The organism is Acinetobacter sp. ANC 4558 (assembly GCF_002135375.1).
Classification (GTDB): domain Bacteria; phylum Pseudomonadota; class Gammaproteobacteria; order Pseudomonadales; family Moraxellaceae; genus Acinetobacter.
Map to the genome: position 1 here is coordinate 57,672 of NZ_NEGH01000001.1, position 115,343 is coordinate 173,014.

General features: G+C 36.4%; 104 protein-coding genes, 1 tRNA gene and 1 pseudogene (2 of these 106 cut by a window edge). 40 read left to right on the forward strand and 66 right to left on the reverse strand.

Features of this window, described 5'->3' with window-relative positions:
- Nucleotides 1-1,392 carry the 3' portion of an acyl-CoA dehydrogenase C-terminal domain-containing protein gene (locus B9T31_RS00350; protein WP_086179984.1) on the forward strand. Its footprint begins 432 nt before the window's first position, so 1,392 of the gene's 1,824 nt are visible here — the last part of the coding sequence; the start codon falls outside the window, past its left edge; it ends in the stop codon at nucleotides 1,390-1,392.
- Nucleotides 1,393-1,822: 430 nt separating this feature from the next.
- Nucleotides 1,823-2,110, forward strand: coding sequence for a hypothetical protein (locus B9T31_RS00355; RefSeq protein WP_086179985.1), 288 nt, complete (start codon nucleotides 1,823-1,825; stop codon nucleotides 2,108-2,110).
- Nucleotides 2,111-2,152: 42 nt separating this feature from the next.
- On the opposite strand, the gene B9T31_RS00360 is transcribed toward B9T31_RS00355, so the two are convergent.
- Together B9T31_RS00360 and hemW are read right to left on the reverse strand one after the other, a co-directional pair.
- On the reverse strand, nucleotides 2,153-2,824 hold the full coding sequence (locus B9T31_RS00360; protein WP_086179986.1) for an outer membrane protein: 672 nt from the start codon (nucleotides 2,822-2,824) through the stop codon (nucleotides 2,153-2,155).
- Between the two features lie 544 nt (nucleotides 2,825-3,368).
- Complete coding sequence (gene hemW / locus B9T31_RS00365) at nucleotides 3,369-4,523, reverse strand: radical SAM family heme chaperone HemW (protein WP_086179987.1); 1,155 nt, start codon at nucleotides 4,521-4,523, stop codon at nucleotides 3,369-3,371.
- 116 nt (nucleotides 4,524-4,639) lie between these two features.
- Between hemW and B9T31_RS00370 the strand changes: the two genes are divergently transcribed.
- Both B9T31_RS00370 and B9T31_RS00375 read left to right on the forward strand, forming a co-directional pair.
- Complete coding sequence (locus tag B9T31_RS00370; protein WP_086179988.1) at nucleotides 4,640-5,101, forward strand: DMT family transporter; 462 nt, start codon at nucleotides 4,640-4,642, stop codon at nucleotides 5,099-5,101.
- A gap of 88 nt (nucleotides 5,102-5,189) precedes the next feature.
- Nucleotides 5,190-6,497: an MATE family efflux transporter gene (locus B9T31_RS00375; protein WP_086180368.1), complete on the forward strand. Its 1,308-nt coding sequence runs from the start codon at nucleotides 5,190-5,192 to the stop codon at nucleotides 6,495-6,497.
- 68 nt (nucleotides 6,498-6,565) lie between these two features.
- On the opposite strand, the gene B9T31_RS00380 is transcribed toward B9T31_RS00375, so the two are convergent.
- Nucleotides 6,566-6,778, reverse strand: a complete 213-nt coding sequence (locus tag B9T31_RS00380; protein WP_086179989.1) for a DUF1737 domain-containing protein — start codon at nucleotides 6,776-6,778, stop codon at nucleotides 6,566-6,568.
- 264 nt (nucleotides 6,779-7,042) lie between these two features.
- Here B9T31_RS00380 and B9T31_RS00390 point away from each other — a divergent pair, with 264 nt between their 5' ends.
- Both B9T31_RS00390 and B9T31_RS00395 read left to right on the forward strand, forming a co-directional pair.
- A complete protein-coding gene (locus B9T31_RS00390) occupies nucleotides 7,043-8,341 on the forward strand; it encodes an ABC1 kinase family protein (RefSeq protein WP_086179991.1) in 1,299 nt (432 codons plus the stop codon).
- Nucleotides 8,342-8,438: 97 nt separating this feature from the next.
- Entirely contained in the window at nucleotides 8,439-8,693 is a 255-nt protein-coding gene (locus tag B9T31_RS00395; protein ID WP_086179992.1) for a type B 50S ribosomal protein L31, read from the forward strand.
- Between the two features lie 90 nt (nucleotides 8,694-8,783).
- Here B9T31_RS00395 and crcB read toward each other — a convergent pair whose 3' ends face one another.
- Nucleotides 8,784-9,164, reverse strand: coding sequence for a fluoride efflux transporter CrcB (crcB, locus tag B9T31_RS00400; RefSeq protein WP_086179993.1), 381 nt, complete (start codon nucleotides 9,162-9,164; stop codon nucleotides 8,784-8,786).
- A gap of 165 nt (nucleotides 9,165-9,329) precedes the next feature.
- On the opposite strand from crcB, the gene B9T31_RS00405 reads away from it, so the two are divergent.
- Nucleotides 9,330-9,662 (forward strand): HopJ type III effector protein, encoded by a 333-nt coding sequence (locus B9T31_RS00405; RefSeq protein WP_086179994.1) that lies wholly within the window; start codon nucleotides 9,330-9,332, stop codon nucleotides 9,660-9,662.
- A 49-nt stretch (nucleotides 9,663-9,711) separates the two neighbouring features.
- Here B9T31_RS00405 and B9T31_RS00410 read toward each other — a convergent pair whose 3' ends face one another.
- From B9T31_RS00410 to B9T31_RS00420, 3 genes are all read right to left on the reverse strand, one after another.
- Complete coding sequence (locus B9T31_RS00410; protein WP_086179995.1) at nucleotides 9,712-10,125, reverse strand: protease inhibitor I42 family protein; 414 nt, start codon at nucleotides 10,123-10,125, stop codon at nucleotides 9,712-9,714.
- A 13-nt stretch (nucleotides 10,126-10,138) separates the two neighbouring features.
- Nucleotides 10,139-10,663 carry a hypothetical protein gene (locus B9T31_RS00415; RefSeq protein WP_416202504.1) on the reverse strand — a complete coding sequence of 175 codons (525 nt, stop codon included), beginning with the start codon at nucleotides 10,661-10,663 and terminating at the stop codon, nucleotides 10,139-10,141.
- A 195-nt stretch (nucleotides 10,664-10,858) separates the two neighbouring features.
- Nucleotides 10,859-11,329, reverse strand: a complete 471-nt coding sequence (locus tag B9T31_RS00420) for a Holliday junction resolvase-like protein (protein WP_086179997.1) — start codon at nucleotides 11,327-11,329, stop codon at nucleotides 10,859-10,861.
- A 117-nt stretch (nucleotides 11,330-11,446) separates the two neighbouring features.
- Between B9T31_RS00420 and B9T31_RS00425 the strand changes: the two genes are divergently transcribed.
- The 4 genes from B9T31_RS00425 to B9T31_RS00440 all read left to right on the forward strand — a co-directional run bounded on the left by B9T31_RS00425 (nucleotide 11,447) and on the right by B9T31_RS00440 (nucleotide 14,424).
- A complete protein-coding gene (locus B9T31_RS00425; protein ID WP_086179998.1) occupies nucleotides 11,447-12,091 on the forward strand; it encodes a ParA family protein in 645 nt (214 codons plus the stop codon).
- A 127-nt stretch (nucleotides 12,092-12,218) separates the two neighbouring features.
- On the forward strand, nucleotides 12,219-13,355 hold the full coding sequence (locus tag B9T31_RS00430; RefSeq protein ID WP_086179999.1) for an AI-2E family transporter: 1,137 nt from the start codon (nucleotides 12,219-12,221) through the stop codon (nucleotides 13,353-13,355).
- Between the two features lie 92 nt (nucleotides 13,356-13,447).
- Nucleotides 13,448-13,996, forward strand: a complete 549-nt coding sequence (gene sodC / locus B9T31_RS00435) for a superoxide dismutase family protein (protein WP_086180000.1) — start codon at nucleotides 13,448-13,450, stop codon at nucleotides 13,994-13,996.
- Nucleotides 13,997-14,133: 137 nt separating this feature from the next.
- Nucleotides 14,134-14,424 carry a DUF3817 domain-containing protein gene (locus B9T31_RS00440; RefSeq protein ID WP_086180369.1) on the forward strand — a complete coding sequence of 97 codons (291 nt, stop codon included), beginning with the start codon at nucleotides 14,134-14,136 and terminating at the stop codon, nucleotides 14,422-14,424.
- Between the two features lie 84 nt (nucleotides 14,425-14,508).
- Here B9T31_RS00440 and B9T31_RS00445 read toward each other — a convergent pair whose 3' ends face one another.
- The 4 genes from B9T31_RS00445 to B9T31_RS00460 form a co-directional block, all read right to left on the reverse strand.
- Entirely contained in the window at nucleotides 14,509-15,870 is a 1,362-nt protein-coding gene (locus B9T31_RS00445; protein WP_213033209.1) for an MFS transporter, read from the reverse strand.
- Between the two features lie 115 nt (nucleotides 15,871-15,985).
- The gene (locus B9T31_RS00450) at nucleotides 15,986-16,684 is read right to left on the reverse strand and encodes a class I SAM-dependent methyltransferase (protein ID WP_086180002.1); all 699 of its coding nucleotides are present in this window, start codon (nucleotides 16,682-16,684) and stop codon (nucleotides 15,986-15,988) included.
- Between the two features lie 109 nt (nucleotides 16,685-16,793).
- The gene (locus B9T31_RS00455) at nucleotides 16,794-18,482 is read right to left on the reverse strand and encodes an AMP-binding protein (RefSeq protein ID WP_086180003.1); all 1,689 of its coding nucleotides are present in this window, start codon (nucleotides 18,480-18,482) and stop codon (nucleotides 16,794-16,796) included.
- Between the two features lie 110 nt (nucleotides 18,483-18,592).
- The gene (locus tag B9T31_RS00460; protein ID WP_086180004.1) at nucleotides 18,593-19,207 is read right to left on the reverse strand and encodes a TetR/AcrR family transcriptional regulator; all 615 of its coding nucleotides are present in this window, start codon (nucleotides 19,205-19,207) and stop codon (nucleotides 18,593-18,595) included.
- Nucleotides 19,208-19,353: 146 nt separating this feature from the next.
- On the opposite strand from B9T31_RS00460, the gene B9T31_RS00465 reads away from it, so the two are divergent.
- From B9T31_RS00465 to B9T31_RS00495, 7 genes are all read left to right on the forward strand, one after another.
- Complete coding sequence (locus B9T31_RS00465; protein ID WP_086180005.1) at nucleotides 19,354-20,526, forward strand: isovaleryl-CoA dehydrogenase; 1,173 nt, start codon at nucleotides 19,354-19,356, stop codon at nucleotides 20,524-20,526.
- A gap of 33 nt (nucleotides 20,527-20,559) precedes the next feature.
- Nucleotides 20,560-22,161: a carboxyl transferase domain-containing protein gene (locus B9T31_RS00470; RefSeq protein ID WP_086180006.1), complete on the forward strand. Its 1,602-nt coding sequence runs from the start codon at nucleotides 20,560-20,562 to the stop codon at nucleotides 22,159-22,161.
- A 10-nt stretch (nucleotides 22,162-22,171) separates the two neighbouring features.
- On the forward strand, nucleotides 22,172-22,966 hold the full coding sequence (locus B9T31_RS00475) for an enoyl-CoA hydratase/isomerase family protein (RefSeq protein ID WP_086180007.1): 795 nt from the start codon (nucleotides 22,172-22,174) through the stop codon (nucleotides 22,964-22,966).
- An 18-nt stretch (nucleotides 22,967-22,984) separates the two neighbouring features.
- Nucleotides 22,985-24,979 carry an acetyl/propionyl/methylcrotonyl-CoA carboxylase subunit alpha gene (locus B9T31_RS00480; RefSeq protein WP_086180008.1) on the forward strand — a complete coding sequence of 665 codons (1,995 nt, stop codon included), beginning with the start codon at nucleotides 22,985-22,987 and terminating at the stop codon, nucleotides 24,977-24,979.
- Nucleotides 24,976-25,866 (forward strand): hydroxymethylglutaryl-CoA lyase, encoded by an 891-nt coding sequence (locus B9T31_RS00485; RefSeq protein ID WP_086180009.1) that lies wholly within the window; start codon nucleotides 24,976-24,978, stop codon nucleotides 25,864-25,866. The genes B9T31_RS00480 and B9T31_RS00485 overlap by 4 nt, the downstream gene beginning before the upstream one ends.
- A gap of 66 nt (nucleotides 25,867-25,932) precedes the next feature.
- Nucleotides 25,933-26,634 carry a CoA transferase subunit A gene (locus B9T31_RS00490; protein WP_086180010.1) on the forward strand — a complete coding sequence of 234 codons (702 nt, stop codon included), beginning with the start codon at nucleotides 25,933-25,935 and terminating at the stop codon, nucleotides 26,632-26,634.
- 3 nt (nucleotides 26,635-26,637) lie between these two features.
- Nucleotides 26,638-27,279, forward strand: a complete 642-nt coding sequence (locus B9T31_RS00495; RefSeq protein WP_086180011.1) for a CoA transferase subunit B — start codon at nucleotides 26,638-26,640, stop codon at nucleotides 27,277-27,279.
- A 124-nt stretch (nucleotides 27,280-27,403) separates the two neighbouring features.
- Here B9T31_RS00495 and B9T31_RS00500 read toward each other — a convergent pair whose 3' ends face one another.
- Nucleotides 27,404-28,633, reverse strand: a complete 1,230-nt coding sequence (locus B9T31_RS00500) for an MFS transporter (protein WP_086180012.1) — start codon at nucleotides 28,631-28,633, stop codon at nucleotides 27,404-27,406.
- Nucleotides 28,634-29,001: 368 nt separating this feature from the next.
- Complete coding sequence (locus B9T31_RS00505; protein ID WP_086180013.1) at nucleotides 29,002-29,640, reverse strand: HD domain-containing protein; 639 nt, start codon at nucleotides 29,638-29,640, stop codon at nucleotides 29,002-29,004.
- 116 nt (nucleotides 29,641-29,756) lie between these two features.
- Between B9T31_RS00505 and B9T31_RS00510 the strand changes: the two genes are divergently transcribed.
- Complete coding sequence (locus B9T31_RS00510; RefSeq protein ID WP_086180014.1) at nucleotides 29,757-30,728, forward strand: GlxA family transcriptional regulator; 972 nt, start codon at nucleotides 29,757-29,759, stop codon at nucleotides 30,726-30,728.
- 213 nt (nucleotides 30,729-30,941) lie between these two features.
- Here the strand turns inward: B9T31_RS00510 and B9T31_RS00515 are convergent, their stop codons facing one another.
- Genes B9T31_RS00515 through B9T31_RS00525 form a run of 3 tightly spaced genes read right to left on the reverse strand, consistent with a single transcriptional unit; the run spans nucleotide 30,942 to nucleotide 34,271 of the window.
- Nucleotides 30,942-31,946 carry an HlyD family secretion protein gene (locus B9T31_RS00515; protein WP_086180015.1) on the reverse strand — a complete coding sequence of 335 codons (1,005 nt, stop codon included), beginning with the start codon at nucleotides 31,944-31,946 and terminating at the stop codon, nucleotides 30,942-30,944.
- 37 nt (nucleotides 31,947-31,983) lie between these two features.
- A complete protein-coding gene (locus B9T31_RS00520; protein ID WP_086180016.1) occupies nucleotides 31,984-32,190 on the reverse strand; it encodes a DUF1656 domain-containing protein in 207 nt (68 codons plus the stop codon).
- A 2-nt stretch (nucleotides 32,191-32,192) separates the two neighbouring features.
- On the reverse strand, nucleotides 32,193-34,271 hold the full coding sequence (locus B9T31_RS00525) for an FUSC family protein (RefSeq protein ID WP_086180017.1): 2,079 nt from the start codon (nucleotides 34,269-34,271) through the stop codon (nucleotides 32,193-32,195).
- 455 nt (nucleotides 34,272-34,726) lie between these two features.
- On the opposite strand from B9T31_RS00525, the gene B9T31_RS00530 reads away from it, so the two are divergent.
- Nucleotides 34,727-35,491 (forward strand): IclR family transcriptional regulator, encoded by a 765-nt coding sequence (locus tag B9T31_RS00530; RefSeq protein ID WP_086180018.1) that lies wholly within the window; start codon nucleotides 34,727-34,729, stop codon nucleotides 35,489-35,491.
- A gap of 99 nt (nucleotides 35,492-35,590) precedes the next feature.
- On the opposite strand, the gene pgsA is transcribed toward B9T31_RS00530, so the two are convergent.
- The 6 genes from pgsA to lpxO form a co-directional block, all read right to left on the reverse strand.
- On the reverse strand, nucleotides 35,591-36,178 hold the full coding sequence (pgsA, locus tag B9T31_RS00535; RefSeq protein WP_086180019.1) for a CDP-diacylglycerol--glycerol-3-phosphate 3-phosphatidyltransferase: 588 nt from the start codon (nucleotides 36,176-36,178) through the stop codon (nucleotides 35,591-35,593).
- A gap of 107 nt (nucleotides 36,179-36,285) precedes the next feature.
- A complete protein-coding gene (locus tag B9T31_RS00540; protein ID WP_086180020.1) occupies nucleotides 36,286-37,080 on the reverse strand; it encodes a thioesterase family protein in 795 nt (264 codons plus the stop codon).
- 123 nt (nucleotides 37,081-37,203) lie between these two features.
- Nucleotides 37,204-39,003, reverse strand: a complete 1,800-nt coding sequence (uvrC, locus tag B9T31_RS00545) for an excinuclease ABC subunit UvrC (protein ID WP_086180021.1) — start codon at nucleotides 39,001-39,003, stop codon at nucleotides 37,204-37,206.
- A gap of 201 nt (nucleotides 39,004-39,204) precedes the next feature.
- Nucleotides 39,205-39,666 carry a PH domain-containing protein gene (locus tag B9T31_RS00550; RefSeq protein WP_086180022.1) on the reverse strand — a complete coding sequence of 154 codons (462 nt, stop codon included), beginning with the start codon at nucleotides 39,664-39,666 and terminating at the stop codon, nucleotides 39,205-39,207.
- Nucleotides 39,667-39,785: 119 nt separating this feature from the next.
- Nucleotides 39,786-41,924, reverse strand: a complete 2,139-nt coding sequence (locus tag B9T31_RS00555; protein ID WP_086180023.1) for a metallophosphoesterase family protein — start codon at nucleotides 41,922-41,924, stop codon at nucleotides 39,786-39,788.
- Between the two features lie 264 nt (nucleotides 41,925-42,188).
- On the reverse strand, nucleotides 42,189-43,103 hold the full coding sequence (lpxO, locus tag B9T31_RS00560; RefSeq protein ID WP_086180024.1) for a lipid A hydroxylase LpxO: 915 nt from the start codon (nucleotides 43,101-43,103) through the stop codon (nucleotides 42,189-42,191).
- A gap of 472 nt (nucleotides 43,104-43,575) precedes the next feature.
- Between lpxO and fadB the strand changes: the two genes are divergently transcribed.
- Nucleotides 43,576-45,729, forward strand: a complete 2,154-nt coding sequence (gene fadB / locus B9T31_RS00565) for a fatty acid oxidation complex subunit alpha FadB (protein WP_086180025.1) — start codon at nucleotides 43,576-43,578, stop codon at nucleotides 45,727-45,729.
- 12 nt (nucleotides 45,730-45,741) lie between these two features.
- Nucleotides 45,742-46,914, forward strand: a complete 1,173-nt coding sequence (gene fadA, locus B9T31_RS00570) for an acetyl-CoA C-acyltransferase FadA (protein WP_086180026.1) — start codon at nucleotides 45,742-45,744, stop codon at nucleotides 46,912-46,914.
- Nucleotides 46,915-46,953: 39 nt separating this feature from the next.
- On the opposite strand, the gene astE is transcribed toward fadA, so the two are convergent.
- The 5 genes from astE to B9T31_RS00595 all read right to left on the reverse strand — a co-directional run bounded on the left by astE (nucleotide 46,954) and on the right by B9T31_RS00595 (nucleotide 53,126).
- Nucleotides 46,954-47,931 (reverse strand): succinylglutamate desuccinylase, encoded by a 978-nt coding sequence (gene astE / locus B9T31_RS00575; protein WP_086180027.1) that lies wholly within the window; start codon nucleotides 47,929-47,931, stop codon nucleotides 46,954-46,956.
- 100 nt (nucleotides 47,932-48,031) lie between these two features.
- Nucleotides 48,032-49,372: an N-succinylarginine dihydrolase gene (gene astB, locus B9T31_RS00580; protein WP_086180028.1), complete on the reverse strand. Its 1,341-nt coding sequence runs from the start codon at nucleotides 49,370-49,372 to the stop codon at nucleotides 48,032-48,034.
- A 1-nt stretch (nucleotide 49,373) separates the two neighbouring features.
- Nucleotides 49,374-50,864 carry a succinylglutamate-semialdehyde dehydrogenase gene (gene astD / locus B9T31_RS00585; protein ID WP_086180029.1) on the reverse strand — a complete coding sequence of 497 codons (1,491 nt, stop codon included), beginning with the start codon at nucleotides 50,862-50,864 and terminating at the stop codon, nucleotides 49,374-49,376.
- Nucleotides 50,864-51,898 (reverse strand): arginine N-succinyltransferase, encoded by a 1,035-nt coding sequence (gene astA, locus B9T31_RS00590; RefSeq protein WP_086180030.1) that lies wholly within the window; start codon nucleotides 51,896-51,898, stop codon nucleotides 50,864-50,866. The genes astD and astA overlap by 1 nt, the downstream gene beginning before the upstream one ends.
- 10 nt (nucleotides 51,899-51,908) lie before the next feature.
- On the reverse strand, nucleotides 51,909-53,126 hold the full coding sequence (locus B9T31_RS00595) for a bifunctional succinylornithine transaminase/acetylornithine transaminase (RefSeq protein ID WP_086180031.1): 1,218 nt from the start codon (nucleotides 53,124-53,126) through the stop codon (nucleotides 51,909-51,911).
- Nucleotides 53,127-53,410: 284 nt separating this feature from the next.
- Between B9T31_RS00595 and B9T31_RS00600 the strand changes: the two genes are divergently transcribed.
- A complete protein-coding gene (locus B9T31_RS00600) occupies nucleotides 53,411-53,833 on the forward strand; it encodes an Lrp/AsnC family transcriptional regulator (protein ID WP_086180032.1) in 423 nt (140 codons plus the stop codon).
- Nucleotides 53,834-53,980: 147 nt separating this feature from the next.
- Here B9T31_RS00600 and B9T31_RS00605 read toward each other — a convergent pair whose 3' ends face one another.
- Together B9T31_RS00605 and B9T31_RS00610 are read right to left on the reverse strand one after the other, a co-directional pair.
- Nucleotides 53,981-54,364, reverse strand: a complete 384-nt coding sequence (locus B9T31_RS00605; RefSeq protein WP_171264655.1) for a hypothetical protein — start codon at nucleotides 54,362-54,364, stop codon at nucleotides 53,981-53,983.
- A gap of 108 nt (nucleotides 54,365-54,472) precedes the next feature.
- Nucleotides 54,473-55,882, reverse strand: coding sequence for an FAD-binding oxidoreductase (locus B9T31_RS00610; RefSeq protein WP_086180034.1), 1,410 nt, complete (start codon nucleotides 55,880-55,882; stop codon nucleotides 54,473-54,475).
- Nucleotides 55,883-56,283: 401 nt separating this feature from the next.
- Between B9T31_RS00610 and serA the strand changes: the two genes are divergently transcribed.
- From serA to B9T31_RS00630, 3 genes are all read left to right on the forward strand, one after another.
- On the forward strand, nucleotides 56,284-57,516 hold the full coding sequence (serA, locus tag B9T31_RS00620; protein ID WP_086180036.1) for a phosphoglycerate dehydrogenase: 1,233 nt from the start codon (nucleotides 56,284-56,286) through the stop codon (nucleotides 57,514-57,516).
- A 107-nt stretch (nucleotides 57,517-57,623) separates the two neighbouring features.
- Complete coding sequence (locus B9T31_RS00625) at nucleotides 57,624-58,511, forward strand: EamA family transporter (protein WP_086180037.1); 888 nt, start codon at nucleotides 57,624-57,626, stop codon at nucleotides 58,509-58,511.
- 106 nt (nucleotides 58,512-58,617) lie between these two features.
- Nucleotides 58,618-59,484, forward strand: coding sequence for an EamA family transporter (locus B9T31_RS00630; protein WP_086180038.1), 867 nt, complete (start codon nucleotides 58,618-58,620; stop codon nucleotides 59,482-59,484).
- A 39-nt stretch (nucleotides 59,485-59,523) separates the two neighbouring features.
- On the opposite strand, the gene B9T31_RS00635 is transcribed toward B9T31_RS00630, so the two are convergent.
- Both B9T31_RS00635 and truB read right to left on the reverse strand, forming a co-directional pair.
- Entirely contained in the window at nucleotides 59,524-60,297 is a 774-nt protein-coding gene (locus B9T31_RS00635; RefSeq protein ID WP_086180039.1) for a sulfite exporter TauE/SafE family protein, read from the reverse strand.
- 34 nt (nucleotides 60,298-60,331) lie between these two features.
- Complete coding sequence (gene truB / locus B9T31_RS00640) at nucleotides 60,332-61,237, reverse strand: tRNA pseudouridine(55) synthase TruB (RefSeq protein WP_086180040.1); 906 nt, start codon at nucleotides 61,235-61,237, stop codon at nucleotides 60,332-60,334.
- Between the two features lie 150 nt (nucleotides 61,238-61,387).
- On the opposite strand from truB, the gene B9T31_RS00645 reads away from it, so the two are divergent.
- Together B9T31_RS00645 and B9T31_RS00650 are read left to right on the forward strand one after the other, a co-directional pair.
- Nucleotides 61,388-62,401: a lipase secretion chaperone gene (locus B9T31_RS00645; protein WP_086180041.1), complete on the forward strand. Its 1,014-nt coding sequence runs from the start codon at nucleotides 61,388-61,390 to the stop codon at nucleotides 62,399-62,401.
- Between the two features lie 422 nt (nucleotides 62,402-62,823).
- Nucleotides 62,824-63,786: a lipase family alpha/beta hydrolase gene (locus B9T31_RS00650; protein WP_086180042.1), complete on the forward strand. Its 963-nt coding sequence runs from the start codon at nucleotides 62,824-62,826 to the stop codon at nucleotides 63,784-63,786.
- A gap of 185 nt (nucleotides 63,787-63,971) precedes the next feature.
- On the opposite strand, the gene rplS is transcribed toward B9T31_RS00650, so the two are convergent.
- The 12 genes from rplS to ispH form a co-directional block, all read right to left on the reverse strand.
- Entirely contained in the window at nucleotides 63,972-64,340 is a 369-nt protein-coding gene (gene rplS, locus B9T31_RS00655; protein WP_086180043.1) for a 50S ribosomal protein L19, read from the reverse strand.
- A 172-nt stretch (nucleotides 64,341-64,512) separates the two neighbouring features.
- Nucleotides 64,513-65,265, reverse strand: a complete 753-nt coding sequence (gene trmD / locus B9T31_RS00660; protein ID WP_086180044.1) for a tRNA (guanosine(37)-N1)-methyltransferase TrmD — start codon at nucleotides 65,263-65,265, stop codon at nucleotides 64,513-64,515.
- 42 nt (nucleotides 65,266-65,307) lie between these two features.
- Nucleotides 65,308-65,856 (reverse strand): ribosome maturation factor RimM, encoded by a 549-nt coding sequence (gene rimM / locus B9T31_RS00665; RefSeq protein WP_086180045.1) that lies wholly within the window; start codon nucleotides 65,854-65,856, stop codon nucleotides 65,308-65,310.
- Between the two features lie 23 nt (nucleotides 65,857-65,879).
- Complete coding sequence (rpsP, locus tag B9T31_RS00670) at nucleotides 65,880-66,137, reverse strand: 30S ribosomal protein S16 (protein WP_004718284.1); 258 nt, start codon at nucleotides 66,135-66,137, stop codon at nucleotides 65,880-65,882.
- Nucleotides 66,138-66,262: 125 nt separating this feature from the next.
- Nucleotides 66,263-66,709 (reverse strand): type IV pilin protein, encoded by a 447-nt coding sequence (locus tag B9T31_RS00675; protein WP_086180046.1) that lies wholly within the window; start codon nucleotides 66,707-66,709, stop codon nucleotides 66,263-66,265.
- A complete protein-coding gene (locus B9T31_RS00680; RefSeq protein WP_086180047.1) occupies nucleotides 66,710-67,177 on the reverse strand; it encodes a prepilin-type N-terminal cleavage/methylation domain-containing protein in 468 nt (155 codons plus the stop codon).
- 13 nt (nucleotides 67,178-67,190) lie between these two features.
- Entirely contained in the window at nucleotides 67,191-70,904 is a 3,714-nt protein-coding gene (locus tag B9T31_RS00685) for a PilC/PilY family type IV pilus protein (protein WP_086180048.1), read from the reverse strand.
- Nucleotides 70,905-70,915: 11 nt separating this feature from the next.
- Nucleotides 70,916-71,632 (reverse strand): pilus assembly PilX family protein, encoded by a 717-nt coding sequence (locus B9T31_RS00690; protein WP_086180049.1) that lies wholly within the window; start codon nucleotides 71,630-71,632, stop codon nucleotides 70,916-70,918.
- Nucleotides 71,629-72,507 (reverse strand): PilW family protein, encoded by an 879-nt coding sequence (locus tag B9T31_RS00695; RefSeq protein ID WP_086180050.1) that lies wholly within the window; start codon nucleotides 72,505-72,507, stop codon nucleotides 71,629-71,631. Before B9T31_RS00695 ends, B9T31_RS00690 begins: the two co-directional genes overlap by 4 nt.
- Nucleotides 72,507-73,007 carry a type IV pilus modification protein PilV gene (gene pilV / locus B9T31_RS00700; protein ID WP_086180051.1) on the reverse strand — a complete coding sequence of 167 codons (501 nt, stop codon included), beginning with the start codon at nucleotides 73,005-73,007 and terminating at the stop codon, nucleotides 72,507-72,509. The genes B9T31_RS00695 and pilV overlap by 1 nt, the downstream gene beginning before the upstream one ends.
- On the reverse strand, nucleotides 73,004-73,486 hold the full coding sequence (locus tag B9T31_RS18150; protein WP_322853492.1) for a prepilin-type N-terminal cleavage/methylation domain-containing protein: 483 nt from the start codon (nucleotides 73,484-73,486) through the stop codon (nucleotides 73,004-73,006). Before B9T31_RS18150 ends, pilV begins: the two co-directional genes overlap by 4 nt.
- A 148-nt stretch (nucleotides 73,487-73,634) precedes the next feature.
- On the reverse strand, nucleotides 73,635-74,585 hold the full coding sequence (ispH, locus tag B9T31_RS00710) for a 4-hydroxy-3-methylbut-2-enyl diphosphate reductase (protein WP_086180052.1): 951 nt from the start codon (nucleotides 74,583-74,585) through the stop codon (nucleotides 73,635-73,637).
- A gap of 134 nt (nucleotides 74,586-74,719) precedes the next feature.
- On the opposite strand from ispH, the gene gmk reads away from it, so the two are divergent.
- The 6 genes from gmk (at nucleotide 74,720) to bfr (ending at nucleotide 79,566) form a co-directional block, all read left to right on the forward strand.
- Nucleotides 74,720-75,343, forward strand: a complete 624-nt coding sequence (gene gmk / locus B9T31_RS00715; protein ID WP_086180053.1) for a guanylate kinase — start codon at nucleotides 74,720-74,722, stop codon at nucleotides 75,341-75,343.
- A gap of 77 nt (nucleotides 75,344-75,420) precedes the next feature.
- On the forward strand, nucleotides 75,421-75,702 hold the full coding sequence (gene rpoZ / locus B9T31_RS00720) for a DNA-directed RNA polymerase subunit omega (protein ID WP_086180054.1): 282 nt from the start codon (nucleotides 75,421-75,423) through the stop codon (nucleotides 75,700-75,702).
- 223 nt (nucleotides 75,703-75,925) lie between these two features.
- On the forward strand, nucleotides 75,926-78,025 hold the full coding sequence (locus tag B9T31_RS00725) for a RelA/SpoT family protein (RefSeq protein ID WP_086180055.1): 2,100 nt from the start codon (nucleotides 75,926-75,928) through the stop codon (nucleotides 78,023-78,025).
- A gap of 79 nt (nucleotides 78,026-78,104) precedes the next feature.
- Complete coding sequence (locus tag B9T31_RS00730; protein ID WP_086180056.1) at nucleotides 78,105-78,488, forward strand: RidA family protein; 384 nt, start codon at nucleotides 78,105-78,107, stop codon at nucleotides 78,486-78,488.
- Between the two features lie 152 nt (nucleotides 78,489-78,640).
- Nucleotides 78,641-78,835, forward strand: coding sequence for a bacterioferritin-associated ferredoxin (locus B9T31_RS00735; RefSeq protein WP_086180057.1), 195 nt, complete (start codon nucleotides 78,641-78,643; stop codon nucleotides 78,833-78,835).
- 266 nt (nucleotides 78,836-79,101) lie between these two features.
- Nucleotides 79,102-79,566 (forward strand): heteropolymeric bacterioferritin subunit Bfr, encoded by a 465-nt coding sequence (gene bfr / locus B9T31_RS00740; RefSeq protein WP_086180058.1) that lies wholly within the window; start codon nucleotides 79,102-79,104, stop codon nucleotides 79,564-79,566.
- Nucleotides 79,567-79,635: 69 nt separating this feature from the next.
- Here the strand turns inward: bfr and B9T31_RS00745 are convergent, their stop codons facing one another.
- Nucleotides 79,636-81,288, reverse strand: coding sequence for a PglL family O-oligosaccharyltransferase (locus B9T31_RS00745; RefSeq protein WP_086180059.1), 1,653 nt, complete (start codon nucleotides 81,286-81,288; stop codon nucleotides 79,636-79,638).
- Between the two features lie 321 nt (nucleotides 81,289-81,609).
- Here B9T31_RS00745 and B9T31_RS18155 point away from each other — a divergent pair, with 321 nt between their 5' ends.
- On the forward strand, nucleotides 81,610-82,041 hold the full coding sequence (locus B9T31_RS18155; RefSeq protein ID WP_086180060.1) for a pilin: 432 nt from the start codon (nucleotides 81,610-81,612) through the stop codon (nucleotides 82,039-82,041).
- A gap of 67 nt (nucleotides 82,042-82,108) precedes the next feature.
- Here the strand turns inward: B9T31_RS18155 and B9T31_RS00755 are convergent, their stop codons facing one another.
- From B9T31_RS00755 to B9T31_RS00815, 13 genes and pseudogenes are all read right to left on the reverse strand, one after another.
- On the reverse strand, nucleotides 82,109-82,666 hold the full coding sequence (locus tag B9T31_RS00755) for a TPM domain-containing protein (RefSeq protein WP_086180061.1): 558 nt from the start codon (nucleotides 82,664-82,666) through the stop codon (nucleotides 82,109-82,111).
- Nucleotides 82,660-83,736 (reverse strand): TPM domain-containing protein, encoded by a 1,077-nt coding sequence (locus B9T31_RS00760; protein ID WP_228145966.1) that lies wholly within the window; start codon nucleotides 83,734-83,736, stop codon nucleotides 82,660-82,662. Before B9T31_RS00760 ends, B9T31_RS00755 begins: the two co-directional genes overlap by 7 nt.
- 31 nt (nucleotides 83,737-83,767) lie before the next feature.
- Complete coding sequence (locus B9T31_RS00765; RefSeq protein ID WP_086180371.1) at nucleotides 83,768-84,358, reverse strand: LemA family protein; 591 nt, start codon at nucleotides 84,356-84,358, stop codon at nucleotides 83,768-83,770.
- 190 nt (nucleotides 84,359-84,548) lie between these two features.
- Nucleotides 84,549-85,970, reverse strand: a complete 1,422-nt coding sequence (locus tag B9T31_RS00770; RefSeq protein WP_086180063.1) for an FAD-dependent oxidoreductase — start codon at nucleotides 85,968-85,970, stop codon at nucleotides 84,549-84,551.
- Between the two features lie 86 nt (nucleotides 85,971-86,056).
- Nucleotides 86,057-90,533, reverse strand: a pseudogene (gene gltB / locus B9T31_RS00775) (glutamate synthase large subunit).
- Nucleotides 90,534-90,981: 448 nt separating this feature from the next.
- Complete coding sequence (locus tag B9T31_RS00780; RefSeq protein WP_086180064.1) at nucleotides 90,982-91,788, reverse strand: hypothetical protein; 807 nt, start codon at nucleotides 91,786-91,788, stop codon at nucleotides 90,982-90,984.
- A 7-nt stretch (nucleotides 91,789-91,795) separates the two neighbouring features.
- Nucleotides 91,796-92,878, reverse strand: coding sequence for a 3-dehydroquinate synthase (gene aroB / locus B9T31_RS00785; RefSeq protein WP_086180065.1), 1,083 nt, complete (start codon nucleotides 92,876-92,878; stop codon nucleotides 91,796-91,798).
- A 19-nt stretch (nucleotides 92,879-92,897) separates the two neighbouring features.
- Nucleotides 92,898-93,440 (reverse strand): shikimate kinase AroK, encoded by a 543-nt coding sequence (gene aroK / locus B9T31_RS00790; RefSeq protein ID WP_086180066.1) that lies wholly within the window; start codon nucleotides 93,438-93,440, stop codon nucleotides 92,898-92,900.
- A 37-nt stretch (nucleotides 93,441-93,477) separates the two neighbouring features.
- Nucleotides 93,478-95,592 (reverse strand): type IV pilus secretin PilQ, encoded by a 2,115-nt coding sequence (gene pilQ / locus B9T31_RS00795; protein WP_086180067.1) that lies wholly within the window; start codon nucleotides 95,590-95,592, stop codon nucleotides 93,478-93,480.
- A gap of 17 nt (nucleotides 95,593-95,609) precedes the next feature.
- On the reverse strand, nucleotides 95,610-96,131 hold the full coding sequence (locus B9T31_RS00800) for a pilus assembly protein PilP (protein WP_086180068.1): 522 nt from the start codon (nucleotides 96,129-96,131) through the stop codon (nucleotides 95,610-95,612).
- Complete coding sequence (locus B9T31_RS00805) at nucleotides 96,128-96,832, reverse strand: type 4a pilus biogenesis protein PilO (RefSeq protein ID WP_086180372.1); 705 nt, start codon at nucleotides 96,830-96,832, stop codon at nucleotides 96,128-96,130. The genes B9T31_RS00800 and B9T31_RS00805 overlap by 4 nt, the downstream gene beginning before the upstream one ends.
- A gap of 40 nt (nucleotides 96,833-96,872) precedes the next feature.
- Nucleotides 96,873-97,484 (reverse strand): PilN domain-containing protein, encoded by a 612-nt coding sequence (locus B9T31_RS00810; RefSeq protein ID WP_086180069.1) that lies wholly within the window; start codon nucleotides 97,482-97,484, stop codon nucleotides 96,873-96,875.
- Nucleotides 97,484-98,542: a pilus assembly protein PilM gene (locus tag B9T31_RS00815; RefSeq protein WP_213033210.1), complete on the reverse strand. Its 1,059-nt coding sequence runs from the start codon at nucleotides 98,540-98,542 to the stop codon at nucleotides 97,484-97,486. The genes B9T31_RS00810 and B9T31_RS00815 overlap by 1 nt, the downstream gene beginning before the upstream one ends.
- A gap of 160 nt (nucleotides 98,543-98,702) precedes the next feature.
- On the opposite strand from B9T31_RS00815, the gene B9T31_RS00820 reads away from it, so the two are divergent.
- Nucleotides 98,703-101,222, forward strand: a complete 2,520-nt coding sequence (locus B9T31_RS00820; protein ID WP_086180070.1) for a penicillin-binding protein 1A — start codon at nucleotides 98,703-98,705, stop codon at nucleotides 101,220-101,222.
- A gap of 66 nt (nucleotides 101,223-101,288) precedes the next feature.
- On the opposite strand, the gene B9T31_RS00825 is transcribed toward B9T31_RS00820, so the two are convergent.
- The 8 genes from B9T31_RS00825 to B9T31_RS00860 all read right to left on the reverse strand — a co-directional run bounded on the left by B9T31_RS00825 (nucleotide 101,289) and on the right by B9T31_RS00860 (nucleotide 110,484).
- Nucleotides 101,289-102,092, reverse strand: coding sequence for a putative RNA methyltransferase (locus B9T31_RS00825; protein ID WP_086180071.1), 804 nt, complete (start codon nucleotides 102,090-102,092; stop codon nucleotides 101,289-101,291).
- 65 nt (nucleotides 102,093-102,157) lie between these two features.
- On the reverse strand, nucleotides 102,158-103,276 hold the full coding sequence (gene mraY / locus B9T31_RS00830; protein WP_086180072.1) for a phospho-N-acetylmuramoyl-pentapeptide-transferase: 1,119 nt from the start codon (nucleotides 103,274-103,276) through the stop codon (nucleotides 102,158-102,160).
- A complete protein-coding gene (locus B9T31_RS00835) occupies nucleotides 103,277-104,686 on the reverse strand; it encodes a UDP-N-acetylmuramoyl-tripeptide--D-alanyl-D-alanine ligase (protein ID WP_086180073.1) in 1,410 nt (469 codons plus the stop codon). It abuts the gene before it with no gap.
- 9 nt (nucleotides 104,687-104,695) lie between these two features.
- Nucleotides 104,696-106,192: a UDP-N-acetylmuramoyl-L-alanyl-D-glutamate--2,6-diaminopimelate ligase gene (locus B9T31_RS00840; RefSeq protein WP_086180074.1), complete on the reverse strand. Its 1,497-nt coding sequence runs from the start codon at nucleotides 106,190-106,192 to the stop codon at nucleotides 104,696-104,698.
- Nucleotides 106,193-106,199: 7 nt separating this feature from the next.
- Nucleotides 106,200-108,023: a penicillin-binding protein PBP3 gene (gene ftsI, locus B9T31_RS00845; protein ID WP_086180075.1), complete on the reverse strand. Its 1,824-nt coding sequence runs from the start codon at nucleotides 108,021-108,023 to the stop codon at nucleotides 106,200-106,202.
- A gap of 12 nt (nucleotides 108,024-108,035) precedes the next feature.
- Entirely contained in the window at nucleotides 108,036-108,392 is a 357-nt protein-coding gene (gene ftsL / locus B9T31_RS00850) for a cell division protein FtsL (protein ID WP_416202505.1), read from the reverse strand.
- Nucleotides 108,382-109,296, reverse strand: coding sequence for a 16S rRNA (cytosine(1402)-N(4))-methyltransferase RsmH (rsmH, locus tag B9T31_RS00855; RefSeq protein ID WP_086180076.1), 915 nt, complete (start codon nucleotides 109,294-109,296; stop codon nucleotides 108,382-108,384). The genes ftsL and rsmH overlap by 11 nt, the downstream gene beginning before the upstream one ends.
- A 177-nt stretch (nucleotides 109,297-109,473) precedes the next feature.
- Entirely contained in the window at nucleotides 109,474-110,484 is a 1,011-nt protein-coding gene (locus B9T31_RS00860) for a sulfate ABC transporter substrate-binding protein (RefSeq protein WP_416202507.1), read from the reverse strand.
- A gap of 495 nt (nucleotides 110,485-110,979) precedes the next feature.
- Here B9T31_RS00860 and B9T31_RS00865 point away from each other — a divergent pair, with 495 nt between their 5' ends.
- From B9T31_RS00865 to B9T31_RS00880, 4 genes are all read left to right on the forward strand, one after another.
- Nucleotides 110,980-111,264, forward strand: a complete 285-nt coding sequence (locus B9T31_RS00865) for a hypothetical protein (RefSeq protein ID WP_086180078.1) — start codon at nucleotides 110,980-110,982, stop codon at nucleotides 111,262-111,264.
- Between the two features lie 136 nt (nucleotides 111,265-111,400).
- Entirely contained in the window at nucleotides 111,401-112,909 is a 1,509-nt protein-coding gene (gene gltX / locus B9T31_RS00870) for a glutamate--tRNA ligase (protein ID WP_086180079.1), read from the forward strand.
- Nucleotides 112,910-113,001: 92 nt separating this feature from the next.
- Nucleotides 113,002-113,077, forward strand: a tRNA-Glu gene (locus tag B9T31_RS00875).
- Nucleotides 113,078-113,231: 154 nt separating this feature from the next.
- Complete coding sequence (locus B9T31_RS00880; RefSeq protein WP_086180080.1) at nucleotides 113,232-113,573, forward strand: hypothetical protein; 342 nt, start codon at nucleotides 113,232-113,234, stop codon at nucleotides 113,571-113,573.
- Nucleotides 113,574-113,770: 197 nt separating this feature from the next.
- Here the strand turns inward: B9T31_RS00880 and B9T31_RS00885 are convergent, their stop codons facing one another.
- Nucleotides 113,771-115,343 carry the 3' portion of an efflux RND transporter permease subunit gene (locus B9T31_RS00885; RefSeq protein WP_086180081.1) on the reverse strand. It continues 1,601 nt past the right edge of the window, so only the last 1,573 of its 3,174 coding nucleotides appear in the window; the start codon falls outside the window, past its right edge; the stop codon is at nucleotides 113,771-113,773.

Consider the following 115,343-nt stretch of genomic DNA (forward strand, 5'->3'; position numbering starts at 1 on the left):
GAACAAAAGAACACTTATCTCCCGCATTTAGTCGCAGGAACTTGGTCTGGTACCATGTGCTTAACAGAACCACAATGCGGAACAGATTTAGGTCAAGTTAAAACTAAGGCCGAACCTCAAGCTGATGATACATACCATATTTCAGGAACTAAAATTTTTATTTCTGCTGGCGAACATGATTTAACAGAAAATATCATCCATATTGTGCTTGCCCGTCTTCCTGATGCTCCTGCAGGCACGAAGGGAATTTCTTTATTTATTGTCCCTAAATTTATTCCAAATGCTGATGGCAGCATAGGTGAACGAAATCCTGTAAACTGTGGTTCGATTGAGCATAAAATGGGAATTCGTGCCTCTGCAACAGCAGTACTTAACTTTGATCAAGCAGTCGGTTACTTAATTGGTGAGCCGAACAAAGGCTTACATGCAATGTTCACTTTCATGAATACTGCACGTATTGGTACAGCAATTCAAGGTTTAGCGCATGCCGAATTGTCTTTCCAAGGCGCACTGCCATATGCTAAAGAACGTATGTCAATGCGTGCACTTTCAGGTAAAAAAGATCCTGAGAAAGTGGCTGATACCATTATTCATCATGCAGATGTACGTCGGATGCTATTAACTCAAAAAGCGATTGCAGAAGGTGGTCGCTCAATGGTTTATTACGCAGCACAACTTGCAGATAAAATGAATGATGCTTTACTTCGTGGTGATACCACTGCTTTTAAAGCCCACGATGAACACTTAGGGTTTTATACTCCAATTTTAAAAGGATTTTTAACAGAACTCGGTTTTGAAGCTGCAAACCACGGTATGCAAGTCTATGGCGGACATGGCTATATTAAAGAATGGGGTATGGAACAAATTGTTCGTGATGCACGTATTGCTTCATTATATGAAGGAACTACAGGAGTACAGGCCTTAGACCTAATCGGCCGTAAAGTTCTACTGTCTTCTAAAGGTAAAGTCATTCGAGATTATACTGCAGAAATTTTAAAATTCTGTGGGCAACATGCGCCAAATAAATATATGCGTCGCTTTGCGTGGGATCTAACCAAACTGTGTGCTCAATGGAACACTCTAACCGTTCGTATTATGCTCGCTGCACGAAAAGATCGTGATATTGTCTCTTCTGCTTCAGTCGATTTCTTAATGTTCTCTGGTTATGTCATGATGGCTTATTTCTGGGCACAACAAGCCGCTGTTGCTTCTGCAAAATTAGCATCTGGCCAAGGTTCAGAAGTTCCTGAATTTTATAAAGCTAAAATTAAAGTGGCTGATTTCTATTTTGAGAGACTGCTGCCACGTACCCAAGGTCATGCTGAAGCAATGGTCAACTCATCAAAAACAATGGTCTCTTTAGCACCAGAACATTTTAGTTTTGATTATTAAGCCATATATGTTTCTAGAATAAGAGTACTCGATGCTCTTATTCTTTATTCATTTAAATCATACAAACTGACTTTTATTTCTCTGTTTTCATCTTTAATTTAAAATTAAAAAAATCAAATTTTCTTCTTTATAATGGAATGATATAGGAACTAATCCTATTCTCTTCATTATTTCCACACAAAGCATCAATACATAAGATTTCTGATTATTTTCTGTAAAAACATGAAGACGATAAGAAGTAATTTATGCTGTTATTTTTAAAATTTTTCTATTTAAACTCAAAATTAAAACAAAAATTGTATGAAATCAAAATACTAGTTTAAATTATTTTATTTTTCTCGCTTTTACAAATGAACTATCTTGACCTCCATTTCATATTCATAAGTTTTTTTTATGATGATTTTACAAAACAACGAAGAGTCGCTTCAGAATGAAAAAATTAGTTTCTTCCTTAATGGTCGGTTTAATTGCATCTACTTGTGCAATGGTCACTATGGCAAATACACCAGATCTACATAACAATAAAACACCAACGCATCAACAAGTGGATAAAAAAGCAAATTCTCATCAACAAAAAAATAAAAAACATCATTCATCAAAAACTGCAATGAAAAAAAAATCAAAACATAAAGCGCATAGAACCTCAGTAAAAAGACACGCGAAGCCACATGCTTCCGCACAACATAAGCAACCACTCAAACAAAATCAACAGAGTTAATAAAAAAGAGCGCCTAGGCGCTCTTTTTATCTCATCTCAAAATTAGAAGTTATAACGTGCACCAATATAGAATTCATTTTTTTCTAAATGAGCTTTCATTTGCTCATCTTGTAAGCCACGAGCATTCACAAAATTGTTTAAGCCACTTTCAACTTTACCTAAATCTACGTAGCGATAACCTAAGTCGATATTCACTTCTTTAATTGGACGATAGCTTACGCCTGCACCAACTGAATATGCTAAGTTAGTATCGGTATTCGAACCATATTGACGTGTTTCAACACCTTGCCAACCACTTGATTTTACTTTGGCAACACCAAGACCGACAGAACCAAATACGGCAACATTTTTATAAACTTCCACATCTCTATAAGCATTTACAAAGACACTTTGTGTTTTTACTTTATGGTGATTTAAGCTTGTTGGAAAGGTCGTTGAACCACTTGTATATTCATATTTCTTATCAAAAGAATATTCAACCTCAGCTCTCCAATTGTTTTTGTAATCATAACCCAGTGCAATTGTAGGCGTTGTTTTATGTTGCTTATCATCACCCGCAACAAATTGACCAATTCCTGGGCGTAAACTTGTATCCATATTTTTTGCTTTTTGGTCTGAATAAGCAAGCTTAGCAGATACATAATAATTATCAGCAAAAGCAAATGATGAAGTCGAAATTAATAAAATATTCGTTAATAAGAAAATTTTCTTCATGTTTAATCCTCAAAAATCTAAAAAATAAAATAATGTTTCTACAACAATATAAATGGTCATGACTTTATTAAATTTTAGATAACCCCTATTTCATAACTATCTAAAAAGTTAATAAATTTAAAACCTTAACTCTCACAAAATCGAGATATATATCAAATATATTTTAGATATATTTATTTAATACACATTTAATATGATAAATATATCACAATTATTCTTATTAAATTAATAATATTTCACTTAAATTTTGTTATTTTTTATTATTTTTTGCACATTTAATATTCACATTTCATTTTAAAATAAGTCTATATTACTGTTCGCTATTCAATTTTCAATCAGTATATAAATCAGATCTAGCCCATAATTCATGGTCGTGAAGGCTTTAGTAATCTACTTTCTTTGATAGGCATTATGTCTAAAGAAGAGTGAATGGCGTACTCATGACACATTATTTTATATAGAGAAATGACGAGTTAACTCTAAACCAAATAAAAATCTGATGAAGTTTTCATTTGGCATTTTTTCTTTGTTACCCGCTCTATCATTATAAAAATTCTTCTAATACTGAGTTTAAAAAACCATGGCCATATTCTGTACATGAGAGTCTATTGCTATCTTCAACTAGAAGCTGACGTTGACGCAGAGAGCTCAAACATTTTTCCAAGTCTTTTAACGCTAGACCAGTACGTTCAGCATAAAGCTCTGCACTTACCCCCTCATTTAACCGCAATGCATTCATCATGAACTCAAATGGCAGATCTGCTTTTTCAATTTTTTTATACTGTAAATGCTCTGCTGGAGTTTTAGCTAAATAATCTTTCGGCAATCGTGTTTTTTGAAATCTGTATACGCCATCTATTTGAGTAACCTTTCCATGTGCACCAGCACCGATTGCTAAATAATCGCCAAACTCCCAATAGTTTAAGTTGTGTGTAGAAGGTAATTCTTTACGCCATGCAGAAACTTCGTAATTAATAAATCCACTGGCCTTTAAATACGTCTCTCCTTGTTCTTGAATAGACTCCAACACATCATCTATAGGTAAAATAGGTTGAGTTCGAAAGAACACTGTATTGGGTTCTATCGTTAACTGATACCAAGAAATATGTGTCGCACCATTTTCTACTGCTAATTTTAAATCATATAATGCTTGTTCTAGTGTTTGTTCTGGAAGACCATGCATTAAATCGACATTAATTCTTTGAAAACCTGCTTCTTTCGCATGTTGAATTGCAAAAATTGCATCATCATTATTATGAATACGACCTAATCGTTTTAAATGTTCCGTATCGAAACTTTGTACCCCAAGTGATAAACGATTAATTCCTGCTTTCAAATAATCTGCAAAAGGATCATGTTCAACCGTACCCGGATTTGCTTCTAATGTAATTTCGCAATCTTGTTCAAATGGAATGATTTTTTTTAAGTGTGAAAATAACCACTGATAGCCATTCGCAGAAATTAAAGACGGCGTTCCCCCCCCAATAAAGATACTGTGAATTTTACGGCCTTGAGCAAAATGAATTTGGGTTTTAAAATCTTCAACCAATGCCTGTAAATATTCTTGTTCCAAATCTAATGACAACTCTCCATTCGGAACAGCATGTGAATTAAAGTCACAATATGGACATTTTCGTACACACCATGGCATATGAATATATAAAGATAATGGAATAATTGCAGGATTTAGCTCAGCCAAGGATCAAACTCAAAAAGCAGTATTTTATTAATTTTAACATGAGTATGTTCGCAGCTCATGAAATATCTTTCAAATTGAATTAGACTAAAGGCCATTCTAAAATTAATTTGTGCAACATGTTCAAAATATCGAATCAACTGCTCTTGCTCATGCCTTTAGCCATGGGAATTGGAATTGTTTTAACTTTCCAAACTGCAATTAATTCACAACTTAAGATATTTTTGCCTTCACATTTGCAAACTGCTCTTTTCTCTTTTTTAGTGGGTACAATAACGCTCTTTTGTTTAGTCCTCATCGAAAATGCTGGAAAACCAAATCTCAATCAGCTCTACGCGATGCCTTGGTATTTATGGTTTGGTGGCTGTCTGGGCGTTTATGCCATTACAATAAGTATTTTTACAGCGCCCAAACTCGGATTTTTAACCTTTTCAGGTTTAGTTATTTTTGGTCAAGTTGTCACATCCATGCTATTTGACCAATTTGGTTTATTAGGTGTCAATAAAACACCTATCAATTGGCAACGCCTTTTAGGTGGTATTGTGATTTTTATCGGTGTGCTTCTCACTTTACAACGCTAAAACTTTCACGCTAAGCACCAAATCATGAGTAAATGAAGTGTCAAAGATTAACAGTACACGTTACGAGTTAAAACAACTTTTTCAATTGATGATTCCTATTTTAGTGACCCAATTTGCCCAAGCTGGTTTTGGACTTATTGATACTATTATGGCTGGACATCTTTCTGCCAATGACCTTGCAGCGATTGCTGTGGGTGTCGGTCTTTGGATTCCAATCATGCTACTTTTTAGTGGCATTATGATTGCAACAACACCGTTAGTTGCAGAAGCTTACGGCGCACGAACATTCGATAAAATTGGCACCATTGCCAGACAATCGATATGGATTGCTTTAATCTTAGGAATTATTGCCGGCTTAATTCTACAAGTTATGCCTTTTCTTTTACCCTTGTTTGGTGTGCCTGAAAAATTAATTCCAAAGGCAAGTTTATTTTTACATGCGATTGGTTTTGGTATGCCTGCTGTTACGATGTATGCAGCCTTACGTGGCTATTCAGAGGCATTGGGCCACCCAAGACCTGTGACTGCAATTAGCTTAATTGCATTAGTGGCTTTAATTCCTCTCAACTATTTATTTATGTATGGGGCAGGTCCTATTCCTGCACTGGGTTCTGCTGGTTGTGGGTTTGCAACAGCTATTTTACAATGGTTAATGCTGATTGCCTTAGCACTCTATGTATTCAAAGCATCTGCTTATCAAAAAACTCAACCGTTTAGTGTCTTGGAAAAGCTTGATCCATATTGGATAAAAAGAATTTTTAAATTAGGTTTTCCGATTGGTTTAGCTATCTTCTTTGAAGTCAGCCTCTTTAGTACAGCCGCAATTGTGCTGAGTCCATTAGGTGAAATTACTATTGCTGCACACCAAATTGCCATTTCATTAACCACAATCTTGTTTATGGTTCCTATGTCATTGGCAATTGCACTGACGATTCGTATTGGTATTCATTATGGTGAAAAAAATATCAATGCCATGCAGAAAGTACAGATTTTAGGATTTATTACTGCGACCCTTTTAGCACTCATTTCAATGGCTGTTTTATGGTTATATCGACCTGAAATTATTTCGTTCTACACACAAGATTTTGATGTAGGCATCATTGCGATGCATTTAATTCTCTATGCCATAGCTTATCAACTTATGGATTCTTGGCAAGTCAGTGCAGCTGGATGCTTACGAGGTATGCAAGATACGAAAGGTCCAATGTGGATCACGATGGTTGCATATTGGGTTGTGGCCTTCCCTATTGGCATCTATTTAGTTCGTTTTACCGATACTGGCGCATCAGGAGTTTGGATTGGCTTAATTATTGGATTAAGCGTTGCGTGTGTTCTTTTACTCAGCCGCTTATATCTCAATAATAAACGACTTCACCAACAATTTAAGCAACCATAAATCATCTTTAATCGCCACTTTCAATCTCTTTATACAGAAAAAGAAAGTGGTTTTATTCACTATAAAACTTAATTCAGCGTGGCTAAAGCCTCTCTCAAAGCATGCGGAACATCTTTTTCTTCAACCTGATTTTTAACCACTGCTTGTCCAACAATAACATCTACACCATTGAACGTCATCGTTGGTAAACCATATAATTCATATCCTTCATTGAGTGCTTTGGTTACACGTGCACAAAAATTCACATCATCTTTTCCTGTAATATAACGATAAACTTTCATACCACTCTCTTTTCTGCTCTTTAAACGAACCCTAGCTTGATTTTAATACGCTTTTTCATATCTTCATACTAAACTTACTTTCAATGCTCAAATATAAAAATCAATTTAGCAAAGAATAAATTTCTTATTATTTTAAAAGTTTTAGTCATTATGAAGAACTTAAGAAGAATTTGAAACACAATATCTACAATTAAGAGTAGGCAATATTTCCAGACTCCCCTATGATCAAGTACATCTAGAAATGATGATCTTAAGGAATCTCGCATGGCAAAATCAGCAAGTACGCCTGGTCGTCGCTTTATGAAACTTGCAAGTATGACAGCAAGTATTACTACAAAAACCGTATCAAATTCACTAAAAAATCTGACTGCAAATGAAGAGCAAAAAAATGCAGCCCGTAGCCAATTATTCCAAGATATTGGATTACAAATCGCAAATACCTTAGGTGAAATGAAAGGTGCGGTCATGAAGGTCGGACAAATTGCCTCTCAATATAAAGACATTTTTCCACCCGAAGTTGCTCAAGCGATTGCTAAATTACAGCGACAAGCTCCCCCCATTCCATTCACTGAAATTAAAACACAAGTTGAAAAAGAACTAGGAAAACCACTTCATCAGGCTTTTACAAGTTTTGATGAAACTCCCTTTGCTTCTGCATCTATTGGACAAGTACACAAAGCCATTCTGCCCAGTGGTGAACAGGTTGTTGTCAAAGTACAATATCCAGGGGTAGATGAAGCGTGTGAAAGCGATTTAAAGCAAGTCCGTTTAGCTTTACGTCTCATGGGAATGATTAAAATTGATCGAAAACTGCAAGATAAGTTATTTAACGAAATTCAAGAAAGTTTAGACAATGAACTTAATTACCATATTGAAGCACAGAATTTAGAAGTTGCACGTGCATTTCATGAAGCATTAGATCAGAAAATTTTAATTCCACGAGTCTTCAAAGAATATTCTACACGTCATGTACTTACCTTGAGCTTTGAACCTGGTGAAACCATGGAAACTGCAAGTATGTGGCCTCAAAGCTTACGGAATGAACTCGGCAAACGGTTATTTAAAGCAATGGGGCAAGAAATTTTTTTCTTGAAACGGTTTCATTGCGATCCTCACCCTGGTAACTTTGCGTTCAGAGAAGATGGAACAGTTGTTGTATATGATTATGGCGGTGTTAAAATTTTATCCCCTGACGTCATTCAAACATTTAAACAGCTCATTCATGCTGCAAGAGACGGAGATATTGTAGAGCTCGAACAAAAGCTTGATGCTTTACAATCCATTACGGAGCAAGGAAAATACCCAGAAGAATTTTATCAACAATGGATTGAAATTCTATTACGGCCATTAACAACAACATATAATTTTGAAGAAAATTCTTCACATCACGATGCAGTTGTACTCATTAAATCTTCATTAAAGTATTGGGATATTTTTAAACCATCACCCGATACATTAATGGTGAATCGGACTTTTTCTGGGCATTATTGGAATTTAATTCATTTAAAAGTAAATGATAATTTAACCGATATTTTTGAAGAACTCGTTCCTCCAAAGACATAGAAATAAAATCTAATCTGTTTATAGGATTAGAATTTATTTACATTAATATTGTTATGTTATAACATAATAATATTAGTCGTTATTTTAGGAATTGATCATGCGTGCAAACATTCATCCAGAATATCGTGAAGTTTTATTTCATGACACAAATGCTGACGTGTATTTCCTTATTGGAAGTACTTTAAATCCAACTCAAACAAAAGAGTATCAAGGTAAAATCTATCCATATGTGAGCTTAGATATATCGAGTGCATCACATCCTTTTTATACAGGTGAGCAACGTCAAGCCAATAATGAAGGACGAATTGCAAGCTTTAATAAACGTTTTAATCGATTCAAGCGTTCACATTAATTTAAGGTTTATTTCAGAAAGCCAATTTATACTCCCTGCCTTGTGGAACCAAAGTTACTCCAATTTGGTTCCATTTTTTTATTTTATTATCTAAGGTGTATGTAAAAATACATTAAACAGATAAAAACCAATCACTAAAAATATGAGACCAATAATTAAGCTACTCAAAACATAACTTAAAGCAAGAACCATTTCCCCTTGCCTTAATAACATAAACGTTTCTAAACCAAAGCTAGAAAATGTCGTAAATCCACCTAAAATGCCCACCATTAAAAATAATCTAACTTCATTTTGAAGAAAAATATATTTTTCAGAAAATGCAAAAAAAACACCTGCTAAAAAACATCCAACGATATTGACTGACCATGTTGCCCATGGAAATACTGTTGCTGGCTTCACTAAATATAAAGCAATGCTATAACGAAAACTTGCGCCAATTGCACCACCTAAAGCAACCAATAGCCAATTCATCTTTATTCTACTTTGGATTAAACTTATCCATTCTAGCTTTAATTCTATTTTAAAATAAACCGCTACGACCTCTATTACGCAGTAAATTTGCATAAATTCTTATGCCACCTTTGAACAAAGCTTGTTATAGTCATCCTACAAAAATGAAAGTTGATGGATGCTTAAATGACCCAAAATTTATTGGAAAAACTTAAAACTGGTGAAGCAAAATTTGCAGATGTTATTTCACATATTGAAGCACATTATCATCATACACCTACCGCTTTTCGTAATGGAAAACAACATAATGCTTCAACAGAAAACCAAGGCAGTGCCAAAGTATTTTCATTTGCAAAATTAAACGATTTAAGTCAAGAACAAACACTTCATCTATTTGCTGAACATTACACCGCTGTCATTGCGACACCAGAAGCAACAGATCATCAAAATATTCGCCAATTTATTATTAACGGTTGGGAAGGTATTCAATTTGAAGGTGATGCATTAATTGCAAAATAAAAAAAGGGGTCATTTTGATCCCTTTTTATTATTTCAAATCACACATACGCTATGAAATACGTACTCGACATTTCCACTCATCTATAGGTGCATTATTTTCCCAAGCTCTGGCATGCTTCACTTGAATTAACTCTTCCCCTGGCTGTATGGCTTTAAATTTAAAAATCTTATGCCCTCCTGCACCCACCCGAGTAGGCTCACTTGATGCATCTTGATCAGTTACATAAGTTTCTTCTGATGTAAATAGTTTAAGGGGCTTTTCTAAAGACCAACCAAAACCAGTAGAAGGATTTTCATTTAATGTTAATTCTAAGGTCTGATCTACGTCCATTTCTAATAAGGTTGGACATTGTTGATATTGTGAAAATATAAAGGTTTTTCCATCAACAGTTGAACTCATCCCTGTGCAACCAGTTAAAATCATTCCAACCGTGAACAATAATGCAATTTTTCTATCATTCATAAGGTATTTTTCCTTAAGTTTTTTCTATCCATTGAATAGATTCAACTTTAAATACTTCACACGCACCATCCCCCGTATCCATAGGTGATAAGGAAGATGTCCAAACTAAATCTTTGTCTTTGATTTCAACCAAACTGCCTTGTAAGCGAACCAGATCACCACGTTTTACCTTTTTTATTTGTTTTGCAATGCTTGGATTAGCTGGAATAATATGCATATTCGAAACCATTTGTATCGCTTGCTCTGTAGGAACGGGCACAATATCCATTTTCCAATTCAAATAACGATCGTATTGTTTTATTCTTATTGTATTTGCAATACTCGGGTCTGCAAATAACCCCGAACTCACAGCATAATCAATCGGTGAAAATTTTGCTTGCTCATCATCTTTGTATACTTTAGCCCCTAAAATACGAAAGTCACCTTTAAACGGTTGTAACACTGTTATCGATTGACCTTGAGACACAGGTTCCAAACCCTTTGCAATATTATAATCGGTAGAAGCGTAAGCCGTTATGGATACCAATGAACTCATCATTACGGTGTTAAATAAGACTTTTTTAAACATTTTATACCTCATACTTTAATCGACATCGAACCCTCAATTTGATTCAAGGATGAATAAAATGATGATTTATAATTATAATAAACGATGTATTTTCTGAGATTATATAAACTTCGTAACAGGCTAAAGGCCTATCGTTGTGATTATGTCCCATGCTTGTAAAATAAATTAATTATCACCGAAATCAATTCTTATGGTTTCAAACCGAATTCTTCCTTGTTTAATGGCTTCTGCAATCGCTAACTGACCTTTGGTTAAGCGGGCTCCGCCACTTTTAATATCAATTAAAATTATTTCTAAATCATCAACTTGCCCAGCACCATCTCTCAAATCTGTATATCCCTTAAAAATAACATAATCAATCGGATCACCTAAAAATTTCGCATCACTTGGTAAATAGGGAAATTCGGGCAAAATAGGCGCCAATTGCTCTGCCATTTTTCCTTTTAATACAGCACGACTCGTATTCACACTTCGTTTTTGTGCATGTATTAAATCTTGTTGATGTTTTAACTCTAATTCAGCAATATATTGTTCATATTCAGCTTTAATACGCCCATTTCTTGAATTGGATAAAATCAATGTTGTAATTACAATCCCAACACCAACGCCAATTATCATTGCGATCCAAATGGACATGTATATTTCCTATTAATTAGAACAAAACTTTACTCTTTAATACTTTTGTCACAATGCAGTTTTTCTTGATAAAACAATGATATGCTATACCAAGCTAAATCATCTCACGCGTAAATCATGAAAACAATTTTAGTTGCAAATCAAAAAGGTGGATGCGGAAAAACCATTACTGCAATTAGTTTAGCATCTGCATTATCTCAAAAAGGATATCAAGTTGCACTTGCTGATGCAGACAATCAAAAATCGGCTCGACAATGGTTACAACAACGACCCGATACAGCAACAAAAATTGAAAGTTTAGACTGGCGACATGATAAATCTATTGGTGATGTTCCCAAGCATATTGAATATTTAATTATTGATGCCCCTGGCGCATTATCTAGTGATAAAGCTCAAACTCTGATTGCTGAAGCACATACCATTATTACACCGCTACAACCTTCTTTTTTCGATATTGATAGTACCCGTCGTTTCTTGAAACATTTACAAGACCTTAAACGTATCAAAAAAGGAAAAGTTGATATTTTACTCCTTGCCAACCGTGTCAAGCCGAATGGAACAAGCGCTAAAGATATTCAAGATTTTTTTCAAAAAATTGAACATGAACCTGTCGCATGGATTTCTGAGAGAACTGCATACGGACAACTTGCAATGCAAGGCTTAAGTGTTTTCGATAAACCACAAAAAGCTTATTTAAGTATTCAAAAACAATGGCAACCTGTATTAAATATGATTATTGATGATCCGAATAATTGGTTTTAATTCGTCTCAATATTAAGAACAATTAAAATAATATTCTGTCACACAGGATCTACACAGCTAAGGATATAATAGTTAAATATCCTTAGATTTTTTCTAGTACTATTAGCATAAGCAAAGAAATTTAACAGTGAATTCAGTGCAATCGTATACGCCTACTTTACAAAAAGTTCTGCTGTTTGGACTTTTTTTTATTTTAATTTTTTTGAGTTTTAGCGTTCTCAAATATTTTATCGTACCTGTAGTTTGGGCTGCCATTTTAGCTTATATGACATGGCCACTTTATCAAAAAACATTAAAACTATGTGGTCACCGCCCCAATATTAGTGCAACGATCATGATCATTTCAGTTTTGCTCATCATTGGCTTACCCATTATTTTAGCAATATTCATGTTACAACATGAAGGTCGTCAACTTTTTAGTGAGTTACAAAAACAACTATTCTCTGGGCACTTGGCTGTACCTGAACTCATTCAAGAACTTCCTATTATTGGTTCAGAAATTTCACGAATCGTTGCAGAGATCAATCAAGATCCTCAAAGTATTACACAAAATATTTCGACTTGGGTCCAAAGTCATTTAGATTATGGCAAAGTCTTAATGAATGAAATCAGTAAAAATATTTTTAAGCTGTGCTTTGCCGTTATGTCCCTATTCTTCTTCTATCGTGATGGTCATACGATTTTAAATCAGGTTCGTAAAGCATTTGAACTGGTTGTAGGAAATCGTGTACACCACTATTTAATCACCATTTCTGATACTACTCGTGCTGTTGTATATGGCATCGGATTAACAGCTATTGCTCAAGCCTTATTGGCAGGAATAAGCTATTTCGTTGCTGGCGTACCCAATCCAATGGTGTTAACCATTATTACATTTATTTTTGCCTTAATTCCATTCGGCCCTCCATTTGCCTATACTGCTGTTGCACTTTGGTTATTATCGCAAGGTCAAACGATAGAGGCTGTTGGTGTCATGGCATGGGGCGTTTGTGTGGTCAGCACCGCAGATAATGTCATTCGTCCTTTAGTTATTTCTGGTGCAACACAAATTCCTTTTTTACTGATTATGTTTGGGGTGCTCGGAGGCATCGCAAGTTTCGGTTTAATTGGTGTCTTTATTGGCCCTGTAATTCTTGCCATTCTTCTTGCTATTTGGCGAGAATGGTTAAACGAGCATGTGAATGAAAGTATGATGGTTCCGAAAAGTACTTTAGCTTATGATCTAGATGATCAAACTCAACCTTCATCTGATGACAAAACTTAAAAGAATTCGATCAGCTCACACAACATTTAATCCGACTAATTTGGTATTCTTTATTAAGCTTGATGATCAATAAGCTTTATAAAGGATATTCAATGACCACATTATTTAAAATAAAGACTGTAACAATATTCGCCTCACTATTCATTGCCGGCTGTTCTTCAGTACAGATCTCATCAAGTAATCATCAAAAACCAACGATCATTCATGCGGTTAGTTCGAAAGGTGTTGGCAATGAAATTGGTACTGTTTCATTTAAAGACAGTGCAGCAGGATTAGTCATTACAACAAATTTATCAAACTTGCCCGCTGGACCACACGGTTTTCATATTCATGAAAAAGGCTCTTGTGACACGGCAGAAAAAGATGGTGTCAACGTTGCAGCACTTGCAGCTGGTGGACACTATAATCCACTCCATGCCCCAAATCATGGTAATCCAATCTCAGGTCACTTAGGTGATTTACCAGTTCTTTTGGTTGAAAATAATGGGGCAGCTAACGTAACGTTAATTGCACCTAGATTAAAATATGCCAATGTTTCAGGCTTAGCCATTATGATTCATGCAGGTGGAGATAATTATTCAGATGATCCAAAACCATTAGGGGGTGGCGGTGATCGAATTGCATGTGGCATCATTCCGTAATGTCAGAAGTTATTCACATTTCATACTCATTCTGTGGATAACTTGCATGTTATAAACAGATAATTTTTGATCTTGGTTCTACTTCCCTGATTTATCCTATACACTCAGGACTCACTTTTTCTTGTGATCACATCATGATGAACAAACAAACATTACGTTTAGTTGGTTTTTTAGAAGGTATTTCTTTTATCCTTTTATTATTTATTGCCATGCCTGTGAAGTATATGATGGGTAATCCTCTACTGGTTAAATATATTGGAATGGGACACGGCCTACTATTTATGCTTTTACTCGCCATTTTATTTGTTGTTTGTCAAAAGCATAAATGGCCCAATAAAATTTTTATTCTGGGATTTGTTGCAGCAATTTTACCTTTTGGTCCATTTATATTTGATCAAAAACTCAAAAAACTAGATGAAGTGAATTAATCTGTTTCATCACTTATAAAATCAATGATAAAAAGCCGAATTGATTTTTCAACTCGGCTTTCTTGTATTAAATATACATAAATTTTAAATATTTACAGGTAATGTCTCGATCTTTTTTGTTGGCTCTATCACTGGCTCTATCGCTTGTTCACGTTTAATGAACATTACAGCAATGAAACCAATTACTGCAGGAACAGCGACTGCAATAAAATTCATACTGTGAGGTAAATCCATGCTCAGTAAAATACCAATAATAATGGGTCCAACAATTGCACCTATTCTTCCAACTGCAGAAGCCCAACCAATTCCTGTTGAGCGTACTGCAACAGGATAATACTGAGCAACATAACTATAGAGTAAAATACTTCCCCCAATAGAAGACGCACCAGCTAAAGCAACCAGAAAATAAATCACATATGTCGGTGAATTAAATCCTAAACCGATTAAAGAGATTGCACCCACCACAAACATACCCATAATGACTGGCTTTAAATGGAAATGATCTGCAAGAATCCCGCCGCCAATTGTGCCAATCACTGCGCCAATATTTAAAGCCAGTAAAAACACCAAACTGCTGCCTAATGAGTATCCTGCTGCCATCATGAGTTTAGGTAACCAACTGCCCAGTGCGTACACCATCAATAAACACATAAAGAAACAGCACCAAAATAATAAAGTGCTCATTGCGCGCCCTTGATTAAATAATGCGATTACAGAAGAGTCTTTTACTTGTACTTCATTCAGTTTAAACACTGTTTCTGCTGATATATTTATGTTTGGTTCAATTTTTTTAACCGCATCTCTTGCTTTTTGATCCTCGCCATTTTTAACCAAAAAAGTTAAAGATTCTGGTAAATATTTCCATAAAATGGGTAAAGTCAAAAGCGGAATTCCCGCAAGCAAGAACATAATAGTCCAACCATATTGAGGTGTTAATGCAGCACCCAAAAGTGCGGCTAAAATTCCCCCAACTGCATAACCACTAAACATAATCGTCACGAGCGTGCTACGTAATTTCTTCGGCGCAAATTCTGATGTTAAAGCAACTAAATTGGGCAAAACACCACCGATACCCAGTCCTGCGATGAATCTTAATATTCCAAATTCAACAGGATTTGAAGCAAAACTCCCTAAAAAGGTAAATCCACTAAATAATGTTACACATATAATAATTACTTTTTTTCGACCAATACGATCTGCAAGCATGCCAAATAACATTGCACCAAACATCATTCCAGCTAAAGCAGTACTTGCAAGCAGCCCCGCCTCAACAGAAGTAATGTTCCAATCTGCCATAAGAAAGGGTAAGACTACACCATTAATTGCAAGGTCATAGCCATCAAAAATCACAATAAATAAGCACCATAACACTACAGCAACATGAAATTTTTTAAATTTAGCATTATCAATTACAGCATTTACATTCATTATTTGTGTATTTTTCATTCTAAAAGTGGAATATTTTTATAAGTATGGTTCAACGCTTTAGGACGAACAAATCTCATATGAAACTGAGTATATTCATATAAATTAAAGAACAATAAAGTGTAGAAATTAATTTTTAATCATGGATGTTTTTTGATTTCAAACTATGATGTTTTTGGATTAAAAAACCATAATAATTGATAATTTGGCAAAAAATTTCACTCGTATTAAACCCAACTGACTTAAGACAAACACGATAATCATCAATAGTTATTAATTGGAAATCTTGTTGTATTCGTTCAATCATTTTTTGACTTTGATGTTTCTGTAACCCTATTTGTTCTGCTAAATGCTGCATAATATTAAATGTATATGCATGTTCTTGAAGCATAAGATCATATGTAATAAATATTGTATTCTCTTTAAGTCTTGAATAAATAGAACGATAAAATTCTAGCTTCTCTTTAAAAGGCACAAAATGTCCAACTAAAATGGCAAGAGCTGCATCAAATTGTTCTGTTTCAGCGAGCTGATTTACATCACCATGTATAAATGTTACCCGCTCCTGATGCATTTTTAAATTTTGTTGCGCTTGTTCTAACATCGTAGAAGAAGTATCAACTGCTGTAAAATGCCATGAATTATGCTTTTGTAACAAATACTGTAATTCATATCCAGTTCCACATCCCACCACTAAGACATGTGCAGATTCACTCAAAAAAGTACTTAAAATTGCATCTATTTGCTGATGTACTAATTCATATCCTGGAATTAATTTACGAATGTGTTCGTCATAATGGGTCACCACATTTTGGTTTTGAAAATCTTTTGCCATCTGATTTACTCTATTTTTCCTATAATTTAATGCGCAGTTTCAAACAACACTCAAAAAGCATTTCCTTTGTCTTAAATCAGGCGAAGGAAATGTTCAGTGCATATAGTAATTAAGCAATCTCTTTAATATTTAATGTTTTAATCATTACTTCTTGTAATTTAAATTTTTGCGCTTTTCCAGATGCAGTCATTGGAAATTGTTCAAAAAAGTACACATATTTAGGAACTTTGTTATGTGAAATATGCTCTATACAAAACTGTCGAATATCTTCAGCACTACACACATGTCCCTCATGTAAAATAATACAAGCACATAATTCTTCCCCGTATCTTGGATCTGGTACCCCAATCACTTGAACTTCAGACACGGCCTTATGAATATAAAGGAAATCCTCAATTTCTTTGGGAAATAAATTTTCTCCACCACGAATCACCATGTCTTTAATACGACCTTTAATTTGAATATATCCATGAATATCCATTTCAGCGATATCACCTGTATGCATCCATCTTGCATTATCAATTACATCATGCGTTTTATCGAAATCATCCCAATAGCCCAACATCACAGAATAACCGCGTACACATAATTCGCCCGCTGTACCACGAGGAACAACTCTTCCGCACTCATCGATAATTTTAACTTCTAAATGAGGGTGAACTCGACCGACCGTTGCCACCCGCTGCTCAATGGAATCATCTGTCGAACTCTGCGCACTTACTGGTGCCGTTTCTGTCATTCCATAACAAATGGTAATTTGCTCCATGTGCATCCGATCCATCACACGTTGCATGATTTCTTTTGGACATGGGCTGCCTGCCATAATGCCTGTTCTTAAACTCGATAAATCAAAATCATTAAACTTTTCATGCTCTAATATGCCAATAAACATTGTCGGCACACCATATGCTGCTGTACATTTTTCTTGTTCAATTGCATTTAAAGTATCTAGAGCATTAAACACAGGAGATGGATAAACCATGGTTGAACCATGCGTAATACATGCTAAATTCCCCATGACCATGCCAAAACAATGAAAGAGAGGAACGGAAATACAGACACGATCGACTGGACTTAAATGAATGCTTTCTCCAACAAAATAACCATTATTTAAAATATTATTATGTGTCAGCATTGTCCCTTTAGGGCTACCTGTCGTTCCTGAAGTAAATTGGATATTTATCGTATCATCAAATTGTAATTGCTGTGAAAGATGCTGTAATTCACTCAGCTGCTCTAAACGTGGGGGTAATAGTAAATCTGTAAAACGATGTACGCCTTTATGTTCTTGATCATCAATTTTAATAATATGTTTTAAATAAGGTAATTTTATAGCGTCTAAAACTTTAGTTTCAGAATCATCAATTTCAGGCGCAATTTTTTTCAATACATCTAAATAATTTGTTGTCTTTAACTGCGAAGCAAGGACAATTGCCTTACATGAAACTTTATTTAAAACATATTCTAATTCACTACTTTTATAAGCTGGGTTAAAGTTAACTAAAATAATTCCAACTTTAAATGCAGCAAATTGTGTAATGGTCCATTCCACACAATTAGGTGACCAAATTGCGAGTCGATCCCCTTTTTGCAAACCTAATGTTAATAATCCACAAGCAAAAGCATTCACTTTATCTTGCAGTTGCTGATAACTTAATCGAACATTCTGATAAACGCTAATAATCGCATCATGGTCTGCATATTGTGTACAGGCTTGATCAAATTTTTCACCAATAGTCATTCCTAATAAGGGCTGACTGCTTGCACCATAAGCATAACTTAATTGCACGGGTTCCATCGAAACACTCCTTGATTCTTTGTAGTTCTGATTTTTACACTGTTGTTTTGTTGCGATGACGACCTTGTCAATCTTGCCTTTTATATTTTTGGAATGATAAAAATTTCCTCCTATTTACTCACTGCATTCACACAAAAATCGGCAATTTGTTTGACAAAATAGTCTTTATTCTTTTGATCAAACATCACATCACGAGAAGGATTTAATGGCTCAATAACAATATAAGTCATCGCACCAACGATTCCTAAAGCCGCCGTATTCAAGTCTTCAAACACAAACTCGCCATTGACTTTACCTTCCGCTAAAATTTCTTTAATGCTTTGTTTAATCAATTGCTTACTACGAAATCGTTCATGTTCAATTTCGGGTTCTGCTGGTTCGAACATCAATGAGTATGCAAGTTGAGGACTATTCATGGCGCGCTTTACAAAAGTTGTAATAGATTGTTTCAGTTTTTGTCTTGCAGATAAATCTAAAGTTCCTATTTGATTAATAATATTAATTTCAAATCGAATTGCTTCAGATAAAACCTCAATTAAAATCTGACTTTTGTTTTTAAAATATCGATACACCAAACCACTTGATACCCCTGCACGGTCTGCTATCGCTTGTATCGACGCTTCTTTAAAGCCACCTTGAGCAATCAATTCACGCGCGGATTGCAAAATCGCTAATCGATTTTGTTCCATTCGTTCTTGCATCAATGATGATCGTTTATAACTCATATGCTTATTCTCAACTAGATAAATTGAATTGTAAATCATTTTGTGAATTTTAGTTCACTTTTTTGATTTTTCATTGTATGTTGAATAATAGGTATCAACATATACGTTTGGAAACTACAAATATAAACCCTAGGATGGATCAGATAATGAATATACAAAGTTTGAATTTTGGCTTAGATGAAACACTGATTGCACTTCGTGATTCAATCGCTGCGTTTTGTGCTAAAGAAATTAGCCCGATTGCTCAACAAGTTGACCAAGACAATAAATTTCCGTCCCATCTCTGGAAAAAATTTGGAGATATGGGGCTATTAGGTCTCACCGTAAGTGAAGCATATGGTGGTTCAAACTTTGGATATCTTGCACATATTATTGCCATGCAAGAAATTTCTCGTGCTTCCGCCTCTATTGGTCTGTCCTATGGTGCCCATTCTAACCTATGTGTGAACCAAATAAATCGAAATGGCAATGAAGAACAAAAACACCGCTATTTACCCAAGCTTATTTCAGGAGAATATATTGGTGCATTGGCAATGTCTGAGCCAAATGCAGGCTCTGATGTTGTTAGTATGAAGCTCAAAGCTGAAGATCAAGGTGACCATTTTATTTTAAATGGTTCAAAAATGTGGATTACCAATGGCGGAGATGCTGATGTTCTAGTGGTCTATGCAAAGACGGACAATACCGCTAAATCAAATAATTTAACGGCGTTCATTGTTGAAAAAAATATGGCAGGTTTTAGCCACGGCACCCATTTAGATAAGCTAGGAATGCGTGGTTCAAATACTTATCCGCTGTTCTTTGACAATGTTAAAGTTCCTAAAGCGAATGTTCTAGGCGGTATTGGTCAGGGTGTGAAAGTATTAATGAGTGGACTGGACTATGAACGTGCCGTGTTAAGCGCTGGTCCTTTAGGCATTATGGATGCGTGTATGGATACCATTATTCCATATATTCATGATCGCCAACAATTTGGACAAGCGATTGGTGAATTTCAGCTAATACAAGGAAAAGTTGCAGATATGTATTCAACTTGGCTTGCATGTAAAGCCTTAGTGTATGCGGTTGGTACAGAATGTGATCGAGCTGATCATCGACGCAGTTTACGAAAAGATGCTGCAAGTGCAATTTTATATGCAGCTGAAAAAGCCACGTGGATGGCAAGTGAAACCATTCAAGTCTTGGGTGGAAATGGCTATATCAATGAATTCCCTGCTGGGCGCTTATGGCGAGATGCCAAACTTTATGAAATTGGCGCTGGGACATCAGAAATTAGACGAATGCTGATTGGTCGTGAACTTTTTAATGAAACCGCATAAATGCTTAAATAAAATATCATAAGGACATTCACGATGAATCAAATTCAAAGCAAAATTAATATTCGAAGTGATGAATTTAATACTAATAAATTAGCCATGCAGTCTTTGGTTCAAGACTTAAAAGAAAAAGTAGAACAGATTGCATTAGGTGGTGGTGAAACAGCGCGTCACAAACATTTAAATCGTGGGAAATTATTACCACGAGATCGAATTAATCAACTCATTGATGTTGGTACTGCCTTTTTAGAAATTGGTCAACTCGTTGCTTACCAAGTGTATGCAGATGATATTCCAGCGGCTGGGGTCATTGCAGGTGTCGGGCAAGTCAATGGGGTCACCTGTATGATTATTGCCAATGATGCCACAGTCAAAGGTGGAACTTATTATCCCCTGACTGTCAAAAAACATTTGCGTGCGCAAGAAATTGCCGAACAAAATCAACTGACTTGTATCTATTTGGTCGATTCTGGTGGAGCTTATCTGCCACTACAAGATGAAGTGTTTCCAGATCGTGATCATTTTGGTCGTATTTTTTACAATCAAGCCCGTATGTCTAGCCAAGGAATTGCACAAATTGCCGTGGTGATGGGAAGTTGTACAGCTGGTGGTGCCTATGTTCCCGCAATGTCTGATGAAACCGTAATTGTACGCAATCAAGGGACTATTTTTCTTGGTGGTCCGCCATTAGTTAAAGCAGCAACAGGCGAAATTGTGAGTAGCGAAGACTTAGGCGGTGGCGATGTTCATACACGTCTCTCTGGTGTAGCAGATCATCTTGCTGAAAGTGATGAACATGCAATTGCAATTGCCCGTAATATTGTAGCGAATTTAAATAAAACACCACATCAATTTTCTAATGACGTTGAAGCACCATTATTCAATGCTTCAGACTTATACGGTATTGTGCCAAATGATGCACGTAAACCTTTTGATGTTCGGGAAATTATTGCTCGTCTTGTTGATGGTTCAAGATTCGATGAGTTTAAAGCACGCTTTGGTACAACCTTAGTAACAGGTTTTGCCAAACTCTATGGCATAAAAATTGGAATTATTGCCAATAATGGCATTCTATTTTCTGAGTCAGCTCAAAAAGGCGCTCATTTTATTGAACTCTGCGCACAGCGCAATATTCCACTACTTTTCCTTCAAAATATTACAGGCTTTATGGTCGGTCGTCAGTATGAAAATGAAGGTATTGCAAAAAATGGTGCCAAATTAGTTACAGCCGTTGCAACCGCCAATGTGCCTAAGCTGACTTTAGTGATTGGTGGTTCATTTGGTGCTGGAAATTATGGAATGTGTGGTCGTGCCTATTCACCACGCTTTATGTGGACATGGCCAAATTCCCGGATTTCTGTTATGGGTGGAGAACAAGCTTCTAGCGTCCTTGCCACATTAAAACGAGATCAAATTGAACAAAAAGGAAATCAATGGTCGAGTGAGGAAGAAGATCAGTTTAAGCAACCTATTCGAGAACAATATGAACGCCAAGGACATCCTTATTATGCCTCAGCACGCTTATGGGATGACGGTGTCATTGATCCAATACAATCTCGTGAAGTATTGGGCTTAAGTCTCGCTGCTGCCCTCAATGCACCAATTCAACCCACTAAATTCGGTATTTTCCGCATGTAAGAGGTGCAATATGAATTATCAATATTTGCAATTAGAACAAAATAACCAAGTCATGACGATTTGGATTAATCGTGCCGAAATGCATAATGCATTTAATACCGATGTTATTCATGAACTTGATACCTGTTTTCAAGTACTTCATCACAATGACGAAATTCGTGTTGTCATTTTGGCGGGGAGAGGAAAAAATTTTTCAGCAGGTGCAGATTTAAACTGGATGAAACAAGCAGGTTCTGCCTCTCAAGATGAAAATGAAGCAGATGCATTAAAGCTTGCCCATATGTTACATCGCCTAGCAACCTTAAAACAACCGACTATCGCACGCGTTCAAGGTATTGCTTTTGGTGGTGGAATGGGACTTGCATCTGCCTGTGACATTTGTATTGCCAGTACTGAAGCAAAGTTTGCCACATCTGAAGTCCGCTTAGGTTTAGCACCTTCAACCATAAGCCCATATGTTATTCGTGCAATTGGTGCACGCCAAGCATCCCGTTATTTTTTAACGGCTGAACATATTTCAGCAGAACAAGCCAAATCTATGGGTTTAGTTCATGAGGTAACAGCGCCCAATGATCTTGATACAACTATAACAAAAATTGTGGACAATCTATTAATGGGTGCGCCGTTTGCACAAAGTGCCTCAAAACAATTAATTCAAATAGTTGATCTACAAGAAGTTACTGATGAGTTAATGCTCAAAACAGCACAACATATTGCCCATATCCGCCAAGGAAGTGAAGCAAAAAATGGATTGAATGCTTTTCTGAATAAACAACGCCCTGCTTGGATTAATGCAACGGCATAACAATAAAGGATTTTGACAATGTTTGAAAAAATATTAATTGCCAACCGTGGTGAAATTGCTTGTCGCGTGATTCGTACTGCAAAGAAACTAGGAATTAGCACCGTTGCTGTATATTCAGATGCAGATGCAAATGCACAACATGTCAAACTTGCAGATGAAGCGATTTATATTGGTGCATCTCCAGCATCACAAAGTTATTTACAAATTGACCGAATTATTGAAGCTGCACGTTTAACGGGTGCACAAGCCATCCATCCAGGATATGGTTTTTTATCTGAAAATGATCAATTTGCACGTGCATGTCAGCAAAATCAAATTGTCTTTATTGGACCTCCTGTAGATGCTATTTTAGCAATGGGCTTAAAAGCAACGTCAAAAGTTTTAATGGAAAAAGCAGGTGTTCCACTGACACCTGGTTACCATGGTACCCATCAAGATCCTGATTTTTTAAAACAGCAAGCCGATAAAATTGGCTACCCTGTTTTAATTAAGGCAAGTGCAGGTGGTGGTGGTAAAGGCATGCGTTTAGTTGAAGATGGTGAGTCATTCTTCAGTCATTTAGCCTCATGTAAAAGTGAAGCACGTGCAAGTTTTGGTAATGATGATGTTTTAATTGAACGCTATGTAATTCAACCACGCCATATTGAAGTACAAGTTTTTGGTGATATGCATGGAAATTATGTGCATTTTTTTGAACGTGATTGTTCTGTTCAACGTCGCCATCAAAAAGTATTAGAAGAAGCCCCTGCTCCTCATATGCCTGAAGATAAGTTAGAAGCCATGCGTCAAGCAGCAATTAATGCCGCACGTGCAGTCAACTATGTGGGTGCAGGTACCGTTGAGTTCATTGTTGAACAAAATGGTACTGCCTACTTTATGGAAATGAATACACGTTTACAAGTTGAACATCCTGTCACTGAAATGATTACAGGAGAAGACCTTGTAGAATGGCAGCTCCGTGTTGCTTTTGGCGAACCCTTACCAAAACAACAACATGAATTACGTATCAATGGACATGCCCTAGAAGCACGTGTGTATGCGGAACAACCTGAAAATGGATTTTTACCAGCTATTGGTCAAATTACTTATTTAAAATATCCGCAGCAAAATGACCGTGTGCGTGTTGATAGCGGAATTATTGAAGGCGATGAAATTAGCACCTTCTATGATCCCATGATTGCCAAATTAATTGTATGGGCAGAAAATCGCGATGCCGCATTAATTCAAATGCATCATGCACTAGAACAATTTCATGTTGATGGTTTAGGCAATAACATTGCATTTTTAGACCGTTTGGTTTGTTGTCAATCTTTTAAAAATGCAGACTTAGATACCAATCTGATTCAACGTGAAGAAAACTTTCTTTTGCCCTCTAAAGCAAGTTTAACCACCGAACAAGCCATTAGTGCGGGTGTAGTTGAGTTACTTTGTCGACTTGAAAAAATTCAACACACACATTCTCCTGTATGGAGCACACACCCATTCTGGCGTTTAAATCAATCAAGTAGCTATTTAGTTTCTCTCATTTATAGTGACCAAACGTTACAAATACATTTTAACCTACATGCCGATGGTATTTGGGCAACCTTGAATCATGAAAAAGTTCATCTTCAAGCAAAATTGCTCGATCAACACACAGTACAAATAAAATTTGCAAATCAAAAATTCAATTTATCATTCAATCAAACAGAGCAAGGAATTACCTTATTCCAAAAAGGGCAAAGTTATAAATTTAGCTATGTTGAAACAAAGTTCAATCAAACAGATGATGAAAATACTGAAAATAACCTGATCGCCCCGATGCCTGGTGTAATTACTCAAGTTCTAGTGAACTCCAAAGATATGGTCAAAAAGAATGACGTGCTCATGACATTGGAAGCCATGAAAATTGAATATTCTATTCGGGCGCCTTATGACGGGATTGTAACGAATGCTTATTATCAGCATGGAGATCAAGTTAAATCTGGTGACAAACTCATTGAACTACAACCAATGACGGAGAATGTAGCATGAATGACTTTGTCAAAATTGTTGAAGTTGGACCACGAGATGGGCTACAAAATGAAAAGCAGCCTTTAAGTTTAGTGCAACGTGAAAATCTCATTCTAGATTTAATGCAAGCTGGATTATCAGCAATTGAGGTCGGCTCTTGCGTATCGGCAAAATGGGTACCACAAATGGCCGATAGTGATCTTCTTTTTGCAAATTTACCTAAAAACCCAAATATACAACTGAGTTTGCTCACACCGAATGTAAAGGGATTTGAATCAGCCTTAGCTGTTGGCTGTACTGAAGTTGCAATTTTTACTGCGGCATCTGAAAGCTTTACTCAAAAGAATATTAATTGTTCTATTCAAGAAAGCTTAGCAAAATTTAAAGATGTTATCGATATGGCCAAAGCAAATCACGTTAAAGTTCGTGGTTATGTTTCTTGCATTATTGATTGTCCTTATGAAGGTGCAATTTCACCTCATAAAGTCCTTAAAGTTACGCAATCACTACTTGATATGGGATGTTATGAGGTTTCTTTGGGCGAAACGATTGGTACTGCAACGCCAAATCGGGTTAAACAATTATTAGATGTGTGCCTTGCTGAAATAGATACTCAAAAACTCGCTGGGCACTTTCATAATACCTATGGCATGGCAATTGCGAATATTTATCAAGCACTTCTACAAGGTATTCGTACTTTTGATGCATCTATTTCAGGTTTAGGTGGCTGTCCTTATGCAAAAGGTGCATCAGGAAATGTGGCGACTGAAGATTTATATTATTTACTTTCTCAAATGGGATTTGAAACCGGTATTCAAGTCGATGCTTTAATGCAAGCCAGCCGAAATATTAGTCAAGCATTACAACGTAAAAATATATCTCATTATGCCAATGCATATTGGCAATAGCAGAGCGGTTTTACACATTTCCACTGATAAAAATAGAATGTACTTTAAGGATTGAGGAAAATAAGGATGAATAAAGTCTTTTCCAGTGCAGAACAGGCATTAATTGATATTGTTGCTGATCATCAAACCATTGCTGTTGGCGGCTTTGGACTCTGTGGTATTCCTGAAGCACTCATTAATGCCTTAAAAAATACTGGTGTCAAAAATCTGACCTGTATTTCAAATAATGCAGGCGTGGATGATTTTGGTTTAGGTAAACTCCTACATACCAAACAAATTAAAAAAATGATCTCTTCATATGTTGGAGAAAATAAGGAATTTGAACGTCAATTCCTCAATGGTGAGCTTGAAGTCGAGCTTACGCCTCAAGGAACCTTAGCTGAAAAATTACGTTCAGGCGGTGCAGGTATTCCTGCCTTTTTTACCCGAACTGGCGTTGGAACATTCGTTGCTGATGGTAAAGAAATTCGTGAGTTTAATGGTCAAGATTATATTTTAGAACATGCACTCACCGCAGATGTTGCATTAATAAAAGCATATAAGGCAGATAAAGCAGGCAACTTAATTTTCCGTAAAACTGCTCGAAATTTTAATCCTGAATGTGCGATGGCTGGAAAAATCACCATTGCTGAAGTAGAACACATTGTCGATATTGGTGAGCTAGATCCTGATGAAATTCATTTACCTGGAATTTATATTCACCGAATTATCTTGAATGCAACCCCTGAAAAACGTATTGAACAAATGACATTAAAGGCGGAGGGATAAAGCATGGCTTGGACACGTAATGAGATGGCACAGCGTGCTGCCCTCGAACTTGAAGATGGTTTTTATGTCAATTTAGGCATTGGTTTACCCACTTTGGTGGCGAATTTCCTCCCAGCAGGTGTTGATGTTTGGCTGCAGTCTGAAAATGGTTTATTGGGTATTGATGAATTTCCAACTCAAGATACCGTAGATGCTGACCTGATTAATGCAGGGAAACAAACAGTTACTGCACGTTCTGGCGCAGCATTTTTTTCTAGCTCAGAATCCTTTGCCATGATTCGTGGCGGACATATCAATATTGCTATTTTAGGTGCAATGGAAGTTTCAGAGTCAGGTGATTTAGCCAATTGGATGATTCCTGGGAAAAAAGTCAAAGGTATGGGGGGGGCAATGGATTTGGTTGCTGGAGTGCAAAAAGTTGTAGTATTAATGGAACACTGTGCCAAAGATGGCAGTGCTAAAATTGTGCCAAACTGCACGTTACCATTGACTGGCAAAGGCGTCGTAAACCGCATTATTACAGATTTAGGCGTAATGGATATTAGCCCAGAAGGCGTCCAACTCATTGAACTTGCTAGCGGTGTGAGTCTTGATGAGATTCAAGCGGTGACCGGGATAAAGTTAATTCTTAGCAACTTAAAGTAACACAGAATTAAATCGTTAGATTTCAAATAATCAAGCGTTGCAAAAGTGCTATGAATCTCACTTTTGCAACTGTTTTATAAAAATATATTATGTATGAATTAAATACGTCAACATTCAAATAAAATTAGAACTGCCCTTGCTCTACTCGCTCTTGCATCACCTTCTTTAAACTGATCCGAGGGAAAGTAAACCACAGTATAATAAAAGTGAAACAAATCAAGCTATATGCCCAGATATGAAAATATTCATAAAGCACCCGTCCTAACTCTAAAAATATAAAAAAGCTCAACATTAACAATACTGAAACTGCTGCTGCAACTGTACCTTTTGCAACCTCCGAAGACATTAAAGCAAATCTATAAATCACAGAAAAACTCATTCCTTCACCAAAACTAATGAAGGTCATTCCTAAAATGAGGCAAATAATAAAATATTCTTGCCAAATCGCACCGAACATCAAAATCAATGTTCCAATTAACATAAGAGGTAAGCCCAGTAAAACTGTTTTTCCTAAAGGTAGGCGATCTATAATTTTAAGTAAAACGATATTTCCAGCAATTAATCCACCTAAAACTGGAAATTGTGCCAGACCATATTGCATGCTTGTTAAGCCCAAATATTCAACCAACATTACTGGTGAAAGTGCAATCCATAACATGAGAGGCATACTAATGAGGGGTAAGGCACAGGTAAGCGCTAAGAATTTTTTATTTTTAAATACTTGCTTAAAATCTTCAAGTATATAAATTAACGGTTTCTTTGGAATACTTTTCTTTGTTTCGGGCATTTTTGCTTTCAACCCAAACCAACTCATTAAAGTCAGTACCGCAATACCAATAAATCCCCAATGCCATGAAATATGATCAATCATAAAAGCCCCTAATACAGGACCTAACAAAGGTGCAAGTAAAGAAACGTTTGCCATTAAAGCCATCACTTTAATTGCATCTCGTTCATCAAAGGTTTCTTGAATTGCCGCATACCCGACGGCTGTAATGACAGATAATCCAAATCCTTGCAAAAATCTCAGTGCTAAAAAACTTTCTATATTTGTTGTTAATAAAATTAATAAGCACATCAGTGCAAAAAATAAAACACCATTTAAAAGTACTTTTTTACGACCAAATCGATCTGATAACGGACCTAAAAGCCATGCAACACAAGCACCACCGAGTAAGTAAAATGACATTGAAGAAGGTGCCCAAGAGCTACTTACACCAAAATCATGGGTAATTGCCAACATTGCTGGCTGTACTAAATCGTTACCGATATAAACTGAAAACTCAAATAAAACCAATGCTAAAGGAAACATAAATGTGGCACGGTTAAGCTTGACTGTTTGTGTACTTGACATGATGGACTACATTTATTGAATCATTTATTAGCTGAAAATTAGTTACTTAATTATCAACGTAAAACTGAAATTCGGAGAGAGGAAAAGTTCAAAAGCAACTTAAATGAATTATACAGGACGATAAAGAAAAACTTTTATTTCACGATACATTCTTAATACAATTTCACATTATTATATAAGCTTTTTAAAATAATTGATAAAAATAGATCTTAAACTAATATTCGCTTATTCATTTAAGGTCACTTTGAAAAATAAAGCTCCCTAATTCACAACATTCACTCACATCAGAAAATAAAAAAATAAGTTCTGAATTTTTTAACAGAAGAATAAGCAAATAAAATTCATACTTATTCTTCTCATTCAATGAACTAAGAATTCCACTTAGAATTACGAATAATCGAGCAAAAATTCATTGCTTGAAAATGATTCTCTTTATCTTGAATCACATTAGCCTTAACATTCCCAAAAGTAGTCTCTGGTTTAAATTTAATACCATCATAAAAGCTTTGAATAATAGCTTCTTTAAAGTTTTTTTCACGTGGATATTGAGTTAACACACTTTCACGCTCTTGATCTGAGTATTCATCATATTTCATTCCTAAAACATCCATTTCCACACCCGCAGTCACCATGGCAATTTCAGCGGCCATAAATTCAGGAATTCCTGGTGTCGTATGCAGTGCAATTGCTGTCCAAACCTTATCAATATCCGTTTGTTCAAAATGATGACTGCGCATAAAATCTGCTGCAGCATTTGCACCATCAACTTCAAATCTTTTATCACAGCTACAATATTGTTGGGTGAGTCCCATATCATGGAACATACAACTGATATAAAGAAGTTCATGATCAACTTGAATATTTTTACGTGATGCTGCTAAAGCTCCCCAGTAATAAACACGACTTGAATGATTAAATAACAACTCAGTTTCCGTGTCTCTTACCAATTCAGTGACCTCTTTTATCAGTGCTGTATTGGGTAAATAAAGTGCTATTGAATGATTCATTGGTGATAACTCCTGAAAATTAAATCGTGGAGTTATGAGTTTAGAGACTATTAAATATGTCTAGTATTGATATTATAATTACATATCAGACATTTTAATGAAAATTAGGACGTTCAATGCCGAATAAAATAATTGCATTTTTTGCATTACCTGATGTTCAATTGTTGGATATGGCAGGCCCCATGGATGTTTTTTCAGAAGCAAATCGACAATTTCAAAAAAATTATTATCAAACGATTTTAATTTCACCAACTTCAGAAATTCTTCAAACAAGTTGCCATTTAAAAATTATTCCCGATTATTCCATTTATGATGAATTACCCAATATAGATACATTGTTGGTTTCAGGTTCTCCCAATATGCCTGAAACACACGTCAATCAGGTCATTATCGATTGGTTGATTTACATGAATCATCAAGTGAAACGCCTAGGTTCAGTTTGTACAGGCACTTTTTTATTAGCAAAAACCAATCTTTTAACAAATAAACAAGTTACGACCCATTGGTCTGTCGCAAATCAGTTACAACAGAGATACCCTGAAATATTCGTTAATTCAGAGTCCTTTTGTCTTCAAGATGAATCTATCTATACATCTGCTGGAGTCACTTCAGGAATTGATCTCGCTCTATACTTAGTCGAGCAAGACTTAGGTCGTGAAATTGCTCGAAAAACAGCAATGCATTTGGTCACATTATTTAAGCGGCAAGGTTCTCAACGCCAATTTAGTGACAAATTTGGCGTTACGCCACATGGGCGTACTGTACTTAATCATTTAGAGGCTTGGGTTACTTCACACATCAAAGAAAATATTACCGTTTTACATCTCGCAGAAAAAATTGGTATTACCCCTAGACATTTAAGTCGTATTTTTAATAAAGAGATGGGATTAAGTCCGATTAAATGGTTACAAGAAATTCGATTGAAATACGCAACTCAACTTCTAAGAGATAACACGATGTCACTTAAGAAAGTTGCGACAGAATGCGGGCTTAAAAATGAACAATCTTTAAGATCATTATTTGTGAAAAATCTTAATATGACACCTACGGAATATAAGAAAATTTATCAATATAAAATCAATGATTAGTTTAGCCATATGGCTACTTAGCATTGTTCCAACGAAACCTAGCTCCATTTATAGTGGGTAAAATTTCATATAAAACCTTTTATTTTAAATTTCTCACTTAAGCGAACAATCAAATAGACACTGATCATCCGCTGTTTAATTTTATAGCAACGAATCACTGTTTCCACTCAAGTATAAATAAATATCAGCTTAATACGATCAACCCATTTTATATCATTTTACTTCATCAATATGAATCGTGGCTGTACGACCAGCAACAAAGGCTAAAGGATTACTAGGAACTTCATCTAATTTAATTTTTACTGGTACACGCTGTGCTAAACGAACCCAACTAAAAGTAGGATTTACATTCGCAAGTAATCCAGAAGTTGATGTCCGTTCGCGGTCTTCAATACCAGAGGCAATTCCTTGAACATGACCTTTTAATTTTTGAGAGTCTCCCATTAATTGAACTGTAGCTGGTGCACCTAGCTTAATTTTATTTAACTTTGTTTCTTCAAAATATCCGACAACATATAATTGTTTTCGATCTACTAATGCAGCTACAGCCTGCCCAACTTTGACATAGTTTCCTGCTTTTAACTCAAAATTAGATAAAGTTCCATTTGCAGGTGCGACAACCACAGAGCGTTTTAAATTTAGTTCAGCTAAATGTAGCTGACTTTGTGCAACATCAACCAAAGCTTTTTGCTGAAGTATATTGGCATCTGCTTGCTCAATACTCGCTTTACGTTGTTCATATTCTGCATATGACTGTTCTCGTACCGAAAACATTTGGTCTTGTTCTTGTTTAGAAATAGCACCATCCATTAAGTTTGAATAACGATGTGCATTTTTATCTGCTAAATTAGTATTGGCTTTCGCTTTAACTAGATCTGCCTTTGCTTGCGACAATTGAGCTTCAGCTTCAGCTAAACCTGCTTTTACTTTAAACAAATCAGCCTTTGCTTGTTCAACATCTAAAACTTGACGTGCAACATCAATTTTAAAAAGAGCCTGTCCTTTTTTTACAGTCTCATTGTCATGAACCAAAACATCGGTCACTAAACCTGATATATCAGAAGAAATCTCTATCACATCACCCCGAACTCGCCCATCTCGGGTCCAAGGTGCGGCATTGTAGTAATTCCACAAATGAACCACTGCAAAAATTGCCAACACTGTACAAATCATGATGAAGGTCGGACGGATAAGTTTTTTGAATTGTTGAGATGTCATATTTCATTTTCCTCATATGCCACTATCTGTAAATATCTCATGCGAAACAACTCACATAACCCCATTGCATTAATGTCAGTATCAATACATAAATGCATAAGTAAAAAAAGCTTGGGGCCATAATCCAACCTTTTTTGATTAATTTATCTAAGAATTTCATTGAAATACGTAAAAGTGCATAGCTCAGAATTGCTAAGACCAATAAACTTGGGACGTATACACCGTAAATATTAAACTCACCCATGATTATGTCCCTAGCTGTCTTATAGGTCGAACAACCGAAGATAAATGACACAAACTGCTCTGAATATTATGTAAAGAAAGGATAATTCTGACGCTCACATCATCATCTTTATATTCATGAAGCTCAAAATTTAAGGCATTTAAAAGATTTAAAATCTCACTTTCAATCTCTAAATTTAGAAGTCCCCGTTCTTTATTTTTAAATAGTTCATCTAACTTTTCTTGCAATATTTTTAATTGAGAAACTATATGGTTTTGTTCAGGTAATTGTTGAATCAGTTCTTGAATTCGTGCTAAATCGATGACTGCACTTGTTTCGATTAATGCCAAATTAATTTGAGTCTTTAATTCTTCTGACTGTATCAACTTGCTATTTAAAATACCTATGCGGTCTAACATACTGCGCAAATGACGTCTGAATTCGACACTATAAGAAAGATGAAGTGCTTGCCGAATGGCGTGGTAATGCAATGATAATATTCGTTTTACAGTCATTTCAGGAGACATAGAACGAACCAAATGGATAATAAATACTGCAATAATTGGTCCCATTACTGTCGCAATAGATGCATCAAAAAAAGTAATTTGATCTAAGTGATATCTATTCTGCAAGTTTAATCCCATCACCGTTCCCATTAATAAAGGAAGACTGAACCCAATCAAAGGTGGATATGGAAATAGTGTTAAACAATAGATAATAAATGGAGCAAGAACGAGCATTAATTGCCAAAATGATGTCACGTAAGGAAATATTCCATACGCATAAATAAATACCATTACTGAAGCATAAATACTGGCTTGAATAAAGACTTTCAATGCAGGAACAGGATCATCTAAAAAAGTAAGAATACATGCACATATTGCTGCCATTTCTGCCAACATGAATCCTGCTGACCAACCACTAATAATCCAGAAACCAGTGGCAATTAAAACCACAAGTGCAGCTGAAATACCTCCACGAATAGCGATACCATGATCACGGTGTAATTTTGGATCGTGCTGATCAAAACTTGATATACTCTCGGGTAATTTTACATTCCCCTGTTGAATACCTTGCCAAAGGAACTTAATTTCACGAATATTTTGCACAAAATGACGAAGATCCATTTTTAAGCTTAACAATAAATATTGTTGCGCTGCATGTGCTTGACTAAATAACACGTCAAAATCTTCATCAAATTTCTTTGCAATTTTTAGCATCTGATCTTGTTCGATAATTTCAGTAGATTCTAAAAAAACTAAGATTTTACTGTGAATTTTTGCTAATTCTTGCCGATATAAAGGGCTAATTAAATCTAACTTTTTTACGCATTCAGAAATTGCAACTAAATTTGAGACGAGCATGACCATTTGATTTAACATTTCTTGCAGAGGTTTTGTCATTCCTTGTAATGTCGATTTTTCATATGATAGATAAACTGCCATCACGTGAATGTCTGAGATATCTCGCGCTAATCCACCGAGTAAATGTGAATAATCTTGTTGTCGTTGCTGTTCTAATAGAATTTTATCAAAAATCGTTTGAGTATCTTTAAATGTTTTAATCACTCGGGTTTCAATTGCTGGGCCAATATGTACTGGAAAAATTGTCAATGTGACCACCGCACTACATACAACACCTAGACTAATTTCTAGAAATCTTCCTATCGCCATGTCAAAAATACTTGTGGTATTAATTGCATAAATTGCATTAAAACAAATAATGACCGTTGTATATCCTGCTAACATAAAGATATAGCTTCGTGGCGTCCGATCTAAGAGCGAAAAATATAAGCACCAGCCGACCCAAACTGCAAGAAATAGAGTAAAAATCATTGGTGTATTAATAAATAATGGAGTCACAATTACAGCCACAACTGCACCCAAAAGCGTTCCTAATAACCGATAAATACTTTTAGATGACGTCATCCCTGCATAAGGATTTGCAATAACAAAAACTGTTCCGACAGCCCAAATGGGATAAGCTAAATTAAGAGCAAAAGCAATATAAAGTGCCAACATTCCTGCGAGAAATGTTTTCGTTGCAAAAATAAGATCCTTTTTATTTGGTCGAAATGCGAGTAATTGATTTATTAATAACATGATTTAACCCAAATTAAAGAAACCTATCATTGAAAACAGCCTACTTTTATCGCTTAAATAAGCATATTGTCATGCAATAAAAACTGAGGAAATTGATGTCATATTGCAAAACACGGGCGCTATAGATGCATGGTAATTTATATAGCCTCAGGGATATGCGATATAAAAACACATCATAATGAAAATAATTTTTAATCATAATAAGATATTTATATCTTAATTTTTTCAAAAAAAACACACAAAGTCAATAATAATATCTCATTATGATAATTTAACTAATTTATAAATTGCTCTACGGTGTTTTAGCATCTCTCAAACCACCAATCTTTAAATATTCACGTTAATCATCAAAATAACTGTAGAATCTAATACATTTTGCTATAAAGTAATCTGGTTGCGAAAAACTCAGCAGATCAAACCTTTTTGCTTTTGTTTATTTTATTAGGCATTCTATTATGGCACTTTCAAGCTTTGGCAAAATCCTGACCGTCTTAGATCTTTTCTCTGTATCTCGATCGGTCATTAATGTCGACATCATTAGTGTAGAGCTTGGATTATCAAAACCAACCAGTTACCGCTATCTTAAAGAGTTAGTTTCTGCTGAACTTTTACAACGATTAAGTGGTACTTCTGGTGATTATACACTGGGTTCAAAAATTGCTATTTTGGATTATATTTCTCGTACAACAGATCCACTTGTACAAATTAGTATTCCATTCATGAAAGACATTGTAGAACGTACTGAGTTCTCCTGTTTACTCACTCATTTAAATCATGATTCATGTATAGATTTACATGATGAAATTTTCAAAAACACCGTATTACTTTCTTACGGTCGCGGCTGCCCACGCTCTGTTCATGTTGGCTCATCTGCTAAAATCATGTTGTCACACTTACCTAAACAACAAATTTTGAATTACTATCATCGTTTTTCATCTGAATTTTCTCAAGTTGGATTTGCTTCAGATGAAACTGACTTTTTCATGAAAATGAAGAAGATTAAAAAACAAGGATATTACTTTTCGAATGGAGAATTAGATCCTAATATTTCAGGTGTTTCCGTTCCCATCAAATTTTCAATGAAAGAGCCGCCACTCGCACTTACTTTATTAGCGTCTAAAAATCGTTTTGAATTTGTTAATTTGCAAAAACTCATTGCAATATTGCAAGAAAATGCACATTTAATTGAGAAAAAATTTCTCACACTCACCAATCATTAAAATTAGGAATGTTTTAAAAATCTTTCAATAAGAATTAAGTTATTTTTTTATTTATATGAATTGTAAAAAAGCTGTTATTGAATAACAGCTTTTATTTTTTTAAGGTTGTTTTAGATATGGCCATGCAGCTTTCAAATAAATGAACATTGACCATAATGTTAAAATGACAGCAGTATATAGCAAAGCATATGCAAGCATATCTAACGGTGGCCAATTTAATAAAAACACTGAAATTGCAATCATCTGAAATGCTGTTTTATATTTTCCTACAGTCGACACAGCAACATTAGTTCTTGCGCCTAATTCTGCCATCCACTCACGTAAAGCAGAAACAGTAATTTCACGTGAAATAATAACAATTGCAGCAAATGCCATAGAAATAGAAGGTTGCCATTGAACTAAAACAATTAATGCAGCTGCAACCATAAGTTTATCTGCAACTGGGTCTAAAAACCGTCCAAAAGCAGATGTCTGATTTAAAGTGCGCGCTAAATAACCATCTAACCAGTCTGTCACAGCTGCAATTATAAAAATTGCTGTCAAAATAATATGACGCATCATACTATCTGCTGACTCTGTAATGCCTAAGGCTGGTGGCCAATATGCCACAATCAAAAATACAGGAATTAAAGCAATACGTGCTAATGTTAAAATATTAGGTATATTCAGGATTCGACCTGTTGTCATAGACACCGCCAGTTTTTCTCCTTAACTTTACAGTAAATGACACTCTAAAGTTGAAAATCTATTCACTGCTAATGCGCTCACTTTATACGAAATGCCTGTGTGTGTCACTAGGCAAAAACTGTTATTGTTTGTCTAGAAATCGCAATTAAACGATCATTATGATCCCATAAGTGGGCATATTCTGTTGAGTAACCATCTGCAGCAGAATCTGTAAATACCCTGTATTTCATCCAATCATATAATGTTGTTTCTAAAGGATGGATATAAGTAACATGCCATGTCAGAGAGCTTGCAGGTGCCATCTGATCAAGCATAGGTAAAATTCCAGGGGGCCACATATCAAAAGCCACCATTAAATCTGCAACATTCATTAATCTATTTTCATGAAAGTTTGAGTTAAACCTAAACCATCCCGAAAAATCGGGTTGAGGGCTATTTGTACAAGGAAATTGCCCACTCACCCATGCTAAATCCATTTGCTGTATACATTGTGGTGCAGATTCTGGTAATTGGGTAATAGTTAGAGAGTCTACAGAAGGGAATTCAGGAGCTTGTTTTTCTTGCTGAACAATTATTTTCGAAGTACGAGGTACACCAAAACTTGCGACTAAAATACTTTGTACAGCATCATCTTGCCACAATCTCACTTCAATTGTGGTCACAGATTTTCCTTGTCTTAAAATCTCTGCTGTGAGTTTACCTTTTGCTAACTGCACAGGACCGACAAATGTAATGCTGGTACTTAGCAATCGTTTTGAGGCATCATTGATTGTACACAGTGCCTTATACATAAGAATGCCAGCAACTAAACCACCATAAATTGTACGCCCTTGTAACCAACCTTCTGGAATATCAATCCAATCATGATGCGCTATCGATTCATATAGTGAATTTAGGGACATTTCACATTCCTTATATAGTTTCTATTACTATAATCAATTCAACGATTCGCTAAAGTGTATATCCATGACTTCAACGTTACTAACTTTGCCATTGACAAGTTATTTAATGATCCCAAATAACCATCAACCATGCAAAACTTTATAGATCGTTTTTGCCATCACATCGCCAAAACCAGGAACTAAAGTCAACTCTTTTTCAGAAGCTTTCAACACACCTTGAATGCCACCAAAATGTGTCAATAAATCTCGTCGACGTTTTGGTCCTAAACCTGGAATAACTTCTAAAATAGATGAACCCCGTTTTTTATCTCGCTTCGCACGGTGCTTAGTAATCGCAAATCGATGCGCTTCATCTCTTACCTGCTGAATTAGATGTAAGGCTTTGTGATCTTCTGGTAATTGAATTTTTTCACCATTTGTAAAGTGTAAAGTTTCCAAGCCAGGCTTTCGCCCCTCACCTTTAGATACACCCACCATAAACGCATCTAAACCTAATTCTTGCATCACTTCCATTGCCATATGTAATTGACCTTTACCGCCATCAATTAAAAGTAAATCAGGCAGCATATGTTTTTTATAGCGACGTGTTAATGCTTGTCGCATCGCGGCATAATCATCCCCTTCCGTGATATCTTGAATCGAGAATTGACGATAGTCTCGTTTACGCACACCACCACTATCAAATACCACACATGATGCAATTGTTGCTTCACCCATGGTATGGGAAATATCAAAGCATTCGATGCGATCAATCGGACGTCCAACCACCTGCTCAAGTTGATGGAATCGTTCATTCAACTCAAAATGATTGGCAAGTTTTCCTTTGATTGCATGTTCAACATTCATTTCAGCCAACTCAAGCCATTCAGCTCGCGTTTCACGCACTTGATGCTTAATCTTAATCTTCTTTTCAAATTGTTGATGTAACGCTTCTTCTAATTCTTTTTGGTCTGGAATATTTACATTCACAATCAGTTCCGCTGGTACTTCATCTGCGACTTGAAAATAAAAATTGGCAATAAAATCTGAGAGCATTTGCCCTAAATCATCGCCCAACATATCAGGAAAATAACTTTTTCCTCCCAACATTTTACCATTACGTACATGCATAATTTGAACACACGTCACGCCAGCTGCATATGCAATAGCAATAATATCTGCTTCACCTTTGAGCTTATAAATGGCTTGTTGAGATTGAACATCGCGCAAAAGCGCCATTCGATCACGATAAAACATCGCTTTTTCAAACTCTAATGCATCTGCTGCACTTTCCATTTTAGTGATTAATTCTTGATTTAATTCTTTGCTATCACCTTGTAAAAAACGAATCGAGTTATTTACATCTTCTTGATAATCTTCTGGTGAAATCAATCCAACACATGGCGCCGAGCAACGCTTTATTTGATATTGTAAACAAGGGCGTTTTCGCTGAGAAAAATAGCTGTTCTCACATTGACGAACATTAAATAATTTTTGTAGAACAACTAGGGTATCACGTGCATTATAAGCACTAGGATATGGTCCAAAAAACTTTCCGATCTGATGTTTTCCTTTGCCTCGTCCACTGGCAATGCGTGGGTATGGTTGATCTGCTGAAATAAAAATATACACATAAGATTTATCATCACGCAGCATAATATTATACGGTGGACGATGTAATTTAATTAGGTTTTGTTCAAGCAATAATGCTTCTGTTTCCGAACGAACAACTAAGGTTTCTATATCAAAAATACGCGCAACTAAAGCCTGTGTTTTCGGATGCTCAATGGTTTTGACAAAATAACTAGAGACCCGATTTTTTAAATTTTTCGCTTTTCCAACATACAATAACTCGCCTTCTTTGCCTAACATTCGATAAACGCCAGGTAAAGTCGTCATATTTGCTAGAATTTTCTCAATATGCTCTCGTGCGTTTTCGTTCACAATCTGCCTTATACGCTTTTTTATCTACTGACCTGATGTTAAGACATTTCATCTTTCTTCGAAACCACAAGATATCGAATATATTTAAAATGATTTAACCTTTTCTATTTTTCCACGTGGAACATGCTGTATTTTTACAATAGCGTCTAATCACTCAAATGAATAAAACGTGCTTAGTTCATTCTAAGCACAATTAAGAATTTAAATATTTTTGAATTTATACGATGCATCTGAAAGTTTATTTGCAATATCTGCATCATTTTGTTGCAAGGCTTGGTAGAACTTATCTTTATTTCTTGGTGATACTAAAACAAATTTATTTTTTCCACCTTTAGTATATTCAATTTTAAGTCGATTTAAAGATAAGGCAGGTGATGAAACTGAATTTGATGTAGGTTCAATTTTTTCAATGTCTGATAACTTTATTTTCCACTTTAAAAACATGCAAGTAATGATTAGGTTTTCATGATCTACAACATAACGTGTATTCGCTACAGGCCACCAAATCACTAGAATAGTTAAAAGATAAGTAATACTATGGAAAGGATAAGCTGTGATATTTCCCTTGGCTTGCATGGTTATTAATAGCTGAATAAGCAATCCTGTTAAACAGATTAAAAATGCATATACCCACCAATCTATTTTTGTATGAAACTTCTGCATACTTTTTCCCTCTTACCTTTTATTTTATATATCAATATAGCCTTTTTAAGATAACTTTAAATTATTTTTTATAAAAAAGCCGTTCATATGAACGGCTTTTTTGTTTATTTATTTAATGATTAGTTAAAAGTTAAGCTCGCAGATCCTGCATCCTTTAACGTCTTTTTACTATAATCAATAATAAAATGATCACTTGGTTTACCAGAACCAACACCTTTTAATACTGCAAATACATTATTAAATTTATACTGGAATGGTAAATTAACAGGGTTGCTGTCAGATAACTTACCATCTTTTATTTCTGGTGCATTCACATTCGCTGGGAAACTTGCCATTAACAATTTATATTGTTTTACACGTAATCCACCCATGTCATTCAATGCCAAACCGCCTGCATAAATAGTACGATGGAAATCTCCATAGAAATCATATGCAGATACTTTTTCCATGTCGCCCAAACTTAAACCCGCATTTTTCGCTAATTGATCCGCTTTTTGTGTTGCTTGCTTCCAATCAGATGCAAATGTTGCAGCAGATACTGCTGCTGGTTTATTGCTTTGAGCTAAGCATCCAGAACGAACATTGAATTTTAAAGTATCTTGTATATCAGGAATTTGTGCATACGTCACTTGAGTTTTTAACTGACTCATAATTAACATTTGCCCTAAATTCAACTGTTCTGCTAAATCACGCATATCACATGGCCAATACTCACCCATGAAACGCATTTGTGACAATTGTCCAAAATAGAAGTGTGTAAATTCTTTATAGTTTTTAGTGTCTAAAATTGCTTTATTCCATGGCTTATGTGAAGGATCACCGCTCGCTGCAACCGTATAATCATATTCTTTTTTATACAGTGGGAATAACTCATTAAAACGTGGTACATCATCCAATTTTACTGTTTTTACTTCAACTTCTGTCGGGCTAATAAAATCAACAACTTTATACGCCGCGCCATAGACAGCTAAAGATGGTGATTGGACGTTCACCAAATAGTTTCCAGCTTCATCTTGAATGTCGTTGGTACTATTAGAATGCATATGACCACCAATGTGTAAAGGCATTCCTGTAGCAACAACTTGTTTTGTTGTACTGTCTGTAGGGACACGTTCAGTTTGGAATGTTTTTTCACCAAATGTAGACTGAATCGTTTTGGTTTGATTCGCATAAAATTCCATTGTTGGATAATGTGAGAATGCAACCAATTTTTTATTTTCTTGTTTTGCTCGTTGAGCAACGCTTTGAATCCATTTCATGGTGGATTGTTTATGCGTCACCATTTTATTCCAACCTGCATTTCCAGCACCGCTAAAACCACCTGGTTTTTTCGGATTATTTGGATCAAAGCTATCGGTTGGGACAAAGACATTCGCATCAATAGATAATAGCCAAACACCAGGAACAGGCTCTACCAAATAACTTACATCTGGAATTTTAGAACACTTTGTATAGTTGGCTTGTTTATAAACACCGCCTTCGCCTTCTTTACAAATTTCATATTGGCGGTTTTCAACGGTCGCTTCTGCTATTGCGCGATCATAACTATAATTTTTTTCATTATATTTACTATAAGGCGTTTCCCAATATACATCCGCCTTATTCGGTTTAAATCCATAATCACCCAAAACATTGATTAAAGAATCATAACCCTGTTCCATCATTGCATTCGTACAAACCGTGTCTGTTGCTTCAGGATTTAAACAGTACTGATTTTGTAATGCATATACTTTTTGAGGTTGGCCATTTAACCCCATAAAATCGCTTTTTCCAGCAGTTTCATTATCATATGGTGCATCGGGATCATGATTACCTGGTGCAATAAAAAAGCGCATTCCTTTCTTTTCATATTCTTGAAGTACTTTTTTAAAACCATCCACATTCATTGGCTGACCATCATCTGAAAAGTCACCTGGGAATGCGATTAACTTAATCCCTTTAGCAAGTGCGCTATCTAATGCTGCTCTAAAAGCAAAATAGTTCTCATTAAATAAACGTGTAGATGTTAACTCCGCCTGCATCGTACGAATTGTTGCATTACCATGCTCAGTTGGAATACCTTTAAAAGCTGACGACTGTAAATCACCATAAATATCATGAAAATGTACATCTGCCATAAAAGCAATTTGCTCATTTTTTTTTACAGGGGTTGTCGCTCGTTCATCCTTACTATCGCTACCACCACATGCAGCCAACAATAACGGACTACAATACAACGCCATCTTAAACAGATGACGCTTAATTAATGAAGATTCCATAAAATAAACCATTTATTTTTACATAAGACGGGTCTAATTAGTTTTTTGACATACCTTTTAAAAAGCTAACTAGATGATTGAATTACGTGAATATGCTATAGCTGTTTTTTTACATAATGATGAAATGCAACTTCATTAAAAATAAGAAACCATGTTTATTTTTTATGTGAGTAGTGAATTATCATAGAATCATCTCTTTCAAAAATATAATCTAAACGGCATAAAAAAACGCCCAACAGGGCGTTTCAATCTATATTTTCTTGATTAGAACACATATGGACGTATAAAAATTAGGAAGAAAATACCCAACATTAAAAACCATTTTAAAAAGTAATATAAACGACGATTCGTTTGCTTTAATGCTTTTGCTTTAATCCGAATTTGGTAAACATATCCAAAAGCTTTATTTAGCCCGCCAGTTTGATCACCTGCTTCATTCGGTGAGCTTGCCGCAGTCATAACTTTACGGCCAAACCAATGATTAAAGCGTGCCATCATTTTAGATTTTAACGGTCTTTCCACATCTGCAAAGAAAATAATTCGATTTTGATCAGTCTTATTTTCAGCATAATGAATATAGGTTTCATCAAAAACAACGCTTTCACCATCACGCCAAGAATATCGTTCACCATCAACATCAATAAAACAACGGTCATCATTCGGAGTTATTAAACCCAAATGATAGCGTAATGATCCAGCATAAGGATCTCGATGACGTACTAAACGACTATCTGGTGCAAGTTCTGTAAACATTGCAGCCTTAATCGTAGGCAATGTTTTTAATAATGCTGTTGTTTTAGGACAAAGTTCTGCAGCAGATGGATGTGCAGAGTCGTACCACTTTAAATAGAAACGCTTCCACCCAGTTTTAAAGAATGAATTAAAACCTAAATCATCATATTTACTTGAAGCTTTAATTCCACCTTGGTCATATAATACTTTTGCCTCTTCACGAATCATTTCCCAATTTTCATCTAATATTTTTAAATCTTTAAAATATTGTGTGTCGATATATGGCTGATTCGGCACTTTAGAAAAGACATACATCAAAAAATTAATCGGTGCAAGGATCGTCGAGTGATCAAAAAACTGACGATAAAATGTATGGCGAACTTTACCACGCTGTTGAATATATAGCGCAGAAAGTACAAAAATTGCTAGAATAATCCACTTAATCATAAATCTACCCAAATATGATCTTTTTGAGATAAAAAACTTATACTCAAATAAAAATATAAATTAAGTGAATTATATCAAAATATTTAATTTATAAAATCAAAGCACGTTATGAGGTTTTATATTGAATTTGTAATTTTTCTTTTTTTATACAAAACTTTATCAAAATAAAGTTGTAATAAACCAAACTTGAATTATCTTAATACTACCTAATATAAGAAGTATTCATCTCTTTTATTAATATGAATTGAAATCATTATTTCATTACATAGATACACAATATTAGCAAATACATTATTCATAAGGTAAAAATGGTTGCCAAAATAGATGACCCTAGCGTCACAGCTTACAACCAAATTATTACTTTTTTTTAGATATAGTTATCGTAAGATTAGCGAAGTAAAAATGGGTATTAAATTCCGCACATACTTCAAAACATTAATTTAGAAGTCCTCCAAAAAAAGGGAGATCAGGCATGATCCACGCAGGCAATGCCATTACCGTCCAAATGCTTTCGGACGGAATTGCAGAATTCCGCTTTGACTTACAGGGTGAATCGGTTAACAAATTCAACCGTGCAACAATTGAAGACTTTAAAGCTGCAATTGACGCTGTAAAGGCAAATAATGATATTCGAGGCTTAATTGTAACCAGTGCTAAATCTACTTTCATTGTAGGTGCTGACATTACAGAATTTGGTGCAAATTTCGCTCAAGGCGAACAAGTCATTATCGAGTGGGCTGGCCCTATTCATGACATATTTAATAGCTTTGAAGATTTAAATATTCCTAAAGTTGCTGCAATTAATGGTATTGCATTAGGCGGTGGCTTTGAAATGTGTTTAGTTTGTGACTACCGAGTCATGTCTGAAACTGCTGCTGTTGGTTTACCTGAAATTAAACTCGGTATTATTCCTGGGTTTGGCGGCACTGTTCGTTTAAGCCGTATTATCGGAATTGATAATGCCCTTGAGTGGATTGCAACATCTGCAAACAAGAAACCAGCTGCTGCGCTCAAAGATGGTGCCGTAGATGCTGTTGTTGCTGCAGACAAATTACGAGATGCTGCAATTGATTTGGTTAAACAAGCCATTTCTGGCCGTTTAGATTGGAAGGCAAAACGTCAAGAAAAATTAGAACCTGTTAAATTAGATGTTCTTGAACAAATGATGGCTTTTAATTCTTCTAAGGGCGTCATTCTTGCAAAAGCAAATCCTGCGCAATATCCTGCGCCAAAGCTTCTACTAGACTCTCTTCAAGCTGGGGCAAGCCTGCCACGTGATGAAGCATTAAAATCTGAAATAGCTGGTTTTGCTAAAGCAGCTGTAACCCCTCAAGCAGAAGCTCTCATTGGTCTATTTTTAAATGATCAAGTGGTAAAAAAAGCCTCTAAGAAACATGAAAAAGGTGCTCATCCTGTTAATCAAGCAGCTGTTCTTGGTGCTGGAATTATGGGAGGGGGTATTGCTTATCAAGCCGCAAGTAAAGGCACGCCAATTATCATGAAAGATATTGGTAATCCACAACTTGCGCTTGGTATGTCAGAAGCAAATAGTTTACTGACTAAGCAAGTCGAACGTAACCGTTTAACGCCTGCAAAAATGGGGGAAACACTTGCTCGTATTCGTCCATCTTTAAGTTATGATGAGTTTAAAGAAGTCGATATTGTCATTGAAGCAGTTACTGAAAATCCTAAGATTAAAGAGGCTGTTCTAAAAGATACTGAAACCAAAGTTCGCGACAATACGATCATTGCTTCAAACACCTCTACAATTTCAATTACTCGCTTAGCAAAAGCTTTAGCTCGCCCTGAAAACTTTGTAGGTATGCACTTCTTTAACCCAGTGCATATGATGCCATTGGTTGAAGTCATTCGTGGTGAAAAAACCTCAGAAGAAGCTATTGCAACAACTGTGGTATTGGCTCAAAAAATGGGTAAAACCCCTATTGTTGTCAATGACTGTCCTGGTTTCTTAGTCAATCGTGTACTTTTTCCTTACTTTGGTGCATTTGACCTTCTTCTTAAAGATGGTGCAGATTTCCAACAAGTAGATAAAGTCATGGAGAAATTTGGATGGCCAATGGGTCCTGCCTACCTCATTGATGTGGTTGGTATTGATACCGGTGTCCATGGTGCAGAAGTCATGGCTGAAGGCTTTCCTGATCGTATGAAACCAGATTTCAAAGGCTCAGTGGAAGTGATGTATGAAAACAAACGTCTTGGTCAAAAGAACGATGTTGGTTTCTACAAATATGAACTAGACCGTAAAGGTAAAAAAGCCAAAGTAGTTGATCCAACGGCATATGATCTGATTGCAACTGTTGCAACAGCTGAAAAACATGAATTTGACGCTCAAGAAATTGTTGACCGTATGATGTTAGCCTTCTGTAACGAAACAGTTCGTTGCTTAGAAGACAATATTGTTGCAACACCATCTGAAGCAGACATGGCAATGATTATGGGCGTCGGTTTCCCTCCATTCCGTGGTGGTCCATGCCGTTACATCGACCAAACAGGTGTTGCTGAATATGTTGCGCTTTGTGACAAATATGCACACCTTGGTAAGGCTTATGAAGCGCCACAAATGTTGCGTGACATGATTGCTAACAATAAAAAATTCTACGGTTAAGGAGCGACACGAATGGCTACTTTAAATCCACGTGATGTTGTCATTGTAGATGGCGTACGTACAGCCATGGGCAAAAGCAAAAACGGTATGTTCCGTAATGTACGTGCCGACAGCATGTCTGCTGATTTGGTCCGCGCACTTGTTGCTCGTAATCAATTTGATACGAATGAAGTTGAAGATGTAATTTGGGGCTGTGTGAACCAAACCTTAGAACAAGGAATGAACATTGGTCGTAATATTGTATTGCTGGCAGACCTACCAAAAACAGTAGCTGGACAAACAGTTAACCGTCTTTGTGGTTCCTCAATGCAAGCACTTCATACTGCGGCTGCCCAAATTGCAACAAATCAAGGTGAAATTTTCATTATTGGTGGCGTTGAGCATATGGGGCACGTTGGGATGATGCATGGTATTGACTTAAATCCCGAAGCTTCTAAGCATTATGCAAAAGCCTCTAACATGATGGGCTTAACTGCTGAAATGTTAGGTCGTATGAATGGCATTACTCGTGAAGAACAAGATGCTTTCGGGGTTGAATCTCACCGTCGTGCTTGGGCTGCAACACAAGAAGGTCGTTTTAAAAAGGAAATCGTAGGAATTGAAGGTCATGATGCAAATGGCTTTAAAATTCTTTGCGATATTGATGAAGTGATTCGTCCGGATGCAAATTTAGAAGCATTTAAAGCGTTACGTCCAGTTTTTGATCCTAAAGGTGGAACAGTAACTGCTGCAACATCTTCAGCATTGTCTGATGGTGCTTCTGCTATGCTTGTTATGTCTGCTGAGCGTGCTCAAGCACTGGGTTTAAAACCACGTGCTGTGATTCGTTCGATGGCAGTTGCAGGTTGTGATGCTGCAATTATGGGATATGGTCCTGTACCAGCAACGCAAAAAGCATTAAAACGTGCTGGCTTATCTATTGCAGATATTCAAACTGTTGAGTTGAACGAAGCGTTTGCTGCACAAGGTTTATCGGTACTTAAAAACCTCGGTCTTTATGAAAGACAAGATATTGTCAACCTAAATGGTGGTGCAATTGCCTTAGGTCATCCATTGGGTTGTTCTGGCGCACGTATTACTACAACCTTACTTAATGCTATGGAACAACAAGATACTCAAATTGGTCTTGCAACGATGTGCATTGGTTTAGGTCAAGGTATTGCCACCATTATTGAACGTGTTTAATCTCTAAATACGTGAAAAATAACCCCGCTTAATGTGGGGTTATTTTCTTTCAACTTCCTCTAAAATCAATCCTGCCCTTAATCCGTTTTTCACATGAATATTAGGAAATAAAATTCGAATCTGATTTTTTTCTGCAATATCATTTCCACTACGTTGCGATGCAATCAACTCACCTTGTTGAAAACTTGAAAAATTCGGTGCATCTGCCGATAAATTCAATCGAAAATCATCATCTCGCTTAATAATAGTGCTTTTAACTTTAAAAATATGTACAGGACTCTTTTTCCGCGATGGTAAGGCGCCTGCGCTTAATAGAAGACGAAGAATAGAGTCAATATCCGTAAATTGGGTTAAATCATTTTGCCCAAGCGGTTTTGCTGCACCAAGTTCTAAGGTCACACTGGCAGCATCACATATTGCACTCGTAAATGAAGTAAACGTACTACCAACTTCACGATGATAGACCAGTGCTTCTATTTCAGCAGCAGCTAAACTTTCAATTAAAATCTGGTCATAAATCTTTTTTTGATATGGTAATAAGGCAAAAGTTTGAAATAAGGAACGTCGAATTGCTGTATGTAAATCATAGTGATAACGTGAAATAGAAACATCTGTGTGTTCAAAAAATTGTTTCACCACCACTTCAAGTTCTTGAGCACGTTGTGTTTCTGCTAAATTTTCATATTGTAAATGCTTTCCATAAAACATTCGATTCATATCATTTTCAATATAGCGTACCCCTTGTCGAATGGCTCGTGGATTCCCTAATACCAATAACAATCGAACATTTAAAGGAAGTAAACCCGCAAAAATATCTTGGCAAATTTGCACTAATAGCTCAATTGGAGCAGTCTCATTACCATGTATTCCCGCAGAAAAAACCACACTTTTTTTATAGCTCGTATTGGGCGTGAATGACAACAAACCTTCACCAAGCCATTGCCAATGAAAGGAATGACATTGTCCTTGCAGTGTCTGAGGTGTTTTTTCAAGTAATATGTGCGCAAGAAAATCCATCTTCATTTTCCTCTCACGTGACTGCTCTCTTTGAGCAAAATAATCTTCATTTATTTGCTGACTAAACTATCAACTCAGCATCATCAATGAAAAAATCAAATTATTTTTGAAAATCATAAACTGAACCTAAGCCTAAAATTTGGGTTAATTCATCTAATGCCGTTCGACTTTCAATGAATAACATTGGGTCTGCTAAATCTGCTTGCACTAATCGATCGCGATAAAACTGATCGATCCAACCATTAAGACGATCAAAAAGTTGATCATTCATCAGTACATGCGGATTGATCGCCTGATATTCTTGCTCATTAACTGCAACACGTAAACGTAAACAGGCAGGCCCACCACCATTTCGCATGCTTTCACGTAAATCAAATATTTGTATTTCATCAATGGGTGTACCCATATCAATCATGTCGTTTAAGTACCCCCAAACTGCTTGATTTTGCCTAGACTCTTCGGGAACAATAATGCTCATCCGACCATCAGTTCGCGTGACAATCTGACTATTAAATAAATAAGTAGATACTGCATTTGCAACGGAAATACGCTGTTCAGGAACCTCTATAGCAATGAATTCTTGACCTAACATCGCCATTTTTTGATAAATTTCTCCAAGTACTTTCTCTGAGTATAAAAATGCCTGTTGATGGTAAAATAGTACCTGTTGATTACTCACAGCAATTACATCATTATGAAAAACACCTTGATCAATCACTGCTGGATTCTGTTGAATAAAGACTGTTTTTCGCTCATCCAATTGATGTAGTCTTGCAACGGCTTGACAGGCTTCTAATGATTGTCGTGCAGGGTATTTTTTCGGCTTAATATTCCCATTTAAATATTGTTGCCCATATACAAAGACTTGTACACTTGCTTGATCATAAGCACCACCTAAACGATTGTGATTAGCAGCTCCTTCATCTCCAAAAAGTTCAACATCAGGCAAAGCTGCATGATGAACAAAATAACGCTCATCTTTAAAAGTCGCTGCTAGAATTGCACTGGTCGCTGTATGCTCAATTGAACGATGAAATTTATTATTCAAGTTTGCAACAGTGAAATGTATTCGCCCATCTTCACTATCGGCAGATGGTGAAACAGTAGCCGCATTTGCAGTCCACATAGACGATGCTGAACTCAGTGCTGATAACAAATCTGGCGCAACCTGCATAGCTTGAGTAATGACTTGGTGATCATCTCCATAAAAACCCAATTGGCGTAATGTTGGTACATGCGGGCGTTCTTGAGGTGCAAGCACGCCTTGTTTTAAGCCTAATGCAGTAAGTGCTTTCATTTTTAAAAGCCCTTGTTTTGCGGCTAATTTTGGATTGGCAGGTGCTTGCTTATTTTTTGTTGATGCCTCATTACCAAATGAAAGACCTGCATAGTGATGTGTTGGACCAACTAAACCATCAAAATTGACTTCATATCCTGACATTTTAATGCTCCAGTTTAGGCGGAAGTACAATGCCTGGTAATAAGTTTTCAGGCAAACTGATGTAGGTACTTTCTAAAGATGCCATCGGCCATGCACAATAATCTGCTGCATATAGTGCACTTGCACGATGATTCCCAGAAGCTCCAATACCACCAAATGGTGCAGCACTTGACGCCCCAGTTAAGGGCTTATTCCAGTTCACAATACCTGCACGTGCCTCAATTAAAAGTCGATCAAATAAATCTCGACGTGTTGAAACTAAACCAACAGATAAACCAAACCGTGTTGCATTGGCAAGCTTTAATGCATCATCAAAATTTTGATAACGATAAATACAGGTTAATGGTCCAAAATATTCTAGATCTGGTACCAAATATTGAATAGTCGTAGCGTCTAAAATTCCAGGTGTTAACAATGAACTATTGGCATTCGGTTGAGTCATCTTTAATAAAGAGATTGCACCTAACTGAAGAAGACTCTGCTGTGCATCTAAGATTTTTTGTGCCGCTGATAAAGAGATGACGCCGCCCATAAATGGTGGTGGTTGTTGATTCCAAGCACCAAGGCTTAGTTTTCTTGTAACCTCAATAAAACGTTGAATTAAGGCATCGCCTTCTTTACCCGTTTTGATTAATAAACGGCGTGCACATGTACAACGCTGCCCAGCAGAAATAAAAGATGATTGAATCATTAAATTCACAATTGCATCTTCATGATGAACATCTTCAATAATCAGGGCATTATTGCCCCCCATTTCTAAAGCAAGAATTTTTTCAGGTTTACCTGCCCATTGCTGATGTAAGTAATAACCAGTATCTGCACTTCCTGTGAACAATAATCCATCTATTTCTTCTGCATTAGCTAATGCTTCACCTGTACTTCGTCCACCTTGAACTAAATTAATAACACCATTTGGTAAGCCTGCCTGCTGCCAGAGCTTTATCGTTTCTTCTGCCGTCCACGGTGTAAATTCACTCGGTTTAAAAACAATCGTATTTCCTGCAATAAGTGCAGGAATAATATGTCCGTTGGGTAAATGACCTGGAAAATTATAAGGACCGAAGACCGCAAGTACACCATGCGGACGATGCCGTAAAGAAGTAACGCCATCTGATATTTCTACACGACTTTCGCCTGTTCGTTGATGATAAGCTTGAATCGAAATTGAAATTTTCCCAATCATGGCTTGAACTTCGGTCAATGCTTCCCAAAATGGTTTACTGGTTTCCTGACTAATGACACGAGCAAGATGTTCTTTTTTTTCTTCTAAAGCATTTCTAAAACGTTGTATGATTTCAATGCGCGCATCAAATGACATTCTTGCCCATGATGCAAATCTATGTCGTGCAGCTTTACATGCTGCATCTACATTTTCTTTACTTGCCTCACATCCTGACCAAATTTCTTGTTGTGTCATTGGATCTAATTTTTGCCATTGAATCCCTGAGCCCATGATCCATTGGCCATCAATAAATAATTTACCTTGGGACATTAGCTCTTCTCCTGTGTATGTAAAGCCAAGATACGAACTTGATCCCCAAGCTTTACATTTAAAATTTGTGCTTGTTCTGGCGTCAGTTTTAAAAAACGTTCATTACCATCATGAGAAACCAATAAGGCTTTGTAATTTTCATAATGATCATTCGCTACCATAAAAGCTTGATTACCTTTTTGATTATTCTGCGCTTCAATTTTGATTTGAACTTGCTGACAATTTTGAATTGCCTTTAAATTTTTGATATCGGCTTGCAACGTTGGACCACCATCGAAAATATCGACATAACCACAATATTCTAAGCCTTCTAATTGCAATAATTTAAATGCTGGTAAAGTCTGTTGATGGACTTGTCCTATAACGTTTTTAGCAGATTCAGGTAATAAATCGATATAAATTGGAAATCTCGGCATAAGTTCAGCAATGAAAGATTTTTGACCAATACCACTTAAATAATCAGCAGTTGCAAAATCCATCTTAAAAAAATGATGCCCTAAAGCATTCCAAAATGGGGATATACCATCTTCAGTTGAATAACCACGCATTTCGGCAATCAATTTTTGTTTAAATAAATGTCGAAATGCTGCAATAAACAAAAATCTAATTTTAGATAGAAATTTTCCATTTGAGTTCACTCTAAATGTTGGATCAATAATCAATGAACAAAGTTCACTTACACCAGTTAAATCATTGGTTAAAAAAAGTGTATCGAGCGTTTTATATACGTTCAACTCATCGGAAGCATGTACTTGTTTACCCATACGATAACTATAAAATGGGCTGGTTAATCCCACCGAAACTTCAATTGCACTTAACCCCACAACACGTTGAGACATGAAATCTTCTAAAACAAATAAATATCCTTGTTCACTTTCTGGAACTTCCCCAGCGAGTGTTTTTTGAGTCCGAATAATGCGTTTTGACAAAATGTCTATGTTGGCTGGCAAAGATGTAAATCCCACACCTGATTTTTCAGCGAGAAGATAAATATCTTGTAAATCTTTAAGTTCCGCATGCCTAACAATCATCATAGAAATACTCCTATTTCTCTTGAGTAAATCGAGCTAATGCACGACCTAAGCGAATGAAGCCTTCTTGAATATCATTTTCAGGTATAATTAATGAGGGTGTAAAACGAACAATATTCGGACCTGCGATAAGAGCCATAACGCCCTCTTCTGCAGCAAATGTAATTATTTCTTTTGCTCTATTTGCATAGTGTGCATTAAGCACGCAGCCAATTAATAAGCCTTTCCCACGAATCTCTTGAAAAACTTGATATTGAGCATTTAATTTTTGAATACTTTCTACAAATAATTTCGATCGGAATAACACACCATCTAAAACATCTTGAGTATTAATGACATCAAAAACAGCGCCTGCAACAGCACATGCCAAAGGATTTCCACCATACGTGGTTCCGTGATCACCAAACACAAATTGTTTCCCAAATTGGTCTGTGGTTAACATCGCACCTATTGGAAAACCACCCCCTAATGCTTTTGCTATTGTTAAAATATCAGGCACAACAGGTGTGTTCATATAGGCATATAAAGACCCTGTACGCCCCATACCTGTTTGAATTTCATCAAAAATTAATAATACTTTATATTGATCACAAAGTTGTCGTACACCTTTTAAAAATTCAATATCTGCAGGAATAACCCCACCTTCACCTTGAATTGGCTCAATAATGACAGCACATGTCTGATCTGAAATGGCTGCTTTAACTGCGGCTAAATCATTGAATGGTAAATGCTCAATTCCTTCTGGTAGAGGGGCGAAATCTTGAGAATATTTAGCCTGCCCCCCTGTACTTACCGTAAATAGTGTTCGCCCATGAAATGCATTATTAAAGGCAATAATTTTATTTTTATTTGCAATACCCGATTTCAATCCCACTTTGCGTGCAAGTTTTAATGCAGCTTCATTAGCTTCAGCACCAGAGTTACAAAAAAATACTTTTTCAGCAAAAGTTGAATCAATGAGTTTTTTTGCCAATCTTAAAGCAGGCTCATTAGTAAACCCATTCGCAACATGCCAAAGTTTTTGACCTTGTTCTATGAGTGCATTTACAACAATAGGATGAAGATGCCCTAATGCATTCACTGCAATACCACCAACAAAATCAATGTATTCTCGACCACCTTGATCCCATAATCGTGAACCTTGCCCACGAACAGGAATCATTGGTGCAGGACTATAAATTGGAATCATATATTGATCAAAATCTTCACGGCTTGGTTGGTATGGGTTCATAGCATCCTCTCAATGAAATCAAATTGTTATTTCTACAAATGAGAAACGATGCGTCAGATCAGTATTAATTTGAGCAATAAATGAGTTTGATGTTATTAACTACTCAAATTTTCTCAATCAGCTATTCTTATTTTTAACCAATAAGAAAACTTTCAAAGTAAATACTTTTTGCACATCTATCCTTTTAAGATGCTCAGTATGGAAAATAAATTTGGTCTGAAAAAGTTGTTATTTTGATTTAAATCTAATAAATTTTAAGCAAAATGATAAATACACATAACAATATGAATGATACGGACACTCAAATATTAGGGCTACTTCGAGAAAATGCTCGAATTTCCATTACTAATATCGCAATAAAAGTAAAAGTTTCTCGTGCCACAGTACAAAAACGAATTGAACACATGGAAAGACATGGAATTATTCATGGCTATACAGTACGAATTTCACCCAATATCGAAAAAAATCTTATTCGTGCTTGGATGTATATTATGGTTGAAGGCAATAAAACCAGTGCAGTAATTCAAGCTCTACGCCTAGAACCTGCCATATATAAATTGCATACAACAAATGGAAAGTGGGATCTTTTAGTCGAATTAGAATCCGATACATTAGAAAATTTTGATCGGACTTTAGATAGAATTAGAACAATTTATGGCATTCATAATACTGAAACAAGTATTTTACTTTCGACCTATAAAGCTTAATCTGATAAAGAATAAATATTTTAACTTTATTTTGGGCTAACACTTTTTAATATAAAAATATAATTCACATAATTTATATTATTAAATCTATGTATTTAAACCAGACCCTTCTCAAAATAAAATCATTGGTATGAATATTTCATTATTTTAAAGACAATATTGCTTTTGAAAGTCGGTAATATTTTTTCCACGCATACATTTAAATTCTGTCACGGTATCTAATTGTTGCCAGATATTTTGATGCAACTTAAATCGGTATGTCGTACGAATTGCTGTAATAGAATCATCTAATAAATTCGATTGGACTATGGTCACTTGAGCAGCTGTAGGACCTTCCACTTTATTAAAAACTTGCCGAATATCCAGATTACTTAATTCTAATTGGAGTTCTGGATGTGCTTTAAGTATTTGTTCTAACGGTGTTTTTATCGTGCTTTTTTTAGAGCTTATATTTGAGACCAATGCTTTGGTTGTCACACAACCAGACAATACACTCAAACTTATTATTATCATCATTATTCTTTTTAGCATGGCATCCGAATCCTTAACATTTTAAAATAAAAAAGGCATAACAGCTTATGTTATGCCTTTTTTAATCACATCGATAGTGATGTTTTAATTCTCATACAATGAACTTTATTATAAATCAAATAATTTACCAGGATTCATAATTCCCTTCGGATCAAATACTGCTTTCAATGCTTTCATATAGCCAATTTCTTCTTCAGAACGTGTGTAGCCTAAATATGGCTTTTTTGTCATTCCAACACCATGTTCTGCCGAAATTGAACCATCATATTTTTCAACAGTTTCAAATACATATTTATTAACATGCTGACACTTATCAAAAAATTCATCTTTCGATAAGTTTTCAGGTTTTAAAATATTTAAGTGTAAGTTCCCATCACCAATATGACCAAACCAGCAAATTTCAAAGTCTGGATAATTTTCACTAACAATGGAATCAATTTCTTTAATAAATGCTGGAACATGCGTAATTAATACTGAAATATCATTCTTGTATGGCGTAAATGGTGCAATTGATTCTGAAATATCTTCACGTAAACGCCATAAACTATGCAATTGATCAAGACTTTGACTCATAACACCATCAAGTACCCAACCTTGTTCCATGCAATGTTCAAAAATCTCCATTGCCGCATCCATAATTGGTTCATATGGTGCTTCAAATTCAAGTAAAACATAGAATGGACATTCTGTTTCAAATGGACGTTGTACATGACCATGTGCCAATACTTTCTGCATTGATAATTCACCAAAGAATTCAAATGCAGTTAAATCAATTTTATTTTGAAATGCATGTAATACAGGCATAATTGCATCAAAATCTGGTACACCTAACACCATGACTTGAAGATCATGTGGTTGACGTTCAAGCTTAATCTCAGCTTCCGTAACCAAACCTAGCGTTCCTTCACCACCAATGAATAAATGTTGAAGTGCATAGCCTGTCGCATTTTTAATCATGCCTTTGTTTAAACGAAGAATATCACCGTTACCCGTCACTACGGTTAAACCCAGAACCCAATTACGTGTCATTCCGTATTTAATCACTTTGATACCACCTGCATTGGTACCAATATTACCGCCAATTTGCGATGAACCAGAAGATGCAAAATCGACTGGATAATACATACCTTGTTCTTCAGCATAGTTTTGTAATTGTTCAGTCACTACACCAGCTTGTACACGCACCATACGATCGGCAGGGAAGAATTCTAAAATTTGGTTCATTTTGTCCATACTAATGACAATTTCACCATTTGCGGCAACAGCTCCCGCAGATAAACCAGTTCGCCCACCACTTGGTGTAATCGCAATATGATATAGATTTGCAAGTTTGACGATTTCTTGAACCTGTTCCGTGCTGGATGGAAAAACGATGACCGAAGGATTTGGATCAAAGTGCTTAGTATGATCACGTCCCCAATTTTGTAGGCTATCTGCATCTGTTTTAATGCGGTTTTCACCAACAATAGCAGTTAGTTGGGCAAGTAGTTCAGGAGCTAAATTAACAGAAGCATTCATCGTTATGCAGACCTTGCGAATAATAACAAGTGATTTTGGAAGCTTGGGTGCCTTATTTTTGAATGCTATGGGTTACACCCATAAAATTCAAAATGTAAATATTCAAAAAAATCTGTATGACACAGACTTTTCATCATGCACTGGCTATTTACATAGCATTCTACCCTTAAGCGCTCAGGTGATAAAGCATAGAATTGATATTCAATCATCACAGAATGTGTATAAACCTAATTTTTTTTAGATGAATTTGACGTTAGAAAAAAATAATTTTCAGGTTTTGTTTGACACTTTTTGATTGCTGTTGAAAAAATATCCTGTCTCATCGTTAGAAACGAAATGCCTATACTTATTCATTATGTTATTATATCGCCACCAAATTTGGCCTTTGTAGCGGAGCCGTAATGAGCCAACATCTTTCACTTCCTAAAGATAAAATTCGTTTCTTGTTGTTAGAAGGCGTTCATCAAAATGCTATCGACACCTTGAATGCTGCTGGATATACCAATATCGATTATCGTAAAACTGCGCTTGAAGGTGAAGCGTTGAAAGAAGCGATAAAAGATGCACATTTTATTGGTATTCGTTCGCGTACTCAGTTGACTGAAGAAATCTTTGAAGCAGCGAATAAACTTATCGCTGTTGGTTGTTTCTGTATTGGAACAAACCAAGTGAATTTAAATGCTGCCATGACTCGTGGTATTCCAGTATTTAATGCACCCTATTCAAACACTCGTTCAGTTGCTGAACTTGTACTCGCTGAAACTATTCTTTTACTTCGCGGCATTCCTGCAAAATCAACTGCATGTCACCGTGGTGGATGGGATAAATCAGCAGTGGGTTCATTTGAAACACGTGGTAAAACTTTAGGTATTGTGGGTTACGGCTCTATTGGCTCGCAACTATCAGTTTTGGCTGAAAGTCTTGGTATGAATGTGATCTATTATGATGCGGTCACTAAACTACCAATGGGAAATGCACGTCAAGTTGGTTCTCTCAATGAATTACTAGCAAATGCTGATGTCGTTACATTGCATGTTCCAGATGTTCCATCAACACGTAATTTCTTTGGCAAAGAGCAATTTGCACAAATGAAAGCAGGTTCAATTTTCCTGAACGCTGCGCGTGGCACATGTGTCATTATTGAAGATCTTGCTGATGCAATTAAATCTGGTCATATTGCTGGTGCTGCAGTGGATGTATTCCCAAAAGAACCTAAAGCAAATGGTGAAGAATTCATTTCTCCGCTACGTAACTTAGATAACGTCATTTTAACGCCTCATGTTGGCGGTTCAACCATGGAAGCTCAAGCAAACATTGGTTTAGAAGTGGCTGAAAAGTTCGTTGCTTATTCAGATAAAGGGATGACTTTGTCTGCTGTGAATTTCCCTGAAATTGCATTACCATTGACAGAAGGCAAACATCGCTTACTTCACATTCACAAAAATGTCCCAGGTGTGCTTTCTAAGATCAATAACTTATTCGCTGAACACGGTATTAATATTTCTGGTCAATCTTTAATGACGAAAGACGATATCGGTTACTTAGTTATGGATGTCGATGCAACTGCATCTCAAGAAGCATTAGATACACTTCATGAAGTAGAAGGTACTATTCGCGTACGTATCTTGTTTTAATTTTTCTACATGATCAAAACCACAGTATTTGTACTGTGGTTTTTTATTTTTAAATCATTAAATTTATACATTCTAATGACCTTTCAAACGTATTTAGTACTTCTCCAATGATTAAAAGTAAACCACACACCCAAGCACTCATTTTACTTTTCATTGCAATGATCAGTATGCAAGGAAGTGGTTCATTTGCAAAAATACTATTTCAACAATTTCCAGTGTTAACCGTATCAGCAATGCGGCTATTGATTGGCTCACTGATACTTGCCATCATTTTTAGAATCTGGACGATACAATTTAAACAAATTCACTGGCAAGCAATTATCAGCTACGGTATCGCATTGGCAGGAATGAATGCTTTGTTCTATTTGTCTATCGAACGGCTTCCTTTAGGCATTGCTGTTTCTTTTGAGTTTATTGGACCATTAAGTGTTGCTTTATATTATGCACGACAAAAATTTGATTTTATTTGGGTCGGACTTGCCATTCTTGGTTTAATTTTACTCTTTCCTTTTCAGCAAGCTGAGCATTCTCTTGATCCACTGGGTATTTTATTTGCAATAAGTGCAGGTGCGTGTTGGGCCTTATATATTGTTTCAGGACAAAAACCCACAGGAATTTCAGGGAATCATACGGTTTGCGTGGGTATGTTCGTGGGTATGCTATTTATACTTCCTATTGCTATTTTTGCAGGTATGCCAAGCTATGTATGGAATCCTGATAATTTAGCAATATTCTTTGGTTTAGCCATTCTCGCCAGTGCCCTGCCTTTTAGTCTAGAAATGTATGCGCTACGTAATTTAAGTCCACTCATTTTTGGAACATTGACCAGTTTAGAGCCTGCTATTGCTGCTGTTTCTGGTTTTATCTTTTTACACGAACAACTTCTTTGGACACAGTGGCTCGCTTTAAGTATTATTATCTGTGCATCCATTGGATGTACGTTCACCACACAGCACGCTAAAAATAAACTCAGTTTTTCCAATAAAAAAGAATAAAATAACGCATATAACATGATTAAAATAATTTGCCTAATCACATATATTTCAATGGTATGATGTCCAAAGTTTAATAAAGTGATCATTCACTTTAGTTGAGTATCTTATGCCTAATTCACAATTGCTTGCAGTTATTCTCATGATTATCTCCATGAGTTCTTATCAAATTAGTGCATCATATGCTAAACAACTTTTCTATTTTCTAGACCCTCTCTCGGTAACTATTTTACGGCTATGTTTCGCCACAATTATTGTATGCATCATGTTTCGTTCATGGCGAATATTATCTCGATTATCATTTTTAAAGTGGCGAGATTTATTATGCTACAGCGCAGCCTTATGCTGCATGAACGTTCTATTTTATATATCTTTAGGAAAACTACCTCAAGGTATTGCCGTTGGTTTAGAGTTTATTGGTCCACTTGGACTAGCCTTGTTATTTATTCAAAATAGACGTGATTATATTTGGGTATTTTTTGCGATCCTAGGTATTGGTTTAATGGTACCTTGGAACAATTTAGACTCAGAAGAGTTTTCTATTTTTGGTGCAGCTTGCGCCTTAGGTGCGGGTTTATGCTGGGCATTCTATATTCACTTTGGTCAAAAGGTGGTCATGCAAAATATTGGCATGCATGCTTTAACCATTGCAATTGGGCTTTCAGCAATCACATTACTTCCGATTGGTTTATACAATGATGCACCCGCACTTTTAGATACAAGCTATTGGAAGCAGGCTTTAATTATTGCGATTCTTGCAACAGCAATCCCTTATGCACTTGATCTTAGAGCTTTAAAATATTTAAGTAAAACCAGTTATGGTACGCTATCTAGCTTGGCACCAGCACTGGCTGCATTGACAGGTTTTATAATGCTTGGTGAAACTATTGGTTTTTGGCAATGGATCGCGTTAATCTGCATTATGGTTGCTTCAATCGGTGTCACGTCTCGATCAATTCGCCCAAGTACAACTTAAGTCATTCACTCTATTTGATATTTTCAGATCATGTCAATTTTAATTAATGCCCATTATCATTTGATAACTTAAGCGAATAATTAAGACACTGACTAAAATTAAGAATAAAATTCGAATGAACCCACTACCATATTTTAAAGCTGCACGTACACCAATCAATGCACCTAAAATATTGGCAACTGCCATACACATACCAACCGTAAATAAAACATGTCCTGTGGGAATAAAAAAACTAAGTGCGGCAAAATTGGTCATAAAATTAGCAATTTTAGACAATGCTGAAGCATGCAAAAAATCAACTTGTAAGTACCGAATAAAAAAGAAAATAAAAAAACTTCCAGTTCCCGGACCAAAAATTCCATCATAAAAGCCAATCAGCAAGCTACCCATTGCCGCTAAAATTAGCATTTTTGAGCTGAGTTCTTGCTGCACATGAACTTGCCCAAATTGTTTTTTTAAAAAGGTGTAAATTGCGATCACAATCAACATAAATAAAACAAAAGGCTTTAAAACTTCTTTTGGAATTAGTGACACACAAGCAGCACCAATAAAAGAACTCACAAAAGCACAAATGGCAATCACTGCCATCAATTTCCAACGTAATTTAACCTTTCGAATATATCCCCATGCTGCTGATGCAGTACCAAAAATCGCTGATAATTTATTGGTACCAAACACAGTTGCAGGTGCAAGTTGTGGCATTGCACCCATGAGCGCTGGAATTTGAATTAAGCCTCCGCCACCTACAGCCGCATCAATTGCACCTGCACAAAAAGCAAAAAAAATCAGGCTTAATAAAATCTCTAATTCCATAGAAGATATATCTCAAAACACTTATCAGTCTAGATTATAAGTTTAACACGCGTTTAGGGACTAAGCGTTTCCGATCTGTGATTTCTGCCAAACCTAAGCATTTTTCACCAGCAAAGACTAAAACTTGCGCGACTTGTTCATGGTCAATATTACTTTCCATTCCGCGACTAAAATATTCTGCTCGTCCTTCAGGAACTTGAACTTTTGGAAAGTGATCTATAGGTGAATAGACCGACAGTAATAAATTTTCACGTGCTTCTTCTGTTAAACTTTCCAAATATTCAATCGTAAATTCAGGAACAATATCAAAATGACCTGTTTGTGTTCTATGTAAATAGGTCAAATGTCCTACGGTCCCTAATGCCTTCGCAATATCCTCACCCAATACACGAATATATGTACCTTTTGAACAAGTCACATCTATACTAATACTTTCTAGGGTGAACTTAATTAATTCAATCGCATAAATGCAAATTGGTCGCGCTTCTCGCTCAATTTCAATTCCTTTACGCGCCAATTCATACAAGGGACGCCCATCTTTTTTAAGCGCTGAATACATGGGTGGTATTTGCTGAATATCTCCGACAAATTGTGCTAATACTTGCTTAATTTGATCTTCTGTCAAAGTAGGAATAGATTTTTCTAATAATATTTCACCTTCGACATCACCTGTAGTTGTACTGTTTCCTAACTGAATCGTCGTTTGATAACGTTTTGTTGAATCTAATAAAAAATGTGAAAATTTCGTTGCTTCACCAAAACAAATCGGTAATAAACCTGAAGCTAGCGGATCAAGCGCTCCAGTATGACCAGCTTTTTGTGCACGAAATAACCAACGAACTTTTTGCAATGCGGCATTTGAACTAAGCCCCAAAGGCTTATTAAGCAAGAAAACGCCACTGATTGAGCGACGCTGCATTTTCTGGGAAGTTGATTTCATAGATAAAAATAAAAGTAATCAATATTAATTAATATTAATAGTACCAATCTACATAGTAAATTTTCAAATTTTAAATAGAAGCTTATTTTTTTTATGTTATAAATCGCAAAAACAGACCAATCACAAAAACAATATATGGTGTATTAAAAAATGAAGAAATACATATTAGTCACACTATTATTAATTATTTTTTTCACTGTAATTATAATAGCATACTGGTTATATCCAGTAAAAAAAGAGAGTCTTCATGAACAAAAAATATATAAAACTACTGAAAATCCCCCTCAAATACACGATATAAATCGCTCTTTAAATTTTTCAAGTACTAGTCAACAAGATATACAAATCAATTGCCAATTGACGATCAAGCATCAGCAATTCATTATTAATGAACAAACTAAAAACTGTTTTGAATTTTTTATTACACAATATGGTGAAAAAAAAATCGATCAAATTAATCAAGATTTTAATGCCTATATAAAACAAAATTATCTAAATCCTGCACAATCACAAATTTTAAACTTATGGAATCGATATCTTCAATATCGGACCCAGCTTCCGAATATGGCACCGTCATCAACATCTTCAAACAATCAGATTCAAGACTTTTTAGCAGTATTTAACAATCTACAAAAGATAAGAAAACAGTTTTTTTCAAACAACGAAATTGAGGGTCTTTTTGGAGAAGAAAACACCTACTACCTCTATACACTTAAACGTATGGAAATACTTGCTGATAAACACCTAAGTGAACAAGATAAAGCTAAAAAGCTACAAGATTTATTTAAAAACCTTCCTGAAAATTGGCAAGAAAATTTAGAACAATTAAATAAGCTTGAAGATTTACAACAACTCACTTCAGACATTAAAGCACGTGGCGGATCATATGAAGAAATACGACAAATGCGCTTAAATTTAGTTGGTTCTGCTGCTACTGAACGTTTAGAAAACCTTGATGTTCAAAGACGTGATTGGAATATTAAAGTTAATCAATATCTTTTAGAGCGAGATATGATTAAAAAAAATCATTTAAAAAATGTTTCTAGAGATAAAGCCCTTCAACAACTCAAAGAAAAATATTTCATCTCCCCTAATGAACAATTGCGTATCGAAACTTTCGAACATATCCATGATCAAGGTGGAACCCTTCCATTGTTAGAATAAATATCTATTTTTAGAATATGATTCTCTCAATATAAAAGCATATATATTTTATATGCTTTTATTTTTTATTATAATTTTCATCAAAGATATAAATATAAATCGCTTTCTTTAACGATCTTCTTCTTACAAAAAATTAATATGTGAATATGCTAGGCTCCACCTCTATTACAAAAATAATACGCTATATATAACTTAATATTTTTAATCACATTTCAATCTAAGATTCATTTCATATTTTTAATACTAAATATAATTATCACTATAATTTCAATCATTTAAATATTTTTTTATTTTTATATTCCTTCTTTTTGATTCTAACAACTTATCTAAAAGTATTTGTTCTCAAAAAAATAATAACGAATAATTTAACTTCCGTTCTTAGTCACTCAACTCAAATAAAGACAAATAATAGAGTAACGCTTATGAAATACAAATCAATCATTGTAGGAAGCATATTCGCTGCAATTATAAATTTAACATTTGCAGGTCCAGCCTCTCAAACACGCGCAAATTATGTAACATCTAATTATGCACAAACTCAGTATCCAATTGTCTTTGCACATGGTTTATTTGGATTTGGTAGCATTGTCGGGTTAGATTATTTTTATCAAATTCTTCCAGACCTCGCACGTAATGGTGCAAATGTTTGGGCAACATCAGTTTCACCAATGAATTCAAGTGAGGTTCGTGGCGAACAAATGCTCAGACAAGTCGAAGAAATTTTAGCAATTACTGGAAAACCTAAAATCAATCTTATTGGTCATTCTCATGGAGGACAATCTGTTCGCTATGTTGCAGGAGCTATTCCAAATAAAGTTGCTTCCATCACCACAATTGCATCTGCCAATCAAGGTGCGCGCATTGCAGATATGGTGTTAATGTTAGAAAATACGCCACTTGAAGCGCCTGCTCGTATAATTTTCGATAGTCTAGTCTCACCTGTAATTACTTTCGCTCAAGGACTTGATCCTCAGATCTATCCACATGATGCTAAAGCTGCAATAGCAAGTTTAAGTACAGCTGGTTCACAGGCTTTTAATCGTCGCTATCCGAATGGGGTACCAACAACTCGATGTGGTGAAGGAGCCTATCAACAAAATCAAATTTTCAACTATTCATTTATGGGTAATAATGCGTTTAATACTCCCTTAGACCCATCAGATTATACCTTTCTAGCAACATCACTTTTCATTAATGGTGGTCAAGATAATGATGGTGTCGTTGCCCGCTGTGATGCTCGTTTTGGTAAAGTCGTTCGAGATAATTACCGCTGGAATCATTTTGATGAAGTGAATCATTTATTAGGATTAAAAAGTGTTTTTGCACCCAGTGCAGTTGATGTATATCGTCAACATGCCAATCGTTTAAAATTACAAGGCTTATAAAATAGAAAAATGTGTGAGTAGTAAAAAATTGAGTGATGAACGTACATAAAAATTCTATTTTAACGCTCTACAGCTTAATATACAGTCATTAAAAGTAGTCTTAATAATCAATATTCATTTCGTCTACCTATTTGAAAAGCATAAAAAATGCGCCAAAAGGCGCATTTTTAGCAACATAAAGCGAATTAAGCTTTACGCGCTGGTAATTTTTCACGAATACGTGCAGCTTTACCAGATAATTCACGTAGGTAATAAAGCTTAGCACGACGAACGTCACCACGACGTTTCACTTCGATTTTAGCAACGATTGGAGAGTGAGTTTGGAATACACGCTCAACGCCAATACCGTTAGAAATTTTACGTACTGTGAACGCAGAGTTCAAGCCACGATTTTTCTTCGCAATAACAACACCTTCAAATGCCTGAAGACGTTCACGCTCACCTTCTTTTACTTTTACTTGAACGATAACTGTGTCACCAGGAGCAAAAGCAGGAATATCTTGTTTTAACTGTGCATTTTCAACAGCTTGAACTAAAGGATGTTTACCACTCATTGTGGGAATCTCCAATATGTGCGGTTCAGAAGAGGTCTAAAATCCGCTGGGGATAGAGGCTTATCGCATATCGACCCGATTATCTTTCTCTTTATACTTGACCACTTCAATGCATAAAGAGCACATTGATAAATACTTAAAAGTTGATTTTAAGTATTTGCTTCGAAAATAATCATTTATTGATATTTTCTTGCGTATCTTTCAGCCATTTTTTTTGCTGCTTTGTCAGTTCTACTTTTTCGACCAACTCTGGACGACGTTCGAGTGTACGCTGATATCGCTGCAAAAACCGCCATTTTTCAATATTTGCATGATGTCCAGATTTTAGAACGTCTGGAACATCCAAATCTTCAAAATGATCTGGCTTGGTATATTGTGGGCAATCTAAAAGACCATCCACAAATGAGTCCTGAATCGCAGATTGTTCATCAGATATCGCACCAGGAAGTCTCCGAATAATGCTATCCAATAAAACCATCGCAGGAAGCTCTCCACCAGATAAAACGTAATCCCCTATTGACCATTCTTGATCAACATATTTCTGGATTAAACGCTCATCCACACCTTCATATCGACCACATAAAACAATCAATCCATCATATTTAACGAACTGTTGTACAGCAGTTTCATTCAGTGTTTTGCCTTGTGGTGACATATAGACCACAGGAACATGAATTGCACCCGCTTGCGCTGCAAGCTCTTTAGCATGTTGAATTGCCTTCGCCAAAGGCTCAGCCATCATCACCATACCAGGACCACCACCAAATGGACGTTCATCCACTCTTTTATAGTTGCCCTCAGCAAAATCACGAGGATTAATGCAATGAATTTGCATCAAATCACGTTTTGCTGCGCGCCCGCTAATACCAAAACTTGTAATCGCTTCAAACATTTCAGGAAAAAGCGTTATGACTGCAAAAAACACCGCAGACTCCTCTATTTTCCTGCTGCGTTAATCCTTAAAGGATTAATAATCTACGCCCCAATTTACGTAGATACGACCAGCTTCGAGATCAACTCGTTGTACCACATCTTTATGCCATGGAATCATGCGCTCTTCGCTATCAATGCTCTCAAGTGTTGCGCGAACCACCATCACATCATTAGCACCTGTTTCAAACAGTTCATGGATATTACCAAGATTTACTTCTTGCTCTTCATCATTTAGACCTAACACTGTTAGACCTTTTAAATCAGACCAATAATACTCGTCCACACCTGGTTGAGGCAGTTGAGATTTTGAAATCCAAATATTAGCGCCAACTAAATTATCCGCCCCAGTGCGATCACTCACACCTTTTAGCGAAACAACTAAGCCTTTGCCATGTGGTTTCCAACGTTTTACATCTATAATCTGCCAACCTGCTTTGGTTTCTATGTACCAAGGTAGATAGTCAAATATATTGCTCATAGGTTCTGTATTGGAATAGACCCAGAGCCACCCATTCAATCCATATGCTGAACGCAACTGTCCAATCTGAATACGATCTTCTGGAACATTCTGTGTTGGTGTCATGGGCTACCTACTACTTAATCAAATTATGCAGTAGCTGCAGCTTTCTTAGCTTGAGCAGCTAAAGAAGCAACACGTTCAGAAGGTTGAGCACCTTGAGCAACCCAGTGTGCAAAACGATCAGCATCTAAACGAAGTTTTTCTGCTTTACCTTGAGCTGTTGGGTTGAAAAAACCAATACGTTCGATGAAACGACCGTCACGCGCATTGCGGCTATCAGTTACAATAACTTGATAGAACGGACGTTTTTTAGCACCACCGCGTGCTAGACGAATTACGACCATGTTAATACTCTCACATGTTAAAAAAGCTTTTTAAGTTCGAATGAACTAAAAAGGCGAATATTTTACGATATATTCGCCCAAAGGGAAAGGTCAAAAATTGTTTATCCACACTTTTGAATTTAATTTTATTTATGATCCCATGTTGTTTCTTCTGATGGGATACAATTCTTTTGACTTTTTACCCAACATTTTTCACCACGATAATTCACAGCAACACCTCCATCTAATTGCTGTGTTGTATTATCTATAGGTGTTGCAGCAAGTGTCCATGTCTTTTCTGTGACATCAAATAAGGTTACTTGATATAGAGGGTTGCCTGATCTTGGCAAAGTTAACATCTCACTCTCACCAATATTTTCTAATGTGATCGGTTCACCATCTGTTTGTAAAAATGTAAAATTTGCAATTTTATAACGTTGTATTTTACTTGCTAAGTCTAATAATTCAGCCTGAGCTTCTACTCTTTTAGATTTACGTAAATAATCCGTATAAGATGGATATGCAATTGCTACTAAAATTGCAACAATAATCATTGTAATTAGCAACTCAATAAGTGAAAAACCTTTTTCCATTTACCACTCCTCTTGCCCAGATTCACCACAACTCACAAAATCAACACTCGCTGCTATTTTATTTTTACACCGCACACCCTGACTCGTTAATAAAAAAGTATAGTTTTTAGGATCTGTGCTTTGTGCTTGTATTGCCCAATTACGCCCAGATATATTATCTCCATCTATTGCAAGCTCAGGTTGATCTCCATCTCGGATACTGATGATATATTTCACCTTTTCGTCCAAAGCATTGACTGGCAACGTTTCAGATGCAATGTCGAAGCCTTTATAGGTAAAGTTACGTGCTTTATGCTTATCTAATAAAACTGCCAATCTTTGAATTTCTTGTTGAGCTTGGGTGGCAAGTGCTCGTCTTGCATAAGATTGATAAGATGGGATCGCAATTGCAGAAAAAATAGCAACAATTAAGATAACGATTAGAAGTTCAATCAGCGTAAAAGCTGAGGATTCTTTAAAATCATACATAGTTGATTATTCCTCAGTAATTTTTATCATACCAACGCTGTGGAATCAGCTTATTAACGGTTTGATAACGGCGTTTTAAAATTTCATTACCACTAATGCCAGACGTATTCAAATTTGCTGCCATTAACCGTGCCATTCCTGCACTATCTCCTGCACCAACGGCTCCTCCCACAATTCCAACGCCGATATTTAGTTTGAAAGTTGTGATATTTCCTGCTTTACATTGTCCATAAGGCATACAAAATAACGTAATAAAGCTTTCCCCTTTCACACCAGCACCACAATCACCAGATAACCCATCTTTGCTACTATCAAATGACGTAACATACATATCATTACGCATGACAATAGGCGTTGACATAATTTTTTCACTTTGAATTAAATTGGATTTAAAAAGGTAATACCAGCCTTGCGTTAGGGCATATGATGCTCGAATAACATTGTCTGCAAATCGAGTATTGTCATTTAAATCAACCAATTGATTAATCGTCGTATTTCCAACATTCACCCCTTCATTTAATAAGGTAATATTTTTTGTTTTAAGCGCAGCGCCTTCTATTTCATATTTTTGATTTTTGTTTAAATTGAATAAATCACGTCGAGCAACATCCTTATCATAAATACTATAAACCCCATCTTCACGATAACCTGCTGTCGTACTATATTCAGCAAGTGGTTGGCTTCTGTTACCACTCCCAATCGCAACAACTGCAAATACTTCGCCATTGTGAGAATAGGTTGAAAAACTTGGCATTTCATAAAAGCGTGGGCCTTTTTCAGCATTATTCAAGTTTAAAATTCGTGTCGGTTCTTTTGCAAAAAGTTCAGCATTATTGGCTTTATTATTTAAATCTATACGCCAGAGCTGTCCTCCTAAATCTCCAAAATAAAGATGATCCGTCAGCCCATCACCATCTCGATCTATTGCACGAATTTGGCTCACCACACTATATTTCATCTCTGCATGGTATGAACTTGAAGGTCCTGTTGTCGGCACATATGTCGATGTTGTTTGTGGTGTCGCATTGGCACTTGCCCACCAAAGCAATTTCCCATCCCATGCATCAAACATATAAACTCCTGCACCCACTTTATTTACTTGCTGGTAATCGTCATATTCATAACCTGCGTAGTGCTTAATTTTCGCTGCCTTCGCAATGCGTTGAGCCTCTGTCGTTTCTGGCATATTACTAATAGCAGTAGGTAAGCCCTTATCATCATAGCCCCCACCGACAATCATCACGAGCTTTCTCGTACCTTTCCAATTCACCCATGTTAATGTCGGTTTAGACCAGCTTTGCCCCATGCACCCTAAAGGATTTGATGCTGTACAATTTCCACTCGGCTTTATTGAAAATAATAATTTTGGTGAATTCATATCATGTAAGTCGAGTGCGTAATAATTACGTCCGCCCATACGTAAACCACCATAAACCAACTGTTTACCAACACGATTATTTAAACCGTCTCCTACTGTTAATAAATTATCCGCTGTATTTACATATTCGCTATAAGCCGTCCATGCGCCATCTACACCATAGAAAAGCTTATCTATCGGCCCGACCGTTGAATCAAAATTCATCAATGCTTCTTTTTGATTTTCCACCATCGCATTCGGTACAAAAGCAAATTTCTCTGCACCCGTTTTTGCATCTACAACATGCAAAACGCCTTGTGTTGTACCAAATAAAACATAATCCTCTCTTAATTCAGAATCGATTTGATTATTTGCAAATGTCACTTTACCGCTATTGGTCAGTAATAAGGGTGATGAATGCATAATTGCACCCACCTGACGCAATTCAGTCGCTTGATTTAGGCTTGTATTGGTGATGGTTTCTGGTGCTTGTGCATTCACACGATATCCTAATAAAGATAATAAATAACCGCGTGCAGGATCAGTACTGGAAACTAAACCCAAATCAAGTGCTCTAAGTATATTTGTATCTACATAAGTATTTTGTACTGGTGAAGCTGCCCGATCTGTAAGTACTTTCCTTTGAACATTATTATTTACTGCTCGTAGTTTTAACTGAGATTTCACGCCACCCACTAAGCGATTTTTATCACTTCCCAAGATATTTTCATCCTCTTGGTTAACTCCATTCACTGCATCAGCGGACCATAAATCATAATTATTTAGAATTTTTCCTTGATGATTGACAAAAATATTACTGGCTTTATCTCTTAATGTTCCATCTGTAGCTACTTTATATTTTTTTAAATTTCCAACCCAAGCCCGATAATTTTTTTCAGGTGTTGGTTGAAATTGTGGGTAATATGCAAAATTTTGTAAGGCACTTGGGTTCAGTTGATCAATTGGAATTGTTGCTGTTCCTGTAGTAACAGCTGGAATTTCTGTAGATAGACTATTTACAAAATCTCTAACGCTATCAATCACATCCTCCACACTTGTACCTGCATACCAACCACCTTGCCCCCAAACACCTAGTTTTGCCGCATTTTTTTGGTCAGTGTTGGCTTTTGAATTATCAATTAAAGCAATATTTTCAGTTTCACTTAAGCTTCGAGAATATGAAGGAACACTATTAAAATCACTGCCAAAGCCAACTACAGCCGTTTTAACCTTTAGCCCTAAAGGATTTTTATTGCTATCTAATAAATTCTTTACAAATTCATGCATACAAGACCAACCTGTCGTGCTTGCACTACATGAAAAACTTGTCCCATTGCCCCCTAATGCATTCTTCATGGTTGTAGAGGCTTGATCTCCTCGGTTAGGAACACCATCAGTTAACAAATAAATCCCCTGCCCACTACATAGCTTTTGACTATCATTTTGTATTAATGAGCTTGGCTTTTGATAATTCATTTTATCTGCACTCCATGTATCTATTGCAGATTCAAAAAAACCCGAATTACCGATTTCAGATGAACCAATAAAATTTCCTGTAAATGACCAACATGAACCATTACGCGTTGAGCCACTCTCAACAAAAGAACAATTTTTACTAACCGTAGTAGGCCAATCTGAAGGTTTTGTGCTTTGACGTGTCGACCATGTCGTACAAAGATTATTTTGAAAAACTGTACACTGTGAGTACCACGTTGAGCCAGAAACAGTATAAGACCGATACCGATTTGTATCGTTCAATACAGTGATACTAAATGTCTTTGTACCAAATAAATAAGAGGCTGCTTCTGCATATGCATTGGCTGTTGGGGTATAAGTTGCCCCTTTAATCGCGGCAATTGCTTGCATTATTTTTTGGCGTTGAGAAATACCATTCACTTTTTCATCTAAAGCCCGTGCAGGTACCAAAATTTGTGCTTTCGATTGCGCATTGCTTTCTTGAGAATCTTGAGGAAAAACAGATAATCCAATAACTCGATCATCTGTAATCGCATTTGCACCATAAAGTAATTGATACATCGCATCGCGTACACGATCTAAACGACGATAATATTTCGTTGGATTATTACCACACGTTCTGTATTTACGTGGATAAGTAATATTTAAAGTCTTATCATTAAAATTATCATCTTTGATTGATGATGAATTACAGGGCGATGGCGAATCATAAGAATCGCCATCTGTCATACTTCCTGAAATATCTAATGCAAACATTAAAGTTACTTTTCCAGATCGAGCTTCTTTATAAATTTCAATATCACTGGCATAGGACAATGTTGAAACCAAAACCCAAATCGTCATTATTGCTAAGACTTTTTGAGCTTGATGTGAAATTTTTTTTATTTTTTTCATTTTCATCATCCTTATAAAAATACCTGACCTAGCGTATATTCAGTAATATGTGCAGTGAACGGTACACTTAATGCCGTAAGACAATTTGTAACGCCATTATTACGATCTTGACTCAAATGATGACTCAAGCATTGATCAATCTCATTGGTTGAAGCCTTGGATAAAGTCGGCATTAACGAGATGGTGTGAACAATCACACGTTCCGTTTTTTCAATTTTCGCCATTTCTTCATCCGTTCCGCGAACTGAATTTTCAAATGGTTCCGTCACCGCATCTACATAGCGAATCGAGACTTGTGTTAAAACAATTCGTCGATTACTGGTGAAAAAATTAGAAGTCCCCCCTGACTGACAATATCCATTTGGCCCAATAGAACTGTTATTAATGCTACCGTCTTGGTCATAAATAATGCTGGCTTGGGAAAGATTAAAAAATTGACCACGTGAACCCTTAAAACAAAATACCAACTCTTTTCCTTTATTCATGGTGCCTTTAATCGCACCAAACATGCCGTCTCGTGCCAAACTACGAATTAAGTTATTTCCATCTTCTACATTAAATGTTGCTGCATCAGAGTTTTGCATTAAAAGTTGTTGTGCTTGCCCATTCGTCGCAATACCTAGAGATACTAGACTTTGACGAATTGCTAACGTTCCAATAATGGTGAGTGCTAAAACAACGATCAGCACCACAATAAGAGTAGAACCATTTTGTTTATGAATATTCATTGGCGCTCTCCTAAGGCATTTCTTAATGCAACTTCTTGTGTAACCACACGACGCATATAACCTTTAGGATTTTTATCCGCTTTAACAACAACATTTTGGTCTAAAACAATAAATTCATTATTTTGTCCAATTGCTTTATCTTGTCCTACCTTCTGAGCCGAACGTGCTAACACCCCAAGATATACCCCTAAAACTCGAGGTTTATTCGCACCCAATGCTTTATAATCACTGATTGATATATAACGTCTCTGATCACTTTCCGTACTAACACTTAATAGAACTCTAAAGTGATCAACACGTTTCATAATAATTTCGCCATTATCGCCATAATCTTTAATGGCATTTTCAGATTCATGATAACGTCCTGCATCACATACAAGAGCCAAAGGTTGCGACTCTCCCTCTGTATTTGCTGTATCCACTCTTAAAAAATATCGCTGAATAATGGTGTATTTCGTGTCTTCAATTCGACGCCCTTCGCAATCAAAACCACCAGTCGCCATAGGTTGATATTGAATGACCAATTGATCACTGCCTTGAGTTACATTTGATAAACCACTTCCACCTGCACTTAATAATGTCGAGCTTAAAGCTTTAAATTTTTCTGGTAGATTTTGTGTAGAAAGAACGATGCCACCCAATAACGTTTGATCATCAATTTTTGCTGTTGAGGTTTTTAAATTCGCAAGTCGAATATCTTGAGTAATATAATTCAATCCAAAATTAGCATTATCTTGCAAATCAGCTACACCTTGCTGCATCGCATTACTACGTAGACCTGTTAATAATAGAAATACTGCTGCTGCAACAATAATCAATCCCAAAGCAAGTGCAATTAAAAGTTCAACCAATGTATAACCATATTGTTTTGCCATTAGTACACCTCCATCACCACACAAGTAGAGTTTGAGTTATAGCTCCCATCATCTTTTGTACAATCTGTAACGCCTTCTCCAACGGTGGCTGCAGTATCATTCCACGCGATATAAATACATTGCCGACCATTTTTAATTTCAGGACAATCTGACATATTTAAAGTCATGCCTAAACGTTGTGCAGAGAGTTTAATAACCGATACATCAAATCTTGCTTTTTGAGTAGATGTGCATAAACCTTGAAAGCAATTGGGTGTTGATAGAGACGTTACAGGAGCAGCTAATGTCTGGGTATAAATAGGAAGTGCAGTTCGATTAATTCTAATTTTTTCAGCAAGATCTCGCGCTATATTAATGGCATATATTCGATTTTCACCCTCACTCATTGCCTCTACTGCTCGATATTGCAATGCGATAAACCCCAGCACACTGATTGCAAGTATCAATAAAGCAACTAAAACTTCTATCAAACCAACACCCAACTGTTTCTTATTATTCATGCACAGTCACCATCTAAAACTTGTTGTATTTTTCCCATTCTCGAAATTGAAATTATTTTTGATTGATGACTATTAATCTCTTGATCACAGAGAATAAAATTCGTATTTCCAACAGCAACATCTGAGCTATCAAATGCTTTTACCAAACCATTTGGCAGAAATGTAATCGTAAACTGTCCTGATTTTAAATAAGAGTTTCCAACGGGCGCCCAGTATAAATCTCCATTTTCAATACTATCTTTTATTTCATTTGCATTGACCAATCCAATATACACGCTCACATTTCGTCTTTCTAAAGCGGCAATAGATCTTGCTTTAACTAAAATGCCAATCAGCTCATTGGTATTCTTATTTAGGTTTTGTTTATTGAGCATTGTTCCAAAAGAAGGCACTGCTATAATTGCCAAAATCGCAAGCACTGCCACTGTGACCATTAATTCAATTAAAGTAAATCCATCCTTTATTTTTATATTTTTCATCATCTTTTCCAGATCATAATTCAATGCTTTTATTCAGAATAATCAGACGCATTGAAGAATGAATGTGATAAAAGATAAAAGGCATAAAAAAACAGATAATTGCACATACAATTATCTGTTTTCATTAAAATTTGGATTAAAAATAGGTTTAATCTTGAACAACAGTAATCCGAAGCTCTTTCGGTAAACTGAAGGTAATATTTTCTTCACGTCCAGCAAGTTCTTCAGGCGCTTGCGCTCCCCAATCTTGTAAACGTTGAATTACTTGCCGAATCAGTATTTCAGGAGCTGATGCACCAGCAGTCACCCCAATTTTAGAATGTTCATTGAACCATGTTTGCTCTAATTGTTCTGCATTATCCACCAAATATGCATGTTTCCCCATTCGTTCAGCCAATTCACGCAAGCGATTGGAGTTAGAGGAATTAGGTGAACCCACAACTAAAACAACATCACATTGACTTGCTAAATCTCGAACTGCATCTTGACGGTTCTGGGTTGCATAGCAAATATCATCTTTTCGTGGTCCCTGAATTTCAGGAAATTTACTTCTTAACGCATCAATGACTTTTGCTGTGTCATCAATTGATAATGTAGTTTGTGTCACAAATGCCACTTTATTCGGGTGTTTTACAGTTAAAGCTTGAACATCCTGTTCATCTTCAACCAAGTAAATCTCTCCACCATTTTTTTTGTCATATTGCCCCATCGTCCCTTCAACTTCTGGGTGTCCTTCATGCCCAATTAAAATGGCTTCTGTGCCCTCTCGCGCATATTTCGTTACTTCAATATGCACTTTGGTAACCAATGGACATGTCGCATCAAAAACTTTTAATCCACGACGTTCCGCTTCTTGCTGAACGGCTTTAGAAACACCATGTGCACTAAAAATTACAATATTATCATCAGGAACTTCGTCTAATTCATCAACAAAAATTGCACCACGTTGACGTAAATCATCAACCACAAATTTGTTATGAACAACTTCATGGCGGACATAAATGGGGGGGTTAAAACACTCAAGGGCACGATTTACAATCGCAATTGCACGGTCTACACCTGCACAAAAACCACGTGGATTGGCCAATACAATTTCCATAGAACCCTCAATGCGCAATACTAATTAACGAAATATTCGAAAAATAATACAAACAAAAAAGCAGATAGCTATTTTGTTTATGTTTCGTCTACTCTAAAATAGAGAAGATATTTTATCATATCAGGAAAAATATCATGTCGGGTCTCTTGTTTGTCGTTTCTGCTGCATCAGGAACAGGCAAAACATCACTAGTTAAAGCCCTACTTGAGCGTGTGAATAACTTACATGTTTCTGTTTCACATACAACTCGTGGACAACGCCCTGGCGAACTTGACGGTGTGCATTATCACTTTGCCGCTAAAGATGATTTCTTGAAGTTAGTCAAAGATGATGGTTTTATCGAATATGCAGAAGTATTCGGTAACTATTATGGAACAGCTCAAGCAACCGTAAAAGAACAACTTTCAAAAGGTCATGATGTTTTACTTGAAATTGATTGGCAAGGTGCTGAACAAGTTCGTAAACTTTTCCCTGAATCCATACAAATCTTTATTCTGCCTCCAAGTCAGTTTGATTTACGTCAGCGTCTATCCAATCGTGGAACGGACTCTGTTGACGTCATTGAACATCGATTAAGTTGTGCTGTAGAAGATATGCAGCAATATACAAACTTTGATTATGTCATTATTAATGATGACTTTAATAAAGCTTTGCACGATTTAGAAGCTGTCATTATTGCCAATCGCTTAGCTTTGTCTCAGCAAGCACAAAGACACCATGAGCTGATTCAAAAATTAATCACAGCTGTCTCAATATGATTAAAACTTGAGTCTACTGTCAAAGCACCTTATACTATTTAGTCTGTAAAAATTTACTATTTCAAACGAGAAATACTATGGCACGCGTAACCGTTGAAGATTGTTTAGACCATGTAGACAACCGTTTTGAGCTTGTACTAGTGGCAAGCAAACGTGCGCGTCAATTGGCACGTCAAGGTATCGAACCAACGCTTGAGTGGGATAATGATAAACCAACAGTGGTTGCGCTTCGTGAAATTGCTGCTGGTCATGTTTCTAAAGAAATATTGAAACATCGTGAACAAGATTATCAAACTTCTAGCCTTGATCTTGCACTTTCAGCAAATAGCCTGAATTTAGATGGTTTTTCTTTCCAATAAGAAAAACCTATTAAAAAAGCCTAGTTTTCACTAGGCTTTTTTAATCTATGAACTTTAATATTTTTAAAATAACAGTTATAAATATAGAGCGTAGATATGAATCCGTTTCAAATGATACGTTCATGGTTAATTCTCTTCAAAAATGACTCGTTTCTATTTTATTTTGATGAGAGTTTAACAATATATTTATTGTATTTTTCTAATTGTATATTAAAGGTGTTTTATGCCAGGCCCAGAGGTCAGCCAAGCCAAACAGCAACTCAAAATGATAATCGATGCTTATCTTTCAGAAAGTGATGTCGATCGAGTTCTTGCGGCCTGTGATTATGCCGATATTGCGCATGATGGCATTGCACGTAAAAGTGGCGAACCTTATATTCTTCACCCTATATCAGTAGGATGTATCTTGGCACATATGCGGTTAGATGCAGAAACGTTAATGGCGGCATTACTACATGATGTCATTGAAGATACAGACTTTAGTAAGGATGATATCACTGAAAAGTTTGGGCGGACTGTTGCAGAATTAGTCGATGGCGTTACAAAGTTAAGTCATTCAAGCGATAAAGAATATAATAAAGCAGCATCCTTTAGAAAAATCCTTCAAGCCACCCTGCATGATCCACGCGTTATTATTATAAAACTATCAGATCGTTATCATAACATGACAACGCTCGAAGCTTTACGTCCCGATAAGCGCGCACGAATTGCACAAGAAACAATTGATATTTTTGTCCCGATGGCACGCATTGTCGGTATGAATGAAATGGCCGACAATCTTGAACTTCTATGTTATCAAAACTTAGATTTAGATATGTTCAATGATATTCAAGCCGCCTTATTAGAAACAAAACCGAAACGCTGTGAATATCAAGCAATTTGGGAACAAAACCTCACCACACTACTAGAAACGAAACATATTTCAGGTCGAATTAAAAAGAAAAATAACAATATAGAACTTATTCGTCATTTTGTTAAAAATCATATTGATTTACAAGAACTTACACACAGCCATGCGTTTGAAATTATTTTACAGAGCATTGCAGATTGCGATAAATTAGCCGAAGTATTGCGTGAAAACTTTCAAGTTTTAAGATTTGAAGATCATATTCGTCGCCCACTACCAGGTGGAAACCAAGCATTGATGATGCGTTTAAAAGGTGAGCAAACAACACTATCGTTAACAATTCAAACAGAGCTCATGCGTAAAGCAGCAAGATTTGGACTTGTTTTAGGGGAAAATGCACCGCAAACGTGTCGATCTGCAATTCAAGCGTCAATGCAAAATTTGAATATGCTCATCGACAGTAGTTGTGCCAAAACGACTTTTAACGATTTACTCGATTACTTACACCAAGAAAAAATTTGGGTTTATACCCCTCAGGGACATTTACACGAATTACCACGTGGCGCAACAGCTGTAGATTTTGCATATTCGGCAAGTTTATTTTTGGGGAATCATGCGGTCGGTACGAAAATAAACGGAGAAATCAAGCCACTTTCAACACCATTAATAAGTGGTCAGGTTATTGAAATTATTACTGATGTATTGGCAACACCTAATCCAGACTGGTTGAGTTTTATCAATACACAAAAAGCACGCAGAGCGCTACAAAATATTTTGCGAGATCAAGATCAAGAAGAACAACGTTTAATTGGTAATCAAGCATTAAACCGCGCGCTTAAATTGTTTAATCGTTCCACGAAGGATATTCAAGAAAATGAATGGAATGAATTATTGCAATGGCGACATGTAGAAAATAAAGATCAATTTTTTGAACAAATTGCTGTAGGTGATTTATTGCCACAATTGGTTGCCAATCATCTATTCTCACAAGACCAAGCCAGTACCGAATCTGATCGATTAATTCAGGGTACAGAAGGCGTTGATGTTAAATATGCACATTGCTGCAATCCTGTGTTAGGTGATCCAATTCAAGGGCATTTATCACGTCGTGGATTGATTGTTCATCGTCATCATTGTCATAACCTACTCCACGAGCAACATCTGCATCCTGAAAACATCATGCCCTTACATTGGACTTCTGAGCCAATGAATGATGCTCAATTCAATGCGTATCTTTGTATTGATATGGCTATGGATGATGAACAAATTTCTCAAGTCATTTATCAATGCCGTAAAGCCAAAACTGGGGTTGAATCTGTACATACAGATGGTGCAAAAACCTATATCAATATTGTGGTCAATAGCCGACAACAGATCGCCGAAATTATACGTGATTTACGCATGCCTTTAGGTTTTCCACGCATTGCCCGCTTAGCACAGCCACTCAATATTGCAGAACCATCCAAAGTGAGCTAAAACGTTATGATTGATAAAAAAGGCTTCTACCCTTTTGTTTGATCAACTATGATGTAAGAAATGATATAAGGAGAAATCAATGTCCCGTCAAGTAATCCATACTGAAAATGCACCTGCTGCGATTGGTACATACTCACAAGCAATTTTAGTGGGTAATACTGTTTATCTTTCAGGTCAAATTGGCTTAGACCCTTATAGTATGGAGTTGGTTGAAGGCATTGAAGCACAAATTCGACGTGTTTTTGATAACCTAAAAGCTGTATGTGAAGCTGCTGGTGGCTCGCTTGCAGATATTGCAAAATTAAATATTTTCTTAACAGATCTTTCGCACTTCCAACTTGTCAATCAAATTATGGGTGAATATTTTGCTCAACCTTACCCAGCGCGAGCTGCATTAGGTGTTGCAAGTTTGCCTAAAAATGCACTGGTTGAAATGGATGGAATTGTTGTTATTAATCAGTAAATTATCAATATTATTTAAATACCACCAATAAGGTGGTATTTTTTTATTCAAAATCCCAATCAAATAAAACGTATTTACAAATGATTTTTATTGACAAACGATAACAATTATCAATAATATTAGTTATCTTATTTCATATGTGGTCGTGTCCAATGTATGTTTGTCTATGCCGAGGCATTACAGATCAAGACATTAAAGATGCCATTGCGAATGGTGCTGAAAGTTACCGTGAAGTTCGAGAAATATTGGACTTAGGTACTTGCTGTGGACGTTGCGCTCCAGAAGCACGTTCTATTATTAGCGATGAAATTGCTCAAATAGCATCTCGTTTAGCCATTGCTGCGTAATCCATAAGATATCGGTTTTTTCAATAATCAAAAAGATAAACAAAAATCATAAAATATACGATGATCTGATGATCTGATGATCATAAACTCCTCCCCCGCTTTGACTCAAAGCGGGTTTTTTATATGATAAAAAATATGATTATTATTTTTGATTGTGATTTTCATTTGCTGTTCTATAAATTACTCGCCATTCGCACAACGGTTCGTTAATATAATCAAATAAGTACCTTTGCTTAAAGGTTTTAATATAAGAACGGAGTAGTTTAATGAAAGGCAATCGTGACGTTATCAATCAGTTAAATCAGGTGCTTTATCATCATTTAACTGCAATTAATCAATATTTTCTTCACTCACGTATGTTTAATGACTGGGGAATTGAAAAGCTTGGTTCTGCAGAATATAAAGAATCTATCCGTCAAATGAAACATGCCGATAAAATCATTGAACGTATTTTATTCTTAGAAGGTTTACCAAACCTTCAACACTTGGGCAAATTATATATTGGTCAACATACCGTTGAAGTTATAAATTGTGATGTTCGTAAAGTTAAAGAAAATATTGAAGCTTTACAGAAAACAGTTGTATTGGCTGAACAAGAACTTGATTATGTCACTCGCGACCTTGTACAAGAGATTTTAGAAAAAGAAGAAGAATATTTAGATTGGACAACAACTCAACTCGATCTCGTTGAGAAAGTGGGCACTGAAAATTATATTCAAAGCCAAATTTAAAAGCTGATATTTTCAAAAAAAGCCAGTGAATCGACACTGGCTTTTTTATGACTCAAAACTCATGAAGGCTTAATGCTTTACTTCGGGCTGAATCGAGTTTGGCTGTTGTGCTAATAAACTGTCATAGGATATATCTTTATGTCTTAAAATTTTCAACATTTTCAATTGATGTTTTGCCTGCGCTTCATCACCATTAAAAGCCAATAACTTTGCAAATTTCACAAAGTTATATTCTGTTGGATACAATAAAACAAGATGTGAAAAATTTTCAATTTGAGCTTTAGTAACATTACTATAAGGATTCAAACGTATCCATTCAATGCGATGATTAAACTCACTAATTACATAAATTTTATCTTGATTCGTTATTCTCTCAGGTTGTTTTTCATAACGCATGGATTGCGCTAATTTAGGAACAAGCAAATCATAATCACGATAAATTAGGACCAATAGAATGATACCGCAGCCATAGATGAGCCGCATCCAGCCTACAGATAACACAATTATTTTTTGTTTTAAAGATTGTGCTTGTGTTATGCCTAAAATAAAACCAACGGGCAATAAGAAGTATGCATAGTTCTGAGGAAATTCTAAGAGTGCATGCACCACAAAGACACCAATTATTAGAATTCCAATGACGGATTCAATCGAATTCACATGTCGATTAAGCTGATAACTCCAATAACCAAAATATGCTAAGAATGGTACGCCAACAATTAAACCATTCCATAAAATAAAATCTAAGATGAAATTATGTGCGCTACGAATCCAAACAGGTCCTTGAAAAAACTCACTGATGGTGGTGTAAGCAACGCCTGTTTGATAAAAGCCATAACCAAACCAAGGTTTATATTCCACGGCATGAATCATTTGCTGCCAAATGGCTAGACGAGACATATCACCAGTCGCACGCCGCGCAATATCAACTGACTTAATTTGTGTATCGGTTAATTGCGTCAAATAGCCACTAATTGCAGGAAATAAGAAAATCAAACCAACAAAAAGTACAGACCATGCCGTAATTATGTACCATTTAATATGAATATAGCCTTTAAATTGCTGATATCCCAAATAAAGAATAATACAAATACAAGCAACCCACGAGGTTCTAGATTGACTTAATGCCAATGTTATTAACATCATCATTGTGGTCAGTATCAACCATTTTGTTGCTATTTTTTTCTTTTCATACAAATATAAGCCTGCCAATAATGACATAAGCAAAAAAGTTGCCATATTATTTGGCTGTGCAAAGTTTGCATACGGTCGCGCGCTTCTTAAGCGCGTAATTCCTGGCAAAACCTCATCTAAATTAAGCCATTGTAAAAAACCAATCAGACCTGTGAGTGTTCCTGAAATAAGAAAAATATAGCAAACATAAGTAAATGTTTGTTCTCGATTAAACGGTCCAACACTGAGATTATAACCAATAACAATTGCCATCCAAAAAGCAAATATATAGGCAAATGCCATCAATGCGTTGCTAAAGAAAAAAACCTGTCCAGCAAAGAATTGAATAAAAGGAATAATTGAGAGAATGACCAATGGCACAGTGATTTTAGGAACTTGAATTTTCTGCTTAATAAAAATTGCACATAAAGCAAAAAGCGCAAAAAATGCATAAAGTTCACCCGTATAAGTGACCCATGGCCGATAATGTATCGGCAATAGCCAAGCCAGTGAGATCAACACACCTGCCAATAAAACTAAGAAAAAATTCATTTAAGTCTAAAAATATTAAATATGGGTATATTTTAACTGAATTTGCTTAAAAATCCTCTTCAATACGTATCTATTCCATCCCCCTGAGCCATCCACAATTCAATTTCGAATTGCTGAGTAAATTGGTTATATTTTGAGGTTGACATTTTCTAGTAAAAAGTGACTTTTTTTGTCAATTACTAACATAATCTTACATGATCAAAATCACAAACAAATATAACTATATGATTTTTATTTAAAATAATACATGGCATAGCTTTTGCAAATATACAGTTGGTATACAAAAAAATATACGAATAAATAACTATTATGGGGAACATTATGAAAATAGAAAAAGGGTTTACACTCATTGAATTATTAATTGTGATTGCAATTATTGGTATTTTAGCCGCAGTTGCACTACCAACCTATCAAAACTATGTTAAACGCGCTGCCTACACTGAAGTTATCGCAGCAATGTCGCCAATTAAGTTAGCTATTGAAGCCTGTTATGTACAAACGCAAGACTTAACACAATGTGATGACGCAACAAAAATTGGAGAAACACTTCCAACAGGTTTGACTAACAAAGCATTAAATCAAATAGAACTTGGTAACGATGCTGTAATTACAGCCACACCGAATAATTACAAAGGTATTGCTGATACAGAGACTTGTATTTTAACTCCAGACCAAATTGATGCAGGTAGTGGTAAACGCTTAGAATGGGAATACAGTGGTGATTGTGTCACTAAAGGTTATGTGAAAAACTAATCAGTCGCCTAATTAAAACGCATCGCTTAAGATGCGTTTTTCTTTGTTCTCAACTTATTTGAGTAACTTATAAAATTATTGGATGATTTGAAATTTCATTACTTTTTTCATGTGTGTAACTCGCATAGTAATGATTTAAAATTTCACCAATCTGCAATACCCCGTGCATAACCGCCTCTCTATATTTTTGTTGTTGTAAATTTTGAGTTATGCATAAACAGATTTCTTGCCAATCCGCTTGATGCGTTGCTTTTTTAATCCCACGATCAATCACAATTTCAACGGCTCTTTCACATAAATTAATATAAAGCAATACACCACTATTATACTCTGTATCCCACACACCCAAGTCTGCAAAGAGTTGCTGTGCCCTCGCCTGAATATCTAAAAAATAGGCTTGATTCGCGGGAATATGTCCTTCGATAACTACCTGTATTTCACCCACATGCCCTTGTTCCGCTTCAGTGACTGCTTGTGTAATCGCATGTTGATCTTGCTGATTGAAAAATCTTTTACTTTCAGGCATATAGAAAAAATGCTTCAACCATCTTTTAAAACTTGGTTGATTGGCCACAATTACTTTCGGCTGCGTGACTATTTTTGTTGTCTCTGATTTTATTACCATGATCCAGATGCACCTCCACCACCAAAACGACCTCCTCCACCGCGATATCCTCCACCCGAAGAACCACTACCAAATCCACCTGATCCCCCACCTCTACCACCAGAACCTCCACGCCCATTTCCATTGGCGAGCATCGTCAAAATGATTTTAAAAAGCAATTGAGCGATGGCTGTAATAATTAAAAAGAAAATTCCACAACCAATTAAAATACTGGTGATTAAACCAACACCATTGATGACACTACTTATTACAGCAATAATTCCTGCAAGCGTTGCACTTAATCTATTTCCAAGAGCATAAGATGCAATGACACCACCGAATAAAATAATAAAACTTAAACTAAAAACACGCTCTCTTGCATCTTGTTCAACTAAAGCCTGTGCTTGCCGTTCTTGTAATTCTTTTGCAGATTTTTCTGCAATTTCAGGATCCATATTTAATATATGCTCAATTTGTTCAACACCAGCGAATAATCCTTGAACAAAATGACCTTCTTTAAAATTTGGCGTAATCGATTCACGAATAATTCGATTCAAAACAATATCAGGCAATATACCTTCTAATCCATAGCCTGTTAATATTTGAATTCGACGATCATTAATCGCAACCGTAATTAATAAACCATTATCATTTTGGGCAGAACCCAATTTCCACGCTTCGGCAACACGCATTGCATAATCAAAAATATCTTCCTGCCCTGTGGTGGGCACAATAATAATGCCAATCTGTGCTTTGGCTTGTTGATGTATTTCAAACAGTTTTTTAGTTAATAACTGCTTTTCCGAATCAGATAAAATGTGCGCTTGATCAATAACAGGTTCATTTAAACTGGGTAGAGTTCGAATATCACCATCTGCTAAATCATTTGAAACTTCAATGTTACTTTGTTTCGATTGGCTCGGTTTTTGTGCTGTCGATGTACCTAAACCGAGTTGTTCATTGAGTATTTTAGTCAGTACAACTTCAGCTTGCCCTTCTAAACTTGTGACATTCTTTGCCTCAGCAGTTGATACTAGACAGCTCAACAATATGAGCTGAAAAAGTATTATGTTACGGACAATTACAGTCATAAAACTTATCATTACTCTGATCCGTTTTGATTTATTCAAACGTTACTTTGGGTGCAGTCTGGGCAGCTTGTTCTGCACTAAAGTTTGCCTTTGTATCCATTCCAATCACTTTTGCAGTGATGTTTTGCGGAAATTGTCGAGTATAGGCATTAAAATCTTGTACTGTTGTTATATAACGATTACGTGCAACCGCAATTCTGTTTTCTGTTCCTTCTAATTGCACTTGTAAATCTTTAAATTGCTCATTTGCTTTTAAATTTGGGTAGTTTTCAGATACGGCAATTAAACGTGATAATGCACTGGTCATTTGTGCTTGAGCTTCTTGGTATTTCTGAAATAAAGCAGGATCTTCTAAAACCTGTTTATCCACCTTGATTCCTGCAATATTGGCACGAGCCTGAGTCACTTCAACCAATACTTTTTCTTCATGCTTCGCATAGGCTTTAACGACATTGACCAAATTTGGAACCAAATCTAAACGTCTCTGATATTGGTTCTGTACCTCTGACCACGCAGCATTTACGGCTTCATCTTTCACTTGTAAAGTATTATAACCACAACCACTTAAGCTTAATGTTCCTGCAATTGCCAGTATAAGCATGCTCTTCTTTACTGGATTCATCATCAGTTCCCCCTATTCATACGGTGTATTCAATTCATTTATTCTAACGAGTTTTTTTTAAATCTTTGTTAATTTTATTTATACACTAAATTTAAACTTATAAATAAATCATATATTTATTTAATTTTTATATCTTTATAAATTAAACCCACATCCGTGGGTTTAATTGAACCTATTTAACTTAAATTATTTATACATCTAAATAATCTAAAATTCCTTCGGCAGCCTGTCTTCCTTCCCAAATGGCAGTCACAACTAAGTCTGAGCCACGTACCATATCGCCACCAGCAAAAATTTTCGGATTTGAAGTTTGGAACTTATAATCCTGCTGTTCTGGTGCAATCACTCGTCCTGCACCATCTAGACCGATATTTACCTCATTAAACCAATCTGCTGGGCTTGTTCTAAAACCAAAAGCAAGAAGTACTGCATCTGCTTGTAAAATTTCTTCTGATCCAGGAACTGGTTCTGGGCTACGACGACCTCTGCTGTCTGGTGCACCTAATTGTGTTGTGACAAATTTAACACCCGTCACTTTTCCATTCTCACCAATAATTTCAATAGGTTGTTTATTAAATTGGAATTCAACACCTTCTTCACGCGCATTTTTAACTTCACGTCGTGAACCTGGCATATTTTCTTCATCTCGACGATAAGCACAGACAACAGATTCTGCACTTTGACGAATTGAAGTTCGGTTACAATCCATTGCTGTATCGCCACCGCCTAGAACAATCACCTTTTTACCTTCAACACTAATATATTCAGATGGGTCTTTCTCCCAACCTTGACAACGGTTAACACTGGCAATTAAAAAGTCGAGAGCATCATATACACCCTCTAAGTCTTCACCTGAAAATCCGCCTTTCATATAGGTATAAGTGCCCATACCCATAAATACAGCATCATAATCTGCAAGTAATTGATCGATTGTAATATCTGTGCCAATTTCAGTATTTAAACGAAATTCTACGCCCATGCCTGTGAAAATTTCACGACGGCGTTTCATCACATCTTTTTCCATTTTAAATTCTGGAATACCAAACGTTAATAATCCACCAATTTCAGGACGTTTATCAAATACAACGGGTTTCACGCCATTACGTACTAAAATATCTGCACAGCCTAAACCAGCTGGGCCTGCACCAATAATTGCAACTTTTTTGTTGGTCCATTTTACCTGTGACATATCTGGACGCCAACCCAAAGCAAAGGCTGTATCATTGATATATTTTTCTGCATTACCAATGGTAACTGCACCAAAACCATCATTTAAAGTACATGCGCCTTCACATAAACGGTCTTGTGGGCAAACACGACCACAAACTTCTGGCAACGTATTGGTTTGATGACAAAGTTCCGCAGCTTGGAAGATACGACCTTCCGCAATTAGTTTTAGCCAATTTGGAATATAGTTATGTACCGGACACTTCCATTCACAATATGGATTACCACACCCTAGACAACGATGTGTTTGATTCGCTGCAATTTCTGCTGTAAACGGTTTATAAATTTCCACAAACTCTGTTTTGCGGACATGAAGATCTTTTTTCTCAGGATCTTGTCGTGCAACATCCAGAAATTGAAAGTCATTATTTAGGCGCTCTGCCATGTCTCTCTCCGTAGGTGGATGTGGACAACTTCTTTTGTGTATAAATCAGAAATTATCCACATCTGCCGTATATTTGAGTCGTGGAATTATTGTGGATCTGCTTGTGTTGTTTTCAACAACGTCTGTAAATTGGCTGCTTTCGGTTTCACTAACCAAAATTTACGGCTATAAAAATCAAATTCATGACGGATTTTATAGGCCCAAGCACTTCCCGTTTCCTTAATATGTTCATCAAGAATACGACCAAGAAACTCTTTATGTTCTTCCATCGATTCAGTTGAAATACGGTTTAATTCAATCAGTTCATGATTATAGCGATCTACAAAATCATTATCTAGATCAAGCACATAAGCAAAACCACCTGTCATACCTGCACCAAAGTTATGTCCAACTTTACCTAGGACAGTGACAATACCGCCCGTCATATATTCACAGCAGTGATCGCCTGCACCTTCAATGACAGCAAAGGCGCCAGAATTACGAACAGCAAATCGCTCTCCTGCCGTACCTGCTGCAAATAGTTTTCCACCTGTTGCGCCATATAGACAAGTATTACCAATGATTGCAGTTTCTTGTGTTTGAAATGGCGAACCTTGTGGCGGGAATATTGAAATTCGTCCCACCTGCCATACCTTTACCCACATAATCGTTCGCATCACCTTCTAATCGGATATGTAACCCACCCGCATTCCATACACCCAGTGATTGACCTGCAGTCCCTGTTAAATTTACTTTTACAGGGTGTACATCCATACCTAAGTTACCGTAGCGCTTTGCAATTTCACCAGAAATTCGGGCACCAATGGAACGATCACAATTCCCAATGGTAAAACTGTATTCTCCGCCTAACGATGCTTCAATCACTGGTAACATTTCAGCCACCATTTTTTCAGCAAGAATACCTTTATCAAATGGTTCATTTCCTTGCACTTCACAGTACTGTGCTTTACCTTCTGCTGCAGGGTGTGATTCAAGTAGCTTACTTAAATCCAGATGGGCATGTTTTTCTGTTTCGCCTGGTAACGTTTCTAATAAATCTGTACGGCCAATTAACTCTTTTAAACTTGCCACACCAAGTGCTGCCAACCACTCACGTGTTTCTTCCGCAATAAAATGGAAGAAATTGATGAGCATTTCTGGCTCGCCAATATAGTGCTCTTGACGTAAATGATCCTGTTGAGTTGCAACACCAGTAGCACAGTTATTTAAATGGCAAATACGTAAATATTTACAGCCCAGCGCAATCATTGGTGTCGATCCAAAACCAAAACTTTCTGCGCCTAAAATTGCAGCTTTAACGACATCTAAACCTGTTTTTAAACCACCATCTGTTTGTACACGAACTTTTCCACGTAAATCATTCACCCGAAGTGCTTGATGTGCTTCTGAAAGCCCCAACTCCCAAGGCGAACCTGCATGGTGAATAGAAGATAATGGCGATGCTGCAGTACCACCATCGTAGCCAGAAATGGTAATGAAATCGGCATATGCTTTAGCAACACCTGCTGCAATCGTTCCAACACCTGGTTCAGAGACCAGTTTTACCGAAACCATTGCTTTAGGATTCACCTGTTTTAAATCAAAAATCAGCTGAGATAGATCTTCAATTGAATAAATATCATGGTGTGGTGGCGGTGAAATAAGAGTTACGCCTGGCACTGAATAGCGTAAACGTGCAATTAGACCATTGACTTTACCACCTGGTAATTGACCACCTTCACCTGGTTTTGCCCCTTGTGCAACCTTAATTTGCAATACTTCAGCAGACGTTAAATATGCAGGCGTTACACCAAATCGCCCAGATGCAATTTGTTTAATTTTTGAATTACGAATGGTGCCGTAACGTGCAGGATCTTCACCACCCTCACCTGAGTTTGAACGACCACCAATCGTATTCATGGCAATCGCGATTGCTTCATGTGCTTCAGGAGAAAGTGCACCTAAAGACATGCCTGCAGAATCAAATCGAGGAAGAATATCTGCAACCGACTCTACATATTCAAGCGGAATAGCGTTTGTCGTTTTTAACTTAAATAAATCACGAATCGTTGCAATTGGACGATTGTTGACCAATTCAGCATATTCTTTAAAGTCCGCATAATTACCAGAGCGTACCGCTTTATGAAGCGAATTAATGACATCTGGGTTGAATGCATGGTATTCCTTACCAAAGACAAACTTAAGCATTCCACCTTGATCAATTGGCTTACGTGATTTCCATGCCAAATCTGCTAGTTTTTTCAAATCATTTTCAAGATCTGTAAATGTTGCACCTTGAATACGGCTTGGAACTCCGATAAAACACTTATTGACCACTTCATCTGAAAGACCAACGGCTTCAAAAAGTTGACCACCTCGATAAGATGCGACGGTAGAAATACCCATTTTAGAAAGAACTTTTAAGAGCCCTTTATCAATTCCTTTACGGAAATTTGCCTGTGCATAAATTGGGTCACCCAATAACTCACCTTTCGCAATTAAATCATTAATCACATCGTAAGCAAGGTAAGGATAGATTGCAGTCGCACCAAAGCCTAAAATGACTGCGAACTGATGTGCATCACGTGCAAGCCCAGTTTCAACAATGAGATTAGCATCTGTGCGTAAACCCGCTTTAATCAAATGATGATGAACTGCACCCGTAACCATAGCCGCATTTGCAGGTAAATAGCCTTGACGAATTTTTTTATCAGATAACACCAATAATGTTTTGCCGTCACGAATTGCCTGAGCTGACTCTTCACAAATACGGATAATCGCTGCTTCTAAACCTTCAATTTCGATATAGTTTAAATCAATATCTGCAATCTCGTAGCCTTTACGACCTAAAGTGCGAATTTGATGCATTTTTGAGTTTGATAAAACTGGGCTTGAAACAATTAAACGATCAGCATGTTCTGGTCCTTGCTCAAACACATTTTGCTCGCGACCAAAGCAAGTTTCGAGTGACATGACAATCGACTCACGTAGTGGATCGATTGGAGGATTTGTGACCTGTGCAAACTGCTGACGAAAATAATCTGTCACATGACGTACTTGACCAGACAATACTGCCATTGGCGTATCATCACCCATTGAACCCACGGCTTCTTGACCACTTTCTGCAATAGGGCGAAGTAATTGATCACGCTCTTCAAATGTCACCATAAACATTTTCTGTGCGGCTTTAAGATTCTCTCCTTTTAGGCCTTGATCACATAAATATTCTTCAAGTTCTGGGCTGCCTTGTACACGTAATGAATTTTCACGTAACCATTCACGGTAAGGACGCATACGTTTAAGGTGATTACTTACATCTTGAGTATCAAGTAATTTTCCTGTGAATGTGTCAATAACAAGAATTTGACCTGGCCCTACACGACCTTTCGAAATTACATCTTCTGGTTTATAACCCCATACTCCAATTTCTGAAGCTAAGGTAATATAACCATTTTTTGTAATCACCCAACGCGCTGGACGAAGTCCATTACGATCTAGCATACATATAGCATGACGACCATCTTGAATCACCAAACCTGCAGGTCCGTCCCAAGCTTCCATGTGCTTAGAGTTAAATTCGTAGAAAGCACGCAAGTCTGCATCTAAAGTTTCAACATTTTGCCATGCAGGTGGAACCAACATACGAAGCGCACGGAACAAATCCATACCACCACCGACAAGGATTTCAAGCATATTATCTAAGCTTGAAGAGTCAGAACCTGTACGGTTTACAATTGGATCAAGTTCAGTGAGTCCTGGTAATAACTCATTTTCGAATTTAGGTGTACGTGCCATTGCCCAGTTACGGTTTGCCGTAATGGTATTAATTTCACCATTATGGGCTAAATAACGGAATGGCTGTGCCAACGGCCAACGCGGTAAGGTATTGGTTGAAAACCGTTGATGGAACACTACAATATGTGAAGCTAAGCGCTCATCTGCAAGGTCTGTATAGAAGTCTGCAATATAAGCAGGCATCATTAAACCTTTATATGTAATGACCGTTGAACATAACGTAGTTACATAAAAATAGGGATCATTGACCAATTGCTGTTCTGCACGACGACGTGCCATAAACAATTTTCGGTTAAATTCAACTTCAGAAACTCCCATCGGGCAGTTCACAAAAATTTGTTCAAATGCAGGTAACGACTGCATTGCAATTGAGCCTAAAGCAGTATTATCAGTTGGAACCACACGCCAACCAATAACACGGCAACCTTCTGCTTCAATTTCTTTGGTTAAAATTTGTTTTGCATTTAATGCAAGTTCTGCATCTAAACTGAGGAAAATAGTGCCGACAGCAAAAATTTCACTGAGTGTAATATCACTAATTTTTTTTGCTTCTTCACGAAAGAATGCTTTAGGCATTGCAAGTAATAAACCACATCCGTCACCTGTCTTACCATCTGCGGCAATACCTCCACGGTGGGTCATACAACTTAAACTATGAATTGCAGTCTTGACAAGATCATGACTAGCATTACCCTGCATGTGGGCAATTAGACCGAAACCACAGTTATCTTTGAACTCATCCGGTTGGTATAAACCTTGAGTGGGAGCTACTGTATTAGGCGATGGCATGTGCATAGCGTACCCTTCTTTCTACTTTGCTCTTTCAAGCATTGAACATATCTAAATTCTATTTTGCGATACAGTCATTACTTCTCAAATGAAATAAGCGTTCACAAAATTTACTTTTATCATTAAGTTATTACTTAACTACTGTAATGTGAATGTATTTTTGTGACCATTGCGCACTTAAATTAAGCAGATCTATAAATTAATTCACATATTTTTTGAGCATCTTGCGCCAAAATAGGGACAGATTTTGAGCTCATGCACCAAATAAGCAAAAATAATGCCAACTTCAAATATGTTGAATTAAGAACTAATATTCACCCTGTTATAGATCAATTTTAAAATAATAAAGCTAAAAACGATAAAAAAACGCACTATTAATGTGCAATTTTAGTAAAACTTTTGAATAGATGCTTCATTTTAGCTCGACCAAACGAGCCAAATACGTACGTTATTCAGAGGTACTTGATGTATTGCTTGATTTCGGCGCAGATGGGGCATTACTCTGGGTTTCTTGTACATCAATCACATTACCATCTCTATCTTTTTGAGTGATTGTCTTAGTTGTAGTTGGTAAACTTTGTTCCTGCGTCGCAATGGTTGGCTCAGGAAGCATTTCAATGGCTGGGATAATGGCTGGACTTAATTTAATTGAATAAAGTACATTGCTTACTCCAACTTCATCGGAACCGATATCATTCACTTGGTTCGAAAAATCGCCAAATGTCTGTATTGATGGTTGAATTGAGCTTGGTAATGCAATCTCATTTTTTTCTAGTGCAGCTTCAGCTAAAGTGCGATTCTTAAAATTGCCGTACAATAAAACATATTGCTCTTGAACCCCTTCTCCGCTTAAGCGAATATAAATAAACTGATTACGTGATTCTTGTTTTCTTAAAAAGTTTTTAATCACACTTTCTTTTGATGCTCTAAATAATTCAATGGTATAGTCTTGTTTATGCTCATTTAAAAACTTATTACCACGAAATTCAGCTTCATGAACACCTGCAATTTTAATTCGTGTTGTATCCTCTAAAGGCTTTACAACATCAACTAAACCACCTAAATGGGTTGTTGCTGCTACTTTTTCAGGTTGAATTTGAATTTCTATTTCAGGTTCTGGCTCTTTTTCAGGTGCTCGACCCATTTTACCGTCAGTCATGATCCAAAAGATGCCTGCACTAGACAGGCATAACACTCCACAAACAAGCCAAATAATAGATTGATTTTTTTGCCATTGTGATTGTGGAGTTGACATAAGACACCTAAGTTTGTTGATTTTCTAATATCGCTTGTTTCATTAAGTCGACATCAAATTCTTTTGTAATCACGGCTTGGCCGATTTTTTTCATCAGCACTAAACGTAACTGACCGTTCAATACTTTTTTATCATGTGCCATATAACCTAAGAAATCATCTAATGGTATCTTAGGGCAAATGATTGGTAATTGAGCACGCGAAATAATATTCCGTGTCCGTTCTAAATCCTGTTGACTAATCCATCCCATTCTACAAGATAAATCAGCTGCCATCACCATACCTATTGCAACGGCTTCACCATGAAGCCAATTACCATAGCCCAAATATGATTCAATTGCATGCCCAAAAGTATGCCCTAAATTCAGCAAGGCACGCTCACCTTGTTCTTTTTCATCATTGGCAACAATTCTTGCTTTGTGAGCACATGAGCGATATACCGCCTCGGCAAGCAGTACTTCATCTCCCTGCACCAGTTTGTCCATATGTGTTTCAAGCCAAATAAGAAAATCTGCATCACCTAATAATGCATATTTAATCACTTCAGAAAGACCTGCCGACAACTCTCTTGGTGCTAAAGTTTTCAATTGAGCCATATCAGCCATCACCACTTGTGGTTGCTGAAATGCACCAATCATATTTTTCCCAAGTGGGTGATTAATTCCAGTTTTTCCTCCCACACTAGAATCAACTTGGGACAAAAGTGTGGTCGGAATTTGTATAAAATAAACACCTCTTTGGAAACAAGCGGAAGCAAAACCTGCCATATCTCCAATCACGCCACCACCTAAAGCAAGAACAGTACAATCACGATTGAACCCAGCTTCCAACAAGGCATCAAAAATCAAATTAAGATGCGCAATATTTTTATATTTTTCACCGTCAGGCAAAATACATGTTGAAACTTTTTTCTCCAAAGCCTCTAGTGCAGCAATGTAGTTTTTTAAATATAACGGTGCAACTGTTTCATTGGTCACAATCATTACTTGCTTACCTTTAATATAAGGCTCAAGTAATTCTTTTGGATCCAAATGACTTCCAATAAAAATTGGATAACGGCGATCACCGAGTTCAACATGTAAGGTTTGCATGAAATCAACCATTTAACTTTTAAATTAATTCTTGAGAAACAATGAGATGTAAAATTCTCTGCGCTAAATCACGTGCAGCACCTTGATTTGTTTCAATAATATAATGTGCCACCTCACGATAAAGTGGGTCACGAATCGCTAATAAATCTTTGAGTTTTTTCTCAGGGTTTTCAACTTGGAGTAATGGCCGATTTTTATCTCTAAATGTCCGCTGCAATTGAATTTCAACGGGCGTAAATAAGTAAATGACAATACCACGTTTATTTAAATATTCACGATTAGGAGCCTGAGTTACAGCACCGCCACCTGTTGCCAAAACAAGATTTTTTTGTAAAGTAAGTTCATCAATCACCATTGTTTCACGTTGTCTAAATCCTTGTTCACCTTCTTTTTCAAAAATCCAAGGAATAGAAGCGCCTGTACGGGATTCAATTTCATGATCACTGTCTAAAAATTCTCGTTCCAATAATTCTGCCAAGTGGCGACCAACTGTAGTCTTCCCTGCTCCCATCGGTCCAACCAAATAGATATTTGGTAGCGTTTTAAACTCTTTGCTTAGCAAGGAGTCACCTATTAATTCTGTTTAAATTGAAAATATATTAATGATTTCTTGAAAGAGTGTCATCAACTATTCGTGGCGTTATAAAAATCAATAGCTCAGATTGTTGATTTGTCTTCACACTGCTCTTAAATAAATGTCCAATCACAGGCAAATCGCTTAAAAATGGGACTTTTTCATAACTATTGGTTTTAGCATCATCAAAGATTCCCCCAAGTACCACAGTTTCACCATCATCAACTAAGACATTCGTTTCAATTTCATTGGTCTTCAGCGCATAACCTGCATCGGTTAATTGACCAACTGTGTCTTTTTGAATTTTAAGAGACATTTGTACTTTACCATCAGGGGTAATGCTAGGGGTAACTTCCAATTTTAAATTGGCATCCATAAATTCAGTTTTTGTTCCCGTATCGGCGCTCCAAGTTTGGTATGGCAGTTGATCGCCACGTAAAATATAGGCCTTTTGTTTATCACCAGTGAGCACTTTCGATGCCGATAAAACCTCACCATAGCCATCGGCCTGCATCGCCGTAAGTTGTAAATTTAACATATAGTCAGAAATTTTTAATAATCCAAAATTAAATGTTCCGACTGCATTCGCGGCAGCTAAATCTATACCTAAATCAAAAGATGGTGAGTAATTTCCACCCCATACATTTGAACCCGGTTTATTTGGAAATACAGGATTATTCCGTTGTAATCCCCATTTCACCCCTAATTCGCGAGTAAAATTCGTATCGGCGGTCACGACTCTTGCCTCTACCATTACCTGTTTTACTGGCACATCTAATAGGTCGATCATTTTCCGAATTTTAACGATAAATGGTTCTGTATCATTCACAATCAATGTATTCGTCCGTTTATCTATAGAAATACTGCCTCGGCTACTCAACAAACTCTCATTATTTTTGTTGTCGTTCGAATTCGATAGATTATTATTGCTGGCAGTTTTATTCGATGTAATTAATTTTTCAATATCTTCAACTTTGGCATAACTCAATTGAATATATTCCGTTTGAATTGGGGCTAATTTAGTTTGCTGTTCAATCATTTTTGCTTGATCTTCATCAGCTTTTGCAAGCTCAATCACGGGTGCAATCCAAATTACATTTCCACTACGACGCTTATCTAAACTTTTTGCTTTTAAAATAATATCTAATGCATGATCCCATGGAACATCTTTTAAACGCAGAGAAATATTGCCTCCCACACTATCAGATGCAACTAAATTAATATTGGTAAAATCTGCCAGTAACTGTAAAACACGACGTACTTCAATATCTTGAAAGTCGAGTGAAACCTTTTGTCCCGAATATGTATTTGTTGCACGTGATTTTGAAGGGTTTTGTGAATTTAAATTTTTTAAACTAATTGTCAATTTATTTTCAGCTTGGTAAGCCATATATTCATACCCCCCATTGGTCTGAATTGTAATCACCCCATTTGCACCATCATTATGTGCATCGACGGTTGAAACCAGTGTTGAAAAATCATTAACATTCAGACGTCTTAATAAATGATTTGGGATCTTATTTCCTAAAAAGCGAGCAATAACTTTTGTTCCTTGTTGTTGTACATCAACTGGCGTATCTGGATTTAATAGATCAATAACAATTTGCCCTTCTCCCTCTGTCCCACGCTGAAAACCAATATCAGAAATTCCCTTTAAGTTATTGGTGATATTTTTCTGCTTCGCTATTGCAACTGGTGTTCCTATTTTTTCTGGTTGAACTTTTAAAATAAATGTATTGCCTTCAACGCGTGTTGTGACATCACCCGCATTGGCTAAATTAATTGTTAAACGTGACCGCTGATCATCTGAAGAAACATCAACCGAATTGACCTCATTTGTTGCAACTGCAATTGTATTTTGCTTTAAGTTCTGTTGAGCCTGATTAAAATCTAAAATCAATCTGGCAGGTTTTTCCAATTGATAAGCCGAAGGCTGAGGTGGTAAACCATTAAAAACCACTTGTATTTCTGTACCTTGCCCAGGAATTTGCATTGGAATAATATTGTTCATACTCACCTGAGCATTGCTCACCTGAATAACCGACAACGTAACTGTACTTAGTGTTAACTGCCCTAATTTTAATAATGTATTCATTGTAGTGCGATCCCCAAAAATATAATTTTTCTCACTATTTTTCATTCTTATTTCCTAATCTATTAAGGCGATACCCCAATTAAAACCAAACTCCGAGGACGTTCTATATAACCTTCACGACCATCTGGAATAATTTCAATTAAATCAACTTGAGTTGGCGTAACTTTAATAACCCGCCCATGATTCAAACCCAGATATCCGCCAACTTCAATTCGTTCAACCTCTTGATCTGGGGTTTGAATAAGTGCCAATATTTTCCCATTTTTATTTTTTAAACTTCCTTTCATGCTCAAACTTTCAAGTGCATAACTTTCTAAAGCTTGTAATGGACGCGTTAAATTGGGATACACTTTTCTCCCCCCCATTAACTTCAACTCTTCCGAAAGAGAATTTGGAATAAATGGACTACGTAATTGATGTGCTGAATATTCAAATATCGGTGCTGGCTCAAAAACAGGTGGTGGATCAATGGCTAAAGGTGGTTCCTTACGAATTTCTGCCATTTTCTGATTGACAATATCAATACGAGAGTCACAACCAGTGACGAACAATATGGTCAGAATTAAGAAAATCGATTGCTTCATGACTTTGGTTCCTCTTTGCTATTCTTTTTTATGGGCGTACCGACATATCGATAAGTTTTCGCCTTAATTGAATATGTAATAAGAGGGATTCCTGTCGCCTGTTTCGGATTTTGCCCTGCTGTTACGACAAAATCATGTAATGTCACAATACGTGGCAATATTGCTAAGGTACTAATAAAAGAACCAAAAGCATGATAATCACCATTCGCTTCTATAGAAATTGGCTGTTCAATAAAAAATTCTTGCTTAATTTCTGGCTCTAATAAAATATTATTAAATTTTAAGCCAGACTTAATACCTGTAATATTAATGTCTTCGACCAAGCCTGAAATTTCAGTCTCTTTAGGTAACTGTTCCAATTGTTGATTAAAGTTTTCTTGCATCATGTGTAATTGATTTTGATACTGTTGCAAATTTCTTAATGTAGATTCTTTTTTTCTAAATTCTTCTAAAAGATTTGCTTCCTGTCCCTTTGCATTGTCTATTTCTTCTATTTTAGGCTTAATCAGCAACAGATAACCCACAATACACATCATCAAAATGATAAAAACCCAAACGGTGACTTTTATAGTCAACGGCCATCCACCATAATTCTGACTATCTAAGGTATTCCACTGCTGAACAAACTTCTCAAAATTGAACTTCTTTTTTTTAACACTCGCCGTATCTTGAGTCACGTTATTATACTTTTCCATACGTATTGCACCCCCCATGTCGCTAAATTAGCTTCAAATGCAAATCTTATTTTTTAGTTTGTGTTATCTCGGTACTTGCTGGTTCAGTCACATTTGCCGTCACGACAAAATGACCAAAACCATCTTCCAGTCTCGGCACAATTGAATTTTGTGTAGGTTTATTTTTGTCGTCATTAAAGGCTAAAAATGAATTCATAAAAGCATTTCTATACCATGGCGATGCTTCTAAATTTCTCAAAAATTCTGCCACGGTATTTGGACTATCAGCCTTACCCTCAAAAGTGAATAAATTTCCTGTTCGTGTGAGTTTGGTCAAAAATAAATTTGCAGGAATGACTCGAGTTAATTCATCTACTAGTCGAACCACAACCGGTCTTTGGCTTTGTAAACCTTGAATCAGCTTCATTCGTTCAATCACTTGATTACGCTGTTCTTGCAAGCCATCTAATGATTTCAATTGCTCATCTAAAGCTTGGTTTGTACTCACAATCAATTGATTCGTTTGTAATTGATCATCAAGTTGTTGATCAAATAAAAACCACCCTCCACCGACAAGTAATGCGCCTAATAATGCAACACCACTACTAATGGCAATAAATTCTTTTTTTCGTTTTTGTCTTTGTGCTTCGCGCCAAGGCAGTAAATTAATTTTTGTCATTAATCAAAACTCCGCAATGCTAAACCACATGCAACCATTAAAGAAGGTGCATCATTTTTAATTTTTTTGAGATCGAGATGCAAAGCAAAATTCATCTGAGAAAATGGATTAGCCTGCGTCACTTTATAATTTAATTTCTGTTGAAGTAATTGTGCAAGCCCTTGAATATTTGAGCTTCCTCCTGCAAGTAAAATATGATCAATATCATTATATTGTGATGAAGAGAAGAAAAATTGTAATGAGCGAGCAGCTTGCTGAACAATCGCATCTAAAAAAGGTTCTAAAATTTCTATTTCATAATCATCTGGGAGCGAATGCTCTCGTTTTGAACGTCCTGCATCTTCAAAAGATAAACCATAATATTTTTGAATTTCAAGAGTTAACTGCTTTCCTCCAAAAACCTGTTCACGGTTATAAATAATTTTATGATCTCGTAATACCGATAATGTCGTCATGGTATGACCGATATCTAATATTGCAATTGTCTTGGCACTGGATGGTAAATTTTCTGCAAATATCTTTAATGTATTCTCAATTGCAAAATTTTCTACATCTGCAATTTTAGCTGTCAATCCCCCAAGCTCTACAGATTCACTGCGAATTTCAACATTTTCAATGCGAGTCACAACCAATAAAACATTGACGCGATTTGGTGACATTAAACGATCTGTTAAAACTTCAAAATCAAGACTCACATCATCTAATGGAAATGGAATATATTGCTCCGCATCCATTCGAATTTGAACTTCTCTTTCATCATCTTGTAAATCTGCGTCCATCTCAATAATTTTGGTAATCACCAGTGAGGTGGGTATCGCTACGGCAGCTTGTGCAGATTTAAAATGCGTTATTTCTATCGCTCTGGCAATTGCATCACCAACAGCTTCTGAATTTAGAATATTTTTTTCAATCACACTCCCTTCTTGCAAAGGAATAAGCGCATAGTTTTCAACCCAATATTGATTATTTTTTACAGAAAGCTCTAATAACTTAACAGAAGTAGAACTAATATCTACACCCACCACCCCATTTTTCACTCTATGATATAATATCGACACAATTGTAGTTCCTATTTTTTTTATTTCGAAAATAACTTGCTCTTTGAATTTTTGTTTATATTTTTCACTGATTAAATAAAGTTATTTAACAATCAGTCTCTGTACAAGATATACTGATAACAATTAGTCTGCCATCAGTCCTTATTAAAACTCACTTGTTATGAAAAAGCCATCTAGTTCAGGTCGTGTTCATCCCTTTTTTTTAATCATAATTATTACATTAGTCTCAGTTCCTATGGGCTTTTATGGCATGTATCTCTATATTGCCCCTTCTCTTCCAGAAATGTCGTTACTTAAAAAAGCACCATTACTTAAACCCTTACAAGTCTATAGTGCAGATAATGAATTAATTGCAGAATATGGTGGAAAGTTATCCATCCCTGTAGAGTACAACCAAATTCCTAAACCTTTTATTTCCGCATTTTTGGCAGCAGAAGATTCTTCTTTTTTTGAGCATAGTGGCATTAGTTTTAAAAGTCTTGGACGTGCGATAAGTGAAGCTGTAACAGGATCAAATGTACAAACTGGTGGTTCAACCATTACCATGCAGGTCGCTAAAAATTACTATTTAAGCCCTGAAAGAACCTTAAAACGTAAACTTACCGAAGTATTTTTAGCACGTAAAATTGAACAGAATTTATCTAAAGAAGAAATTTTAACCTTGTACGTCAATAAAATTTTCTTAGGTAAAAATGCTTATGGTATTGCTGCTGCTGCTAAAGTCTATTATGACAAAAGCCTCAGTGAACTCACTATTGCTCAAATGGCAATGATTTCAGGTCTTCCTAAAGCACCATCAAAATACAATCCAGTCGTAAATCCTGAGCGTGCTTTAGAGCGTCGAAACTGGATTCTCGGACGAATGCTACAGTTAGGCTATATCAATCAAAATGAGTACAACACTGCCATTGCTGAACCCGTTAATTTAAATATGCCAGATCGGAGTATCACCAATAAATTCCCCTATGTGGGTGAATTGGTTCGTGCTGAATTAGTCAAAAACTTCGGAGAACTCGCTGTAGACTCTGGTTATAAAGTCTATACGACAATTGATAGTAAACGACAAGAATATGCTGAAGAGTCCCTTCAAGCTGGCTTAGAAGACTATGATCGTCGACATGGTTGGCGTGGTGCTGAAGCACATAATAAACCCCTAAATAAGTTTAATGCCTATGCAAACACCTTTCCTGCTCAAGTAATCAAAGTAAGCAGTCGAAGCTTTGAAGCCTTAATGCAAAATGGCCAAACCGTTACAGTTAACTGGTCTGGTATGTCTTGGGCGAGACCTTATTACAATGCAAATAGTGTTGGCGGGGCACCGAATAGTGCCTCTCAAATTGTAAAAATCAATGATATTGTTCGTCTAAGACCTAATGAAGGCAAGACTGAATGGTCATTAGTTCAAATTCCAGCTGTCCAAGGTCAAATTATTGCACTCGACCCTAACAACGGTGCAATTGAAGCAATTGCGGGTGGATATAATTTTTCACAATCAACATTTAACCGTGCTGTACAAGGTTGGAGACAACCTGGTTCAATTATTAAACCATTTATTTATGCTGCGTCATTAGAACGTGGCATGACGCCCTATACAATGGTTGATGATAGTCCAATTCGGATTGGACGATGGTCTCCTAAAAACTCTGATGGTCGTTACTTGGGAATGATTCCATTACGTCGAGCATTATATTTATCTCGTAATACGGTTTCGGTACGCTTACTTCAAAGTGTTGGAATTGCAAGCGCTAAACAACTTTTAATGGATTTTGGACTACAAGAAAATCAAATTCCCAATAACTACACCATTGCTTTAGGAACACCTCAAGTACTCCCTGTGCAAATGGCAACAGGTTATGCTGCATTTGCAAATGGTGGTTACCGAGTGCAACCTTATTTTATTAATAAAATTGAAGATGCATATGGCAAAGTAATTTATCAAGCTGATCCAGAATATGCTTGTATTTCATGTATTACACAACAAGATCAAGACTCAATTTCAGCACCCGTCATTACACCTGATGATGAGGTGATTGAAACCATAATGGAAACTCAGCCACCGTCTGTCATTGCACAAAAAGAATTACAAAATAACAGTCAATATAAACAAGCACAGCGTATCTTAAAATCTAGTTCAGCATACGATATGTCAAATATTTTAAGAGATGTAATTCAACATGGTACAGGTCGTGCTGCATTAAGAATTGGGCGTAATGACCTTGGTGGAAAAACGGGGACAACCAATGATGCAAAAGATGCTTGGTTTGCAGGCTTTAATGGAAAACTTGTCTCTGTTGCGTGGGTCGGCTTCGATAGACCAACGACTTTAGGTCGTCGCGAATATGGTGGTGTAGCTGCGCTTCCAATTTGGACAAATTTTATGGCAAAAGCACTGCAAGGTACACCTGAATCTTGGGTTTCATTGGATCAAAAGGCAAAAGATCCACATCGTTCAACGTCTGCTGATACCAATGATGAACCACTTGTTCTAGATCGTTCATCACCACCATTGGCTCGCCCACTTTATCGACCTGCACCTGTTGTTAAGCCACCATCAAATAATGACTTTGATGATCTACCTGAAACACCAGCAGTAAATAACAAACCTGTATCCACACCAAATGAGCAGACGCCAAAGCCTCATCGTGATTCACTCCAAGATCTGATTGAACAAATTCAATAGATATTGAATGATGTTTTTCAAATAAAAAAACTCTCAATAATGAGGGTTTTTTATTTGAAATAGACTTTATTTTTTTTGAAATAAATAAATTTGATATTGTGCCGCCACATCAAATTTAGCTCGTTCTTCTAACGCTAAACGGCGCTCAGGTTTCGCTTTATATGCATAAGGCGTCATCGCAATTAAATGCTTTAAATCATCTTGATTCAGACTTAAATTTGCATCTATCACATATTCTTTAATCAAATCAAATGTATCAACCAACTGCTCTAGAAACTTAGCGGGATCATGTGGCTTAACTTCCTCAAATAATGCCTCTCGCATTGCATATAAATGCTCTTTTGCTGGTGTTACTACCATCAAATACCCCTGAGATTTTAATATGCGTAAAATCTCATTTTTAGGAATTGGACTGAATAAACTGGTACACATATCAATTGAATGGTCTGTCACAGGTAAGATTGCACCCGTACCAACCACCCAGGTTACGTTCGAATTTAATTTAGCCGCAACTTGTACTGCATTTTTTGCAATATCGACACCAACACATTGCAAAACTTCTGCTTGCATCGCATTGGTGTAATACCCCTCACCACACCCAATATCCAATAAGTTTTCGATTCGTAAATCGCGAATAAGTTGAACAACCGCCTGTTGTAGTGGTGCGTAATGTCCTGCATGTAAAAATGCACGTCGTGCTTGTACAGATTCAGGTGTATCACCTGGCGTCTTACTGTGTTTATGTTGCACTACATGCAAATTAACATAACCTTGTTTAGCAACATCATAACTATGGTTATTTTCACAGCGCCATGTTCTTTCATTCAACACTAATGGTTTATGGCATACAGGACACATCAGCAGATTCATTTCTTCTCCAAAATTTTAGCCATAAAAAAAAGCCGACAAATGCCGACTTTTTAAATTCAATTTGCTTAGCGTAATTTTAAGGTCATTAGCCCTAAAACTACCAGTATAATTGTAATAATCCAGAAACGAATAACTACTTGTGTTTCCCGCCAGCCTTTTTTCTCATAATGATGATGCAAAGGTGCCATCAGGAATACACGTTTATTACGCATACGCAGTGAACCGATTTGTAAAAATACAGAAATTGCTTCCACCAAAAATACACCTGCCATAATGGCAAAAACAATTTCTTGGCGAACCATTACCGCAATAGTACCCAGCATTGCACCTAATGAAAGTGCGCCAACATCACCCATAAATACTTGTGCAGGATGTGCGTTGTACCATAAAAAAGCCAAACCAGCGCCAACCATTGCAGCACAAATCACCACCAGCTCAGATGAATATTTCACATAAGGAATATGCAAATAATCTGCAAAACGAAGATCACCAGCCAAATATGCAAAAACCCCTAAACCAGCTGCAACCAGTACAATTGGCATAATTGCCAAACCATCTAATCCATCTGTTAAATTGACGGCATTAGATGCACCATTAATCACAAAATAAGTAAAAATTAAAAAACCAATCCCTAATGGAATTTTTGATAATGGAATACTTAAATCTTTAAAAAATGGAATTAAAACATCCAACATATTTGCTGTATAGATTGGATTATCTTGGTGTTGGGCAATTAAATATAAAGCAATACCTGCACCTAATGAACCCACTGATGTCCAAAAGAATTTTTTTCTTGCCGGTAAACCAGCATTATCTTTATAACGGATTTTAATCCAATCATCAGCCCAACCGACAGCCCCGAAAATCACCATCACACCCAATACAATCCAAACATATGGGTTAGATAAATCTGCCCATAGCAAAGTAGATATTGCAATGGACAATAAAATTAATACCCCACCCATGGTTGGCGTACCCATTTTCTTCGCATGATTTTCAGGTGCATATGAACTCACTGCTTGACCATACTTCAATGCTTGAAGTTTGCGAATCATGACAGGGCCAAGAACCAAGCCGATGGTCAAGGCTGTCAAGACACTCAGTAAAGAGCGTAGTGTTAAATAACGTACAACTTGAAATGAACTATGATAGCCCGCAAGCTGTTCAAATAACCATAACAGCATTTATATATTCTCCATCAAGTCAGCCAGCAGAGTTTCCATATGGGTATAACGCGAACCTTTAAATAAGAAGCTCATGGACTGAGGCTGATGTGTTTTAACTAAATCTAATAACAATGGTAAAGCTTGTTCTTGTGTCAGAAAAGCCTGCATTTTTTTACCATATTGCGTACTTCTTGCACCCTCTTGTGCAGCGGGTGCAAACTCACCCACCACAACAACAAAGTTTAAACCTTTGATTGAAACTAAATCTCGCCCCAGCATATAGTGTTGCTGCGCAGCACTATTTCCGAGTTCTCCTATATCTCCCATGACAAATACGCGAATCCCATCTTGTTGTGCAAGAACTTCTGCTGCTGCGCGCATGGACGTTGGATTTGCATTATATGTATCATCGATAAATAAATGATTTTTATGATGAATAAAGTCTAAGCGACCTTTTGCATTTTTCGCATTTTCTAGCCCAATCACAATATCATCTAACCCAATGTCCAATGCTAAAGCAAAAGTAGCTGCTGCTAACGCATTTTGTACATTATGCTCGCCTGCAAACGGTAAATTAATCTGTCTATTACCGAGAGGGGTATTTAAGCAAAAAATAACAGACTGAGGTTTCAGCTGTACTTCAGTTGCATAAATATCACCACCCTCACCAAAACTAGCTACTTTTTCTGTTTTTACTGCCTGACGAATTTCATCACTAAAATCATCATGTGCTGGAATAATCGATGTTCCATGAACGTCCACATGGGCATAAATTTCAGATTTAGCGCGACAAATACCTTCACGACCACCAAATTCACCTAAATGGGCAGTCCCTATATTTAAAATTCCTGCAACATATGGCTGAACGAGATGAGAGGTGTAATCAATTTCACCTTGATGATTTGCCCCTAGCTCCATCACTGCATATTGATGTTCTGCACGTAATTCTAATAACATCATGGGTACACCCAAATCATTATTTAAATTCCCTCGTGTAATGAGAGTTGGTGCAAGACGCGATAAAATACTTCCGAGCATTTCTTTCGTTGTTGTTTTACCACTACTTCCCGTCAATGCAATCACTTTTAATTGTGCATTTTTTTGACGTCGATATGCCCCCAAATCACCTAAGGCTAAGCGCGTATCTGCAACCACCAATTGATAAATGTCTGCATCTACAGGTTGGCTGACAATTGCAATTTCACAACCATTTTCTGCAACTTGTGTAATAAATTGATGAGCATCAAATTTTTCACCCTTTAGCGCAAGAAAAACGTCCCCTTTTTCTGCATGACGAGAATCTGTTAAAATTCGTTTAACACTCACATGTGGTACTCGTCCATGATACCAATGCCCTTGTGTTGCTTCTTGTAGTTGCTCAATCGTCCACGGCTCTAAAGGAGTGGTACTGGTTGTTGATGTATGCATAAATCTTCCCTATTGCGCTGGATATGCTGCTTTTACATGCGCATGTTGATTATTTATTGCAGACTCAACCTCCACAACATCATCAAACCAATGTCTCACACCATCAATTTCTTGATAGTTTTCATGACCTTTTCCTGCAATAACCACAATATCGCCATCTTGAGCATTCTTCACAGCAAATTTAATGGCCTCTCGGCGATCATGAATTTCATGAATGCGATGCTGGTTAAAATCTATTCCTGCTTTCATATCTGTAAAAATCTGGATTGGATCTTCTGTCCGAGGATTATCTGAGGTTATCAAAGCAACATCTGCATAGCCCAAAGCAGCCTGTGTCATTAAAGGGCGTTTCCCCCGATCACGATCACCACCACAGCCAAAAACAGCCCATAAATTTTTTGATACGTGACGTTTTAATGTTTGTAAAACTTGAATTAATGCATCTGGCGTATGGGCATAATCCACCACAAATAAACGTTCACCATCGCTAATCACCTGCATTCGACCTGGTGCACCTTGTAGCTGAGGGACAATATGAATTAAATTGACTAATTCCAGACCTGTACATGATGCAGCAATTAAACTTGCAACTAAATTTTCAATATTAAAGTGCCCTAATAATGGGCTCTGAATTTCAAGTTCACCGTGAGCGGTAATTAATTTAAAATGTGCACCTTTTAAACTATATTGAATCTCTTTGACTTGATAATCAGCCATTTGAGATGCTGAATACGTTAATATTTTAGGTTTCGCAGGATTTGATTCTGCTGCCGCAAGCATCAGCGCAGCATATTCATCATCAAGATTGATAATGGCAAATTTCAAAGAAGGGAATTTGAATAATAAGGCCTTCGCTTTCGCATAAGCCTCCAATGTCCCATGATAATCTAAGTGATCACGACTTAAATTGCTATATACCGCTATTTCAATATCACAACCATTTAATCGACCTTGCTCAAGACCGTGTGAGCTGGCTTCAATGGCGGCAAACTTAGCACCAGCCAAAGCATATTCATGTAAGGCAGATTGTAAATGTAATGCATCTAAAGTGGTGTGAGATGATGCTTCTAAGTTTGGTAAAATACCGTTACCCGTTGTTCCCATCACCGCACATGGTTGATCTTGTAACATCAATAATTCAGCGATTAAGCGCGAAATTGTGGTCTTTCCATTGGTTCCTGTTACTGCAATCGTTCGAACTGCTGTAACGGGTTGAGTATGTTCTAAATAATGCTTTTGCCATGCACCCATATTTTGACGAACTTGAGATACAACACAGCTATTTGATAAAGCCAAATCAGTTTCACTAATCACACCAATCGCACCATGGTGAAGTGCGGATTGTGCAAATTGAATCGTTTTTTCAGGCTGTGATAAAGAATTGAGTGCAATAAATATTTGCCCAGCGACCACCTTTCGGCTATCTAAATTAAACCCCTGAAAAGGCTGCTTCATCCAATCTGCCGGATTTTCAATCGAATAAATTTCTTGAAATGAGATAGACATGTATCACCTATTTATTGGTTTTTGGAGCATCAAGAGGTTTATCTAAAGGTACATTTAATAAGCGCAAAGATTCTTGCATAACTCGTGCAAATACAGGTGCAGAAACCGTACCACCATAATAAGAGCCTTTCGGATTTTCAACGACAACGACCATCGCAATTCGAGGATCGCTGACAGGTGCAACACCAGCAAATAATGCACGATAATCTGTTTGTGAATAACCTTTCCGATCTGGACGCAATTTATGTGCCGTTCCTGTCTTACCCGCGACACGATAACCAGGAATTGTTGCACGTGTCGCTGTACCGCCTGGTAAAGTTGCTGTTTCCATCATTAGCAAAACTTGATTGGCAATTTTAGGGTCAATAATCTGCTCTCCCTGTGGTTGCTCATCAAGCTTATACAGGCTTAACGGTACTTTTTTTCCGTTATTTGCAATCATGGCATATGCATCTGCCAATTGAAGTACCGTTGCATTTAAACCATAGCCATATGCCATCGTTGCAACTTCAGAAACATTCCACTTACTTTTAGGTAAAATTAGACCTGCACTTTCACCTGGGAATCTCACCGCAGAGCGCTCACCAAAACCAATTCGTTTATAAAAAGTAGGCAATGCTTCATAAGGTAAAGATAAAGCAATTTTTGCTACACCAACGTTAGAGGATTTTTGAATAATTCCACCTAATGTTAAAGCGCCATAATTATGTGTATCTCTAATCGTATGATTACCAACACGCATTGAACCAGGTGCTGTATTGACAACCGTATTCGGCATATATTTACCACTTTCTAATGCCATTGCGACGGTCAACGGTTTCATTGTTGAGCCTGGTTCAAAAGAATCTACTGCACCGCGGTTACGCATCGCATCTTTATTCGATAAACCATTTTTGTCATTTGGATTATATGATGGCCACGATGCCATTGCTAAAATCTCACCCGTTTTGACATCAACGGCAATTGCTGTTGCAGAACGCGCATTGTTGGCAACCCCAGCCGCGGTTAACTCTCGATACATAATATATTGTAAACGTGAGTCAATACTTAAAGTGATATTTTCACCCGCCTCAACTTCTTTAACGATTTCAGGATCTTTCACCCGATTACCACGTTTATCACGAATGATTTGCTGCTGACCGTCTTTTCCAGCTAAACGTGTATTCAATTGCATTTCCAAACCTTCAATGCCTGAATCTTCACTATTGGTCAAACCAATAATTTGAGCATTCGGCTGTGGCTGAGGATAATAGCGTTTATACGTTTTTTCTGCATAAACGCCTTGAAAATTTCGTTTAGCAATTAAGTCGGCCTGTTGTGGTGGCACTTCTTTTTTCAATACCAAATAACGTGACCGCGGGCGATCATTCATTTTTTTATGTAATTCTGTACGATCCATACCAACAGCATCGGCTAATTCATCCAAATTTAAGTTTTTATCTGGAAGTTGACGCTTTAATTTTCGATTATTTGGGTCTTTTTTTAATTCAGTCGTAATTTCTTTATGCAGTTGTTTATTTTCAAAATAATCTCTCGGATCAATCACAATTTTCATGATAGGCGTACTAATCGCTAATGGAACACCATGTCGATCATAAATTACACCACGCATTGCTTTCACAGTTTCTGTACGCAAAATATTAGCATTGAGTTTATTTTGCAAAAAATCATGATTAATAATTTGAACATAAAAAGCTCGACCAACAAGCGCCAGAAAGCAAAATATGACGACTCCCCACATGAGGTAATAACGCCACATATCAATACTTACCGTATTACGATCAGAAACTGACTGCTTTTTTCGTATTGGTTTTTTACGAGAATCTGACATTAACGATCAATCCTACTTTTTATCTTCTGTTTTCATCGGTAAAGAAATTACAACGGTTTGAGTGGTTGGCGGTGAATACATCCGCAATTGCGTCACTGCACGTGTTCCAATTTGAGCAGTTGCACCAAATGTCTGCTGCTCAATCAATAAACGTCCCCACTCAGCATTTAAATCATCACGCTCTCTGAAATAACTGCTTAGTTGTCGATAATCATGACGATATTCAAAAACTTGAAAAACCACCATGACAGCACTGCCTAAAACCAGTATTAATAGCAAAGCATAATAGAGAACTTTAGAATCTTTTATCGTACTATTCACATTTTTATCAATGAGTTCTGTTGTCATTTCTTGCCCACTATTTTTCAATTTTTTCAGCAACTCGAAGCCATGCACTACGTGATCTTGGGTTTGCCTTTACTTCCACATCGCTTGCCCGAATACGCGCTATCTTTTTCAATCTTCTTGTGTCTTCTTGCTTCTGAGGTAATCCCCACCCTGTATCTTCAGCCAATGTCGATTCTTTTTGGATAAACTGCTTAATCAAGCGATCTTCTAAAGAATGAAAGCTAATGACAGCTAAACGTGCATTGGGTTTAAGAATATCAACAGCTTGTGGCAGAAAAATCTCAATATCTTCTAATTCTTTATTAATTGCAATACGAATTCCTTGAAACGTTCGAGTCGCAGCATGTTTATTTTTTTCCCATTTAGGATGTGCTACTTTTACAATTTCAGCCAATTGACCAGTCGTTTCAATATAACCTGCATGCTTAATTGCCTTAGCAATTCTGCGGCTATATCGCTCTTCTCCATATTGAAAAATATAATTGGCTAATTTTTCTTCTTCAATGTCCACGAGCCATTGTGCAGCTGTAATGCCTTGTGAATTATCCATTCTCATGTCTAATGGCCCATCGTGCATAAAACTAAAACCACGTTCTGCTTGATCTAATTGTGGTGAAGACACACCCAAATCAGCCATCACACCATCAACTGAAGCAATACCGCGAAGATTAAGCTCTTTTTGCATTTCCGCAAAACTGGCATGAATAATTTTAAATCTTGAATCCTGTTGTTCGAGTTCAGCCCCAACTGCTAATGCTTGTGGATCTTTATCAAAAGCATAAACACATGCCTTTTCATCTAACTTCGATAACAATAATCGAGTATGACCACCACGACCAAAGGTACCATCAATATAAATTCCTGTATTGCGATCTGCTAACAGGGCATCAACAGTTTCATGAAGTAATACAGAAATATGAGACATAAGTGAAATCGATCTAAAAGCTAAAGTATAACTGTGTATTATTACCTTGTTTTAATAAAGCTCCAAATGACTTTTTGTTCGTAAATATTAATTTTTATTGAGAAAACCGTTTTCTTTTAATCATTTGTTAAAAAAGCCTCAGATCTGAGGCTTTTTAATGAACATATTTAATATATTTTAGCGTTTTGTACTATAAATTTGATCAAAAATAGCACCATTTGCAAAGTGTGTTTTCTGTGCATTTGGCCAACCACCAAATACTTCATCAATTGTAAAAGTTTTTAATACTGGAAATTGATTTCTATATTTTGCTAAAACAGCTTCATTACGCGGGCGATAATAATGCTTTGCCACCATATTTTGTCCTAGTGGTGAATACATATAATTAATATATGCCGTTGCTAACCACTTATTACCATCCTTCTCGACTGTTTTATCTACAATTGCCACAGAAGGTTCAGTTAAAATTGAGACTGATGGATAAATAATATCAAATTTATCTTTTCCTAATGCTTTTTGAGTTACTAAGGCTTCATTTTCCCAAGTAAGCAATACATCCCCAATGCCACGTTCTGCAAATGTTGTCATAGATGCTCGTGCAGCAGAATCCATAACTTTAACATTATGATAAAGTTTACTCACAAACTCTTTTGCTTTCGCATCATTACCACCAGGCTGTTTTAGCTCATATCCCCAAGCAGATAGATACACCCAACGTGGTAATCCGCCTGTTTTTGGGTTTGGTGTAATGATTTCAACACCTGGTTTAATCAAATCTGGCCAATCTTTAATCTGTTTTGGATTTCCTTTGCGCACCATAAATACAATTGTTGATGTATATGGAGCTGAATTATATGGAAATTCTTTCTGCCAATCTGGTTGAATTTGACCTGATTTTACAATTTCTTCAATATCATTGGCTAAAGCTAAAGTCACCACATCTGCTTTTAAACCATCTACAACAGCGCGGGCTTGTTTACCTGAGCCACCATGGGATTGTTTAAAATTAACCTTTTGACCTGTTTTAGAAGTCCACCATGTACCAAATGATTTATTAAACTCATCATAAAACTCACGAGTAGCATCATAAGAAACATTTAAAAATTGACGTTCTTCTGCTTGAGCAGTCGCAGTAAAACCGACACTCGCAGCAAGCAAAAAGCTACTTATAAGTGCTTTAATAGGCATTTTCATAATTAAATATCGAATTAACTTTAATCACTCCAATATATGAAATATAGATAAAAAGTGCAATAAAAATACTTTTTTAAGGAAATGTAGAATTCAATACAACATATTGTTTTTAAATGAAAATATATAATTTTTAATATATAGTAGATTGTTACATTAAATTAAGCATTCTAAAGAGGCAACTTGATATAAGAAGAGAAAATCATTGCTTATTTTTTAAACCCTAATATCGATATAATCGCTCATTTTGTCACGCTATCAACCTCATTTAATGTAAATTAAGACGCATTTATAATAAATAAATAAAAATTAATCACACAAGTAAAAAAAAGATATATTATTGCGTAAAATAATGTTATAGTTTAGTAAATAATGTGATATATATCTTACTTTGGCTAACACTTTGTGTTTGAATGTTAACCATAATATAAAAAACTGTAACTAAATTACTTTGTGATAGATAAAAGATCACATCAACTTAGGGGAGCATAAATGAAATTAAAAGCATTATCTGCACTATGTATAATAGTAGCTTCACAAGTTGGACATACTGCGGGTATTAATCCTGTTAATACAGAAAATATTACGCCTGTAACAAAAAGCTCTTTGTTAGATAGAGCTGCACATGAGAAAAAAATTAAAAGTAATTTTTCTAATACTCAAAATTCTAAAGTCATTAAATCTTTGAGCCCTGTACCGACACAGAATTTTTTTGCCTATCAGAATCAACAGTTTAGTAAATTTATTCAATCCATTTTTATTCAAACTGGATCATAATTCATTTTAAATCATAATCTCTCTGATTTTATAAATGAGTAACGAAAAGCCTCAGCATATTCTAGTGAATTAAGCAGAATATAATGAGGCTTTTCGCTATAATAGATTTAATTTACATTTTGAATAAAACTCAGTTATGACTGTTCGTACTCGTATCGCACCTTCACCGACTGGCTTTCCTCATGTAGGAACGGCTTATATCGCATTATTTAATTTATGTTTTGCAAGACAACATGGCGGAGAGTTTATTCTTCGTATTGAAGACACAGATCAAGTGCGCTCAACACCTGAATCTGAAAAAATGATTTTGGATTCGCTACGCTGGCTAGGTCTTAATTGGTCTGAAGGTCCAGATATTGGTGGTCCACATGCACCCTATCGTCAATCTGAACGTATGGGAATCTATAAACAATATGCTTTAGATTTAGTTGAAAAAGGTCATGCATTTTACTGTTTTGCTTCAAGCGAAGAACTTGATCAAATGCGTGCAGCACAGCAAGCTCGTGGCGAAACACCTCGTTATGACGGTCGTGGTTTGAATTTATCTCAAGAAGAAGTTAAGCAACGTTTGGCCGCAGGTGAACCACACGTCATTCGAATGAAAGTTCCAACTGAAGGATCGTGTAAGTTTAACGATATGCTTCGTGGCGAAGTTGAAATTCCATGGGCACAAGTTGATATGCAAATTCTATTAAAAACAGATGGTTTACCTACCTATCATCTAGCGAATGTGGTAGATGACCATTTAATGGAAATCACCCATGTCATGCGTGGTGAAGAGTGGATTCCATCAGCACCAAAACACCAATTATTGTATCAGTACTTTGGTTGGAAAATGCCTGAAATATGTCATATGCCCTTACTCCGTAATCCGGATAAATCTAAGCTGTCTAAACGCAAAAACCCAACATCAATTAATTATTATAAAAATATTGGTGTACTTCCTGAAGCATTGCTGAACTATTTGGGTCGTATGGGGTGGTCAATGCCAGATGAACGTGAAAAATTCACTTTAGCTGAAATGATTGAAAATTTTGATATTCAACGTGTTTCACTTGGTGGACCAATTTTTGATGTAGATAAGCTGAATTGGTTAAATGGTCAATGGATTAAAGGCTTAACACCTGCTCAGTTATTAGATCGCTTATTAAATTGGAAATCTGATCGTCAAACTTTAGAAGATATCGCTGCGGCAATTCAACCACGTATTAATCTTTTATCGGAAGCGGTCAATTGGGCTGGTTTTTACTTCAATCAATTCCCAACTCTTAGCAAAGAGCAATTTGAAAGTAAAAAGCTGACTGAAGAACAAGTTCGTCAAAGTTTGCAATTTGCAATTTGGCGCTTAGAGAGTATGTTTACTTGGAATAATGATACCGTTAGCAAAGTGCTTATGGATCTAGCAACCCAAATGGACATTAAGTTACGTGACTTTATGCCTACATTCTTTATCGCGATTGCTGGCTCTACAAGTTCAACCCCTGTAATGCAATCGATGGTCACGCTTGGTCCAGACCTAACCTTCGCTCGTTTACGTCATGCACTTGAAATTGTAGGTGGTCCGAGCAAAAAAGAAGCAAAAACATGGGAAAAACTCAATGAAAGCTTGAAATTGCCGAAAAATGATTCAGTTGATGAAGCTTAAGCTATTTTTTTGTTGACGTATGAGCGTTATATCCCTAATATAGCGCCCATACAGAGAGACGGTTGAAAAACCTAATCTAGTTGCCTCGATAAGTCCCTATCGTCTAGAGGCCTAGGACATCGCCCTTTCACGGCGGTAACCGGGGTTCGAATCCCCGTAGGGACGCCAAATTTAAGATAGAAATATCTTGTAAAAAACCCAAGTATGATTACTTGGGTTTTTTATTGCCTAAAATTCGATAACAAATATATTTTGCTTGAATTTTGGCTTTCTCTTATATTTTTGCTTAAAATAACGCATAAATGAAAACTATGGAGTTGCAATGCAGTATCGTTGCCCAAAATGTCAAAGCCCTAAAATCATGCCAGTTTCTCAATCAGGTAATGTATCAGCACGTCCTGTTGTTCCTAAAAGCCTAGTTTTCCTTATACCTGCTGTTTTAATCTTACTTCTTCTTGTTTCTATCAGTATTGCGATGTGGCTTTTTGGCAATGGTGCAGGCTCAATACTACAAATTTCAACTGTAGTTGTTTTTATACTTTGTGTTATTGCAGGTTTTATGTTCTATCGTGATTTACCTGATTTTAAAATTTCAATGCAATCATTCATGCAATCACAAAAAAAATGGAAATGCCGTGAATGTCATCATGAGTGGGAAATATAATTCACCTTTCTTCTCACATCAGCCTCAATCCTGATGTGAGAAAAACAATAGAATATTCATAAAAATAACTCTCAATACTCACCAACAAAGCATTATTTTTTAAACACGCATAAATATTGAATACACGATGAGGAGCTTTTCACCTCCCCCCATCAAAAAGGTAATCTTTTTCAAGATTACCTTCATTTAAACTTAATTTATTGACTATCGTTGTGTTCATTCATCCATCGATAAATAACAGGCAATACAATGAGTGTTAATAATGTCGAAGAAATAATTCCCCCAATAACCACCGTAGCTAATGGGCGTTGTACTTCTGCACCTGTACCTGTTGCAATAGCCATTGGAATGAAACCAAATGAAGCCACACATGCCGTCATTAATACTGGACGTAACCGTAGAATGGCTCCATGCCATGTTGCGATATGAATATCAAGAGTTTCTCGTAACTCCTTAATAAATGTCAGCATCACCAATCCATTCAGTACAGCAACACCAGACAGTGCAATAAATCCCACGCCTGCCGACATCGAAAGTGGAATATCTCTTAACCACAATGCAACCAATCCACCTGAAAGCGCGAAAGGAACACCTGTAAAGACCAACAAGCTTTCTTTAAAGTTATGAAACACAGCCATTAATAAAATAAAAATGGTTAACAATGCAAGTGGCACTACAATTGTCATGCGCTCTTTTGCTGAGTTTAAGTTTTCAAATTGCCCACCATAGGCTAGCCAATAACCTGCAGGCAAAGGTTGTTTTGCTAAAGTATTCTGTAACTCTTGTACAAAAGATCCTAAATCACGTCCTTCAACATTGGCGGTAATCACCACACGGCGCTTACCATTCTCGCGACTGACTTGATTTAAACCCAATATGCTTTCAACTTTTGCAATATCATCCAATTGAATCAACCCACCATTTGGTAATTGCAAAGGTAATTTCGCCAATTGATGTGCTGTTCTTTGTTCATCACTTAATCGAATCACAAAATCAAAACGTCGATCACCTTGTAATATTTGCCCCACCTCTTGACCACCTATACTGGTTGCCACTAAATCTTGGACTTCTTTCACAGATAACCCATATTGTGCTGCTAAATTTTTATCAATATCAACATTTAATAAAGGTAAACCACTGGTTTGTTCTACTTTTACAGCTGTTGCACCTGAAATGGATTGGACGTGCTTCGCAATTTTTTCAGCTTCTTGGTTGAGTATCTCCATGTCATCACCAAAAATTTTCACGCCAACATCACTTCGAATTCCAGAAATAAGTTCATTAAAACGAAGTTCTATTGGCTGAGAAAATTCGCTATTATTTCCAGGTAATGTTTCCAAAAATATTTGCATCCGCTGTCGTAATTGATCGATATTTTCTTTTGAGTTCGTCCATTCTTTTTGCGATTTTAATAAAATAATGCCATCAGAAATATTCGGTGGCATAACATCAGTCGCAATTTCAGCAGTGCCTGTACGAGCGAAAATCGCTTTAATTTCTGGAAACTCTTTTAATAATAATTTCTCTGTGGTTTCTTGCATACGTAATGATTGTTCTAAACCTGTACTTGGTGAACGCAATTGCTGTACTGCGAAATCGCCCTCACTGAGCTGAGGAGAAAACTCACTTCCAACTTTGGTAGAGATCATTGCTGTTAGTAGCAAAATACACACAGCTAAAGTCACCACAAAATATTTATAAGTATATGCAGTATTTAAAATAAACTCATACTTTTGCTTTAGCCAATGCATCCACCGAGTTTCTTTTTCT

Coding starts and splice junctions, on each gene's coding strand:
- B9T31_RS00355 (WP_086179985.1), top strand. CDS start 1,823: ATGAAAAAATTAGTTTCTTCCTTAATGGTCGGTTTAATTGCATCTACT.
- B9T31_RS00360 (WP_086179986.1), bottom strand. CDS start 2,824: ATGAAGAAAATTTTCTTATTAACGAATATTTTATTAATTTCGACTTCA.
- B9T31_RS00370 (WP_086179988.1), top strand. CDS start 4,640: ATGTTCAAAATATCGAATCAACTGCTCTTGCTCATGCCTTTAGCCATG.
- B9T31_RS00375 (WP_086180368.1), top strand. CDS start 5,190: ATGATTCCTATTTTAGTGACCCAATTTGCCCAAGCTGGTTTTGGACTT.
- B9T31_RS00380 (WP_086179989.1), bottom strand. CDS start 6,778: ATGAAAGTTTATCGTTATATTACAGGAAAAGATGATGTGAATTTTTGT.
- B9T31_RS00390 (WP_086179991.1), top strand. CDS start 7,043: ATGGCAAAATCAGCAAGTACGCCTGGTCGTCGCTTTATGAAACTTGCA.
- B9T31_RS00395 (WP_086179992.1), top strand. CDS start 8,439: ATGCGTGCAAACATTCATCCAGAATATCGTGAAGTTTTATTTCATGAC.
- crcB (WP_086179993.1), bottom strand. CDS start 9,164: ATGAATTGGCTATTGGTTGCTTTAGGTGGTGCAATTGGCGCAAGTTTT.
- B9T31_RS00405 (WP_086179994.1), top strand. CDS start 9,330: ATGACCCAAAATTTATTGGAAAAACTTAAAACTGGTGAAGCAAAATTT.
- B9T31_RS00410 (WP_086179995.1), bottom strand. CDS start 10,125: ATGAATGATAGAAAAATTGCATTATTGTTCACGGTTGGAATGATTTTA.
- B9T31_RS00415 (WP_416202504.1), bottom strand. CDS start 10,663: ATGATGAGTTCATTGGTATCCATAACGGCTTACGCTTCTACCGATTAT.
- B9T31_RS00420 (WP_086179997.1), bottom strand. CDS start 11,329: ATGTCCATTTGGATCGCAATGATAATTGGCGTTGGTGTTGGGATTGTA.
- B9T31_RS00425 (WP_086179998.1), top strand. CDS start 11,447: ATGAAAACAATTTTAGTTGCAAATCAAAAAGGTGGATGCGGAAAAACC.
- sodC (WP_086180000.1), top strand. CDS start 13,448: ATGACCACATTATTTAAAATAAAGACTGTAACAATATTCGCCTCACTA.
- B9T31_RS00440 (WP_086180369.1), top strand. CDS start 14,134: ATGAACAAACAAACATTACGTTTAGTTGGTTTTTTAGAAGGTATTTCT.
- B9T31_RS00445 (WP_213033209.1), bottom strand. CDS start 15,870: ATGAAAAATACACAAATAATGAATGTAAATGCTGTAATTGATAATGCT.
- B9T31_RS00450 (WP_086180002.1), bottom strand. CDS start 16,684: ATGGCAAAAGATTTTCAAAACCAAAATGTGGTGACCCATTATGACGAA.
- B9T31_RS00455 (WP_086180003.1), bottom strand. CDS start 18,482: ATGGAACCCGTGCAATTAAGTTATGCTTATGGTGCAAGCAGTCAGCCC.
- B9T31_RS00460 (WP_086180004.1), bottom strand. CDS start 19,207: ATGAGTTATAAACGATCATCATTGATGCAAGAACGAATGGAACAAAAT.
- B9T31_RS00465 (WP_086180005.1), top strand. CDS start 19,354: ATGAATATACAAAGTTTGAATTTTGGCTTAGATGAAACACTGATTGCA.
- B9T31_RS00470 (WP_086180006.1), top strand. CDS start 20,560: ATGAATCAAATTCAAAGCAAAATTAATATTCGAAGTGATGAATTTAAT.
- B9T31_RS00475 (WP_086180007.1), top strand. CDS start 22,172: ATGAATTATCAATATTTGCAATTAGAACAAAATAACCAAGTCATGACG.
- B9T31_RS00480 (WP_086180008.1), top strand. CDS start 22,985: ATGTTTGAAAAAATATTAATTGCCAACCGTGGTGAAATTGCTTGTCGC.
- B9T31_RS00485 (WP_086180009.1), top strand. CDS start 24,976: ATGAATGACTTTGTCAAAATTGTTGAAGTTGGACCACGAGATGGGCTA.
- B9T31_RS00490 (WP_086180010.1), top strand. CDS start 25,933: ATGAATAAAGTCTTTTCCAGTGCAGAACAGGCATTAATTGATATTGTT.
- B9T31_RS00495 (WP_086180011.1), top strand. CDS start 26,638: ATGGCTTGGACACGTAATGAGATGGCACAGCGTGCTGCCCTCGAACTT.
- B9T31_RS00500 (WP_086180012.1), bottom strand. CDS start 28,633: ATGTCAAGTACACAAACAGTCAAGCTTAACCGTGCCACATTTATGTTT.
- B9T31_RS00505 (WP_086180013.1), bottom strand. CDS start 29,640: ATGAATCATTCAATAGCACTTTATTTACCCAATACAGCACTGATAAAA.
- B9T31_RS00510 (WP_086180014.1), top strand. CDS start 29,757: ATGCCGAATAAAATAATTGCATTTTTTGCATTACCTGATGTTCAATTG.
- B9T31_RS00515 (WP_086180015.1), bottom strand. CDS start 31,946: ATGACATCTCAACAATTCAAAAAACTTATCCGTCCGACCTTCATCATG.
- B9T31_RS00520 (WP_086180016.1), bottom strand. CDS start 32,190: ATGGGTGAGTTTAATATTTACGGTGTATACGTCCCAAGTTTATTGGTC.
- B9T31_RS00525 (WP_086180017.1), bottom strand. CDS start 34,271: ATGTTATTAATAAATCAATTACTCGCATTTCGACCAAATAAAAAGGAT.
- B9T31_RS00530 (WP_086180018.1), top strand. CDS start 34,727: ATGGCACTTTCAAGCTTTGGCAAAATCCTGACCGTCTTAGATCTTTTC.
- pgsA (WP_086180019.1), bottom strand. CDS start 36,178: ATGACAACAGGTCGAATCCTGAATATACCTAATATTTTAACATTAGCA.
- B9T31_RS00540 (WP_086180020.1), bottom strand. CDS start 37,080: ATGTCCCTAAATTCACTATATGAATCGATAGCGCATCATGATTGGATT.
- B9T31_RS00550 (WP_086180022.1), bottom strand. CDS start 39,666: ATGCAGAAGTTTCATACAAAAATAGATTGGTGGGTATATGCATTTTTA.
- B9T31_RS00555 (WP_086180023.1), bottom strand. CDS start 41,924: ATGGAATCTTCATTAATTAAGCGTCATCTGTTTAAGATGGCGTTGTAT.
- lpxO (WP_086180024.1), bottom strand. CDS start 43,103: ATGATTAAGTGGATTATTCTAGCAATTTTTGTACTTTCTGCGCTATAT.
- fadB (WP_086180025.1), top strand. CDS start 43,576: ATGATCCACGCAGGCAATGCCATTACCGTCCAAATGCTTTCGGACGGA.
- fadA (WP_086180026.1), top strand. CDS start 45,742: ATGGCTACTTTAAATCCACGTGATGTTGTCATTGTAGATGGCGTACGT.
- astE (WP_086180027.1), bottom strand. CDS start 47,931: ATGGATTTTCTTGCGCACATATTACTTGAAAAAACACCTCAGACACTG.
- astB (WP_086180028.1), bottom strand. CDS start 49,372: ATGTCAGGATATGAAGTCAATTTTGATGGTTTAGTTGGTCCAACACAT.
- astD (WP_086180029.1), bottom strand. CDS start 50,864: ATGTCCCAAGGTAAATTATTTATTGATGGCCAATGGATCATGGGCTCA.
- astA (WP_086180030.1), bottom strand. CDS start 51,898: ATGATGATTGTTAGGCATGCGGAACTTAAAGATTTACAAGATATTTAT.
- B9T31_RS00595 (WP_086180031.1), bottom strand. CDS start 53,126: ATGAACCCATACCAACCAAGCCGTGAAGATTTTGATCAATATATGATT.
- B9T31_RS00600 (WP_086180032.1), top strand. CDS start 53,411: ATGAATGATACGGACACTCAAATATTAGGGCTACTTCGAGAAAATGCT.
- B9T31_RS00605 (WP_171264655.1), bottom strand. CDS start 54,364: ATGCTAAAAAGAATAATGATGATAATAATAAGTTTGAGTGTATTGTCT.
- B9T31_RS00610 (WP_086180034.1), bottom strand. CDS start 55,882: ATGAATGCTTCTGTTAATTTAGCTCCTGAACTACTTGCCCAACTAACT.
- serA (WP_086180036.1), top strand. CDS start 56,284: ATGAGCCAACATCTTTCACTTCCTAAAGATAAAATTCGTTTCTTGTTG.
- B9T31_RS00625 (WP_086180037.1), top strand. CDS start 57,624: ATGATTAAAAGTAAACCACACACCCAAGCACTCATTTTACTTTTCATT.
- B9T31_RS00630 (WP_086180038.1), top strand. CDS start 58,618: ATGCCTAATTCACAATTGCTTGCAGTTATTCTCATGATTATCTCCATG.
- B9T31_RS00635 (WP_086180039.1), bottom strand. CDS start 60,297: ATGGAATTAGAGATTTTATTAAGCCTGATTTTTTTTGCTTTTTGTGCA.
- truB (WP_086180040.1), bottom strand. CDS start 61,237: ATGAAATCAACTTCCCAGAAAATGCAGCGTCGCTCAATCAGTGGCGTT.
- B9T31_RS00645 (WP_086180041.1), top strand. CDS start 61,388: ATGAAGAAATACATATTAGTCACACTATTATTAATTATTTTTTTCACT.
- B9T31_RS00650 (WP_086180042.1), top strand. CDS start 62,824: ATGAAATACAAATCAATCATTGTAGGAAGCATATTCGCTGCAATTATA.
- rplS (WP_086180043.1), bottom strand. CDS start 64,340: ATGAGTGGTAAACATCCTTTAGTTCAAGCTGTTGAAAATGCACAGTTA.
- rimM (WP_086180045.1), bottom strand. CDS start 65,856: ATGACACCAACACAGAATGTTCCAGAAGATCGTATTCAGATTGGACAG.
- rpsP (WP_004718284.1), bottom strand. CDS start 66,137: ATGGTCGTAATTCGTCTAGCACGCGGTGGTGCTAAAAAACGTCCGTTC.
- B9T31_RS00675 (WP_086180046.1), bottom strand. CDS start 66,709: ATGGAAAAAGGTTTTTCACTTATTGAGTTGCTAATTACAATGATTATT.
- B9T31_RS00680 (WP_086180047.1), bottom strand. CDS start 67,177: ATGTATGATTTTAAAGAATCCTCAGCTTTTACGCTGATTGAACTTCTA.
- B9T31_RS00685 (WP_086180048.1), bottom strand. CDS start 70,904: ATGAAAAAAATAAAAAAAATTTCACATCAAGCTCAAAAAGTCTTAGCA.
- B9T31_RS00690 (WP_086180049.1), bottom strand. CDS start 71,632: ATGAATATTCATAAACAAAATGGTTCTACTCTTATTGTGGTGCTGATC.
- B9T31_RS00695 (WP_086180050.1), bottom strand. CDS start 72,507: ATGGCAAAACAATATGGTTATACATTGGTTGAACTTTTAATTGCACTT.
- pilV (WP_086180051.1), bottom strand. CDS start 73,007: ATGAATAATAAGAAACAGTTGGGTGTTGGTTTGATAGAAGTTTTAGTT.
- B9T31_RS18150 (WP_322853492.1), bottom strand. CDS start 73,486: ATGAAAAATATAAAAATAAAGGATGGATTTACTTTAATTGAATTAATG.
- ispH (WP_086180052.1), bottom strand. CDS start 74,585: ATGGAAATTGTATTGGCCAATCCACGTGGTTTTTGTGCAGGTGTAGAC.
- gmk (WP_086180053.1), top strand. CDS start 74,720: ATGTCGGGTCTCTTGTTTGTCGTTTCTGCTGCATCAGGAACAGGCAAA.
- rpoZ (WP_086180054.1), top strand. CDS start 75,421: ATGGCACGCGTAACCGTTGAAGATTGTTTAGACCATGTAGACAACCGT.
- B9T31_RS00725 (WP_086180055.1), top strand. CDS start 75,926: ATGCCAGGCCCAGAGGTCAGCCAAGCCAAACAGCAACTCAAAATGATA.
- B9T31_RS00730 (WP_086180056.1), top strand. CDS start 78,105: ATGTCCCGTCAAGTAATCCATACTGAAAATGCACCTGCTGCGATTGGT.
- B9T31_RS00735 (WP_086180057.1), top strand. CDS start 78,641: ATGTATGTTTGTCTATGCCGAGGCATTACAGATCAAGACATTAAAGAT.
- bfr (WP_086180058.1), top strand. CDS start 79,102: ATGAAAGGCAATCGTGACGTTATCAATCAGTTAAATCAGGTGCTTTAT.
- B9T31_RS00745 (WP_086180059.1), bottom strand. CDS start 81,288: ATGAATTTTTTCTTAGTTTTATTGGCAGGTGTGTTGATCTCACTGGCT.
- B9T31_RS18155 (WP_086180060.1), top strand. CDS start 81,610: ATGAAAATAGAAAAAGGGTTTACACTCATTGAATTATTAATTGTGATT.
- B9T31_RS00755 (WP_086180061.1), bottom strand. CDS start 82,666: ATGGTAATAAAATCAGAGACAACAAAAATAGTCACGCAGCCGAAAGTA.
- B9T31_RS00760 (WP_228145966.1), bottom strand. CDS start 83,736: ATGACTGTAATTGTCCGTAACATAATACTTTTTCAGCTCATATTGTTG.
- B9T31_RS00765 (WP_086180371.1), bottom strand. CDS start 84,358: ATGAATCCAGTAAAGAAGAGCATGCTTATACTGGCAATTGCAGGAACA.
- B9T31_RS00770 (WP_086180063.1), bottom strand. CDS start 85,970: ATGGCAGAGCGCCTAAATAATGACTTTCAATTTCTGGATGTTGCACGA.
- B9T31_RS00780 (WP_086180064.1), bottom strand. CDS start 91,788: ATGTCAACTCCACAATCACAATGGCAAAAAAATCAATCTATTATTTGG.
- aroB (WP_086180065.1), bottom strand. CDS start 92,878: ATGCAAACCTTACATGTTGAACTCGGTGATCGCCGTTATCCAATTTTT.
- pilQ (WP_086180067.1), bottom strand. CDS start 95,592: ATGAAAAATAGTGAGAAAAATTATATTTTTGGGGATCGCACTACAATG.
- B9T31_RS00800 (WP_086180068.1), bottom strand. CDS start 96,131: ATGAAGCAATCGATTTTCTTAATTCTGACCATATTGTTCGTCACTGGT.
- B9T31_RS00810 (WP_086180069.1), bottom strand. CDS start 97,484: ATGACAAAAATTAATTTACTGCCTTGGCGCGAAGCACAAAGACAAAAA.
- B9T31_RS00820 (WP_086180070.1), top strand. CDS start 98,703: ATGAAAAAGCCATCTAGTTCAGGTCGTGTTCATCCCTTTTTTTTAATC.
- B9T31_RS00825 (WP_086180071.1), bottom strand. CDS start 102,092: ATGAATCTGCTGATGTGTCCTGTATGCCATAAACCATTAGTGTTGAAT.
- mraY (WP_086180072.1), bottom strand. CDS start 103,276: ATGCTGTTATGGTTATTTGAACAGCTTGCGGGCTATCATAGTTCATTT.
- B9T31_RS00835 (WP_086180073.1), bottom strand. CDS start 104,686: ATGCATACATCAACAACCAGTACCACTCCTTTAGAGCCGTGGACGATT.
- B9T31_RS00840 (WP_086180074.1), bottom strand. CDS start 106,192: ATGTCTATCTCATTTCAAGAAATTTATTCGATTGAAAATCCGGCAGAT.
- ftsI (WP_086180075.1), bottom strand. CDS start 108,023: ATGTCAGATTCTCGTAAAAAACCAATACGAAAAAAGCAGTCAGTTTCT.
- rsmH (WP_086180076.1), bottom strand. CDS start 109,296: ATGTCTCATATTTCTGTATTACTTCATGAAACTGTTGATGCCCTGTTA.
- B9T31_RS00860 (WP_416202507.1), bottom strand. CDS start 110,484: ATGCCTATTAAAGCACTTATAAGTAGCTTTTTGCTTGCTGCGAGTGTC.
- B9T31_RS00865 (WP_086180078.1), top strand. CDS start 110,980: ATGAAATTAAAAGCATTATCTGCACTATGTATAATAGTAGCTTCACAA.
- gltX (WP_086180079.1), top strand. CDS start 111,401: ATGACTGTTCGTACTCGTATCGCACCTTCACCGACTGGCTTTCCTCAT.
- B9T31_RS00880 (WP_086180080.1), top strand. CDS start 113,232: ATGCAGTATCGTTGCCCAAAATGTCAAAGCCCTAAAATCATGCCAGTT.